Source organism: Burkholderia sp. Bp8998, from assembly GCF_003854235.1.
Classification (GTDB): domain Bacteria; phylum Pseudomonadota; class Gammaproteobacteria; order Burkholderiales; family Burkholderiaceae; genus Burkholderia.
In genome coordinates this window covers 57672-162072 of record NZ_QTQF01000014.1, presented here as the reverse complement: position 1 = coordinate 162072, position 104401 = coordinate 57672, and the positions used below count along the sequence as shown (strand labels likewise).

Sequence of the window (104401 nt, the reverse complement as noted above, 5' to 3'; positions counted from 1 at the left end):
CGCCGCGTCTGAAGACGCTGAAGGTGGTCGAGCCGCCGAAGCGCGCGGCCGGCGTGAAGGTGCCGGACGTGAAGACGTTGGTCGAGAAGCTGAAGACCGAAGCCAAGGTGCTGTAAGAGGGAGCGGAAAGAAATGACGATTCTGGTGATTGCAGAACACGACAACGCGTCGATCAAGGCCGCGACGCTGAACACGGTGGCGGCGGCGGCGAAGATCGGCGGTGACATCCACGTGCTGGTCGCGGGCCACAATGCGCAAGCGGCTGCCGACGCAGCGGCAAAGATCGCAGGTGTGTCGAAGGTGCTGCTGGCCGACGCGCCGCAACTGGCCGCAGGCCTGGCGGAAAACGTCGAGGCGACCGCGCTGAACATCGCGAAGGACTACTCGCACATCCTTGCGCCGGCGACCGCCTACGGCAAGAACATCGCGCCGCGCATCGCCGCGAAGCTGGACGTCGCGCAGATCTCGGACATCACGGCAGTCGACTCGGCCGACACGTTCGAGCGTCCGATCTACGCAGGCAACGCGATCGCGACGGTGCAATCGAGCGATCCGATCAAGGTGATCACGGTGCGTGCGACGGGTTTTGATCCGGTTGCAGCGGAAGGTGGCAGCGCGGCGGTCGAGAAGATCGAAGCGGCGGCCGATGCCGGCAAGTCGCAGTTCGTGAGCCGTGAAGTGACGAAGCTGGACCGTCCGGAACTGACGTCCGCAAGCATCATCGTGTCGGGCGGCCGCGGTCTGGGCAGCGGCGAGAACTACACGAAGGTGCTGGAGCCGCTGGCCGACAAGCTGAGCGCAGCACTGGGCGCCTCGCGCGCGGCAGTGGATGCAGGCTACGTGCCGAACGACTACCAGGTCGGCCAGACCGGCAAGATCGTCGCGCCGCAGCTGTACATCGCGGTGGGCATCTCGGGTGCGATCCAGCACCTGGCCGGCATGAAGGATTCGAAGGTGATCGTCGCGATCAACAAGGATCCGGAAGCACCGATCTTCAGCGTGGCCGATTACGGCCTCGTCGGCGACCTATTCGCGCTCGTGCCGGAGCTCGTGAACGAGCTGGGCTGACGCGGCGTGACCTGACGCTTTGGCGGCAAGTACGTACGACGAGGGGCGCGATGAGCGCCCCTTTTTTGTTTGCCATCAGCGGAAGAAGGCGAGGGCGTGCTGCGTGCGAAGACCGCGTTGCGAAATGTGGCGCCGCCCCGTCCTCGTTCAGGCCGGCTGAACTGTCGAGCGTCGGCGCGAAGGGGAGCGAGAGCGTGCTCGTATTGATGGAAGACCGGTTCCGATTCGGCGATGCATTCGCTGAAACGCAGAAAGGCGCCCTCGGGGCGCCTTTCTTCTTGGTGCCGACCGGCCCGCATCGCCGCGGGCCGTCCCGACTTACGCGTATGCCGGGCGCGTCTGGCCGGCTTCGTCCTTCAGGTAGCGATGCACCGACAGGTCGTCGGCCTGGATCGCCGGCTTCTTGCCCGAGATCAGGTCGGCGAGCAGTTGGCCCGACCCGCACGACATCGTCCAGCCGAGCGTGCCGTGGCCGGTGTTCAGGAACAGGTTCGAGACCGGCGTACGACCGACGATCGGCGTGCCGTCCGGCGTCATCGGGCGCAGGCCCGTCCAGAAGGTTGCCTTCGACGTGTCGCCGCCGCCCGGGAACAGGTCGTTCACGCACATTTCGAGCGTCTCGCGGCGCGCTGCGCGCAGGTTCTTGTCGAAGCCGACGATCTCCGCCATGCCGCCGACACGGATGCGCTGGTCGAAACGCGTGATCGCGATCTTGTAGGTTTCGTCGAGCACCGTCGATACCGGGGCGGCCGCCTCGTTGACGATCGGCGCGGTGATCGAATAGCCCTTCAGCGGATAGACCGGAATCTTCATCAGGTTCGAGATGAAGCGGGTCGAGTACGACCCGAGCGCGACGACATACGCATCCGCTCGCACCGTCTCGCTGCCGCACTGCACGCCGGCGATCTTGCCGCCCGCGATCGCGAGCGCATCGATCGGCGTGTTGTAACGGAACTTCACGCCGAGCGATTCGGCGAGCGCCGCGAGGCGCGTCGTGAACAACTGGCAGTCACCCGTTTCGTCGCCCGGCAGGCGCAGGCCGCCCGTCAGCTTGTGCGACACGGCGGCGAGCGCCGGTTCGGCGTTCTTCAGCTCGGCCGGCGACAGCAGTTCGAACGGCACGTTCGCTTCCTGCAGCACCGCGATGTCCTTCGCCGCGCCGTCGAGTTGCTGTTGCGTGCGGAACAACTGCAGCGTACCGCCCGTGCGACCTTCGTACTGGATGCCCGTGTCGGCGCGCAGCGCCTGCAGGCAATCGCGGCTGTATTCGGCGAGGCGGACCATGCGGCCCTTGTTGACCGCATAGCGCTCGGCCGTGCAGTTGCGCAGCATCTGCCACATCCACTGGAGCTGGAAGCGCGTGCCGTCGAGACGGATCGCGAGCGGCGCGTGCTTCTCGAACATCCACTTGACGGCCTTCAGCGGCACGCCGGGCGCGGCCCACGGCGCGGCATAGCCGGGCGAGATCTGACCTGCGTTTGCGAAGCTCGTCTCGAGCGCCGGACCGGCTTCCCGGTCGATCACCGTGACTTCATGACCGGCGCGCGCGAGGTAATACGCGCTTGCCACGCCCACCACACCGCTGCCCAGAATGACCACTCGCATAGCTGCTCCAGATGGAAGGGATCAGGTCGAGGCCGGGCGCACCTGCGTCTCCGTGTAACCTCTAGCTGATCTAGTTTTTTGCGCTATGGTATTGTCGAATGTGTAGGTTTTGTTATCGTATTTTTCAGGTTTTCAGAATAAACAAATGAGAACGCAACGCCAGCCAGTACGCTCGCTCGACAAGCTCGACCGGCGCATCCTCAAACTGCTCCAGGACGACGGCCGGATGGCGATGAAGGACCTCGCCGAACAGGTCGGGCTGACCGTCACGCCGTGCATCGAACGCGTGCGACGCATGGAGCGCGACGGCGTCATCACCGGTTATCACGCACGTGTCGATCCGGGTCAGCTGGGTGCCGCGTTGCTGGTGTTCGTCGAGATCACGCTCGGCCACAAGGGCGGCAACATGTTCGAGCAGTTCCGGCGCGAAGTGATGAAGATCGACGAGGTGCTCGAATGCCATCTCGTGTCCGGCGACTTCGACTACCTGATCAAGGCGCGGATCGGTGAAATGGCCGACTATCGCAAGCTGCTCGGCGACATCCTGCTGCAACTGCCCGGCGCGGTGCAGTCGAAGAGCTACGTCGTGATGGAGGAAATCAAGGAGACGCTGACGATTTCGGTCGGCGAATGACCGCGGCTGGGGCCTGCTTTGGGTCCCGCCATCTCGCCCTTGGCACGCTGCACCCAATACTGTATAAATATACAGTATTGGGTGCAGGCGAATGGGTGAGCGCATGGACGGTCGGTCCGACAACGAATTTCCGATAGCGCCGCCGGCGCCCCGCAAGGGGCGCGGTGCGGTCGACAACCTCCAGGGGCGGTACGAAACGGCGCTGCGCGAAGCGGTCGACGACGGCTGGACGCACGAATCGGACGACACCGATTTGCCCGTTCCGCTGCGCACGCAGGTGTTCGAGGAGCGCGCAAAGAGCATCCTGACGCACAACCAGTCGCCGGACATTCCGTTCAGCGTGTCGCTCAATCCGTATCGCGGCTGCGAGCATGGCTGCATCTACTGCTTTGCACGGCCGACCCATAGCTATCTGGGCCTGTCGCCGGGGCTCGATTTCGAGAGCCGCATCTATGCGAAGGTCAACGCGGCCGAACTGCTCGAGCGCGAGATTTCGCGCAAGCGCTACGTGCCGGAACCGATTGCGCTCGGCGTCAACACCGACGCATACCAGCCGGTCGAGCGCGATCTGCGCATCACGCGCAGCGTGATCCAGGTGATGCACGATCACGGGCTGCCGTTCGCCGCGATCACGAAATCGTCGCTGATCGAGCGCGATCTGGACCTGCTGGCCCCGATGGCCGAGCGCGGGCAGGTGATGGCCGCGGTCACGATCACGACGCTCGACGCCGATCTCGCGCGCACGCTCGAGCCGCGTGCGGCGACGCCGGCGCGCCGGCTGCGCACGATCCGCGCATTGCGCGACGCGGGCGTGCCGGTGGGCGTCAGCATTGCGCCGATGATTCCGTTCGTGACCGAGCCGGACATGGAGCGTGTGCTGGAAGCCTGTGCGGAAGCTGGCGCGACGCACGCGAGCTACATCATCCTGCGGCTGCCGTGGGAGGTCGCGCCGCTGTTCAAGAACTGGCTCTCCGCGCATTTCCCCGATCGTGCTGAGCGTGTGATGAACCGCGTGCGCGACATGCGCGGCGGGAAGGACTACGACTCGGATTTCTCGAAACGGATGAAGGGCGAGGGAATCTGGGCCGACCTGTTGCGGCAGCGTTTCCGTCAGGCCGTGAAGCGACTCGGGTTGAACGAGCGCACGAACGGCATTCTCGACCTGTCGCAGTTTCGCGGTGCGCCGGCGGCCGGGGCGGCAGTGCAGCGCGCGGTGGCGGGCGCAACCGGCGGGAAATCGCGCGACGACATGCAGTTGAGCCTGTTCTGATCGACGCGCGTCGGCACTTACTGCGAGATCTGCTTTGCCGCTTCGACTTGCGACTCGAAATACGTCTGGAACGACAGCGCGAGCGCGGTCATCAGCAGGAATGCGCCGATCAGCAGCGAGAGGATCACGATGAAGATCACCGTCCAGCCTGACCGGCTGTGCTTGCCGGTGTCGGCATTGAATTGTGCGTCCCATTTTTCGTCGGGACGCAGGCCGTAGACGAGCGCGGAGAGGAACGCGGCCAGCAGCGAGATCGCGCCCGGCGCGGCGAGCCACCAGCCGAGGCCGGCAGTGCGCTGGGTCGCGGCGAGCAGCAGGAAACCCGGGATCCCGACGATCGTCGCGAGCAGGTGTGCCCAGCCGTACACGTCGCGAAAGCCGTACAGATAGAAGCGGTGCGCGCCGAGCGAACCGAACAGGAACGCGAGGGCGGCGGTGAGCGTCTTGGAACGGAAGCGGCGGGACGGTGCGGTGCTGCTGGACATGGCTGGCGGCGGATTATCGTTGGCATGGGCGGCCGGCAGGCCGGCGCGGGGCGCTCGGCCCGGCACGCATTCTACGATGCCCGGTCGGGCCCGGTCACCCCTCGTCTGCGTCAAGGTGCCGCATAGGTGACGCGGTAGATGGCACCCGCGTGGTCGTCGCTGACGAGCAGCGAGCCGTCCGGCAGCGGCAGTACGTCGGCCGGGCGCCCCCAGACGGTGCCGTCCGCGCGCAGCCAGCCCGTGATGAACGGTGTCTGGCGCGTATGACTGCCGTCGGCCGACACGACAGCGCGCATCACGCGGTAGCCGACCTTCGTGCTGCGATTCCACGAACCGTGTTCGGCAATGAAGATGTTGTTGCGATACGACGCCGGAAACATCGGCCCCGTATAGAAGCGCATGCCGAGTGCCGCGACGTGCGCGCCGAGTTTCAGCACGGGCGGCACATAGCGCCGGCACACGTCGGGGCTCCCGAATTCGGGGTCGGGCGTGTCGCCGCCGTGGCAGTAAGGAAAGCCGAAATCGAGGCCCACGCGCGGCGCACGGTTCAGCTTGTCGTCGGGCACGTCGTCGCCCATCATGTCGCGACCGTTGTCGGTGAACCAAAGTTCACCCGAATCGGGGTGCCACGCGAAGCCGACGGTATTGCGCACGCCGCGGGCAAACACTTCGCGGCCGCTGCCGTCGGCGTTCATGCGTGCGATGATCGCGTATCGGCTGCGATCGGCGAGGCAGACGTTGCACGGTGCGCCGGTCGGCACGTAGAGCTTGCCGTCGGGGCCGAACGCGATGAATTTCCAGCCGTGATGATGATCGGTCGGCAGTGTGTCCGTCACGACCGCCGGCGCCGGCGGCCTGGCGAGCCGGTCGTCGATGTGGTCGATGCGCAGGATGCGCGACACGGCGGAGATATAGAGTGCGCCGTTGCGATATGCGACGCCGACGGGCATGTCGAGCCCCGATGCGATCACGTAGCGGGCCGTGATCCGGCCCTCCTGCATCACGAATGCATGCACGCGGCCTTCCCGCGAGCCGACATACAGGATCCCGCGCGGCGACCACGCCATTTCGCGGGCGGTCGGCACGGCGTCGGTCAGCAAGTCGACGTGGAAGCCGGGCGGCACGACGAGTTCGTCCACCGGTGGTGCGGCGCAAGCCGCGGCGGATGCGAGACAGATGACGAGGCCGGTCAGCAAGCCTGCGAGGCGGTGCTGCGCGCGGCGCGCCGGGGTGGCGCGAAAGAGCGGCATGGCGGCGGGGAGCGTCGTGGACACGACGATTGTATGTCCGGCGAACAGGGCGTCTGCGGAATTTTTGCGCGTAAGTGTTTGTTGTGGCTTTGGTTTCCGGCTATAATCGCACGTTTCAGTAGTTTCGAACCCGGTTTTCCCGAAGGATTTCATATGGTTATCATCCGTCTGGCTCGCGGCGGCTCGAAGAAGCGCCCGTTCTACAACATCGTCGCTACCGATTCGCGCAACCGTCGCGACGGCCGCTTCATCGAGCGCGTCGGCTTCTACAACCCGGTCGCCACGAAGGGCGAATCGCTGCGTATCGCTCAGGACCGTCTGACGTACTGGCAAGGCGTTGGCGCGCAACTGTCGCCGACCGTCCAGCGTCTCGTGAAGGAAGCGCAAAAGGCGCAGCCGGCTGCCTAACATGGCGCGGTGTGCCGGTCGTGCCGGCTGCAAGGAGCATTGATGTCCGGTCACGATTCCGGTAACGCAAAGCGCGGGCGAGCGTCGTTTGGCGCATTCGTCCGCAAGCCGGTCGAGCGCGACTCTGTCGCGAGCGCCGGTACGGCTGCCGAGCACGGCAGTCTCGAAGCGGTGCAAGCCTGGCCCGACGATGCTGTCGAGGTCGGGGCGGTAGTCGACGCCTACGGCCTGAAAGGCTGGGTCAAGGTGGCGACGCATGCCGACGCCGGTCGTGGCGGCGACGCGCTGCTCACGGCGCGCCGCTGGTGGCTGGAACGGGGTGGGGAGCGGTTGTCCGCCCGCATCCTGCAGTCGAAGACGCACGGCGACACTGTCGTCGCGCATACCGCGGGTGTCAGCGACCGCGATGCCGCACTGGCTTTGCGCGGCTTTCGCGTGTTCGTGCGCCGGGAAGATTTCCCGGCATTGGCCGCGGACGAATTCTATTGGGTCGACCTGATCGGCCTCGAGGTCGTCAACGAGCAATCGGTGGCGCTCGGGACAGTGAGCGGGATGATCGACAACGGCGTGCATTCGATCATGCGCGTCGAGTATCCGGCAGTCGGCAAGGATGGTAAGCCGACCACCGACGAACGGCTGATTCCGTTCGTTGGCGTCTATGTCAAAACGGTGGATCAGGCGGCGCGTCGCATTGTCGTCGACTGGGAAGCCGATTACTCATGAACCAGGCTACGGAGAGCGCGGTGCAGTTCGACGTCATCACGCTCTTTCCCGAAATGTTCCGCGCGCTGACCGACTGGGGAATCACCAGCCGGGCCGTGAAGCAGGAGCGCTTCGGGCTGCGCACCTGGAACCCGCGTGATTTCACGACGGACAACTACCGCACGGTCGACGACCGTCCGTACGGCGGCGGTCCGGGCATGGTGATGCTGGCCAGGCCGCTCGAGGCCGCAATCGGCGCTGCGAAAGCGGCGCAGGCGGAGCAGGGTGTCGCGAGCACGCGTGTGGTGATGATGTCGCCGCAAGGTGCGCCGTTCACGCACGAACGTGCGGTGCGGATGGCGCAGGAGCCGGGTGTGATCGTGCTGTGCGGCCGCTACGAGGCGATCGATCAGCGTCTGCTCGACCGTTGCGTCGACGAGGAAATCAGCCTCGGCGATTTCGTTCTGTCCGGCGGCGAACTGCCGGCGATGGCGATGATGGATGCCGTCGTGCGCCTGCTGCCCGGCGTGCTGAACGATGCGCAGTCGGCCGTGCAGGACAGCTTCGCCGACGGGCTGCTCGATTGTCCGCATTACACGCGCCCCGAGGAATACGAGGGGATGCGCGTGCCGGACGTGCTGCTGGGCGGGCATCATGCCGAGATCGAGCGGTGGCGGCGCCAGGAAGCATTGAAGAATACGTTGCGGAAGCGGCCGGACCTGATCGTCCGGGCGCGCCGCGAGAAGTTGCTGAGCCGCGCCGACGAGGCGTGGCTTGCGAACCTCGCACGCGAAGCGAAGAACGCCTCCTGAGGCGGCCTCGCGGGCGGGAAATGGCGGTGCCGTGCATGCGTGCGCGGCGCCTGATGTGAATCCATCCTCTATCGGGGCCAGGCCTGGAAGCAGGCGGGTGCAAACGCCGACAAGATGGCTTTAGGAGTCAGTGATGAATCTGATTGCAAAACTTGAGCAGGAAGAAATCGAGCGCGCGCTCGCCGGCAAGACGATCCCCGAATTCGCCCCGGGCGACACGGTGATCGTGAACGTGAACGTGGTTGAAGGTAACCGCAAGCGCGTTCAGGCGTACGAAGGTGTCGTGATCGCGATTCGCAACCGTGGCCTGAACTCGAACTTCATCGTCCGCAAGATCTCGTCGGGCGAAGGCGTCGAGCGTACGTTCCAGACCTACTCGCCGCTGCTGGCGAGCATCGTCGTGAAGCGTCGCGGTGATGTGCGTCGCGCGAAGCTGTACTACCTGCGCGAGCGTTCGGGCAAGTCGGCTCGAATCAAGGAAAAGCTGGTGTCGAAGGATCGCGCCGCAGCAGCTTCCCAAGAGTAAGAGCTGTAAGGAAAAAGCACCCTCCCGGGTGCTTTTTTCATTCTGGCGCGACAATATGCTCGACACGTCACGAACCCGAGAGCCCCATTGAATCGCCGCCCCATCATTGATCCCGAAGTGCTGCCGGTCGAAGGTACTGGCGCCGGCCTGCCATCCATCGATGCCCGCCTGATGACACCGCCCGGGCTGCGCGAGCGTTTCGCGCGCACGCTCGACTGGAGCGTCGAGCCGGGCGAGGCACGGTTGCAGGAGGGTGTCGATCCGCGTAGCGCCGCCGTCCTCGTGCCGCTCGTCGTGCGCGAGAGCGGCCTTACCGTGCTGCTGACCCAGCGCGCCGACCACCTGAACGACCACGCCGGGCAGATCAGCTTCCCCGGCGGTCGTCGCGAGCCGTTCGATCTCGATACGACCGCGACCGCGTTGCGCGAGGCAAAGGAAGAAATCGGGCTGGCCGCCGAACGGGTGGAGATTCTCGGTGCGCTGCCCGACTACCTGACGGGTACCGGCTTCTGCGTGGCGCCCGTCGTGGGGCTCGTGCATCCGCCGTTCACCGTGCAGGCCGACACGTTCGAAGTCGCCGAGATTTTCGAGGTGCCGCTCGCGTTCCTGATGAGTCCCGCGAACCATCAGGTGCGTGTGTTCTGCTGGGAAGGCGGCGAGCGTCGTTTTTTTGCGATGCCCTATCCGAATGGCGAATCGAGCGGGCATTACTTCATCTGGGGCGCAACTGCCGGCATGTTGCGCAATCTGTACCGCTTCTTGGCAGCCGGATAGCATCCCGCCCGATCCTGCCCACGTGGCCGGCGCCCGGCCCGTCGCGCCGGCAGCCATGCGTGGCTTACGCTGTGCTATCGTTATGCAAAAAATGACATAACTCCGAAGACGGCGCCACGCATGACTTTCTTTTCGGTTCTCCTCGCCCTCATCATCGAACAGGTCCGCGCGTTGTCGCCGAGCAATCCGGTGTTCGCGCTGTTCCAGTTTCATGCGGAAACCGTCGCGCACGGCCTCGACGCCGGCAAGCAAAAGCATGGTGTGCTCGCATGGCTCGCAGTCGTGCTGCCGTGGGTGCTGGTCGTCGCGCTGATCTACTTCCTGCTGTACAAGGTGAGCTTCGTGCTCGCGTTCATCTGGAACGTCGTCGTCGTGTATTTCACGCTCGGCTTCCGCCAGTTCAGCCACTACTTCACCGATATCCATCTCGCGCTCAACAACGACGACGTGCCGCGCGCGCGTGAAATCCTGCACGAGTGGACGGGCCTCGACACGGTCGACATGCCGGTCGGCGAAATCGTCCGTCATACGCTGATTCATGCGGTCGTTGCGTCGCATCGCCACGTGTTCGGCGTGTTCTTCTGGTACGTGCTGCCGATCGGTCCGGCCGGCGCCGTGCTGTACCGCATCTCCGAATATCTCGCGCGCAGCTGGTCGACGCCGGGCGACGATCGCACGGCCGCGTTCTCGACGTTCGCGCAGCGCGCCTTCTTCGTGATCGACTGGATTCCGTCGCGGCTGACCGCGCTCGGCTTCGCGATCGTGGGCAACTTCGAGGACGCGATCTACGCGTGGCGCAATCACACGCGCCAGTGGCCCGACCCGAACGACGGCGTGCTGCTCGCGGCCGGCAGCGGCGCGCTCGGCGCGCGCCTCGCGGGGCCGCTGGCGGAACCGTCGAGCCTCGACGCGCTGGCGGTCGGCGACAGCGGTCCGTTGACGGTCGGTGATGATTGCACGCCGCGCACGCTGCAGTCGGCGGTCGGCCTGGTGTGGCGCGCCGTGATCCTGTGGATGATCCTGCTGTTGATGCTGACGCTGGCCGTCTGGATATCGTGACGCTGCAGCGCAGTGCGCGATGAAATGAAAAGGCAGGCTTCCATGCCGGCCTTTTTGCTGTGCGTCGGATCAATCGGTTCAGTCGTCGAGCGGATCGCGCACGGCGCCGCATTGCCAGCAGGCGGTGAACTGGGCCTCGAGCGCCTCGCCGCACTGGCGGCAGCGCCACGGCGCGGCGCCGGCCGACGGACCGTGCGACGCGGCATCGAGAAGCCGCCGCGCGAGCGCATCGTCGCGCTCGTCGTCGAGCCACAGCTCGGGGGTGCATGCGTCGGCGGGCAGGCCGCCGAGCGCGCCGGTCGCATAGCAGTTGTGCAGCTCGCAACCGATGCCGGCCACCTGCAGCACATTCGCCCAATGCTGCGCGGTGGCGAGATCGGGGGCCTTGAAACGCATCGCGGCTCCTGTCGGTGAAGGCCGGGCTGGGCCGGCCGCCTTCAGTCCGCCGTGCGGTCAGCGGACGATCTGGCTTGCCTCGTGCACGAGTTGCGCGTAAAGCGCATGCCGCGACGGCGCAATGCGGCCGTCGGCGACGGCTTCGAGAATCGCGCAGCCCGGCTCGTGCAGATGATGGCAATTATAGAAACGGCAGTCCGCGAGCAGTGGGCGGAATTCCGGAAACGCGCGCTCGAGGCGGCCTTCCGTCAGGTGGTAGAGGCCGAATTCCTGGAAACCCGGCGAATCGATCAGCGCGCCGCCGCCTTCGAGCGGGTACAGGCGCGTGAATGTCGTCGTGTGGCGGCCGCTGTTGAGCGCGGCCGAGATTTCGCGGGTCGCGGCCTCGGCATCGGGGACGAGCAGGTTCACGAGCGTCGACTTGCCCATCCCGGACTGGCCGAGCAGGATCGTCGAATGGCCGGCCAGATGCGGCATCAGCTGCGCGCGCGCATCGTCCGGCGAGCCCTTCACCGACAGTTCGAGCACATCGTAGCCGAGCGCGCGGTAGGGCGCGAGGCGCTCGCGGGCGACCGGCAGCGCGGCCTCGACGTCGATCTTGTTCAGCACGACCAGCGGCTTCAGCTCGTTCGCTTCGGCCGCGATCAGCGCGCGACCGAGCAGGTCCTCGCTGAAATAGGGCTCGGTCGCGAGCACGATCAGCAACTGGTCGAGGTTGGCCGCGAACAGCTTCGACTTGAACTGGTCGGAACGGTACAGCAGGTTGCGCCGCTCGCCGATCTCGACGATCACGCCCTGGTCGGCCGATGCCTGCTCGTACACGATGCGGTCGCCGACCGCGATCTCGCTTTTCTTGCCGCGCGGGAAGCACTGCAGCATCGGGCCGCCGTCGTCGGGCGCGACAATGTAGTGGCGGCCGTGCGCCGCGATCACGCGGCCTTCGACACGCGGCGCGCCCGATGCGCGCGGGGCCGGCTTGCGGGAGGTCGGCCGGCTCATGCGTGCTGCATCAGGCGGTCGATCCGCTGCGACGCAGGCGGATGCGAGTAGTAGAAGGCCGTGTAGACGGGGTCCGGCGTGAGCGTCGACGCGTTGTCCTCGTAAAGCTTCACGAGCGCGCTGACGAGATCCTGCGCGTCGGTCTGGCTGGCCGCGAACGCGTCGGCCTCGAATTCATGCTTGCGCGACGTCAGGCTGCTGAACGGTGTCGCGAAGAACAGGAACACGGGGATCGCGAGGAAGAACAGCACGAGCGCGGCACCCGCGTTGCTCGTGTCGAGCGACGGCGTGACGCCAAGGCCCGTATAGAACCATGTGCGCTGCGCGAGCCAGCCGAGCAGCGCGAGCAGCACGAGGCTCAGCACGAACGACACGAGCATCCGTTTCATCACGTGGCGGCGCTTGAAGTGGCCGAGTTCGTGTGCGAGCACGGCCTCGATTTCCTCGCCCGTCAGCCGCGCAAGCAGCGTGTCGAAGAACACGATCCGCTTCGAGGCGCCGAAGCCCGTGAAATATGCGTTGCCGTGTGCGGAACGGCGGCTGCCGTCCATTACGAACAGCCCCTTCGCCGCGAAGCCGCATCGTTTCATCAGCGATTCGATGCGCGTGCGCAGCGCCTCGTCCTTCAGCGGTTCGAACTTGTTGAAGATCGGCGCGATGAAGGTCGGATAGATCAGCAGCACGAGCATCTGGAACGCGACCCAGACGATCCAGGTCCACAGCCACCACAGGCTGCCGGCCTGGTTCATCAGCCACAGCACGACGAACAGCAGCGGCAGGCCGAGCACGGCGCCGAGCAGCGTATTTTTCAGCATGTCGGTGAAGAACAGGCGCTTGGTCATCCGGTTGAAGCCGAACCGCTGCTCGATCCCGAACTGGCGGTAATACTCGAACGGCACGTCGATCACGCTCATGATCGCGAGGACGGCGGCGACCAGCGCGACCTGCTGCCCGTAGCCGCGGCCGAGCCAGCCCGTCAGCAGCGTGTCGAGCACTCCAACGCCGCCGAGCAGCGTGAGGCCGACCAGCACGGCCGCGCTGACGACGATCTCGAACATCGCCAGCCGGGTGCGCTCGACCGTGTAGTCGGCCGCGCGCTGGTGGGCGGTCAGCGGAATGGTGGCGCTGAACTGTACGGGCACGCCGTTGCGGTGCGCGGCGACGAAGCGGATCTGCCGCGACGCGAGCCACAGCTTGGTGACGACCATCGCGAGCACGGCGATCGCGAACAGCAGGGTGAACGAAAAGGGTGACATCGAAGGCGCCAAAGGGTTCTATGCGAGAATTATATGTTCTTGCGGACCGGGCCCGCTCACGCGATGCCGGCCGCCCGGGCGGCGCCGCGCGCCGTCCGCCATTTTCCAGGATGACTCATGACCGATACCGCCGCTTCCGCCAGCCAGCCCGCGCTCGTGCGCAACGAGTTGAACCTCGTCTGGCTCGACATGGAGATGACGGGCCTCGACCCGGATAACGACCGCATCATCGAAATCGCGGTCGTCGTGACCAATTCCACACTCGACATCGCGGTGGAAGGCCCCGTGTTCGCGATCCACCAGAGCGACGAAACGCTCGCGAAGATGGACGACTGGAACAAGTCGACGCACGGCCGCTCGGGCCTGATCGACCGCGTGCGCGCGTCGACCGTGACCGAGGCGGATGCCGCCGCGCAGCTGCAGGCGTTCCTTGCGCAGTACGTGTCGCCCGGCAAGTCGCCGATGTGCGGCAACTCGATCTGCCAGGATCGTCGCTTCATGGCGCGCTGGATGCCGGAATTCGAGCGATTCTTCCACTACCGCAACCTGGACGTCAGCACGCTCAAGGAGCTGTGCCGCCGCTGGCAGCCGGCGATCTACAAGGGCTTCCAGAAGCGCGCGATGCACACGGCGCTCGCGGACATCCACGAGTCGATCGACGAACTGAAGTACTACCGCGAGCATTTCCTGATTCCGGCCGCGTCGGCGCCGGCAGGCGAGTCCGCGCCGGCCGCCTGAGCGGGCCGGCACGCACTCAGCGTGGTGCGCGCTGCGCGTTTTTCGGCCGGAACGCCGCGACTACCGCGGCGTCGGTCTCGATGTACGGCCCGCCGATCAGGTCGATGCAGTAGGGCACCGCGGCGAAGATGCCGGGCACGGCCGACTTGCCGTCGGCGTCGCGCAGCCCTTCGAGCGTTTCCCGGATCGACTTCGGCTGGCCGGGCAGGTTGATGATCAGCGCCGCGTGGTCGGCCGTCTCGCGGATCACCGCGACCTGCCGCGACAGGATCGCGGTCGGCACGAAATTCAGGCTGATCTGCCGCATCTGTTCGCCGAACCCCGGCATTTCCTTCGTCGCCACGGCCAGCGTGGCCTCGGGCGTCACGTCGCGGCGCGCGGGGCCGGTGCCGCCCGTCGTCAGCACGAGATCGCAGCCGGCGACGTCGACGAGTTCGGCCAGCGTGGCGGAGATCGTCGGTGCGTCATCCTGGATCAGCCGGGTCTCGGCGCGCCACGGCGAGCGCAGCGCGCCGGCGAGCCATTCCTGGAGCGCCGGGATGCCCTTGTCCTCGTAGACGCCCGTGCTGGCGCGGTCGCTGATCGACACGAGGCCGACCACGAGTTCGTCCGGGTGGTTACGCTTCGTCGTCATGGTCGTCTCCGGCGTCGTCCGACGCTTCGTCTCCGTCCGCCTCGTCCGTGCCGGCCGCGGTCTTGATCCACTGGAACAGCTCGCGGAAATAGCGCGGCGGCTTGCCTTGCTGCGCTTCCTTGCGCGCGTTGCGGATCAGCGTACGGCCTTCCTGGATGTCGGCTTCGGGGTGCTGGCGGAGGAATTCGGTCAGCGCGTCGTCGTTCGCGAGCAGCTGTTCGCGCGTGCGCTCGATCCAGTGCAGGCGGGCGGTTGCAGCCTTGTTCACGCCACGCTGGGCGTCGAGCGCGGTGCGCAGCGCGGCCGTTTCCTCGTCGGTCAGCGAGCGCATCACGCGGCCGACGTACTGGAGCTGGCGGCGCTTGCCTTCGTGGTCGGTGATCCGGCGTGCCTCGCGCACGGCGTCCGCGAGGTCCTCGGGCATCGGCATGCGCTTGAGCGCGTCCTTCGGCAGGTCGACCAGGGCCTGGCCGAGCTCCTGCAGCGCGTGCATCTCGCGTTTCAACTGGGATTTGCTGGGGCGATCGTAGCCATTGCCGGCGTCGTCGTCGGCGTGCTCGATCGGCTGGATTCGGGTTTTGCGTGTCATGGGCGGCATTGTATCGCGGCGTGGACAGCCCAAGCTTGTCGGTATGTGGCCCCGGACCTTGCTATGATCGCGGGATACGCAACATTTTGAACATGCGGGCGGCTCGCCCGCCACCGGATATCACGACGATGGCAGCCAATCTCGACGTACAAGCGCGCTATTTCCCGCATACGCAGGACCAGCTCAAAGAAATTGCCTCGGACATCCTTCGCCACGCGAAGGCGCTCGGCGCGACGGACGCCGCGACCGAAATCTCCGAAGGCGACGGCCTGTCGGTGTCGGTGCGCCGCGGCGAGGTCGAGACGATCGAACACAACCGCGACAAGATGGTCGGCGTGACGGTGTTCATCGGCAAGAAGCGCGGCAACGCGAGCACGTCGGACTTCTCGCCGGCCGCGATCAAGGATACCGTCGCCGCCGCGTACAACATCGCGCGCTTCACGGCCGAGGACGACGCGGCCGGCCTCGCCGAGGCCGAGTTGCTCGAAACCGACCCGCGTGACCTCGACCTCTATCACCCGTGGGCGCTGACGGCCGACGAGGCCGTCGAACTCGCCCGCCGCGCGGAAGACGCCGCGTTCGCGGTCAGCCCGCAGATCCGCAACTCGGAAGGCGCGAGCGTGTCGGCGCAGCATTCGCAGTTCGTGCTCGCGACATCGCGCGGTTTCCTCGCCGGCTACCCGTACTCGCGCCACTACATCGCGTGCGCGCCGATCGCGGGCACCGGCCGCCACATGCAGCGCGACGACTGGTATTCGTCGAAGCGCAGCGCGGTCGATCTCGCGGCGCCGGAAGCGGTCGGGCGCTATGCGGCCGAGCGTGCGCTGGCGCGGATGGGCGCGCGCCGTCTCGACACCCGCAAGGTGCCCGTGCTGTTCGAGGCGCCGCTCGCGGCCGGCCTGCTCGGCGCGTTCGTGCAGGCCGTCAGCGGCGGCGCGCTGTACCGCAAGACGTCGTTCCTGGTCGACAGCCTGGGCAAGCCGGTGTTCGCACCGCACGTCCAGGTCGTCGAGGATCCGCACGTGCCGCGCGCGATGGGCAGCGCGCCGTTCGACGAGGAAGGCGTGCGTACGCGTGCGCGCAGCGTCGTCAACGACGGTGTGGTCGAAGGCTACTTCCTGTCGACCTATTCGGCGCGCAAGCTCGGCACGCAGACGACCGGCAACGCGGGTGGCTCGCACAACCTCGCGCTGCGCAGCTCGAACACGCAGCCGGGCGACGATTTCGACGCGATGCTGAAGAAGCTCGGCACGGGCCTGCTGCTGACCGAACTGATGGGGCAGGGCGTGAACTACGTGACCGGCGATTATTCGCGCGGTGCGGCCGGCTTCTGGGTCGAGAACGGTGTGATCCAGTATCCGGTCGAGGAAATCACCGTCGCGAGCACGCTGCAGGAGATGTTCCGGCATATGGTCGCGATCGGCGCGGATTCGATCGTGCGCGGTACGAAGGAAACGGGCTCGGTGCTGATCGAGCAGATGACGATCGCCGGGCAGTAAGCGGCGCGGCATCGGCCGCCAGGAAACGAAAAAGCCCGACCGGCGCGAGTGAGCCGGTCGGGCTTTTTTATCGTGTGCCGCGTGTCAGCCGCGCTTGCGCTCGTACACGACGAATGCATAGCCGAACGTGTTCGGCGCGGCGGCCTGGTGCGGGTCGCGCGACACTTCGCGCCAGTGCGCGGGATCGGGCGCCGGGAACGACGCATCGCCGTCGAAGTCCGCATCGATCTCGGTGACGACCAGCTTGTCGGCGAGCACGAGGCCTTCCGCATAGAGCTGCGCGCCGCCGATCAGGAACGCTTCGGCCACGCCGTCGCGCGCGGCGAGCGCGAGCGCGTCGGCGAGCGACGTGACTGTGTCGCAGCCGTCGAAACGGCGCGCCGCGTCGCGCGTGACGACGATATTGCGGCGGCCCGGCAAGGGGCGGCCGATCGACTCGTGGGTCTTGCGGCCCATTACGATCGGCGCGCCCATCGTCGTGCGCTTGAAGAACGCGAGGTCCTCGGGAAGTTTCCAGGGTAACTGGTTGTCGCGGCCGATGATGCCGTTGCGGGCGCGCGCGACGATCAGGGTCAACGTCGTCATGAAGGTCGGGGAAGAGGAGAACCGGAATGGCGCCGATTCTACCGGAATGGCGGCGCGCGACTGCGCCGCTGCGGATGCGCGCGCGCGTATTTGCGGTTTCCGGCCTGCCGCACGTCGTCGGCGGTGGCGACACGGTGAAGCCTTTGCGCGGTGATGTCCCGAATAAAAAGCGTGCCCGCCGGGGGGCGGACACAAAAGCGGTTTGCGTCGCGATATCGACGCTGCAGGAAACGACCTGCGTCGTTCAATTCAATATGGAATCCTGATCGATTGAGCGGCGTGATGGAATCGTGCGCCGATTATTGATGCATGTGATTTCCTGCGTTTCCTTCCATCGCATGCTGGGTGTTGACGGGGAGCGGAGCAGGAATCGGCATCGGCAGCGGAGCCGGCGGGACGAGCTCGTCCCACAGCGTCACCGATGTCTTGTCCGACGAACGCGGTTGCGCCGCGGCGACGGGCACGATGCTGATCCGGTGGTCCTGTTGCATGCGCAGCGCGTTATCGGCAAGCAGCATCGCGCGTTCGGGTCTCGCGTATTCCTCCGAGCGTGCCGGCATGAACGGGCACGCGAGCGCGAACGCAATCGTCAGCTGCACGCAATACAGTGGAAAAAGAGTTCGCATGGCCGCATTCTCCGATCCGTTGAGCATTCAGCGAAATGCATGCCATCGGGTGAGGAGCCTTGTCGCGGCTGCGATTCGCGGGGGCGCGTCGTGAGTCGCGATCGAAAACGCCGGGAAATGTTTCAGGCGTGAAACGAAGGGGCTTGGGAATACTGCGGATTCAATCGGTACGCTTCCAGGATGAAAATCGGCGCGTGTGTCGATGCAGGTCGCGTCGCTGCGCGTTGGCTATGTGCAGACGATTGATCAACGTCGACCATTGAGCGATTCGACCGTTCGCCCATCAGCGCTGTAATCGGTTTATCGTATTCGGCGCCTATAACTAAGCTGTCTTGATCAAAAAAATAACTGGACGCGAGATAAGCGCCATCATGCGAGGCTTGTCGTCGCCGCGCATCGGCATGGCGAATCGAGCCGCTTCGGCTGACCCGGTTCGATCCTTTTGCACGCGACTTGGCGTGTGCGGCAATCGTTAGACGGTTGATGAACGGGGTGAGCATATGGGAGCCGAGCAGCGGCATGTGATCTATTTCTCGCGCGAGCCGAGCGACGCATTGCGCGGGCATTTCGACGAATGCGGGTGGCGAGTCGATCTTGCGGAAAGCGCACGCGACGTGCGGCGTGTCGTGCAGCACGGCGTGGCAACGGCCGGCCTGCTCGATTTCTCGCCCGGTTTTCGGCCCGCGGATCTGCGCGAACTCGAAGCGTGTCTGAGCATCCAGCACATCGGCTGGATTGCGGCGACCCGACGTGGCCAGTTGCAGGACGCCACGCTGCGGCATCTCATTCGTGACTATTGTTTCGACTACGTAACGATGCCGTACGAGGCGTCGCGCATCGTCGAGACCATCGGCCATGCGCACGGCATGGTCGCACTGACCGACCCGGTAGCGGCGCCCGTCGGCGCCGGACGTGCCGAAGGCGAGATGGTCGGCACCTGCGACGCGATGCTCGGGCTCTTCAGGACGATCCGGCGCGTCGCGACGACCGATGCACCGGTGTTCATCTCCGGCGAATCGGGTACCGGCAAGGAGCTGACGGCCGTTGCGATCCACGAGCGCTCGGCGCGTGCGCAAGCGTCGTTCGTCGCGATCAACTGCGGTGCGATTCCGTCGACGCTGCTGCAAGCCGAACTGTTCGGCTATGAGCGCGGCGCGTTTACGGGCGCGAACCAGCGCAAGATCGGCCGTGTCGAGGCCGCGAACGGCGGCACGCTGTTTCTCGACGAGATCGGCGACCTGCCGCTCGAGAGCCAGGCGAGCCTGCTGCGGTTCCTGCAGGAAGGCAAGATCGAGCGGCTCGGCGCGCATGTATCGGTGCCGGTCGACGTGCGCGTGATCTGCGCGACGCACGTGGACATGGAAGCGGCGCTGCGCGAAGGGCGGTTCCGCGAGGACCTGTTTCATCGGCTGTGCGTGTTGAAGATCGAGGAGCCGCCGCTGCGCGCGCGCGGCAAGGATATCGAGCTGCTGGCGCGCCACATGCTCGAGCGTTTCAAGGGGGATGCGCATCGCCGCCTGCGCGGCTTCTCGCCGGACGCGATTGCCGCGCTGTACGGCTATTCGTGGCCGGGCAACGTGCGCGAGCTGATCAATCGCGTGCGCCGGGCGATCGTGATGTCGGAGGGCCGGATGATTACCGCAGCCGATCTCGAACTCAACCAATTCGCGGTACTGGCGCCCGTCTCGCTCACCGAGGCGCGGGAAGCGGCCGAGCGGCAGGTGATCGAGCAGGCGCTGCTGCGTCACCGCGGCCGTTTTGCCGATGCGGCGCGCGAACTCGGCGTGTCGCGCGTCACGCTGTACAGGCTGATGTGCGCGCACGGCATGCGCGATCGCGGCGACCCGTTAGCAGGGTTTTCGGCGCCATTGCCGGAGGTTCCGCATCACGCTTGCTAAAATTGGCGGGTAACGGCCGCCCTCGCGGCCGAAGGAACCCGCATGAAACAGTACCTCGACCTCGTTCGTACCATCCTCGACACCGGCACCTGGCAGGAGAACCGCACGGGCATCCGCACCATCAGCATGCCCGGCGCGATGCTGCGGTTCGACCTGCAGCAAGGTTTCCCGGCCGTGACGACCAAGAAACTCGCGTTCAAGTCCGCGATCGGCGAACTGGTCGGTTTCCTGCGCGCATCGCGCAGCGCGGCCGATTTCCGCGCGCTCGGCTGCAAGGTGTGGGATGCGAACGCGAACGACAACGCGCAATGGCTTGCGAACCCGTACCGTCAGGGCGTCGACGACCTGGGAGACGTGTACGGCGTGCAATGGCGCCAGTGGCCCGGCTACAAGGTGCTCGACGCGGGCGCCGATGCGCAGATCGCCGACGCGACGCGCCGCGGCTTCCGGACCGTCACGCGCTTCGACGAGGACGGGGTGCCGAAGGTGCTGCTGTACAAGGCGATCGACCAGCTGCGCCAGTGTCTCGACACGATCATGGAGAATCCGGCCGATCGCCGCATTCTGTTTCACGCATGGAATCCGGCCGTACTCGACCAGATCGCGCTGCCCGCGTGCCATCTGCTGTATCAGTTCCTGCCGAACGTCACGAAGCGCGAGATTTCGCTGTGCCTGTACATCCGCAGCAACGATGTCGGGCTCGGCACGCCGTTCAACCTGACGGAAGGGGCCGCGCTGCTGTCGCTCGTTGGCCGGCTGACGGGCTACACGCCGCGCTGGTTCACGTATTTCATCGGTGACGCGCACATCTACGAGAACCAGCTCGAGATGCTGCAGCAGCAGCTCGCGCGCGAGCCGTACGACAGCCCTCGGCTCGAGATTGCCGAGCGTGTGCCGGACTACGCGAAGACGGGTGTCTATGCGCCCGAATGGCTGGAGCAGATCGAGCCGTCCGATTTTTCGCTCGTCGGCTACCGGCACCATGAGCCGCTGACCGCGCCGATGGCGGTCTGAGCAGCGGCGTTCGACGGCGGCGCGGGTGACGCGCCCCCCGCGCCCGGCAGAATGAAGAAGGCCCGACGCTCGCCGGTCGGGCCTTTCCGTTTCATCGGGCGCGGTTACTGGTGGCGCCGCTCGTCGTGGCTGCCGGGCGGCGGATTGCTCGGGTGCGGCGCTTCGACATGCGGTGCCGGTTGCGGCCGCGGTTCCATGTGCGGCGCGGGCATCGACGGCCGCGGCTCCATGCGCGGGGCCTGCGGCTGCGGGCGCGGCATTTCATGCACGGCGGGCGCGGGCGGGCGGTACTCGTTCACATGCGGCGGCGCGACTTCGCGGCGCGGTGCCGGTTGCGCGAATTCGGCACGCGGTTGCGGTGCCGGAGCGGCCCGTTCGGGCCGCGGCTGCGCATGCTGGGCCGGGGCCGCGAAATCGGGACGCGGACGCGGCTGTGGAATCTGCGCGGTCGTGTCGAGTCGCGGTTGCGGCAACGCGCGCGGCGTTTCCTGCCGCCCGCCGGGTTGCGTGCCGGGCGCGGCTTCCGGATGCGGGGCCGGCGCCGCGCTGCGCACAGGTGGCAGTGCGTTCTGTCCCGCTGCGTGGAGTGCGGTCGGCGGCGTCGGGCGCTGACGTGCCATCGGCGTGTGCGGCTGCATCCACGCGGGCGCGGGCGCCGCCGCCGCTGCATGCGTGTTGTCGCGCCCGGCCGGCTCGTTGGCGACCGTCGGCGGATGCGGGACGCCATTTCCGGAGCCCAATGCCTGATGCGGAGCGGGATTGCCCGGCGCCTGCGGCACGGCGCCGTTGGCGAAATGCGGCGCATTGGGGGCTTCGCCATTCATCGGCCGCGCACCATTCGGCACGACCGGCATCGGCGCACCCGGCCGTGCCGCCTGTGCCAGGGCCGGCTGGCCTTCGCGTGGCGCCTGCGCCGGTTGCACGACGGGACCGTGCGGATTCACGAGTTGCACGTTGCGCATTGCCCATGCACCAGCTTTCGGGTTGCCCGGAACGCGGACCGGGCGAGCCTGATAGTCGGCCGGCACGCTCGTCCTCACGACCGGTGCGCCCGCGCCCGGCACGTGGCCGCCCTGCCGTGCCAGATGGGCGGCTGCCTGGTCGCGATACGCGGCCGGCACCGCCGGATTGCGCGTCGCGACGAACGCGTGCTGTCCGATCGCCGCCGGCGGACGGTAGGTGGCCGTGCGCAGTCCGCCGGTAAAGCTCTGGCGAACCGGCGCAATGCCGGGCGTGCCCGGCATCACGTGCGCGTTGCGCCACTGCTGCGGATCGACGCGTTGCGAGAAGTGCGCGACCGGCTGGCCGTGCACGAACGCGGATGCCGGCACGGCCGTGATCGCGTGCGGCGCGCGGAAATTCACGTACGTCTTGTTGATGTTCGTGATGTTGGTGATGTTCGTCACGTTCACGGTCTTGTTCACCGTGACGTTGTTGACCACGATGTTCCGGTTCACGCGGTCGTAGTAATGCGGGCTCCAGCCACCCCAGCCGGGATGCCAGGGTTCGCCCGGGCCGAGTGCGAACCATGCGCAGCCGGCCGCGGCGACGCCGCCGACCGTCAGCGCGACGCTCCAGTCCGGGCCGCCGCCGCCGCCCACGAATGCGACGAGAGCGGGCGCGTAAACGGGCGGCTGGCTGACGACCATCGGGCCGGGCACCCACGCCCAGCTGTCGTCGACGTAGGCCCAGCGGCCGTAGTGATAGGGTGCGAAGCCCCATGGCGCATCGTCGACCCACGTCCAGCCCCACGGCGCCTGCCAGATCCAGTGACCGTCGTGATACGGCGCCCAGTCGGCCGGCGTGTCGTTCGGCACCCAGACCTCGCCGTAATTCGGGGTTTCGCGCCACGTGCCGTTCGCGTCGAGATCCTGGTAGCCCGGCACGTCGCGCGATACGTAGCGGGCCGACACCGAGCGCTGCTCGGCCGCATCGCGGCCGGCGGCCCACTGGTCGAGCGCATCGGGGTTCGGCGCGGCCGATTGCTGTGCGACCTGCAGGTCGGTGCCGGTGAACACGACCTGCTGTCCGGGCGACAGCGGATACTGCCCGTTACTGCCGTAGACGGTCGCGCTGCCGCTGCGCACGGTCACCGTCGTGCTCGCGCCGTTCGGCGCGACATCGACGCGATAGTCGCCGGGTCCGGAGATGCCGAGCGCGAGATTGGGCGTATCGATTTCGTACGACCCGCCGGACGGCAGATCGCGCACGTGCGTCGATACGGTGCCGAGCCCGACCTTCAGCTGCGTCGTGGCATCGTCGAGGTTCAGCACCGACAGGCTCGTCGATTCACCGAGTCGCACCGCGGTCGAGCCGATGTGCAGTTCCGAGCGCGCGCCGGCGTCGTTCCACAGCTGGTCGCCGGTCGTCAGCGGCCGGTTCACGGCGGCGTACGACCACGTATCGGTGCCGGCGGGCTCCGTCGTCACGGCACCCGACATGTAATTGAGCCGGGCGACGCGGCTCGGCGGATCGCCGCCCGGCTGCCGGGCGGCCGTCGCATACGCCGCGGCCTGTGTCGCTTGCGCGAATGCGGGGGGAAGGGTCGCCAGCGCGGCGAATGCGAGCAGCGTGCAGCGGGCGGTGCGCTTGAGCGTGAACAGGGAGGCCATCATGAGCGTCTTCGTCGTTATCGCGGCGCGTCGATTCGTGCCGTTGAGTTCACAATATCCGCTCGGCCTGTTTCAGTGCTCGGTGTTTTGTAAGTCGGATGGCACGCGATGTAACAAAACCTGTCCATCGCGTGCCGTTGTCGTCCGGTCGCAACATGCGTGTCAAGCGGACGTAAGCCAGTCGTCGAAAACCTGTTGTCCGGGCACGGTGACGCGCAACACGCGCGGCCGTGCGGCGCGCTCGATCCAGCCGTGTGCGCAGAAGCTGTCGAGCAGCGCGGCGCCGAGCGCGCCACCGAGATGCGCGCGGCGCTCGCTCCAGTCGAGGCAGCCGCATGCGAAGCGGCGCCGGCGTGTGCGCTGCTGCGCGACGTCGATGCCCCAGCGCGCGAGTGCCTGCGTGCCGAGCTCGGTGGTCTCGATCGCGTCGCCGTCCGCCTGCAGCCAGCCGCGTGCGGTGAGCCCGTCGAAGATGCGAACCGCGAGCTCGCCGGCCATGTGGTCGTAGCACGTGCGCGCGTAGCGCAGCTCGGCCGGCACCGTGCGCGATGGCGGTGGCACCGGACGGTTCGGCGCGGCCGCGCGGGCCACGTTCGCGAGCGCCTCGAGCGACGCCGCGATGTCGGCCGACGCGAGCCGGTAGTAGCGGTGCCGGCCGCGCACGTCGAGCGCGAGCAGGCCGCCTTCGGTCAGGCGCGCGAGGTGCGCGCTCGCCGCGGACGGCGACAGCCCCGCGATCATCGTCAATTCGCCGGCCGGCCGCGCGCTGCCGTCCATCAGTACCCATAGCATCGCGGCGCGCCCCGGATCGGCGATCATTGCGCCGATCCGGCTCAGGCCCGGAAAGTGGTGGTCGTCTTGATCGGTCATCGACGTGTCTCGTCAGGCGGAATGACTGCAGTGTAGGTGCTGCGCGTATTCGATGTTTCGCGTTCGGATGAAATGTCGGATGCATCGGGGCGCCGTACGAACCGCAGCCACCGGCCGCGCATGCGTAGAATGGCTGGACGCGGCGGCAGTGGGCCGCCGGATGCGACACGATGCAACGATGAAGACGATTTTCTGCCTGATTGCGGCCGCGCTCCTCTGCGCGGCCTGTGCGCAGGGCGGTGCAGGTGCCGCCGGCGAGCGGCGCGGCAGCCTCGAGATGTATGGGACGATCGATCAGGGAATCACGGTGCGTCGCTGACGGGCACCGATTTCCTGTGCCGTTGCCGGTTTGACGCGCGGGCGGGCGTGCCGTCGCGGCCGCGCGGCGGGCACTGCGACGTGTTGCCGCAGTGCAACGTATAATGCGCCGATTGCCGTACCCCCGCCGCCTGGAGCTACCACGATGTCCCAACCGTCCCCTGTACCGGCCGCCCTCGACCGCACCGAAACCGTATTCCGCTTCCTCGCCGAGCCGTCGTCCGTGAACTTCGGCGGCAAGGTGCATGGCGGCGCGCTGATGAAGTGGATCGACGAGGTCGCGTATGCGTGCGCGGCGGTCTGGTCGAGCCGCTATTGCGTGACGGTCAGCGTCGGCAACATCCGTTTCCAGCGCCCGATCCTCGTCGGCAACCTGGTCGAACTGAAGGCGCGCGTCGTCGCGACGGGCCGCACCAGCATGCACATCCATGTGTCCGTGCACGCCGGCGATCCGAAGGGCGGCGTGCTGCGCCAGACGACCGACTGCCTGGTCGTGTTCGTCGCGGTCGACGAGAACGGCAACCCGGTGCCGGTGCCGCCGTTCGTGCCCGAGACCGACGAGCAGAAGGTGCTCGCGAAGTATGCGGCCGACGTGCGCGCCGCCCTCGACAAGATCGTCGAGATGAAACCTGAAGAAGTGGCGAAAGGCACCGTCTGACAACAACGGGCGCCGCACATGCGCGCCGCGCCCGTCATCGCGTCGGATGCGCGATTACCGCGATCCGATCATCTCTTCAGGGCGTACCCACGCGTCGAATTCCGCCTCGGTCAGGTAGCCGAGCGCCAGCGCGGCGGCCTTCAGCGTCGAGCCGTCCTTGTGTGCCTTCTTCGCGATCTGCGCGGCCTTGTCGTAGCCGATGTGCGGATTGAGCGCCGTCACGAGCATCAGCGATTCGTTCAGCAGCAGGTCGATGCGCGCGCGGTTAGGCTCGATGCCCGCCGCGCAGTGGTCGTTGAAGCTCTGCGCGCCGTCGGCGAGCAGCCGCACCGACTGCAGCACGTTGTGCGCGATCATCGGCCGGAACACGTTCAGCTCGAAATTGCCGCTGGCGCCGCCGACGTTCACCGCGACGTCGTTGCCGAACACCTGACAGCACAGCATCGTCACGGCTTCCGACTGCGTCGGATTCACCTTGCCCGGCATGATCGAGCTGCCCGGCTCGTTTTCCGGAATCGACAGTTCGCCGAGCCCGCAGCGCGGCCCGCTCGCGAGCCAGCGGACGTCGTTGGCGATCTTCATCAGGCCGGCCGCGACCGTCTTCAGCGCACCGTGCGCGAACACCAGTGCGTCGGCGGCCGCCATCACCTCGAACTTGCTCGGCGCGGTCACGAACGGCAGCTTCGTCAACCGGCCGATCTCATCGGCCACGCGCACCGCGAACTCCGGATGCGCGTTCAGCCCGGTGCCGACGGCGGTGCCGCCGAGCGCGAGTTCGTACAGGTGCGGCAGCGCCGATTCGACGTGCCGGACGCCCTGGTCGAGTTGCGCGACGTAGCCGGAAAATTCCTGCCCGAGCGTGAGCGGCGTCGCGTCCTGCAAGTGCGTGCGGCCGATCTTCACGATGTCGGCGAAGGCCTTCGACTTCGCGTCGAGCGTCGCGCGCAGCGTGCGCAGCGCGGGCAGCAGGTGGTTGACGATCGCATAGGCGGCCGCGACGTGCATCGCGGTCGGGAACACGTCGTTCGACGACTGGCCGCGGTTCACGTCGTCGTTCGGGTGGACCTTGCGTGCTTCGCCGCGCTCGCCGCCGAGCAGTTCGCTCGCCCGGTTCGCGATCACCTCGTTGAGGTTCATGTTGGTCTGCGTGCCGGAGCCCGTCTGCCACACGGCGAGCGGGAATTCGCGCGGATGCTTGCCCGCGATGATCTCGTCGGCCGCGTCGATGATCGCGCGTGCCTTGTCGTCGGCCAGCACGCCGAGCGACTGGTTCACGGCGGCCGCGGCGCGCTTGACGATCGCGAGTGCGTGGATCAGCTCGGGCGACTGCTTCTCCGTCGAGATCCGGAAATTCTGCAGCGAGCGCTCGGTCTGCGCGCCCCAGAGCCGGTTGGCTGGCACGGCGATCTCGCCGAACGTATCGCGTTCCATCCGCACTGCTTCGTTCATGATGCACTCCTCTTGGGAAGGGGAAAGGCCGCGCGTCGCGCGGCGTCTGGCGTATCGTGAGGCAGTCGCGCCGCTGGCGCGGCGTCGTGGGTCTTCAGCCGACAAGCATAGCGCCGGCCGCGATTTTGCGTCGTGTCGCGCTCAGCGCGTCGATGCGACGAGCGACGCGGTCTTCAGATGGAAGCGCCAGGCCATCAGCACGGCGACGCTTGCGAGGCCGGCCGCGAGCCCCCACCACAGGCCGCGTGCGCCGAGGCCCGCGTGGAACGCCAGCCAGTAGCCGGTCGGGAAGCCGATGCCCCAGTAGCCGAGGGCCGCCGCGAGCATCGGAATGCGTGTATCCCGCAGCCCGCGCAGCGCGCCCGACCCGACAGTCTGCATTCCGTCGACGATCTGGAACACCGCGGCGATGCCGAGGAGCGACGCGGCAAGCGACACGGTCGCCGCGTTGGCAGGATCGTCGAGGTGCAGGTACAGGCCGACGATCGCATGCGGCGCGACGATCAGCACGAGCCCCGACAGCGACATGAACGCGACACCGAGGCCGAGCGCGACGAAGCCCGCATGCCGCGCGGCGACCGGCTGGCCGGCGCCGATCCAGTAGCCGACCCGCACGTTGGCGGCCTGGCCGATCGCGAGCGGCACCATGAACGCCACCGACGCGACGTTCAGCGCGATCTGGTGCGCGGCAAGCGACGTCGCACCGAGCACGCCGATGGTCAGGCCCGTGGCGAGAAACAGCGTCGATTCGACCCCGTACGTGATCGCCACCGGCCAGCCGATGCCGATCAGTTCGCCCATCACGGGCAGTTTCGGGCGGGCGGCGGTCACGAAATGACGGAACCGCTGGCGGCCGTGCAGCAGCCAGATCAGCGCGAGCGCGGTGAGCCAGATGGTGATGGTCGTCGCGACCGCCGAGCCGAGGAAGCCGAGCCGCGGCAAGCCGAATGCGCCGTGGATCAGTCCGTAGTTCAGCACGCCGTTGATTCCGACGCCGCCGATCGACACCCACAACAGCCGCCGTGCGGCGCCGATCGCGGGGAGGAATGCGCGCATCAGTCCGACGCCGATCAGGCTGCCGAGCGCCGCGAACCGCAGGATGCCGGTGTACTCGCCGACGTGATGCGCGAGCGTCGGCGGTTCGTGGAACATCAGCAGGATCGGTTCGGACAGCGACAGCGCGACGATCGCCGGAATCGCGAGCAGCACGGACAGCACGAAGCCGGTCCAGTAGATGTGCGGCACGCGGTGTTCCGCCTGCGCGCCGCGCGCATGCGCGACGCTCACGCTGACCGACGACAGCACGCCCTGCAGCACGGTCACGATGACGAAGAAGAAGTTCGCGCCGAGGCCACCCGCCGCAAGCGAATCGGGGCCGAGCGAGCCGAGCAGCACCGTGTCGGTGACGCTCATCGCCATCTGCGAGAGTTGCGCGATCGCGAGCGGCGCGGCGAGGCGGGCGGTATCGGCGGCATGACTGGACAGGGACGGCGGCGCGGCGGCCGTCCGCGTAAGACCGGAATGCGACATGGAATGGGCGCTCGCGCGGGTGCGGGCCCGCGCCGTCTGTATTTATTTTGAGAGACGGCTAGCTTACGGCTTTATTCGAACGGTGTCGAACGCGCGCCGATGGCCATGTCACGGTCAGGGGGAACCGCTATGCGTCGTGAACCGCGATCCGCGTATCGCCGAACAGCACGACCTGGCCCGCGCGGATCTTGCAGGTCTTGCGCAGCTCGACCACGCCGTCGACTTTCACCGCGCCGGACGCGACGAACATCTTCGCGGTGCCGCCGCTGTCCGCGAGGCCGGTGATCTTGAGAAGGTTGTGCAGCTCGACGTATTCGCCGGTCAGCGTGAAATCCAGATTGGGCATGACGAAGGAAGCGCGCGATGCGCGGGAGGAACCGCCCCGCATCATACGGCACCGCGGCCCCGCACGCGAGCGCGGACGTTCGTGCAGGTTCGCGGGCCGCAGTTGTTAAGGACTGTGAGCGATTCGTCAGCAAATGAAACGGTGGGTAACAGTCTGAGAGATTCGAGAACCTGCCGGTCCGCCCGCGGGTCTTTCGTCGTACCTGCTGCGTGTTGCGGCAGGGGACGCGACGGACCGCATCGAGGCGGTTCGCGCCCACAACTTCTTGAGGAGGATGGTCATGTCCAAGATTCGTACGATGCTGATCGGTGCCGCGCTGACGGCGTTTGCCACTTCGGCCGCATTCGCGCAGACGGGCGGCGCGGTACAGGGTACCGCGGGCGCCGGCGTGCAGACGCAGGCGCCGGCCGCAGGGGCAGGCGCCGGCGCGGGTATGGAGGGTGGGGCCGGCGCGAACGCGTCGGGCAATGCGGTCGGCGGTGCGACCGATGCGGTTGGTGCGGCAGCCGGCGGCGCGCAGGATACGGCGGCGTCGTCGGTCCACTCGGCCAAGAAGCACGCGAAGCATGCGATGAAGTCGGCCAAGCACCACGCAGGGTCGGCGAAGTCGAAGGTGGGTGACGAGGCGGTCGAAGGCGGCGCGTCGGTCGGCGTGCAGGGCGGTGCATCGGCCTCGGGCGCCGCGCAGTAAGCGGCACCCCGACGTCGCACGACGCTCGCCCCGGACGGCGCGTCGTGACGGCGATCAATCCGCGGCCCGGTTCGCTTCGTGCGAACCGGGCCGTTCTTCATGCGTGGAGGCGGGCCGTCATGGCCGGCGTTGTTCCGGCCCCGGTCCATGCGCCGGCTGTGCGGCGGACGGCGTAAACACGCTGCGCAGCCACGCGGCGAGCCGCGCGAATACGTCGTACGGCTCGTCGACGAAGATCTCGGGCTTCAGCAGCCGCAGGTATTCCATGATCTGCTGCGCTTCCTGTTTCTGGAACGAACCGTGCGCGAGCCCGAGCCGCAGCAGGCCGCGCAGTTCGCCGAGCTTGTCGCGCGCGGCGCTGCCAACGCTCATCTCGCATGCGAGCTTCGCCTCGTAGATGCGCTGGCGCAGCGATTCGGCGAGCCGCCATGCGGGCGTCTGCATCGTTTCCTCGAGCGCCTGGATGTCGTGCACCGCGCTCTTGATCTGCGCCGCGAGTGGATCGACGAGCGACGCGTCGCCCTGCGCTTCGGCGACGATCGCCTTGGCCCAGTCGCGGCACGCCTTCGCGAGCTCGTCGGGCGTCCATTCGGAGCGCGACGCGAAGCCGAAGCCGAATTCGCCGGCCTGCCGCATCAGGATCGCGACGACGTCCGGGAATTCCTTGTCGAGCGTGCGCTTTGCCCACGCATACTGGCCGCCCTCGAGCATCCGCTGCACGGCATGCTCGGTTAGCGGCACCATGTTGTCGAGCAGCTTGGCGCGCAGGAAATCCTCGAACGACGGCGTCGCGAACTGCGGGTCGAGTTTCAGCGACACGCGCACGAATGCGTCGTAGTCCTTGCGCAGGGACGCAAGCGTGTCGTCCTTGAGGGAAAGGGTGATCTGGCCCATGAGTCGTCTCGATGGCGGCCTGCGCGGGCCGGTGGCCGACACCGCGCACCGGTGCGGGCGCAGCGTCGACGGACCGGTTCGCGCCGAGGCCGATGGCGGGTCTTCATTCCCTATATCGGCGCGCCGGACGGAAACTTGAGCGCGGCCGGCGATGTTCGCTCAGGCCGACAGCCAGTGCGGCATCACGACCCCTTGCCAGAAGAAGAACACCGCGAGCCCGACCGCGATCGTCACGAGCGGCCGGCGCGTCGTCGCCGACACGAGCACCGCGGCGAGCGCGCCGACGAGCTGCGGATTGCGCCAGGTCAGCTCGGCCGCGCCGCCGTGCGGCGAGACGGTCATCGGCACGATGATCGCGGTCAGCACGGTGACGGGCACGAAGCCGAGCGCGGTCCGCACGAGCGGCGGGAAAGTCAGCCGCTCGCCGAACAGGAACAGCGTCGTCCGGATCGCATAGGTGATCACGGCCATGCCGAGGATCAACAGCGCGTAGCTCACGATGCGGCCTCCGTGCGTGAAGCGGTGCGCGAACGCTCGTGCAGCAGCGTGAGCGCGACGCCGACCACGACGCCGGCGGCGACCGCGCCCAGCAGCCCGAGCTTGTACGGCCAGCCCTGCCAGAAGTACGCGAGCGCGCCGGCGGTCGCGGCGGCCGCCAAATAGCGCAGCGTGCCGAGTTGCGGGACGACGATCGCGATGAAGGTCGCCGCCATCGCGAAATCGAGGCCGAGCGACTGGAGGCCCGGGAAGGCCGCGCCGAAGCCGATGCCCGCGAGCGTCCAGACCTGCCAGTTCAGGTACATCGCGAGACCCGAGCCGAAAAAGTAGTGAGGGCCGATCGTACCCGGCGGGAAGTGGCGGTAGTGCGCGTAGGCGACCGCGAATACCTCGTCGGTCATCAGCGCGCCGAGCGTCGCACGCCAGCGCAGCGGCAAGTGCGCGACGTACGGCGCGAGCGTCGCGCTGTACAGCAGGTGACGCAGGTTCACGATCAACGTCGTCGCGAGCACGACGACGAAGCTCGCGCTGCCGGCGATCAGGCCGAGCGCGATGAATTGTGCGGAGCCCGCGAACACCGCGAGCGACATCAGCGCGCCGTGCCATGCGGCGAGCGGGCCGCCGCCGACGAGCGTGCCGAAGATCACGCCGAACGGCGCCGCGCCGATCATCATCGGGATCGTGTCGCGGGCACCGTCGAGCCATTCGTTGAGCGGGCGGCGAGGCGGGGGCGAAGGTCGGGGGGTAGGGTTCAAGGGGCGCGTCTCCATGAAATGGAGGATAGCGGGGGCGATGCCGTGGCGGCTTGTATGTTCTTGCGCTCGCGGGCGCCTGCGGCGCTGCATGCGTGCCGGCTGCCGCGTGGTGTCGAACGCAGGGAGGGTGCGTCAGCGCGCCTGCCAGCGTCCGGGCGGCACGCCGAACATCCGTTTGAAATGCCGTGTGAAGTGGCTCTGGTCGACGAAACCGCTGGACGCGGCGACCTCGGCGATCGACACGCCCGCGCGCAACGGCGCAAGCGCGCGCTGCAGCCGCAGCTGGTTGCGCCACGCATGCGGCGGCATCCCGGTCGTGCGCGTGAACAGGCGCGCTGCGTGAAACGGCGACAGGCCGGCGGCCTGCGCGACGTCGTCGAGCGTGACCGTGCACGTGAGATCGGCAGCGAGCCGTTCGCGCATCGCGTCGACGCGCGGCTCGTCGGCCGCGAGCACCGCCGGCTGCTGCCGCGCGTCGGCATGGCGCACGATCAATGTCGACAGCGCATCGAGCAACGCCGTTTCGGCGGCGAGCGGATCGTAGACGCGCGGTGCCGCGGCGGCCGGATCATCGGCGGCCGGTTGCTCGTGGGGGTAGAACGGCGGCATGCGTTCGCTGCCGGCCTCCATCATCCGGTGGGCCAGCGCGAGCCGTGCCGCGAGATCGGCGTCGCGGATCACGTCGGACGGGAACCAGGGCGCATCCTGCGGGCGCCCCGCGATCGCGCTCGCGAGCGCGCGAATGTAGTCGACCGGCACGTAGCTCACGCGATAGCACCAGCCTTCGTCGGTCGCGCGCGAGCCCGTGTGCACGTCGCCGGGATTGATCACGGGCACGGTGCCCGTTTCGGCGACATGGCCGCTGCCGCGGCAGGTATAGCGCTCCGCACCCTCGAGGATCACGGGGATCGTGTACGCGTCGTGCCAGTGCGGCGCGAACGTATGGTCGCGATAGGTGGCCGTGAGCAGATCCGCGTCCGGCAGCAGCGGCGTGCGCCAGTAGCGTGCGGAGTCCGGAAGAAGACGGGTGGCGGACATGGTCGGGCGCGAAGGCGGTCGAATCGACAGTGTATCGCTCGCGCGCTCGGCCGGCGCGGCCTTACTTGACCGGAATCGTCGTGCCGGCCGGCATCGGCACCGCGGTGACGGCGTTCTTCGGGCTGCCGCTGACGATGCGGTCGCTGTAGGTCAGGTAGACGAGCGTGTTGCGCTTCTTGTCGACTACGCGCACGACGTGCAGCGTCTTGAAGATGAACGACATCCGTTCGCTGAACACGTCGGTCTGCTGCTTGAGCGGCTCCTTGAAGCTGAGCGGGCCGACTTGCCGGCACGCGATCGACGCTTCGCTCGGATCCTCGGCGACGCCGAGCGTGCCCTTGATCCCGCCGGTGCGCGCCCGCGACACGTAGCAAGTGACGCCCGTCACGAGCGGATCGTCGTATGCTTCGACGACCACGCGGTCGGAGCCCGTCACGCGGAAATGGGTGTTGACGCTGCCGACTTCTTCCGCGTACGCGAGTGGCGCGGCGGCAAAGGCGGAGAGCAGAAGGGCGAGCGGCGCGGCGGAAAGGAGGCGGTGCTTCATCGACGGAACCGGATGCGAATGCGGGACAGAGACTCTAGCATGCGCGACGGCGACCGGCGGGCGCCGGAAAAACAAAAGGCCCGTCGAATGACGGGCCTTTCGCTGTCTGGCTCCCCGACCTGGGCTCGAACCAGGGACCTACGGATTAACAGTCCGGCGCTCTACCGACTGAGCTATCGGGGAATAAATCGGTACATCTGCGTGTTTGTCTGGTGGCCAACAAAAAACCCGTCCACTTTCAACGGGCCTTTGCGTTTTTGGCTCCCCGACCTGGGCTCGAACCAGGGACCTACGGATTAACAGTCCGGCGCTCTACCGACTGAGCTATCGGGGAACAAACAACAACAGCAGAGAAACGAGATTGTATGGAGTGTTCGCTAACCTGTCAACACTTTTGGGCGACGATGCGCAAAAAACTTTCTGCGGCGCGGCTTCGCGATCAGCGCTCGAGCAGGTGCAGCTTGTCCTGCACGTCCTTCCACTCGTCCGCGTCGGCCGGTGCCGGCTTGGTCTTCGTGATCGACGGCCAGTTCTTCGCCAGCTCGGCGTTCAGCTCGGTGAACTGCTGCTGGTCGCCCGGAACGTCTTCTTCGGCATAGATCGCATTGGTCGGGCACTCGGCGACGCACACGGCGCAGTCGATGCACTCGTCCGGATCGATGGCGAGAAAGTTGGGACCTTCACGGAAGCAATCCACCGGGCACACATCCACGCAATCCGTGTATTTGCACTTGATGCAGCCTTCGGTCACAACGTGAGTCATTAAAACGCTCCTGCTTGGCGGTATATATGGGGTGGCGTTTGCGCCAAAAGCGGCATTGTAACTGAAGCGCAAAACCCGCATGGCATGGTCGGCTATCCGGCTTATATCGTTTCGTGATTAGTTTATGGGGCCGACCGCGGGCGCGGCGCGTGCGGCCGTCCGCACGGCGCGGCGGGCAGGGGGAGGCGGTTTCACGATGGTCGGGCCCGCATTCGGGTAACATGGCCGACAGACCGGGCGGCGCGCGGTGCGCCGGGGCCCTGTCACGATATTGGCGGTGCCGTAATCATGATCATCACTTCGCTGCTCGACACGGATCTCTACAAGTTCACGATGATGCAGGTCGTCCTGCATCACTTTCCTGCCGCAAACGTCGAGTACCGGTTCCGGTGCCGCACGCCGGGCGTCGATCTCGTGCCGTACATCGACGAGATCCGCGACGAGGTGCGCGGCCTGTGTTCGCTGCGCTTCACCGACGACGAACTCGACTACCTGCGGCGCATGCGCTTCATCAAGAGCGATTTCGTCGACTTCCTCGCGCTGTTCCACCTGAACGAGAAGTACATCTCGATCACGCCTTCGCCGAAGGGCAACGGCGAGATCGACATCGTGATCGAGGGGCCGTGGCTGCACACGATCCTGTTCGAGATCCCGGCGCTCGCGATCGTCAACGAGGTCTATTTCCGCAACACGCAGCGGGAGCCCGACTATCGCGAAGGCCGCGAGCGGTTGTGCGAGAAGATCAAGCTGCTTGGCGCGAAGCCCGAGTTCGCCGACTGCAAGATCGCCGACTACGGCACGCGCCGGCGCTTCTCGAAGGTGTGGCACGAGGAGGTCGCGCTGACGCTGCGCGACGGGCTCGGGCCGCAGTTCGCGGGCACGAGCAACGTGTTCTACGCGATGAAGCACGGCCTGACGCCGCTCGGCACGATGGCGCACGAATACCTGCAGGCCTGCCAGGCGCTCGGCCCGCGGTTGCGCGATTCACAGACCTACGGTTTCGAGATGTGGGCGAAGGAGTATCGCGGCGACCTCGGGATCGCGCTGTCGGACGTCTACGGGATGGATGCGTTCCTGAACGACTTCGACATGTACTTCTGCAAGCTGTTCGACGGCGCGCGCCACGATTCGGGTGATCCGTTCGAGTGGGGCGAACGCATGCTGCGCCACTACGAGGCGAACCGCTGCGATCCGCGCACCAAGGTGCTCGTGTTCTCGGACGCGCTCGACATCCCGAAGGTCATGCAGCTCTACGAACGGTTCCGCAATCGCTGCAAGCTCGCGTTCGGCGTCGGCACGAACCTCACGAACGATCTCGGCTACGTGCCGCTGCAGATCGTGATCAAGATGGTCCGCTGTAACGGACAGCCGGTCGCGAAGCTGTCGGATACACCGGGCAAGAGCATGTGCGACGACAAGGCGTATCTCGCGTACCTGCGCCAGGTATTCGGCATCGCGCAGCCGGCGGACGACGCATCGCAGTAAGCGTCGGCCATGCGGCCAGATGCGTCGCGCCGAGGGCGGCCGGTATAATCCGACGGTATCGCACGCCAACGTCACGAGGACCGTTCATGGACACTTCCGCTGCCCGTCGCCAGATCCTCGCACGCATTCGCGCGGCGCAAGGACGCGCACCCGAGCCCGATGCAGCGGAGCGCGACGGCGTCGCCGACTATCTCGCCCGCCATCCCGAAGGGCCGCGCCCGCCGATGCCGGCCGACCTCGTCGCCGCGTTCGTCGATGAAGCGGCGCGCCTGTCTACGACGGTCGACGAAGTCGCGACGCTGGCCGACGCGCCCGCCGCCGCTGCCCGCTATCTTTCCGCTCACGGACTGCCGATGCAGGCCGTCGCATGGCGCACGCTGGCCGAGCTCGACTGGGCGGGGGCAGGCCTGGCGGTCGACTGCCGCAAGCCGCGCGACGGCGATCTCGTCGGCCTCACGGGCTGCTTCTGCGCGACCGCCGAAACGGGTTCGCTGGTGCTGCTGTCCGGCCCCGACACCTATGCATCGGCCGGGCTGCTGCCGGAAACCCACATCGCGATCGTGCCGGCGTCGCGGATCGTCGCGGGCCATGAAGACGCATTCGCACTGATTCGCGCGGAGCGCGGCGAATTGCCGCGCGCGGTCAATTTCGTATCGGGCCCGTCGCGTACGGGCGATATCGAGCAGACCATCGTGCTGGGCGCGCACGGCCCGTACCGCGTTCACGCGATCGTCGTGCGCGGCGCATGACGCGCGCGCCCGATCCATCCTCACTCGACTCACTCGCACAAGGAAGTACTGCATGAAACGACATGCCGCCTGGGCGGGCATGGCGTCGGGAGCCGCGCTTGGCGCCGTTCCCGCGCTCGCATCGGCCGCCACGCTCGACGGTGCCACGCTGTCCGCACTCTGGGGCATCCCGTTCGCCGGGATCCTGCTGTCCATCGCGGTGTTCCCGCTCATCGCCCCGGTGTTCTGGCATCACCATTTCGGCAAGATCGCCGCGGCGTGGGCGATCGCGTTCCTGGCTCCGTTCGCGGTCGCGTTCGGTGCGGGCACGGCGTTCGGTACGCTGGTGCACGCGCTGCTCGAGGAATACATCCCGTTCATCGTGCTGCTGACCGCGCTCTATACGGTTGCCGGCGGCATTTGCGTCAACGGTAACCTGCACGGCACGCCGAAGCTGAACACCGCGATCCTCGCGCTCGGCACGCTGCTCGCGAGCGTGATGGGCACGACGGGTGCCGCGATGCTGCTGATCCGGCCGCTGCTGCGCGCGAACGACAACCGCAAGCACGTCGTGCACGTCGTGATCTTCTTCATCTTCCTCGTCGCGAACGCGGGCGGCTCGCTGTCGCCGCTCGGCGATCCGCCGCTGTTCCTCGGCTTCCTGAACGGCGTGAGCTTCTTCTGGACGACCACGCATCTCGCGCTGCCGATGCTGTTCATTTGCGCGGTGCTGCTGACGCTGTTCTTCGTGGTCGATACGTACTTCTACCGGAAAGGCGGCGAGGAGCGGCCCGCCGCGCTCGACCCGACGCCCGACGACGCCGCGCTGTCGATCGACGGCAAGGTCAACTTCGTGCTGCTCGCGGCCGTGATCGGCCTCGTGCTGATGAGCGGCGTCTGGAAGCCGGGCATCAGGTTCGACGTGTGGGGCACGCACGTCGCGCTGCAGAATCTCGTGCGCGATGTCGTGCTGGTCGTCGTGGCGCTCGTGTCGCTCGCGCTGACGCCGCGCTCGGCGCGCGAAGGGAACGCGTTCAACTGGGCGCCGATCGAGGAGGTCGCGAAGCTGTTCGCGGGGATCTTCGTGACGATCGCGCCGGTGATCGTGATCCTGCGCGCGGGTGCGGACGGCGCGTTCGCGCAGATCGTCCATCTCGTCACGGGGCCCGACGGCAAGCCGATCGACGCGATGTACTTCTGGGCGACCGGCCTGCTGTCGTCGTTCCTCGACAACGCGCCGACCTATCTCGTGTTCTTCAACCTCGCCGGCGGCGATGCGCAATCGCTGATGACGGCGGGCGCGACGACGCTCGCCGCGATTTCCGCGGGGGCGGTGTTCATGGGCGCGAACAGCTACATCGGCAATGCGCCGAACTTCATGGTGAAGGCGATCGCGGAGTCGCGCGGCGTGAAGATGCCGAGCTTCTTCGCGTATCTCGGCTGGGCGCTCGTGATACTGGTGCCGGTATTCCTGCTGACGTCGTGGATTTTCTTCACGGCCTAGGCTGACGATTTTCAACCAAGCGCGGACGATTCCGGCGGCACTCGATGCGCCGCGTTCCGGCCGCCGCATGTGGAGATGGCGATGCAGAAGATCCTGGTCGCGCGTCCGATCTTTCCGGACGTGATCGAACGGCTCGAGCAGTATTTCGAAGTCGACTGGAACAACGGCGATGCGCTCGCCCCCGACGCGCTCGCCGCGCGTCTCGCCGACAAGGACGGCGCGCTGACGGCGGGCGACCCGGTCGACGCGGCTGTGCTCGCGGCGGCGCCGCGCCTGCGCGTCGTGTCGAACATGGCGGTCGGCTACAACAACTTCGACATGGCCGCGTTCAACGCGGCGAACGTGCTCGGCACCAACACGCCGGACGTGCTGAACGAGTCGACCGCGGATTTCGGCTGGGCGCTGATGATGGCCGCCGCGCGTCGGATCGCCGAATCCGAGCACTGGTTGCGCGCCGGACACTGGCGGAAATGGGCGTACGACGGTTTCCTCGGCAGCGACATTTACGGCTCGACGCTCGGCGTCATCGGAATGGGGCGCATCGGTCAGGCGCTCGCGCGGCGTGCGCGCGGCTTCGGGATGCAGGTGATCTATCACAACCGGTCGCGGGTCGCGCCGGAGATCGAGGCCGAGCTGAACGCCGAATACGTGTCGAAGGATGCATTGCTGGCGGGTGCCGATCACGTCGTGCTCGTGCTGCCGTACACGAAGGAGAACCATCACACGATCGGCGCGGCCGAGCTCGCGAAGATGAAGCCCACCGCGACGCTGACGAACATCGCACGAGGTGGCATCGTCGATGACGCGGCGCTGGCCGCCGCGCTGCGCGACGGGACGATCGCCGCGGCCGGCCTCGACGTGTATGAAGGCGAGCCGAGCGTCCACCCGGCGCTGCTCGAGGTGCCGAACGTCGTGCTGACGCCGCACATCGCGAGCGCGACCGAGAAGACGCGCCGCGCGATGGCGAACCTCGCGGCCGACAATCTGATCGCCGCGCTGGGCGTTGGGCCGCGCGCGGGGCAGCCGCCGAATCCGATCAACCCTGACGTGATCGGGAAGCCGCGCGCATGACGACGATGTTGTTGCTGGCAGCGGTCGTCGTGCTGGCCGTCGCGCTCGCGGTGGCGATCGTCGCGATGGTGCGCGGCGGCGGCCGCCATGACGACGCGGTCGTGCTCGGCGACCAGATCGAGGACGCCGCGCACGCGCAGGCGCTCGCGGTCGAGCGGCTCGAACGCGAGTTGCGCGGCGAGATCGTCGAGAATGCGCGCGGCTCGCGCACCGAGCTGGCCGGCAATTTCTCGCAGCTTCAGCAGACACTCGCGACGCAGTTGACGAGTATCGCGACCGTGCAGAACAACCAGATCGAAGGTTTCGCGCAACAGCTCGGCAAGCTCGTCGCGGGCAACGCGCAGCAGTTCGACGCGATGCGCGAGAGCGTGCAGCGCCAGGCGCAGCAGGCGCGCGAAGAGCAGACGGTCGCGCTGCGGCTGTTCGGCGACACGCTGAACCGGCAGCTCACGCAACTGACCGAGGCCAACGATCGCCGGATCGGTGAAGTGCGTGCGACGCTCGAGCAGCGGCTGAAGGAAATCGAGACGAACAACGCGGCGAAGCTCGAGGAGATGCGCCGTACCGTCGACGAGAAGCTGCATGCGACGCTCGAACAACGGCTCGGCGAATCGTTCAAGCTCGTGTCGGACCGGCTCGAGCAGGTGCACCGCGGGCTCGGCGAGATGCAGACGCTCGCGGCCGGCGTCGGCGACCTGAAGAAGGTGCTGACCAACGTGAAGACGCGCGGCACCTGGGGCGAGGTGCAGCTCGAGGCGTTGCTCGAGCAGATGCTCACACCCGACCAGTACGCGAAGAACGTCGCGACGGTGCCGAAGAGCAGCGAACGCGTCGAGTTCGCGATCCGGCTGCCGGGGCGCGACGCCGGCACGCGCGACGCGCCGCCGGTGTGGCTGCCGATCGACGCGAAGTTTCCGCGTGAGGACTACGAGCGGCTGATCGATGCGCAGGAACGTGCCGATTCGGTGGCGGTCGAGGAAGCGGCCCGTGCGCTCGAGGCGCGCGTGCGGATGGAGGCGCGCACGATCGCCGAGAAGTACGTCGCACCACCGCATACGACCGATTTCGCGCTGCTGTTCCTGCCGACCGAGGGGCTCTATGCGGAGATCCTGCGCCGCCCGGGGCTGACCGACCTGCTGCAGCGCGACTATCGCGTGACGGTGGCCGGGCCGACCACGCTGACCGCATTGCTGAACAGCCTGCAGATGGGTTTCCGCACGCTCGCTATCGAGCAGCGCTCGAGCGAGGTGTGGCAGGTGCTCGGTGCGGTGAAGACCGAATTTGGCAAGTTTGGCGACGTGCTCGCGCGCACGAAGGCGCAGCTCGAAACGGTCACGCGCTCGATCGAGGCCGCCGAGCAGCGCACCCGCGTGATGAACCGCAAGCTGAAACAGGTCGAGGCGTTGCCGGGCGAAACGGCGGCCGGGCTGCTCGGTGCGGAAGCCGCGGACGGCGCCGATGCGGACGATGCATGACGCACGACGCGGGCCGCCGAAACCGGCTGGAACGAAAAACGGGCGCCGCGGCGCCCGTTTTCTTTTGACACAGCGGCCGGCGTGGCCGGCCCGTGTTCAGCGTGCGGCGAGCGCGTCCAGCGCGTCGCCGGTGACGCGCACGATGCGCCAGTCCGGCAGCACGGTCGCGCCCATCTTCTCGTAGAAGTCGATCGCCGGCTGGTTCCAGTCGAGCACCGACCATTCGAAACGGCCGCAGCGGCGCTCGACGGCGAGTGCCGCGAGGTGCTGCAGCATCGCGGTGCCGAGGCCCGTACCGCGCTGCGACGGCTGTACGTACAGATCCTCGAGATACAGACCGCGACGGCCGAGGAACGTCGAATAGTTGTGGAAGAACAGCGCATACGCGACGATCGCGCCATCGCGCTCGGCCACCAGCGCTTCGGCGGCGGGGTGCTTGCCGAACAGCGCATCGGCCAGATCGGCGTCGCGCGCGACGAACAGGTGCGTGAGCTTCTCGAACTCGGCCAGCTCGCGCATCAGCGCGAGGATCGCGCCGACGTCGCGCGCTTCGGCCGCGCGAATCAGCGGCGTGCCGTTCACGCTTCCTCCGGCGGATCCGACAGCACGATCTCGATGCCGCCGAAGCGCGACGCGACCCAGTTGTACGCGTGGCAGGCGATCCACAGCAGCACGAAGCCGAGGATCGCGTTCAGCAGCAGCGCGCTCAGGATCGTGCTCAGTTCGACCATCCCGTAGCGGATGTACGCGACCAGGATGCCGAGCAGCACGATCGGCACGCTGAACGTCAGGTAGACGAGGATCAGCGCCTTCGCGGTTTGCCCCGCGGCGATCGACGAGATTTGTTTCTTCATGTGCGGATTGCCCCCGTAGAGATATACCGATTGGAATTCAGATCAGGCCGTCGAGCGGCAGGATGTCGACCGGGGCGCCCGCGTCGACTGCCGCGGTATCGTGGCCCAGGACGATGAAACAGTTGGCGGCCGCGAGGCCGCTCAGTGATGCGGAACTCTGCGAACCGGCCGGCGCGACGTGCCACTGGCCGTCGGCGTCGCGTGTCGCGATGGCGCGCAGGTATTCGGTACGGCCCGGACGCTTTTTCAGTGCCTGCGTGCTGCGTGCCGTGTACATCGCCGGCGCCGGCGGATGCGCGCCGGCCAGCGTCAGCAGCGCGGGGCGCACGATCGCGTAGAACGTTACGGCGGACGCGACCGGATTGCCGGGCAGCCCGAAGAACAGCACGTGACCGGCGCCGTCGCCCGCGCGCGCGAGCGTGCCGCATGCGAGCGGCCGGCCGGGCCGCAGCGCGAGGCTCGCGAAGGTCACGTCGCCGAGCCTCGCCATTACGTCGCGCGTGAAATCGGCCTCGCCGACCGACACGCCGCCCGACGTGATCACCGCGTCGGCCTGTGCGGCGGCGGCATCGCGCAGTGCGCGTTCGAGCGCTGCCGGATCGTCGCGGACGATCCCGAGATCGAGCGCGTCGATGTGCAGCCTTTCGAGCATCGCGACCAGCATTCCGCGATTGCTGTCGTACAGCGTGCCGCGGCCGGGCGGCTCGCCGGGTTCGCGCAGTTCGTCGCCGGTCGAGAACACGGCGACGCGCACGCGGCGGCGCACCGTGACTTCGCGTAACCCGAACGATGCGAGCAGGCCGAGATCGGACGGGCGCAGGATGCGGCCGGCGGCTAGCGCGCAGGCGCCGCGCGCGAGATCCTCGCCGGCGCGGCGGCAGTTTGCGCCGCGCGCGACGTCGTGCGCGGCGAAGCGGATGACGTCACCGTCGACGTGTACGCGTTCCTGCGGAATGACCGTGTCGCATCCGGCCGGCATCGGCGCGCCGGTCATGATGCGGATGCACGCGCCGGGTGCGACGGCCTCGTCGAACGGGTGGCCGGCGAGCGCCGTGCCCGCCACCGTCAGCGCGACATCGGCGGCCGATGCAAGTGCGCCAGCGCTGCCGTCGAATGCATAGCCGTCCATTGCCGAGTTGTCGTACGCGGGGATGTCGAACGGCGCATTCACGTCTGCCGCGAGCACGCGGTCGAGGGCGTCATGCAGCGGCACCGTGTCGCATGCGTCGACCGGTACCGCGAACCGGCATGCGAGCGCCTGCGCGTCCGCGAGCGACAGCGGGGCAGCGGAATCGGGTGCGGTTCGGGAGGCGGGCGAGGATTGCGTGATCATCAGTCGGACTGCGCCGCAAGGCGTATCGGGTTCGTGGCCGGTGGCGCGCGGAGGGCACCTGAGCGCGAAGGCGCATGCGGCGGGCGGAAACGGATGCCGGTGCCGTCAGCGGTGGGCAAGCGCGGCAAGTTCCTGCCAGGAGTTGGCATTGTAAAACGCACGCTCGTCGCGAAACTCGACTTCGACCGTCTTGTGGCGTGCGTACCACGCACGCACCTTGCGCTCGCCGGCCGCGAGCCTGGCCGCGAGATCGTCGGCGAGCGACGTTCGCAGCAGCGCGAAGGTCGGCTGCGGCGAACGCGCCTGTTGCGCGTCGACGGTCACCGCCATCGCGATCTCGGCCTGTTGCGCGTCGAGGGCCGCGCGCAGCCGCGCGACGAGGTCGGCCGGCAAATAGGGCGTATCGCACGGCGAGCACGCGACGAGCGGTGCGCGCGCCGCCCGCATGCCGGCGAGCAGCCCCGCGAGCGGGCCAGGGAAATCGGGTGTTTCGTCCGGCACGATGCGCGCGTCGAACGGCGCACCGAGCTCGGCGTAGCGATCGGCGTTGCGATTCGCGCTGATCAGCGTCTCGTCGACCTGCGGCGAGAGCCGGCGCAGCACGTGCAGCGCGAGCGGCGTACCGTCCAGCAGCTGCAGGCCCTTGTCGGCGCCGTCCATGCGCGTCGCGCGCCCGCCCGCGAGCAGCAGGCCGGTGATGAAAGGTGAGGTGGAAGCGGACATCGCGGGAAATCGGGGCGGGCGGCGCGCGTCAGCCGCCGATGTACGACATTTCGACGCGCTTGCCGGCGCCGTCGGGCACCGCGTCGGCGCCCGCGCTGCCGCGCAGCTGCGAATAGCGGTCGGTGCGGGCCTGCCAGATCCGGGCGATCGCGGTCGCGATCTCGGCGTCGCTGGCGCCGCCGCGCACCAGGGCGCGCAGGTCATGGCCGGTCGACGCGAACAGGCACAGGTACAGCTTGCCTTCGGTCGACAGCCGCGCGCGCGTGCAGTCGCCGCAGAATGCCTGCGTGACGCTCGAGATCACGCCGATCTCGCCGCTGCCGTCCGCATAGCCCCAGCGCTGCGCGGTTTCCGCCGCCGTGTGCGGCTCGAGCGGCACGAGCGGGAACTGCTCGGCGATCCGCGCGACGACATCCGCGGACGGCAGCACTTCGGTCATGTTCCAGCCGTTCGACGTGCCGACGTCCATGTATTCGATGAAGCGCAGGATCACGCCGGTGCCGCGGAAGCGCTCGGCCATCGGCAGGATCTCGCCGTCGTTGGTGCCGCGCTTCACGACCATGTTGACCTTGACCGGCGCGAGGCCCGCGGCCTGCGCGGCGAAGATGCCGTCGAGCACGTCGGCGCTCGCGAAGTCGGCGTCGTTCATGCGCTTGAACAGCGTGTCGTCGAGCGCGTCGAGGCTGACCGTCACGCGCGTGAGGCCGGCGTCCTTCAGTGCGCGCGCCTTGCGCGCGAGCAGCGAGCCGTTGGTGGTCAGCGTCAGGTCGAGCGGGCGGCCGTCATGGGTCGTCAGGCGCGCGAGGCGCTCGATCAGGAATTCGAGGTTCTTGCGCAGCAGCGGCTCGCCGCCGGTGATCCGGATCTTTTCGACGCCGTGCGCGACGAACAGCCGCGCCACGCGCTCGATCTCTTCGTGCGTGAGCAGTGCGCTGTGCGGCAGGAACGGGTAGTCCTTGTCGAACACGTCTCGCGGCATGCAGTACACGCAACGGAAATTGCAGCGGTCCGTCACCGAGATGCGCAGGTCGCGCAGCGGCCTGGCGAACGTGTCGGCCAGGGCGCCGTCAGGGGTGTGCGCGACGCCGGAGATATCCGGCATCCCGCTGACGTCGGCGAGAGGAATGATGCGTCGGGACATGTTGAAAGAAGTGCGAGCCAGACCTCTATTTTAGCCGCAAGCGGCCGGCCGGGCCGGTGGGCGGAAACCCGCAGCGCGGAAATGAAAAAGCCCGCCGGAGGCGGGCTTTTCCTGGTCGGGCGATGCGCCGCTTAATGGTGCGACGTTTCGACCTGCTGCATCGGGGTCGTGTCGACCGGCGGCAGCGCCTTGCGCTCGCGCGGTACGCGGACCGCACGCGGCAGGTTCGACGCGACTTCCTGGGCAGCGCGGAACTTGTCGGCGTCGGTGTTCACCCACACGAGACCGGCCTGTTCGAGCACGACGTCGAGGCTCGCCGAAGCGGGCGCGGCGGCCGGTTGGACAGGCGCCGGAGCCGGTGCGGCAACGGCTTCGACCGGTGCGGCTTCGACGTGAGCCGGTTCGACGGCTGCCGGAGCAGCTTCGACTGCGACGACCGGTGCCGGTGCGGCCTGCTCGACGGGAGCAGACTGCGGCGCTTCGACGGCGGCAGGCGCGGCCGGGACTTCAAACGCATCGGTCGGCGAAACCGCGACCGGAGCCGGGCCGGCTTCCGGAGCAGCGGCCGGTGCGACCGGGGCCGATTCGGCTGCCGGTGCGACCGGGGCAGGCTCGAGCGGTGCGACCGGCGTCGCTTCGACGCGAACCGGTGCCGGTTGCGGCTCGACCGCGGCCGGTGCGACTGCTTCGGCACGCTGTTCGACTGCGGCCTCGGCGACCACGGCGCCCGCTGCGGCGACGGCTGCCACGGCGACCGGTGCGGCCGTATGGGCCGGCTCGACCGCGCTCGGGGCTTCCGACGTCACGGCCTGCACGTCGGCTTCGCCGTCCGCGCCTTGTTCGGCGTGGTCGACGACTGCGCCTTCGTCCTCGCGCTCGCGACGACCGCCACGGCGGCCGCGGCGGCGGCGACGACGTTCCTCGCCGTCACGTGCGCCGGCTTCCGCGTCGGCTGCGACATCGGCGCCCGGCAGGGCGACCGCTGCGGCCTGGTCGGCTTCCGCTTCCGGATGGTTCTCGCCACGGGTGACGGTCTCGAGCGTCGCCGCGTGTTGCGTCGGCTTGCGGCGCTCACCGCGCTCGCGACGTTCGCCGCGTTCCTGGCGCTCGCCGCGGCCGGCTGCCTCGACGGCTTCCGGCTGCTCGGTGCGCTCGCGCGGTTCGCGGTTCTCGCGCGGTTCACGCGGCTCACGGCTTTCACGCGGCTCGCGCGGTTCGCGGCCTTCGCGCGGGCCACGGCCCTCGCGACCTTCGCGGCCCTCACGACCTTCGCGCGGCTCGCGGCCTTCACGCGGTTCGCGACCCTCGCGCGGTTCACGCGGCTCGCGCACTTCCTTGCCTTCGCGTTCCTGGCGTTGCGACTGGCCACGGCCTGCCGCTGCCTGGTCGCGACCACCCTGAGCCTGCTGGGCGCCGCCACGACGGTTGCGGTTGCGATCGCCGCCGCGCTGCTCGGTCTTCTCGGTCCGCTCGCGGGCCGGACGGCCAGCCTGTTCCTTCGCCGGTGCCGGTGCAGCCGGCGTGGGCGCCGGAGCCGGCGACATGCCGAACAGGCCCTTCAGCCAGCCGATGAAGCCGCCGCTCGCCGCGGCGACCGGTGCGGGCGCCGGAACCGGCTCGGCCTGGCGCTGCGGTGCCGGGCTCGGCGCCGGACGCTCGGGCGTGATGCCCTTGACCGCCGCTTCCTGCTTCGGCTTCACTTCGGCTGCGCGCTTGCTGTAGCCGGTTTCCGACTCCAGTTCGCGGGCGGCTTCCTCGGCCATCTTCCAGGACGCACGCGGATCGTCGAGGCGTGCGTCGTCGTGGCGCAGGCGCTCGAGCTTGTAGTGCGGCGTATCGAGGTGCTTGTTCGGGATCAGCACGATGCCGACCTTGAAACGCGACTCGATCTTGTTGATTTCCTGGCGCTTTTCGTTGAGCAGGAAGGCGGTCACCTCGACCGGCACCTGGCAGTGGATCGCCGCGGTGTTTTCCTTCATCGCTTCTTCCTGAATGATCCGCAGGACCTGCAGCGCGGACGATTCGGTATCGCGGATGTGGCCGGTGCCGTTACAGCGCGGGCAGGTCACGTGGCTGCCTTCCGACAGCGCCGGACGCAGGCGCTGGCGCGACAGTTCCATCAAGCCGAAGCGGGAGATCTTGCCCATCTGCACGCGCGCACGGTCGTGCTTGAGCGCGTCTTTCAGGCGTTGCTCGACTTCGCGCTGGCTCTTCGCCGACTCCATGTCGATGAAGTCGATCACGATCAGGCCGCCGAGGTCGCGCAGGCGCAGCTGGCGGGCCACTTCGTCGGCCGCTTCGAGGTTCGTGCGGGTCGCCGTTTCCTCGATGTCCGCGCCCTTGGTCGCACGCGCCGAGTTCACGTCGATCGCGACGAGCGCTTCGGTGTGATCGATCACGATCGCGCCGCCCGACGGCAGCGGCACCGTGCGCGAGTACGCGGTCTCGATCTGGTGTTCGATCTGGAAGCGGGAGAAGAGCGGCACGTCGTCGTGGTAGCGCTTCACCTTCGACACGTTGTCCGGCATCACGATGTCCATGAACGCACGGGCCTGATCGTAGATCTCGGTCGTGTCGATCAGGATTTCGCCGATATCGGGCTGGAAATAGTCCCGGATCGCGCGGATCACGAGGCTCGACTCCAGATAGATCAGCATCGGCTGGCCGGCGTTGCCGCTTTGCGACGCGGCTTCGATCGCGCGCCACAGCTGCAGCAGGTAGTTCAGGTCCCACTGCAGTTCCTCGGCGCTTCGGCCGATGCCCGCGGTGCGGGCGATCATGCTCATGCCGTCCGGAATCTGCAACTGCGCCATGGTTTCGCGCAGTTCCTGCCGCTCGTCGCCTTCGATCCGGCGCGACACGCCGCCGCCGCGCGGGTTGTTCGGCATCAGCACGAGGTAGCGACCGGCGAGCGAGATGAAGGTCGTGAGGGCGGCGCCCTTGTTGCCACGCTCTTCCTTCTCGACCTGGACGATCAGCTCCTGGCCTTCGCGCAGGGCATCCTGGATGCGCGCGGAGCGCATGTCGATGCCTTCCTTGAAGTACTGGCGGGCGACTTCCTTGAACGGCAGGAAGCCGTGGCGGTCTTCGCCGTAGTTGACGAAGCACGCTTCGAGCGACGGCTCGATACGGGTAATGACACCTTTGTAGATATTGCCTTTGCGCTGTTCGCGCCCGGCTGTCTCGATGTCGATGTCGATGAGCTTTTGTCCATCGACGATGGCGACGCGCAGTTCCTCCTGCTGCGTCGCATTGAACAGCATGCGTTTCATGAACGACTCCAGGCGGCTCCGCTGCCGGCGCCTCGCGGTTGTCAGTCGCGAGGGCGGGAACGACGGCAGGCCGCACCTTGTTGTGTTGTCACAAGCACGCTGGAGCGGGAAGGATGGCGGGGAGAATTGCCTGAAGAGGCGCTTGGGCCCGAAAGACGGGGCCGGCGGCCGTTGGGCACCTGCGAATACGGTTTCAAAGCACGGCGTTCACACACCGCACGCTGCACAAGCGCGCTAAGCCTGAGTCCGGGCATTGCCACGGGCGCGCGCAATGCGTCGCGCGCGCCGACGGGCGGCAGATGCTGCGGCTTGGGCCGCAGCGGGGAGTATCGAATCCAGCCCGACTTTCCCGCTTGGGGTGTACTTCCCTGGTTTGACGTCGCCAAGCCCCGCACCTTCGCGGGGCCAAATCGGGCGCAACGCCGTAATTTTCGCAACCGGCAGCCTGCGGACGCACTTCGCGCCGTCGGGCTGCCGATCAAATTCTTTTCAACCAACTTTCCGTTACCGCGGCGCCTTGCCGACCGAATCCGCCTGTGGGCGCGATCCTTGCCGACGGGCGGCGCCGTGCGTGCAACTTGCTGCATCTCTTTGATTAGGGGCGAGCAGCGGACCCCCGGCGCAAGTAAAATAGCGGTTTGCGCTTGCGCCTTGCCCGATTCAGCCGGGGCCGGCCTGTCAGGCCACCCTCAACGTCAGGCTGGGCAAAATTATATTCAGTATGAATGAGTTAGGCAAAATATCCCAGAATTCGGTCGCAAGCGGCCAGGTATCGATGATCCAGATCGACGAAAACTCGGCCGGTCAGCGGATCGACAACTTCCTGTTGCGCGTCTGTAAAGGCGTGCCCAAAAGCCATATTTACCGGATCCTGCGCAGCGGCGAAGTACGCGTGAACAAGGGTCGGGTCGACGCCCAGTACCGTCTCGCGTTCGGCGACATCGTCCGCGTGCCGCCCGTGCGGGTAGCGGCGGCCGACCTCGCGCGCGCCGATACGCCGATCGTGCCGCCCGCGCAGTTCGAGGTGCTGTTCGAAGATGACGCGATGCTCGTCATCAACAAGCCGGCTGGCGTCGCGGTGCACGGCGGCAGCGGCGTCGCGTTCGGCGTGATCGAGCAGATGCGCCAGGCGCGGCCGCGTGCGAAATTCCTCGAACTCGTGCACCGGCTGGACCGCGAGACCTCCGGGATCCTGATGCTCGCGAAGAAGCGCTCGGCGCTCGTCGGCCTGCATGAGCAGATCCGCGAGAACCGGATGGACAAGCGCTACTTCGCGTGCGGACACGGCGAATGGCAGTCCGACTGGGGCCGCCGCCGCGCGGTGAAGGCGCCGCTGTTCAAGTATTCGACCCCGGAAGGGGAGCGGCGGGTGCGCGTGCAGGACGACGGCGTGCCGTCGCACACGGTGTTCAACCTGATCGAGCGCTGGCCGGACTACGCGCTGGTGGAAGCGGAACTCAAAACGGGGCGGACCCATCAGATCCGGGTGCACCTCGCGCATCTCGGCCTGCCGATCGCCGGCGACGCCAAGTATGGCGATTTCGCCCTGAACAAGGCGCTGGCGCGCGCGAACGCGCAGCCGTCGCTCAAACGGATGTTCCTGCATGCGCACCGGCTGAAGCTCGCGCATCCGCTGACTGGCGAGGCGCTGCAGTTCGACGCGCCGCTGCCCGACGAATGCCGGCGCTTCCTCGACCAACTCAGCGCTCTGCGCGATACCGCCTGACTCGCATGGCCCGACAGCAATTTGATCTGATCGTCTTCGACTGGGACGGCACGCTGATGGATTCGACTGCGCACATCGCGCACAGCATCCAGGCCGCTTGCCGCGATCTCGGTCTGCCCACGCCGTCGGACGAGGCGTCCCGCTACGTGATCGGCCTCGGCCTGCGCGATGCGCTGCAGATTACCGCTCCGACCCTCGATCCGTCCGACTATCCGCGGCTGGCCGAACGTTATCGCCATCACTACCTGCTGGACGATCAGCGCATCGAGCTGTTCGCCGGCGTGCGCGAACTCCTCGCGGAATTGCGCGATACCGGTTATCTGCTCGCGGTCGCGACCGGCAAGGGCCGGGTCGGGCTGAACCGCGTGCTCGACCAGTCGAAGCTGACGAGCCTGTTCGATGCGACGCGCTGCGCGGACGAGACGTTCTCGAAGCCGCACCCGGCGATGCTGCATGAGCTGTCCCGCGAATTGGGGCAGGACCTGGCGCGTACCGTGATGATCGGCGACACCACGCACGACCTGCAGATGGCCGCGAGTGCGGGGGCGGCCGGCATCGGCGTCTCGTACGGCGCACACACGGCCGACGCGCTGGCCGCGCTGACGCCGTGCTTCGTCGCGCCGGACGTCGGCGCGCTGGCGGCGTGGCTGCGGGAGCACGCATGAGCGCGGCACCGGACGCCGTGCGCGTGTGCGCATCGGACGCGCTGGCCGACGGCGGCGCCGGCGTGCGCGTCGACGCGACGCTGCGCGGCGAGCAGGCGGTCGTGTTCTTCGTGCGTTACGACGGCCGTGCCTACGGCTACCTGAATCGTTGTGCGCACGTGCCGATGGAGCTCGACTGGGCGGAAGGGCAGTTCTTCGAGTCGTCGGGCCTGTACCTGATGTGCGCGACGCACGGCGCGATCTACGCACCGGATACCGGCAAGTGCGTCGGCGGCCCGTGCCGCGGCGGCCGCCTGCGGCCGGTCGAGGTCGACGAGCGCGACACGCCGGACGGGCGTGCGGTATTCTGGGTGCCGGATGCCGACCTGGGTCCTGCCGCTCCGACCCCTCCCGCCACGACCGACTGACGACACCACTGCATGGCCGACCAACCGAATATCCCTGATTCCTCGTCCCGTCCCGATAGCCGCGAACCGAACTGGGAGCGCGCGGCGCTCGAGCGGATCGCGCTCGCGGCCGTCAAGGAACAGCGCGCGGCGCGGCGCTGGAAGATCTTCTTCCGCTTCGCGTTCCTCGGCGTGTTCGTGCTGCTCGCGTTCGCGCTGATCGATTTCTCGAGCGACTCGAAGTTCTCGTCGAGCGGGCGCCACACGGCGCTCGTGACGATCGACGGCGAGATCGCGGCGGGCACCAACGCGAATGCCGACGACATCAACACGGCGCTGGATGCCGCTTTCGACGACGACGGCACGGCCGGCGTCGTGCTGCGGATCAACAGCCCGGGCGGCAGCCCGGTGCAGGCGGGGATGGTCTACGACGAGATCCGTCGGCTGCGCACGAAGTATCCGGGCAAGCCGCTGTATGTCGTCGTGACCGACATGTGCGCATCGGGCTGTTATTACATTGCGTCCGCCGCCGACAAGATCTTCGTCGACAAGGCGAGCATCGTCGGCTCGATCGGCGTGCTGATGGACGGTTTCGGCTTCACGGGCCTGATGGGCAAGCTCGGCGTCGATCGCCGCCTGCACACGTCGGGCGAAAACAAGGGCTTCTACGACCCGTTTTCACCCGAGACGCCGAAGATGGATGTCCATGCGCAGGCGCTGCTGGACCAGGTCCATGCGCAGTTCATCAAGGCCGTGAAGGATGGCCGCGGCAAGCGGCTGCACGAAACGCCCGACATGTTCTCGGGCCTGTTCTGGACGGGCGAGAAGAGCGTCGAGCTCGGGCTTGCCGACGGCTACGGCACGACCGACACGGTCGCGCGCGACGTGCTGAAGGCGCCGGATCTCGTCGACTACACGGTGAAGGAGAGCCTGACGAACCGCGTCGCGCGCAAGTTCGGCGCGGCGGTCGGCGGCGCCGCGATGAAGGCGCTGACTGCGGGCGGCACGTCGTTCAATCTGCGCTGAGCGGCGGCCGGCGCCGCGGCGATCGGGCCGGGCGCCCCGCATTGCGAGACTGTTGCCGGTGCGGGACTCAGTTCGCGAGCAGCAGGAAGATGGCGGGGCGCTTCTGCAGATTCGGCGCCGGCGCCTTTTTCCAGTCCGCCACCGAACGGCTGGCGATCGTCTCGGTTTCGAGGGTCAGGTCGGCCGCGACGCAGATCTGCGTGGACGGCGCGCAGGTCGCGACGAGCGTGTCGAGCATCGCCTGGTTTCGGTACGGGGTCTCGATGAAGATCTGCGTCTGGCGCGCCTTGCGCGACACCTGCTCGAGTTCGCGCAGGCGTTTCGCCCGTGCGGCCGCATCGACCGGCAGGTAGCCGTTGAACGCGAAACTCTGGCCGTTCAGGCCCGACGCCATCAGCGCGAGCAGGATCGAACTCGGCCCGACGAGCGGCACGACCTTCACGCCGCGCTCGTGCGCGCGGCGGACCAGCAGCGCGCCGGGATCGGCAACGGCGGGGCAGCCGGCCTCGGACACCAGCCCGGCGTCCGCGCCCGCCAGTACCGGTGCGAGCAGCCGGTCGATCTCGCCGGCCGGCGTATTGACGTTCAGTTCCCGGATATCGATTTCCTGGATCGGCCGCGTCGTGCCGATCTTCTTCAGGAACGCGCGGGTCGTTTTCGCGTTTTCGCCGATGTAATAGCCGAGCGTGCCTGCGCGCGCCTGCACGGCGGCGGGCAGCACGGCGGCGAGCATCGATGCGTCGCCTTCGCCGAGCGTGTTCGGAACGAGATAGAGCGTGCCGGCCGTCATGCGCGGTCTCCTTGGGTAGCGAACAGCGGATAGCCCGCGGCGCGCAGCATCCGCGTGAGCGCGATCAGCGGCAGGCCGACGAGTGCCGTCGGGTCATTGGAGTCGATGGCCTCCAGCAGCGCGATGCCAAGCCCTTCGGACTTCGCGCTGCCGGCGACGTCGTACGGCGTTTCCGCGCGCAGGTAGGCATCGAGTTCGGCTTCGGGCAACGAACGAAAGCGCACGTGCGTGACGACGTCCTCGCTCTGCGTTTCGCCGGTGCGGCTGTCGTACAGGCTGAGCGCGCTGTGGAATTCGACGTCGCGGCCCTGCATCGACAGGAGCTGCGCGAGCGCGCGCTCGTGCGTGCCGGGCTTGCCGATCTGGTGGCCGTCGAACGTCGCGACCTGGTCCGACCCGATCACGAGCACGCCGTCCGGCGCGTCGATCGTCGCGGCGACCGCGCGCGCCTTCGCGCCGGCGAGGCGCAGCGCGGTCGCGGCGGGCGTTTCGCCCGCAAGCGGGGTTTCATCGAGGTCGGGCGATACGACGTCGAACGGCATGCCGAATCGCTCGAGGAGCGCGCGGCGGTAGCGGGAACTGGAGGCGAGAATCAGCCGCGGCGGGCGGCAAACGGTATCCGGCATGGTCGATTGGGTCGGTGAGTCGTCAGGTGTGGCGCGGTGTTGCGAGGGTGCAAGCATAAGTGATTGACCGCAAAAGGTAAAACAGGTATGCTTTCCCGCTTTTCGTCGGCAGGCTTCCGCTGTGGTGGCGCCTGCCGGGTCTTCGGAAGTAAAGTACGCATCGTACGTGGTGTAGATCGCGTACGGGAGCGGCGCCAGATGAGCAGCGCCAGCAAGCCGGATCCCGCAAGTCAGCCTGTAGGCAGGAGCGCAACATGAACACTTCTTCTGGCAAGCCTGCGGCAGCGCTTGATCCGCACGCAGTCGACCTGTTCGAATTCGCCCGCAGCGGGCGGCAGGCAGCAGGTGCCGTGCGCCTGTCGCAACTGCCGCGCATGTTGAACGAAGTGCCGGCGGACGCGCCCGATCGCGACACGGTCTTCACGTGGCAGGCCGAGGGGTTCACCCAGAAGGAGTTGCAGGACGACGGCGCCGATGGGCAGCAGCCGTATCTGCGCCTCGCGGTGCACGGCCATGCGTGGCTCACGTGCCAGCGCTGCGTGACCCCGTACGACCAGACGTTCGACGTCGACATGACGTACCGGGTCGTTGCGACCGAAGAAGAAGCTGAAGAATTTCCGCTCGACGACGATGAAGCCGATGTGATCGTGGGCTCGCGCCAGTTCGATCTCGTCGACTTGATCGAAGAGGAATTGCTGCTTTCGTTGCCGCTCGTGCCCAAGCACGAGGTTTGCCCGGCAGTTCACGAAAGCCTCGTGTCGGGTGCGAGCGGTCCTTCGGAAGACGCGGACGACGAGTCCGCCGAAGACGAGGACGAAGGCAAACGGCCGAATCCGTTCGCAGCGCTGGAAGCGCTGAAGAAGGACGGGGACGGCAGCAAGAAACACTAAGCAGTTGTGGCGCGGGAAGGCGTAAGGGCTTTGGGCCAGGGTAGTTAAGCGCCGGATCGGGCTGTGTTAGAATCCGGAAAATTATTTAGGAGTTAGTCATGGCAGTCCAGCAAAACAAGAAGTCGCCGTCGAAGCGCGGCATGCATCGTTCGCACGATTTCCTGACGGCAGCGCCGCTGGCAGTCGAGCCGAGCACGGGTGAAGTGCACCTGCGTCACCACGTCAGCCCGAACGGCTACTATCGCGGCAAGAAAGTCGTCAAGACGAAGAACGACTAAGCGTCAAGTCACGCGTTGCGCGCTACGATCGCCGTTCGCGTGACAACTGGTTCGCTTGACACTTTCCTGGCGCAACAAAAAGGCGGCATTCAACTGCCGCTTTTTTGTGCCTGAAATTCGTCGCATTCCATGACCGTAAAGCTCACAATCGATTGCATGGGAGGCGACCACGGCCCGTCCGTGACCGTTCCCGCGGCAGTCAAGTTCGTCCGCGCGCATCCCGATGCGCACCTGATGCTCGTCGGCATCGAAAGCGCGATCCGCGCTCAGCTGAAAAAGCTGAAAGCCCTCGACGATCCCGCGCTGACCATCGTGGCCGCCACCGAAGTCGTGGCGATGGACGACCCTGTCGAAGTGGCGCTGCGCAAGAAGAAGGATTCTTCGATGCGTGTCGCGCTCAACCACGTCAAGGAAGGCGCGGCCCAGGCCTGTATCTCCGCCGGCAACACCGGCGCGCTGATGGCCGTTTCCCGTTATGTGCTCAAGACGCTGCCCGGCATCGAGCGGCCCGCGATCGCGTTCGCACTGCCGAACCCGACCGGCTACACGATGATGCTGGACCTTGGCGCGAACGTCGACTGCGAGCCGCAGCACCTGCTGCAGTTCGCGGAGATGGGGCATGCGCTCGTCGCCGCGCTCGAAGGCAAGGAGCGTCCGACGATCGGCCTGCTGAACATCGGCGAAGAGGTCATCAAGGGCAACGAGACGATCAAGCGCGCAGGCGAACTGCTGCGCGCCAGCACGCTGAATTTCCGCGGCAACGTCGAAGGCAACGACATCTACAAGGGCACGGTCGACGTGATCGTCTGCGACGGCTTCGTCGGCAACGTCGCGCTGAAGACGTCCGAAGGGCTCGCGCAGATGCTGTCCGACATCATTCGCGAGGAGTTCGGCCGTTCGCTGATGTCGAAGCTGATGGCGCTGCTCGCACTGCCGGTGCTGATGCGCTTCAAGAAGCGCGTCGACCATCGCCAGTACAACGGCGCGGCGCTGCTGGGGCTGAAGAGCCTCGTGATCAAAAGCCACGGTTCGGCCGATGCCTACGCGTTTGAGTGGGCGATCAAACGCGGGTATGATGCCGTCAAAAACGGCGTGCTGGAGCGCCTCGCGCGCGCGATGGCGGATAATTCGGTGTCGCTCGGCGACGGCGAACACGACGCGGGCGGCGCGGGCCCGACGAGCCCGGCCGCAGGCCATCACGCCGAACCTTCCGCTGCGCAATCCTCTAAAGCATAAATGGCCCAATCGACTCTCTATTCCCGCGTGCTCGGCACGGGCAGCTACCTGCCGCCCGACCGCGTCACGAACCAGCAGCTCGCCGATCGTCTCGCGAAGGAAGGCATCGAGACGAGCGACGAGTGGATCGTTGCGCGCACGGGCATCCATGCGCGCCATTTCGCCGCACCGGACGTCACGACGAGCGATCTCGCGCTCGAAGCGTCGCGCCGTGCGATCGAGGCGGCCGATATCGATCCGCAGTCGATCGACCTGATCATCGTCGCGACTTCGACCCCCGATTTCGTGTTCCCGAGCACCGCGTGCCTGCTGCAGAACAAGCTCGGCATCAAGAACGGCGGCGCGGCATTCGACGTGCAGGCCGTGTGCTCGGGCTTTGCCTATGCGGTGGCGACGGCCGACAGCTTCATCCGCAGCGGCCAGCACCGCACGGCGCTCATCGTCGGCGCGGAGACGTTCTCGCGCATTCTCGATTTCAAGGACCGCACGACCTGCGTGCTGTTTGGCGACGGCGCGGGCGCGGTGATCCTGTCCGCATCGGACGAGCCAGGCGTGCTCGGCAGCGCGCTGCACGCGGACGGTAGCTATTCGCACATCCTCTGCACGCCGGGCAACGTCAATCGCGGCGTGATCGACGGTAGCGCGTTCCTGTACATGGACGGGCAGGCCGTGTTCAAGCTCGCGGTCAACGTGCTCGAAAAGGTCGCGATCGAGGCGCTCGCCAAGGCGAATCTCGCACCCGAACAGGTCGACTGGCTGATCCCGCACCAGGCCAACATCCGCATCATGACCAGCACCTGCCGCAAGCTCGGCCTGCCGCAGGAGCGCATGGTCGTGACGGTCGACCAGCACGGCAACACGTCGGCTGCGTCGATCCCGCTGGCGCTCGACACTGCGGTACGCGACGGTCGCATCCAGCGCGGTCAGCACGTGCTGATCGAAGGCGTCGGTGGCGGCTTCACCTGGGGCGCGTCGGTCTTCCGCTTCTGATCCGCAGCGCGCGTGAGCCGCGCGCGGATCCCGAACCGGCGCGCCGTTCGCGCGCGCCGTCCGAATCGATTCAATTGGGGACGATATGAAATTTGCATTCGTTTTTCCGGGGCAGGGCTCGCAGTCGGTCGGCATGCTCAACGCATTCGCCGATCTGGCCGTCGTGCGCGAGACGCTCCAGGAAGCATCCGATGCACTCAATCAGGATCTCGGCAAGCTGATCGCCGAAGGTCCGGCCGAAGAACTGAATCTGACCACCAACACGCAGCCCGTGATGCTGACGGCCGCCTACGCGTGCTATCGCGCATGGCAGCAGGCCGGCGGCCCGGCACCGTCGATCGTCGCGGGCCACAGCCTCGGCGAATACACGGCGCTCGTCGCCGCGGGCGCGATCGCGTTCAAGGATGCGGTGCCGCTCGTGCGCTTCCGCGCGCAGGCGATGCAGGCGGCCGTGCCGGTCGGCCAGGGCGGCATGGCCGCGATCCTGGGTCTCGATGACGACACGGTGCGCGCGGTATGCGCCGAAGCCGCGGAAGCGGGCGTCGTCGAAGCCGTGAACTTCAACGCGCCGGCGCAGGTCGTGATCGCGGGCGCGAAGGCGGCCGTCGAGAAGGCCTGCGAGATCGCGAAGGCGAAGGGCGCGAAGCGCGCGCTGCCGCTGCCGGTCTCGGCGCCGTTCCATTCGTCGCTGCTCACGCCGGCGTCGGACCAGCTGCGCGACTATCTTGCGAACGTCGACGTGAAGGCGCCGCAGATTCCGGTCGTCAACAACATCGACGTCGCGGTGGTCAGCGATCCGGCCGCGATCAAGGACGCGCTGGTGCGCCAGGCCGCGGGCCCGGTGCGCTGGGTCGAATGCGTGCAGCACATCGCGGGCACGGGCGTCACGCACGTGATCGAATGCGGTCCGGGCAAGGTGCTGGCAGGCCTGACGAAGCGCATCGACGGCAACCTGATCGGCGCCTCGGTGTTCGATCCGGCTTCGCTCGACGAAGCACTGAAGCTGGCGACCGCCTGACGCGGCGCCTTTCCTCAAGAGACGGATATTCGATTCATGGAAAAGACTCTCGATAAACAGGTCGCGATCGTGACCGGCGCATCGCGCGGCATCGGCCGGGCGATCGCGCTCGAACTCGCGCGCCTGGGCGCGATGGTGATCGGCACGGCGACGAGCGAATCGGGCGCTGCCGCGATTACCGCCGGGTTCGCGGAAGCGGGCGTGACGGGCCGCGGCGCGGTGCTGAACGTCAACGACGCGGCGGCGGCCGAAGCGCTGATCGACGCGACCGTGAAGGAATTCGGCGCGCTCCACGTGCTCGTCAACAACGCGGGGATCACGCAGGACCAGCTCGCGATGCGGATGAAGGACGAGGACTGGGATGCGGTGATCGACACCAACCTGAAGTCGGTGTTCCGCCTGTCGCGGGCGGTGCTGCGCCCGATGATGAAGGCCCGCGGCGGTCGTATCATCAACATCACGTCGGTGGTCGGCTCGGCCGGCAACCCGGGTCAGGCCAACTATGCGGCCGCGAAGGCCGGCGTCGCGGGCATGACCCGTGCGCTCGCACGCGAAATCGGCAGCCGTGGCATCACGGTGAACTGCGTCGCGCCGGGCTTCATCGACACGGACATGACGAAGACGCTGCCGGAAGAACAGCAGGCCGCGCTCAAGACCCAGATTCCGCTCGGCCGCCTCGGCAGCCCGGCAGACATTGCCCATGCCGTCGCATTCCTCGCATCGCCGCAGGCCGGTTACATCACCGGCACGACGCTGCACGTGAACGGCGGCATGTACATGTCGTAACGGTTTTCGTTTACCATCCGCGCCGTATCCCGTTTTTCAGGCGGATCGGCGCTTGATCGACCATCAAGCCAACGCGCGTTTTGGCGTCAGCAAACCTGATAAAATGCGCGCACTTGTAAATCTGAACTTTCCCTCGGAGGGGTAATGGATAACATCGAACAACGTGTCAAGAAGATCGTCGCTGAGCAACTGGGCGTCGCAGAAGCCGAGATCAAGAACGAAGCATCGTTCGTGAACGACCTGGGCGCGGACTCGCTCGACACGGTTGAACTGGTGATGGCTCTGGAAGACGAGTTCGGCATGGAAATCCCGGACGAAGAAGCAGAGAAGATCACGACCGTTCAGCAAGCGATCGACTACGCTCGCGCAAACGTCAAGGCGTAAGCGCCTTTCGCGCTTGTTTGCCACGTCGCCGCGATCTTCGCGATTGACGCGCCATCCTGCCGGCTTCGTGCCGGACGGACTAACAGCCACAGGGCTCGCAGGGCTGGTTCCTGTGGCCACTGTGGCTTTTGCTTTTGTCATCCAATAATGGAAAAGAGGTTACCGTGAGCCGCCGTCGTGTTGTTGTTACAGGCCTGGGGCTGATTTCGCCTGTTGGCAATAATGTTGCCGACGGCTGGGCCAATCTCGTCGCCGGCAAGTCCGGTATCGCCACCGTCACGAAGTTCGATGCGTCGAACCTCGCCTGCCATTTCGCGGGCGAAGTGAAGGGCTTCAGCGCCGAGGAATACATTCCGGCGAAGGAAGCCCGCAACATGGATACGTTCATCCATTACGGCATCGCAGCCGGCGTCCAGGCAATCCGGGACAGCGGCCTCGAAGTGAACGAAGCCAATGCGGAACGCATCGGCGTGCTGGTCGGCTCCGGCATCGGCGGCCTGCCGATGATCGAAGACACGCACCAGACCTACGTCGATCGCGGCGCACGCCGGATTTCGCCGTTCTTCGTGCCGGGTTCGATCATCAACATGATCTCGGGTCACCTGAGCATCATGTTCGGCCTGAAGGGCCCGAACCTCGCGGCCGTGACGGCCTGCACGACCGGTCTGCACAGCATCGGCCTCGCGGCGCGCCTGATCCAGGCCGGCGACGCCGACGTGATGGTCGCGGGCGGCGCCGAATCGACGGTGTCTCCGCTGGGCATCGGCGGTTTCGCGGCCGCGCGCGCGCTGTCGACCCGCAACGACGATCCGGCCACCGCGTCCCGTCCGTGGGACAAGGACCGCGACGGCTTCGTGCTGGGCGAGGGTGCAGGCGTGATGGTGCTCGAAGAGTACGAGGCGGCGAAGGCACGTGGCGCCAGGATCTATGCGGAAGTCTCGGGCTTCGGCATGACGGGCGATGCGTACCACATGACCGCGCCGAACATGGACGGTCCGCGCCGCTGCATGGTCGCGGCACTGCGCGACGCTGGCGTGAACGCGGACGAGGTCCACTACCTGAACGCGCACGGCACGTCGACGCCGCTCGGCGACAAGAACGAGTCCGACGCGGTGAAGGCGGCTTTCGGCGAGCACGCGTACAAGCTCGTCGTGAACTCGACGAAGTCGATGACGGGTCACCTTCTGGGTGGCGCGGGCGGCCTCGAGTCGGTGTTCACGGTGCTGGCGCTGCACAACAACGTGTCGCCGCCGACCATCAACATCTTCAACCAGGACCCCGAGTGCGATCTCGATTACTGCGCGAACACCGCGCGTGACATGAAGATCGACGTGGCCGTGAAGAACAACTTCGGCTTCGGCGGTACCAACGGCACGCTGGTGTTCAAGCGCGTCTGACGCTGAAATCGCTTGACGAGTCCATTCGATGCTCCGGCCGGGCGTCCGCAGCGCTTTGCGTTGCGGGCCTCGGCCGTGTCGTATGTCGTGCTGGCCGCATTCGTCGCGGCGGCGGCCGCGGCCGCGTACCTGTTCTGGGCGCCGCGGGCCGGTGCCGCCGCTGGCGCATGCGTGTCCTCGGCAACGGCCGCGCTGCTTGCCGTGTGCGCCGCGCGGGCCTGCGCCCGCCGGCTGCCGGCCGAGTTGCGGATCGATGCATTCGGGGAGATTGCGGCGTTTGGCCGCACCGGGCGCTTGCTGGCCCGGGGCCGCGTGACCGGCCATGCACACTGGAGCAGCCTGCTGCTCGTGCTGTCGGTCGGGCAGGGCGCCCGGCGCGCGCGGCCGCTGCTGATTCCGGCCGATGCGCTCGACGCGGCGTCGTTCAGCGCGCTGTCCGTGCTGGCGCGAACCGCGGGCAAGGCGGGGCCGGCATGACGGCGGCGCGGTTACCGACCGTAACCAGCGGCCGGCGCCGGAACGCTACAATAACGCTCCGCGTTGCATCCCTAGTTAACGGATTTGTCAGGTGAGTGAAAAAGAAATCGATCAGGCTCTGGTCGAGCGCGTACAGAAAGGCGACAAGGCAGCGTTCGAACTCCTGGTCTCCAAATACCACCGCAAGATCATTCGGCTGATCTCGCGCCTCGTGCGGGATCCCGCCGAGGTCGAGGATGTGGCCCAGGACGCGTTCATCAAGGCGTATCGTGCGCTGCCGCAATTTCGCGGCGAGTCGGCGTTCTACACGTGGTTGTACCGGATTGCCGTCAATACGGCGAAGAACTACCTTGCGACGCAGGGCCGCCGGGCACCGACCTCCACCGAGGCCGATGCCGAGGAAGCGGAAACTTTCTCCGATGCAGACCAACTAAGGGATATCAACACGCCTGAGTCGATGTTGATGAGCAAGCAGATTGCCGAGACGGTCAACGCTGCAATGGCCGTCCTGCCCGAAGAACTGCGCCAGGCGATTACGCTGCGCGAGATCGAGGGCCTGAGCTACGAAGAGATCGCGGAAATGATGAATTGTCCGATCGGGACGGTCCGATCGCGAATCTTCCGGGCGCGCGAGGCAATCGCTGCGAAATTGCGTCCGCTGCTCGATACGCCCGAAGGCAAGCGCTGGTAAGCGCGGTGGGCGTAACGACGCGGGTCGGGGTCTAGTTACGGATAGAGTCGTGAAATCACGACGGGGTGTGTGCAAGATGGGGAGCATCATGGGGTCGGTCAATACGCAGTCGCAAGCGTGCTCGCGCGGCGAGCGCCTTTCCGCTCTGGTCGACGGTGAACTGTTCGACGGCCCGGATCACGGGCAGTTTCTGGCTGAGCTCGACCGCGCGGATCGCGCTGCATGGGCCCACTACCACCTGATCGGCGATGCGCTGCGCTCGGACGAACTCGCGCTGTCGCCCGCGCTGAGCGTCGCGTTCACCGCGCGCATGTCGGCCGTGCTCGAAAGCGAGCCGCACCTGCTCGCGCCGGCCGCCGCGCCGGCCGCGCGCAAGCTGCTGTCGCTGCGCCGGCGTGTCGTGCCCGCGTTCGCGGTGGCCGCCGCGGCAGCCACGCTGACGTGGATCGTCGTCCCGCAGATGCAGACGGCCGGTGCGCCGGGCGCCGTCCAGGTCGCATCGGCAGGTGCGCCGCAAAGCGGCAACCTGCAGCGCGTGACGGTTGCGCAGTCATCGACACAGCCGGGCCTGCAGGACGTCAACATCATCCGCGACGCAAGTCTGGACCAATACCTTGAAGCGCACCAGCAATTCGCGCAGCAGCCCGTCGTCACGGGCTCGATGCCGCTGATCCGCGCTGCCGTGACCACCACGCCAGGCCAATAAATCCGATGCGGACATTGCAGTTGAATCACACCATCTCCGGATGGAAGCGGCTGCCGGCCCTCCTGCTTTGCGCAGCCGCCCTGTTGTCCGTTCAATCCCTCCCTGCCAGCGCTCAGCAACCGGATGATCCCGTCGCGACCCGCAAGGGGGCGGCGGAGTGGCTCGACCGCATCCAGCAGGCGGCGCAGCAGCAGAGCTACGAGGGTACGTTCGTCTATCAGCGCGGCGGGTATGTCCAGTCGTCGCGCATCGTGCACGCGGCGTCCCGCGACGGCGAGTTCGAGCGGATCGAGTCGCTCGACGGCAAGCCGCGCAAGGTGCTGCGGCATAACGACGAGCTGTACACGTTCGTGCCCGAGCGCAAGCTGTGCGTGGTCGAGCGCCGCCAGACGCGCGACTCGTTCCCCGCGCTGCTCGGTGCGGGTGGCGAGCACGTGATGTCCGTTTATGACGCGAAGCTGCTTGGCAAGGACCGTGTGGCCGGGATCGATGCGCAGGTGGTCGAGCTCGTGCCGAAGGATGCGTACCGCTTCACGTACAAGCTGTGGGCCGACACCCGCACCGGGCTGCTGCTGCGTTCGCAGACGCTCGATGCGAGCGATCACGTGCTCGAGCAGGTCGCGTTTTCCCAACTGCAGACGGGCGGCACGACCGGTGACAAATCCGCGATCGCGGCCGGCATGCGCAACCTGAGCGGCTGGACGGTGGTCCGCCCGCCGGTCGCGACGGTCGACATGGAAGCGCAGGGCTGGCAGATCGCGCCGACCATCGCCGGCTTCCGGAAGATTCGCGAGGTGCGCCGGCCGATGGCCGCGCGCGACGCCGGCGATCCGCCGATTCCGGTCGATCAGGCCGTCTTCACCGACGGCCTCGCGACGATCTCCGTCTTCATCGAGCCGGCCGAAAAGAACATGCGCAAGGAAGGCGCGGGCAGCACCGGCGCGACCCACGTTCTCGTGAAGCGTCGCGGCGACTACTGGATCACCGTACTCGGCGAAGTGCCGCCGGCCACGTTGCAGCAGTTCGCGTCTGCCATAGAATACAAGGCTTCCAAGTAACGCTACGGTTTCCGACATGACGAAACTCACGCTGCGCAAAGTGCTCGCGGCGGCGGTGTTGTTTGCCTGCCTGCCGCTCGCCCCGCATACCGCCGCCGCGGTCACGCCTCCCGCTGCCAGCCTTCCCGATTTCGCCGATCTGGTCGAAAAGGTCGGGCCGGCCGTCGTGAACATCCGGACCACCGCGAACGTGCCGACGGCCGGCCCGCGCGGCGTGCTCCCGCCGGGCTTCGACAACGGCGACATGTCGGAATTCTTCCGGCGTTTCTTCGGTATTCCGCTGCCGCAGGCGCCCGGCAACGGTGGCGGCAACGGCAACCCGAAGAACGCGCCGGCACCGGATAATCCGCCCGACACCGAGCAGAACCGCGGCGTCGGGTCGGGCTTCATCGTGTCGGCGGACGGCTACGTGATGACCAACGCGCACGTCGTCGACGACGCGGACACCATCTACGTGACGCTGACCGACAAGCGCGAATTCAAGGCGAAGCTGATCGGCGTCGACGACCGTACGGACGTCGCGGTCGTCAAGATCCAGGCGTCGAATCTGCCGGTCGTCGCGATCGGCGATTCGAACAAGGTGCGCGTCGGCGAGTGGGTCGTCGCGATCGGTTCGCCGTTCGGCCTCGACAACACCGTGACCGCCGGCATCGTGAGTTCGAAGAGCCGCAACACGGGCGACTACCTGCCGTTCATCCAGACCGACGTCGCGGTGAACCCCGGCAACTCGGGCGGCCCGCTGATCAACATGCAGGGCGAGGTGATCGGCATCAACTCGCAGATCTACAGCCGCACCGGCGGTTTCATGGGCATTTCGTTCGCGATCCCGATCGACGAGGCGATGCGCGTGGCCGACCAGCTGAAGGCGACCGGCAAGGTCACGCGCGGCCGCATCGCGGTGGCGATCGGCGAGGTGACGAAGGACGTGGCCGACTCGATCGGGCTGCCGAAGGCGGAAGGCGCGCTCGTCAGCAGTGTCGAGCCGGGCGGTCCGGCCGACAAGGCGGGCATCCAGCCGGGCGACATTATCCTGAAGTTCAACGGCCGGTCGGTCGATACGGCGTCGGATCTGCCGCGCATGGTCGGCGACACGAAGCCAGGCGCCAAGGCGACCGTCAGCGTGTGGCGCAAGGGTCAGGCGCGTGATTTGCCGATCACGATCGCCGAGACGCCGGCGGAGACCACGGCGAAGGCCGAGCAGCGCAAGAGTGCGCCGCAGAAGCCGCGCCAGGCGAATTCGCTCGGCTTGACGGTCAGTGACCTTTCAGCGGATCAGATGAAGTCGCTGAAGCTGAAGAACGGCGTGCAGATCGACGGTGTCGATGGCCCGGCGGCGCGTGCAGGCCTGCAGCGCGGCGACATCGTGCTGCGCGTCGGCGATACCGACATCACGAGCGCGAAGCAGTTCGCCGACGTGACCGCGCAGCTCGATCCGCAGAAGGCGGTCGCGGTGCTCGTGCGGCGCGGCGACAACACGCAGTTCGTGCCGGTGCGCCCGCGCCCGGGTCAGAAGTAACGCACCGATGTTCACGCTCTACGGCCGCGGCTGGTGCCATTTGTGCGACGACATGCGCGATGCGCTGGCGCCGGTGGCGGCTGAATTCGGCGTCGCGGTCGACTACGTCGACATCGACGCCGATCCGGCACTGGTTGCGCGTTACGACGAAGACGTGCCGGTGCTGCTGCTGGACGGCACGGAAGTGTGCCGCCACCGGTTCGATGAGGCGAGGGTGCGCGGCACGCTCGCGGCCCGACGCTGAACCCGGCTCCGTTGCCGGCTGGCCACGCGTTGCGCGGGGCCGCCGGCGACGGGTTCCGCCAGCCAGGGCCTTCGACGGGGCGCCCCTGGCCGGGCGTCCCAAATTACCGCCCGGCAAAGGCCTTTTCGGCTAAAATAAGCCGTTTTTTCACCGACTTACAAGGCGTGCTCCGCAGTCGTCGAGCGCGCCTTTTTCGCTTGATCGGCACTGAATGGATCATATTCGCAATTTCTCGATCATCGCGCACATCGACCATGGCAAGTCGACGCTCGCGGATCGCATCATCCAGGTATGCGGCGGTCTCGCCGACCGTGAAATGGAAGCGCAGGTGCTCGACTCGATGGATATCGAGCGCGAGCGCGGCATCACGATCAAGGCGCAGACGGCAGCGTTGTCCTATCGCGCCCGCGACGGCAAGGTCTACAACCTCAACCTGATCGATACACCGGGGCACGTCGACTTCTCGTACGAAGTCAGCCGTTCGCTGTCCGCGTGCGAAGGTGCGCTGCTCGTGGTCGACGCGAGCCAGGGCGTCGAGGCGCAGACGGTCGCGAACTGCTATACGGCAATCGAGCTCGGCGTCGAGGTCGTGCCGGTGCTGAACAAGATCGACCTGCCGGCCGCGAACCCCGAGAACGCGATCGAGGAGATCGAGGACGTGATCGGCATCGACGCGACCGACGCGACGCGCTGCAGCGCGAAGACGGGTCTCGGCGTCGAGGACGTGCTCGAAGCGCTGATCGCGAAGGTGCCGCCGCCGAAGGGCGATCCGGCCGCGCCGCTGCAGGCGCTGATCATCGACTCGTGGTTCGACAACTACGTCGGCGTCGTGATGCTCGTGCGGATCGTCAACGGCACGCTGCGTCCGAAGGACAAGATCAAGATGATGGCGACCGGCGCGCAGTATCCGGTCGAGCACGTCGGCGTGTTCACGCCGAAGTCGCGCAATCTCGATTCGCTGTCGGCAGGGCAGGTCGGCTTCATCATCGCCGGCATCAAGGAATTGACGGCCGCGAAGGTTGGCGACACCGTCACGCACGCGACCAAGGCCGCCGCCGAGCCGCTGCCGGGCTTCAAGGAAGTGAAGCCGCAGGTGTTCGCGGGGCTGTATCCGGTCGAGGCGAACCAGTACGACGCGCTGCGCGAATCGCTCGAGAAGCTGAAGCTCAACGATGCGTCGCTGCAGTACGAGCCGGAAGTGTCGCAGGCGCTCGGCTTCGGTTTCCGCTGCGGCTTCCTCGGGCTGCTGCACATGGAAATCGTGCAGGAGCGGCTCGAGCGCGAGTTCGACATGGACCTCATCACGACCGCACCGACGGTCGTCTACGAGGTCGTGCAGAGCGACGGCTCGACGATCATGGTCGAGAACCCGGCGAAGATGCCGGAGCCCGGCCGCATCGCCGAAGTGCGCGAGCCGATCGTCACCGTGAACCTGTACATGCCGCAGGACTACGTCGGTTCCGTGATCACGCTGTGCGAGCAAAAGCGCGGCTCGCAGATCAACATGCAGTATCACGGCCGTCAGGTGCAGCTCACGTACGAAATCCCGATGGCCGAGATCGTGCTCGACTTCTTCGACCGCCTGAAGTCGGTGTCGCGCGGCTATGCGTCGATGGACTACGAGTTCAAGGAATACCGTTCGTCGGACGTCGTGAAGGTCGACATGCTGATCAACGGCGACAAGGTCGACGCGCTGTCGATCATCGTGCACCGTTCGCAGTCTCAATATCGCGGCCGTGAAGTGGCCGCGAAGATGCGCGAGATCATCCCGCGCCAGATGTACGACGTGGCGATCCAGGCTGCAATCGGCGCGCACATCGTCGCGCGCGAGAACATCAAGGCGCTGCGCAAGAACGTGCTCGCGAAGTGCTACGGCGGCGACATCACGCGAAAGAAGAAACTGCTCGAGAAGCAGAAAGAAGGTAAGAAACGCATGAAGCAGGTGGGTTCGGTCGAGATCCCGCAGGAAGCGTTCCTCGCGATCTTGCGCGTCGAAGACAAATAACAGGACTGATCCTTTTATGAATTTTGCGCTGGTTCTTTTTGTGCTCGTCGTCGTGACGGGCGTAGCGTGGGTGCTGGACAAACTGGTGTTCCTGCCGCGGCGTCGCAAGGCGGCCGACGTGGCGATCGAGGAGTTCGATCGCCAGCAGTCGCGTATCGACAAGCGTTTCGCGGACGAAAACGCAGGGCAGACGCGTTCGAAACTGCGCGACGAAAAGCTGCGCCAGCCGTGGTGGCTCGAGTACACCGCAAGCTTCTTCCCGGTGATCCTGGCCGTGTTCGTCGTGCGTTCGTTCGTCGTCGAGCCGTTCAAGATCCCGTCGGGCTCGATGGTGCCGACGCTGCTGGTCGGCGACTTCATCCTCGTCAACAAGTTCGAATACGGCCTGCGCATGCCGATCACGAACACGAAGATCACGCAGGGCAGTCCGCTGTCGCGTGGCGACGTCGTCGTGTTCCGTTATCCGAAGGACGAGTCGGTCGACTACATCAAGCGCGTGATCGGCCTGCCGGGCGACACGGTCGCTTACCAGGACAAGCAGTTGACGATCAACGGCCAGCCGGTGCCCGAAACGCCGCTGCCGGATTTCTTCGACGACGAGCGCCAGAACTACGCGAAGCAGTTCGAGGAAACGATCGGCACGAAGAAGCATGCGATCCTCAACAATCCCGCCGTGCCGCCGTTCGTGATGGGCGCCTACGACTATCCGTATCGCGACAACTGCACGTACAACAGCCGCGGCGTGATCTGCAAGGTGCCGCCGGGTCACTACTTCATGATGGGCGACAACCGCGACAACAGCGCGGACAGCCGCTACTGGGGTTTCGTGCCGGACAACAACATCGTCGGCCGCGCGTTCTTCATCTGGATGAACTTCGGCGACCTGAAGCGCATCGGTTCCTTCAACTGATCGCGTTCGACTCGCACGCACTACGCGACGCACGGGCCGCGTCGCGTAGTGCCGAACTACTTTAAGAACCGGCGGCAACACCGCCTCGTCACGCCTTTTCGCGTCCGGCCGTGCCGTTTCGGCCCGACCGGCGCCCGCGTTATACTCCTGCACATGCCCCTATCCCAGTTGGAAAGCCGGCTGCGCTACGAATTTCGCAATGCGGAATTGTTGCGCCAGGCTTTGACCCATCGCAGTCACAGTGCCACGCACAACGAACGGCTCGAGTTTCTCGGCGATTCCGTTCTGAATTGCGCGGTGGCCGCCCTTTTGTTCCAGCGTTTCAGCAAGCTGGACGAAGGCGACCTGTCGCGCGTGCGCGCCAACCTCGTCAAGCAGCAGTCGCTGTATGAAATCGCTCAGGCCCTGAATATCTCGGAAGGGCTGCGGCTGGGCGAGGGCGAGTTGCGCAGTGGCGGCTTCCGCCGCCCGTCGATTCTCGCGGACGCGTTCGAAGCCATCATCGGGGCGGTATTCCTCGATGGCGGCTTCGAAGCCGCCCAAGGGGTCATCAAGCGCCTCTATATCCCGATTCTCGACCACATCGATCCGCGCACGCTCGGCAAGGACGCGAAAACGCTGCTGCAGGAGTACCTGCAGGGCCACAAGATCGCACTGCCGACCTACACGGTCGTCGCAACTCATGGTGCGGCGCACAATCAGCAATTCGAGGTCGAATGCACGGTGCCGAAGCTCGACGTGAAGGTGTCGGGCTCCGGCGCGAGCCGACGGGCGGCCGAGCAGGCCGCCGCGAAGAAGGCGCTCGACGAGGTGCTGGCGGCCGCGCCGATGCTGGCCGCGAAGCCGAAGCGTTCGAAGAACGCGCGGGGGGCGAAGCATGTCGAGCCCGAAATCGTGCCGGGCGTGAAGGGCGTGCAGGAAGCGCTCGACCTGCGTTCTCCGGAACGGAAGGAGCGTGCGGCGGGGCGCGACGCGAAGGCTGCTGCTGCCGCTGCCGCGTCTGCAGGGACCGACGCCGGCGCACAGCCGAGCGACCGGCCCGCGCAGGCGCCGATGGCCGCGATTCGCGCGGCGCATGTCGAAACAGCCGCGGACAAGGCCGACCGGCTGGCGAAGCCGGCGGCCGACAAACCTGCCGAAAAGCCATCCGAAAAACCGTCGGAGCGCAACGAAGCTGGCGCTCGCGTGGCGGACAAGTCCGCGGAAGGCGCACCCCGTGCAGCCGACAAGCCGGCGGGCCAGACGGTCGATCCGGCCGTGGTGTCCGCCGACAAGCCTGCTGCCGGTTCCGATGCCGCTTCGCGTGCGACGCCGCGCGCCCGCGACGCCGCGGCGCCCGACCCCGAGACGCCGCCGGGCGGCGCGAGCCTCGCTGCCGCGCAGGCGCGCGCGGCCGATGCCGACCACTGAATTGCCCATCGATCGTGCCGCGCGCCGCGCGGCCGTTTCCGAACCTGTCTCCCAAACGATATGAACACTCCCGCTCCTACCGGTTTCCGTTGCGGCATGATCGCGATCGTGGGCCGCCCGAACGTCGGCAAGTCGACGTTGATGAACGCACTCGTCGGCCAGAAGATCAGCATCACGTCGCGCAAGGCGCAGACGACCCGCCATCGCATCACCGGCATCAACACGTTCGACGACGCGCAATTCGTGTTCGTCGACACGCCGGGCTTCCAGACCCGTCACAGCACCGCGCTGAACCGCTCGCTGAACCGCGCGGTCACGTCGACACTCACGTCGGTCGACGTGATCCTGTTCGTGATCGAGGCCGGCCGCTTCGGACCCGACGACCAGAAGGTACTCGACCTGATCCCGCCCGGCATGCCGACGCTGCTGATCGCGAACAAGATCGACCGCGTGACCGACAAGGCGACCCTGTTCCCGTTCATGCAGCAGATGAGCGGGCTGCGCGAATTCACCGAACTCGTGCCGCTGTCCGCGCAGCGGCCGGAAGACATCAAGCGCCTGCTGGACACGATCAAGCCGTACCTGCCGGAAGGCGAGCCGATCTACGGCGAGGACGAGCTGACCGACCGCAGCTCGCGCTTCCTCGCGGCCGAAATCCTGCGCGAGAAGGTGTTCCGCTGGACCGGCGACGAACTGCCGTACACGAGCACCGTCCTGATCGACAAGTTCGAGGAGGAAGGGCGCCTGAAGCGCATCTTCGCGACGATCCTCGTCGAACGCGATTCGCACAAGGCGATGGTGATCGGCAAGAAGGGCGAGAAACTCAAGCAGATCAGCACCGAGGCGCGGATGGACATGGAGAAGCTGTTCGACGGCCCCGTGTACCTCGAGACCTTCGTGAAGGTGAAGAGCGGCTGGGCCGACAACGAGGCGGGGCTGCGCGCCTATGGGTACGAATGACGCGCTGACGTCGACCGAAGACGCGGTGACCGCCGGCGCGAACGACGCGCCGTTGCCGGCACCGCCCGAACCGCCGCGTCGCAAGGCGCGGCGCGCGACGTCTCGCACGTCCGATTTCCGCGTCGCCGAGCAGCCGGCGTTCGTGCTGCACAGCTATCCGTACCGGGAAACGAGCCTGATCATCGACGTGCTCACGCGCGATCACGGCCGGCTCGCGCTCGTCGCGAAGGGCGCGAAGCGCCCGCATTCCGCGCTGCGCGGCGTGTTGCAGACGTTCCAGCCGCTGCTGCTGTCCTGGTCGGGCAAATCCGAAGTGCGCACGCTGACGGGCGCCGAGTGGGTCGGCGGGATGCTGCCGCTCGGCGGCGACGGGCTGCTGTGCGGCTTCTACGCGAACGAGCTGCTCGTGAAATTCTGCGCACGCGAGGATCCGCAGCCGCCGCTCTTCAATCATTACGTGCTGACCCTCACGCGCCTCGCGCACGGCGAACCCGCGGTGCAGGTGCTGCGCTCGTTCGAGCGCGTGCTGCTGCGCGAGACCGGTTATGCGATGGCGCTGAACCGCACGGTCGCGCGCCGAGCGGTCGAACCGGATCGCCGCTACGTATTCGATCCCGAGCGCGGCGTGCGCAATGCGGATGACGACGTGCCGTCACACTGGCCGGTGATTACCGGACAGACGTTGCTCGACATGGAGCAGGACGATTACCATCGAGCCCAGACGGTCGCGCAAAGCAAGACGCTGATGCGCTTCCTGCTGAACACCTATCTCGGCGGTACGCCGCTTGCCACGCGTCAGATCCTGATCGACCTGCAAAACTTATGAGTTTCTTCCTGACAACGCCCACCGCCATCGACCTCGGCGTGAACATCGACCACGTCGCGACGCTGCGCAACGCGCGCGGCACGACCTATCCCGATCCGATTCGCGCGGCGCTCGCGGCCGAAGAGGCCGGTGCGGACGCGATCACGCTGCACCTGCGCGAAGACCGCCGCCACATCGTCGACGCCGACGTGCGCACGCTGCGCCCGCTGCTGAAGACGCGGATGAACCTGGAATGCGCGGTGACGGCCGAGATGCTCGACATCGCATGTGAAGTGCGTCCGCACGACGCGTGCCTCGTGCCCGAGAAGCGCGAGGAGCTGACGACCGAAGGCGGTCTCGATGTCGCCGGGCGCTTCGAGGCCGTGCGTGCGGCATGCAGGCAGCTCGCCGACGCCGGCGTGCGTGTGTCGCTGTTCATCGATCCGGACGACACGCAGATCCGCGCCGCGCACGAAGCCGGCGCGCCGGTGGTCGAGCTGCATACCGGCCGCTACGCCGATGCGCACGACGAAGCCGAGCAGCAGCGCGAATACGAACGCATCGTCGCGGGCGTGCAGGCCGGCGCGCAACTGGGCCTGAAGGTCAACGCGGGTCACGGCCTGCATTACACGAACGTGCAGCAGATCGCCGCGATCGACGGCATCATCGAGCTGAACATCGGCCACGCGATCGTCGCGCACGCGATCTTCGCGGGCTGGGACAACGCGGTGCGCGAGATGAAGGCGATCATGGTCGCCGCGCGGGTCGCCGCGCTGCACGGCGGCGCGCGCTGACGATGCATTCCGTGCGCGCGCGCTTCGTTCGCCGATCGGCATCGTCCGTGCATCACGGCGGGCGCTGACATGGCGATCTACGGCATCGGTACCGACATCGTCCAGGTGAGCCGCGTCGCGGCCGTGTTCGAGCGCACGGGCGGCCGGTTTGCCGAGAAGGTGCTGGGCCCCGACGAACTGCGCGTGTTCCACGCGCGCCGCGCGCGCTCCGAGGCACGCGGCATCGCGTTTCTCGCGACGCGCTTTTCCGCGAAGGAAGCGTTCTCGAAGGCGATCGGGCTCGGCATGCATTGGCCGATGACGTGGCGCGCGCTGCAGACCCTCAACCAGCGCAGCGGCGAACCGTACGTCGTCGCGTCGGGCGAGCTGGCCGACTGGCTTGCCGCACGCGGCATCACGGCGCGCGTGACGGTCAGCGACGAACGTGACTACGCAGTGTCGTTCGTGGTTGCCGAGACCGAAGCCGCACTTTCGCCTGCATCCGTTCCTGTCTCCCGAACCACTCCCTGACGGAATATCCCATTCTGATGAAAACGACTCCCGGCCCGGTCATGCTCGACGTCGTCGGCACGGCCCTGTCGCGCGACGATGCGCGGCGCCTTGCGCATCCGAACACCGGCGGCGTGATCCTGTTCGCGCGGCATTTTCAGAACCGCGCACAGCTGACCGCGCTGACCGACTCGATCCGCGCGGTGCGCGAGGACATCCTGATCGCCGTCGATCACGAAGGCGGCCGCGTGCAGCGATTCCGCACCGACGGTTTCACGGTGTTGCCGGCGATGCGCCGCCTCGGCGAACTGTGGGACCGCGACGTGCTGCTCGCGACGAAGGTCGCGACCGCGGTCGGCTACATCCTGGCCGCCGAGCTGCGCGCATGCGGGATCGACATGAGTTTCACGCCGGTGCTCGATCTCGACTACGGGCATTCGAAGGTGATCGGCGATCGCGCGTTCCATCGCGACCCGCGCGTCGTCACGCTGCTCGCGAAGAGCTTGAACCACGGGCTGTCGCTCGCGGGCATGGCGAACTGCGGCAAGCATTTCCCGGGGCATGGCTTCGCGGAGGCCGATTCGCACGTCGCGCTGCCGACCGACGACCGGCCGCTCGACGCGATCCTCAAGCAGGACGTCGCGCCGTACGACTGGCTCGGCCTGTCGCTGTCCGCGGTGATTCCCGCGCACGTGATCTACACGCAGGTCGACAAGCGGCCGGCCGGCTTCTCGCGCGTGTGGCTGCAGGACATCCTGCGCGGGCAGTTGGGCTTCACGGGCGCGATCTTCAGCGACGACCTGTCGATGGAGGCGGCACGCGAAGGTGGCACGCTCACGCAGGCGGCCGATGCAGCGCTCGCAGCCGGCTGCGACATGGTGCTCGTCTGCAACCAGCCGGACGCGGCCGAGGTCGTGCTGAACGGGCTGAAGGCGCAGGCGTCGGCCGAGTCGGTGCGGCGCATCAAGCGGATGCGGGCGCGCGGCAAGCCGCTCAAGTGGGACAAGCTGATCGTGCAACCCGAGTATCTGCAGGCGCAGGCGCTGTTGAGCAGCGCACTGGCGTAAGCGGAGGAAGGGCGGCGCGATGTCGCTCTCCCGTTGCCGAAAACAAGAAAGCCGTGCGTTTGCGCGGCTTTCTCATTGGGGACGTGAAGTGCGGGGCTAAACGCACTTACGCAACTAACCGTCAGCTCCGGCCAGCGCCCCGAACAAAGGCGGCCCGGTCAGTTGACCTTCATCCGCTGCAGCTTGTTGTACAGCGTCTTGGGGCTGATGCCGAGCAGCGTCGCCGCACGATGGCGCGTGCCGCCGACCGCGTCGAGCGTCGCACGAATCAGCAGATCCTCCACGTCGGACAGTGGGGTGCCGACCTTGATCTGCACGCTGCTGCCGTTCAGCGCGGCGCCGGCCGCGAAGCTCGCTTCGCCCGCGCGCAGCGTCTCGATGAAATCGCCGGACGCGTCATAGGCGAAGCGCACGCGCTCCTGCAGTTCGCGCACGTTGCCGGGCCATTCGTAGGACACGCATTCGCGCACGAAGCCCGGCGCCGCGCGCTTGTCGGTCGCGCTGCGGCCGGTGGCGCGCGCGTCGCGATTGAGTTCGTCGATCAGCGCGTCCGCGATGGCGAGGGCATCGCCGTCGCGCTCGCGCAGCGGCGGCATCGTGATCGATGCCGCATCGAGACGCAGCCACAGATCCTCGCGCAGCGTGCCGTTCGCGACCGCCTCGCGGGCCGGGCGGCGCGTGGTCGCGATCAGCCGGAAGTCGCTCGCGATCGAGCTCGTGCCGCCGATCCGCATGAAGTTCTGCGAGTCGAGCGCATGCAGCAGCGCCTCCTGCAGCACGAGCGGCAGGGCGGTGATCTCGTCGAGGAACAGCGTGCCGCCGCCGGCCTGTTCGAACAGGCCGGATTCGCGCCGCTCGGCGCCGTCGAACGCACCGCGTTCATGGCCGAACAGCACGCTGTCGAGCGACGCGCCGTGTCGCCCGGCCTGCGCGATCGTGCGGCAGTCGAACGACACGAACGGCCCCTTGCGGCGCCGGCTCAGGTCGTGCAGCGTGCGCGCGGCCAGCTTCTTGCCGGTGCCGGCCTCGCCGGTGAACAGCACGGCCGTTTCGGTGCCCGCGTTGTGCTCGATCATGTCGTACACGTGCTGCATCGCCTCGCTGCGGCCGACCAGCGCGCCGAAACGGCCGAGATGGCGCAGCGACGCGCGCAGCGTCCGCACTTCGTCGATCAGTTCGTAGGGGCGCGGAATCCGGGCCAGCAGGCTGCGCAGGCGCGGAATGTTGATCGGCTTCAGCAGGTAGTCCCAGATGCCGTGACGCAGGCCTTCGATCGCGCTCTCGACCGTCGCGTTGCCCGTCAGCACGATCACCGGCAGCGAGCCGTTCGGCTGCTGCTGCGGCAGGTGCTGGAGCAGGTCGAATCCGCTGCCGTCCGGCAGGTTCAGGTCGACGAGGACGACATCGGGAATCGAGCGGCCGAGCGCCGTGCGTGCCTCGGCGAGCGACGTGGCCGTGTCGACCGAGAAGCCGTCTGCGGCGAGCAGCGCGGTCAGGCCGGACAGGCTGTTGGGATCGTCTTCGACAATCAGGGCGTGTGGCATGGTGGACGCGAGTCGAGTCAAGAGAGGCGGGCTGTCGGCCATCGAGCCGGCCGCAGCCGCATGTCAGATTAAAAACTGATTTTATGCCCCGCTGAACGCCTGACGTGCATTATTTCTTTCACGCTATAAAACAGTTACCGATGATACAAATTGAATACCTTTAGTGCTGGATTTTGTGTTGCTTATGGTACCGGCGCACCGGTGCTGTTGGCGGCAGGCAAACAAAAAGCGCCCCGAAGGGCGCTTTGTTCGATCCGCAAATCGCAGGCGATTATGCGCGGCTGCGATATTCGTTCGTGCGCGTATCGATTTCGATCTTGTCGCCGGTATTGCAGAACAGCGGCACTTGCAGTTCGAAACCCGTCGCGAGCTTGGCGTTCTTCAGCACCTTGCCCGACGACGTATCGCCCTTGACGGCCGGTTCCGTGTAGGTGATCTCGCGAACCAGGACCGTCGGCAGTTCGACCGAGATCGCCTTCTCGTTGTAGAACACGACTTCGCAAGCCATGCCGTCTTCGAGGTAGTTCAGCGCTTCGCCCATCATTTCCGCTTCGACTTCGAACTGGTTGTAGTCGGCGTCCATGAACACGTACATCGGATCGGCGAAGTACGAGTACGTCACTTCCTTGCGATCGAGCACGACGACGTCGAACTTGTCGTCAGCCTTGTAGACCGATTCCTGGCCTGCGTTCGACAGCAGGTTCTTCATCTTCATCTTGACGACGGCGGCGTTACGGCCCGACTTGTTGTATTCCGTCTTTGCGATGACCCATGCGTCGCTGCCGATCTGCACGACGTTGCCTACGCGGAGTTCCTGTGCGGTCTTCATAAAAAACTGTCCTGATCCAATCAAATAAATAGGTGCCTGAGCGTTGCACAACGGCTGACGGCGCAAGCGGGGGGCGTTCCGGTGGGTGCCAAGAGCCCCAAACGCGGGCGCTTGCGTGGTCAGCCGTCGGATAACCGCTTATTTTAACTGAGATTTTGCGTATTCCGCCAGCTTTCCGGCGAGATCGCCGACGCTCGCCAGCGCGTCGGCCCAGCACGTCGCGTTGGTGTCCAGCGCGGCCCGGTGTTGCAGCAAATCGGCCCAGTCGGGCGTGCCGGCGCCGTTCCATGCGTGCCAGAAGCGCTCGAGCGCCGCGCGCGGCGCATCGCCGAGGCCTGCCGACAGGTGCGCGAGCGCGGCGTCGAGCTTCGGCAGGTGCGCATCGTCAGCCTGCGGGTAGATGTGCCAGATGAACGGCTTGCGCGCCCATTGCGCGCGGACGAACGAATCCTCGCCGCGCACGAAGTTGACGTCGGCCACCCACAGCAGCGGGTCGTAGTCGGCCTGCGGGACGAACGCGAGTCCGTAGGCGGTCAGGTTGCCGCGGGTTGCGCGCGCGCCGGCGTCGAACGATTCGACCCCGAAGAAGCGGGCGACGGCCGGCGACACGCGGCCGGCCGGCACGAGCGCGACGACGGGCGACGGGCTGTCGCGCCACTGCGCGAGCAGCGCGTCGACGGCCGGATTTTCATACGCGAACAGGCTGACGACGGTCGTACCCGGCGCCGGTGGCGTGTCGCCGGTCGCATGCCGCCACCATGCGGCGCGCGCCGTCGCGTCGGCTTCGAAGGCCGTGCGGCGGGCGTCGAGGTCGCGTTCCTTCAACACGCCGCCCGTGCCGGCCGACAGTCCCGGGAAGAAGAACGTCTTCAGCAGCGGGTAGCGCGGATGCGGCGACGGGCGCAAATGGAAATCGGCGACCCAGTCCTCGGCGCTCAGGTATTCGAGATTGATCCACACCGGGCGGCGCGCACGGCGCGCCATCGCCGCGAGATACGCGCCGGGCAGCTCGCACGCGAACGCCTCGATCACGGCGTCGGCGATCTCCAGCGCGTCGCCGACTTCCGCATGCCAGTGTTCGACCACGACGCCGTCGAGCGTCTGCCGTCCCGCATCGGGATCGACCCCCGGCAGCAGCCGCGCGAACGTGCACAGGTCGTCGATGAAGAGGCGTACCTGCCAGCCGTGTTCGTGCGCGAGCTGGCGGGCGAGGCGCCAGCACACGCCGATGTCGCCGAAGTTGTCGATCACGGTGCAGAAGAGGTCGCACGCGATCGGTTCGTCGGGCGCGAGCGGCGAAGGGGAGGCGGGGGCGGTACGGGGCATCGAAGCGGGCCGGTGAATGCTCTAAACTGGCGATTCTAATGGACCTGTTCCGCGCCACAAGGCACCCGGATCACGCATGACATCCCCAGAAGCCGCCGACACCCCGTTCGAACCCAAGAAGCTCCTCGCGCAGTTGCCGCACATGCCGGGCGTTTACCGCTACTACGACGCGGCGGGCGCCGTGCTGTACGTCGGCAAGGCGCGCGACCTGAAGAAGCGCGTATCGAGCTATTTCACGAAGACGCAGCTGTCGCCGCGCATCGCGATGATGGTCACGCGCATCGTGCGCATCGAGACGACCGTCACGCGCTCGGAGGCCGAGGCGCTGCTGCTCGAGAACAACCTCATCAAGGCGCTCGCGCCGCGCTACAACATCCTGTTTCGCGACGACAAGTCGTATCCGTACCTGAAGCTCACCGCGCATCGCTTTCCGCGCATGGCGTACTACCGCGGCTCGGTCGACAAGCAGAACCAGTACTTCGGGCCGTTCCCGAGCGCGTGGGCCGTGCGCGAGAGCATCCAGATCCTGCAGCGCGTGTTCCAGTTGCGCACCTGCGAGGATTCGGTCTTCAACAATCGCACGCGGCCGTGCCTGCTGCATCAGATCGGGCGCTGCACGGCGCCGTGCGTCGGCGCGATTGCCGAGGACGACTACGCGATCGACGTGTCGAACGCCGCGCGGTTTCTGCTCGGCCGGCAGTCGGAGGTGATGAAGGAACTCGAGCAGAAGATGCACGCGTTCGCGGCCGAGCTGAAGTTCGAGCAGGCGGCCGCCGTGCGCAACCAGATGAGCTCCCTCGCGACGGTGTTGCACCAGCAGGCGATCGAGGTCGGCAGCGACAGCGACGTCGACATCCTGGCGGTGGTGGCGCAGGGCGGGCGCGTGTGCGTGAACCTGGCGATGGTGCGCGGCGGCCGGCATCTCGGCGACAAGGCCTATTTCCCGGCGCACGTCGAAAGTGCGCTGACGCTGGCCGAGGGCGGCCTCGGCGACGAGGCCGAAGCGGCGGACGATGCCGACGAAACCGCTGCGGCGTTGCCCGACCGGCCCGTGGAAGAGGCTGCCGCCGCGCGTGACGCGGGGGCGTCGGTGGAGGCAGAGGTGCTCGATGCGTTCATCGCGCAGCACTATCTCGGCAATCGCGTGCCGCCCGTGCTGGTCGTGAGCCATGCGCCCGCGAGCCGCGACCTGCTCGAGCTGCTGTCCGAGCAGGCCGGCCACAAGGTATCGCTGGTGCGGCAGCCGCAGGGGCAGCGGCGCGCGTGGCTGTCGATGGCCGAGCAGAATGCGCAGATCGCGCTCGCGCGGCTGCTGTCCGAGCAGGGCTCGCAGCAGGCGCGCACGCGCGCGCTCGCGGAGACGCTCAGCTTCGAATGCGACGATCTCGCGACGCTGCGGATCGAATGTTTCGACATCAGCCATACGATGGGCGAGGCGACGCAGGCGTCGTGCGTCGTCTATCACCATCACAAGATGCAGTCGGGCGAGTACCGTCGCTACAACATCACCGGCATCACGCCGGGCGACGATTACGCGGCCATGCGGCAGGTGCTGACGCGCCGCTACGAGAAGATGGTCGAGCAGGCCGCGCAGGCGGCGGCCGCCGACGACGCGGCCGGCATCGACGGCGAATCGACGCGCAAGGCCGAGTCGTCGAGCCTGCTGCCGAATATCGTGCTGATCGACGGCGGCAAGGGGCAGGTCGAGATTGCGCGCCAGGTGTTCACCGAACTCGGGCTCGACACGTCGATGCTGGTCGGCGTCGCGAAGGGCGAAGGGCGCAAGGTCGGCCTCGAGACGCTCGTGTTCGCGGACGGCCGCACGCCGCTCGAACTTGGCAAGGAGAGCGCCGCGCTGATGCTCGTCGCGCAGATCCGCGACGAGGCGCACCGCTTCGCAATCACCGGGATGCGCGCGAAGCGGGCGAAGGCGCGCCAGACCTCGCGGCTCGAGGAACTCGAAGGGGTCGGGGCAAAACGCCGGCAGCGGCTGCTCGCGCGGTTCGGCGGGCTGCGCGGGGTGGTCGCCGCGAGCGTCGAGGAACTGGCGAGCGTCGACGGCATCTCGCACGCGCTCGCCGAGCAGATCTACAAGCAGCTTCACTGATCCGGCCGTGCGACCGGCCGCGCCTGAGCGCGATCTCGCGTTCTTGTGGCAGGCCGGTCGACACGGCACAATTGCGAATCCTTTACTGACCCGCATGCCATGCCGTTCAATTTCCCGATTTTCCTGACGTGGGTACGGATCGTGCTGATCCCGCTCGTCGTTGGCGTGTTCTATCTGCCGGACACGGTGATGGGCGGCGCGCACCGCAATGTCGCGGCAGCGGCGATCTTCATCCTCGCCGCGCTGACCGACTGGTTCGACGGGTTTCTCGCCCGCAAGTGGAACCAGACGTCGTCGTTCGGCGCGTTCCTCGATCCGGTCGCGGACAAGCTGATGGTGACGGCCGCGTTGCTGATCCTCGTGCAGATTTCGCGGGTCGACGCGGCGATCGCGCTCGTGATCGTCGGCCGCGAGATCGCGATCTCGGCGCTGCGCGAATGGATGGCACAGATCGGTGCGTCGAAGAGCGTCGCGGTGAACCAGCTCGGCAAATTCAAGACCGCGTGCCAGATGGTCGCGATCCCGATGCTGCTGTACTACGGCCCGCTGCCGCTCGGCATCGCGACGATCGACACGCGCGTGTGGGGCGAGTGGCTGATGTACCTCGCGGCGGTGCTGACGATCTGGTCGATGCTGTACTACATGAAGCTCGCATGGCCGCAGATTCGCGAGCGCGGCGGCGCGTGACCGGCCCCGCACGGCGGTTGCACAGGTTTTTGGAAAAAGGGCTGGAAAAGCCCTTGACATACGAATGTGCCTTCGACATAATCTCGCTTCTCCGCTGCACGACGAAGTAAGTGTGTGACGGGGAAGCGGTAGCGCAGCAATACGCGGGAGTAGCTCAGTTGGTAGAGCGCAACCTTGCCAAGGTTGAGGTCGCGAGTTCGAGACTCGTCTCCCGCTCCAGATTTTTTCTGGCAGCGTGTTGTACGGCAAAGCGCTGCAGATGCAGGATACATGCGGGAGTAGCTCAGTTGGTAGAGCGCAACCTTGCCAAGGTTGAGGTCGCGAGTTCGAGACTCGTCTCCCGCTCCAGATTTTTCTGGCAGCGTGTTGTACGGCAAAGCGCTGCAGATGCAGGATACATGCGGGAGTAGCTCAGTTGGTAGAGCGCAACCTTGCCAAGGTTGAGGTCGCGAGTTCGAGACTCGTCTCCCGCTCCAGATTTTTCTGGCAGCGTGTTGTAAGGCAAAGCGCTGCAGGTGCAGGACAATGCGGGAGTAGCTCAGTTGGTAGAGCGCAACCTTGCCAAGGTTGAGGTCGCGAGTTCGAGACTCGTCTCCCGCTCCAAGTCATGGGGAAGCCACGCTTCCCTTTTTATTTGATGGACCGACGGTCCTCGAATAAAAAAATCTGTCGCTTGCCTCCATGGCATCCGGACAGTCCGCTTTCGGCGCGATAGCAAAGCGGTTATGCAGCGGCCTGCAAAGCCGTTTAGGCCGGTTCGACTCCGGCTCGCGCCTCCAGCAAGAAAGAAAAAGCCCCGCTTCGGCGGGGCTTTTTTTTCGGCTCGTCGTGGCGGTTCGATCTGCTGGCGGCACTCAGATCACGCGCCAGAAGATCGTGACCGGCCAGCTATCCTTTTCCTCGCCCAGCGTGATTGTGTCTTCCTCGAAGTCGCGATTGCGCATCGACTGCGCAGCTTCGACGCTGAAGCAAACAGCGACGACCATCTTGATCGCGTCGGCATATTGCTGCTTCACCGAATGGAGTTTCACGATGTCGTCGGCGACCTCGTCGAAAAATTTGTGAGGTACCGTTTGTCGCCCTTGCAGGGCGGAGTGGAAGAGGGATTCCGCCTTCAGTTCGATGCAGATCACCTTGCCAAGTGCGGGGCGGATCAGGATGTCGACGTCTTGACGCGGATCCTGATAGATCGCCTGTTCGCACTCCACGGTCGGATTGCCGGGAAGCTCGCGAAATTTGCTGGACAGCCAGAGTTTCAGCACGGTCTCCCAGCCGCCCTTTTCAAGAAAGTAGTCCACGGGTTCGGGCGTCTGGCGGTATTGCGTGGGCTTGCTTCTTTCAACAAGCGCGCCTTCCGCCCACCCGATGATCGTTTTGGGCGCGATATCCTGAGGCTGGTACATGGTCGTTCTCCTTCATTGGATGTGGCGAATGCAACGGTCGACAGCGGGATGCGGTCATGCCGTTGCGCACATTCTCGGAAGGTTGCTGACCGAGAACCATAGAGCAGAAGTCACCCTGCGAACGTACTGTTCGCGACGCCACCCTGACTGATCATGGAGCGAGCGGTGCGTGGCGCAGGCGTAGCCGTGGAGGTGGTGAGGCAGGTCATTCCGCCCGAACGGCGATGGATCAGCCTGCGCGATGCCGATCAGCCATCGACCGGCTGAGCCGGCGTGTCGAGCCTCAACTGATAGAACGCCGCATCGAGCCAGCGGCCGAACTTGAAGCCCGCTTCAGTGATCGTGCCCGAGTGCACGAAGCCGAGGCGCGTATGCAGCGCGACGCTACCGCCGTTGGTCGCGTCGATGCAGCCGACCAGTACGTGTACTTCGGCTTCGCGCGCACGCCGGATCAACTCGCGCAGCAGCAACTCGCCGAGCCCGCGGCCGCGATGGTCGCGGTGGACGTAGACGCTGTGTTCGACCGTGTACTTGTACGCGGGGAATGCGCGGAACGTGCCCCAGCTCGCGAAGCCGACCAGCGTGCCCGCTTCATCCACCGCGCCGACGACCGGAAAACCGCTGGCGCGCTTCGTCGCGAACCACGTGACCATCGCTTCCGGCGGGCGCGGCCGGTAGTCGTACAGCGCGGTCGAGTTCACGATCGCATCGTTCAGGATCTCGAGGATGGCCGCGGCATGCTCGGCCTCGCCGCAATCGATCAGGCGCACGTCGTCGCGCGGTTTCGGGGAATTCATGCGGGCTCCTGTGCCTGTCGGCTCTGAACGGATGACACACTCCGCGCGCCGGCGGCGGCGGGAACATCGCAGATCGCGACGACATAGCGCGCGACGTGCGACGACGGGTTGCTGAAAATCAGCGGCTGATCGACGCGCATGGCCAGACAGTCGCCTTCGTGAAGTTCGTGGAGCTGGTCGCCGAACGTGACGTCGACGCGCCCATGGACGACCCACACCTGTTGATGCAATGCACTTTCGCGCCCGCCGGAGTCGTATGCGACGCGCGCGCCGGGTGGGAAATCGATCTCGACGAGCTGAAGCGGCGACGGCCAGCCAGGCGGCGACAGATTGCGCCGAACGTAACCGGATGCCGGATCGCGCCATTCCGCCTGCTGCGCGCGCCGCACCAGCGGGTGCGCGGGCGCATCGTCGCGATCGCCGCCGAACAGCCCGGCCAGCGACACGCCGAGACCTGCCGCGAGCTTGTCGAGCACGACGGCCGTCGGGCTCGCCGACGCGCGCTCGATGAGCGAGATCATCGAACGGCTGACGCCGGAACGCGCGGCGAGCGCATCGAGCGTGTAGCCTCGTAGCGTGCGCAAGTCGCGCACGCGCCGGGCGATGCGTTCGTTGATGCCGGTGTCGTCGGCAGGGGAGTTGGTCGATTCCTGCATAGTAGATTTATTTTCCAGCAAGTTGGAATTCGATGTCAACGGGATTCCTGCTGCCCGGGAGCGCGGTTCGCTGGCAGTCGAGCGCTTGCCCGGCGACCGCGGTGCGCGTAATATACGAAACGACTACATTTCGTTTAATTGGAGACATATGGGAATCATCAAGATCTCCGAGCACATGCACGAACGGCTGCGCTCGACGAGTACCGCGCTGAGCCGTTCGATCAATGCCCAGGCGGAGCACTGGCTGCGCGTCGGGATGCTGGCGGAACTCAATCCATCGCTGTCCTACGGCGAGATCTGCCGGATGCTGATCGAGACCGAAGCACGCGGCGGCGATGCCGGTCCGACGGAGTCGGTGGCCCACCACGGCATCGAGCAGGTGGCGTAATGGCGAGGCGCGAAATCCCGATCCGCGGTGCAGCGGAAATCGCCAAGTCGCGCGAGGCCGCGAAGCTTGCGTCCCAGGTGCTGACGATGATCACCGAACACGTGAAGCCGGGCGTCACCACCGACGAGCTGGACGCGCGCTGCCGCGAGTACATCGTCGACGCACTCGGCGCGATCCCGGCGAACATCGGTTACCACGGCTATCCGAAAACCTTGTGCACGTCGGTCAATCACGTGGTCTGTCACGGCATTCCGTCGTCGCGGCCGATGCGCGACGGCGATATCGTGAATCTCGACATCGCGGTGATCAAGGACGGCTGGTTCGGCGACACGAGCCGCATGTATTTCGTCGGCGAGCCGGGCGAACTGGCGCGGCGTCTCGTCGCGACGACCTATGAGGCGATGCATGCGGGCATCCGCGCGGTTCGTCCGGGCGCGACGCTCGGCGACGTCGGCTATGCGATCCAGCAGGTCGCGCATCGCGAAGGGTTCAGCGTGGTCCGCGAGTACTGCGGGCACGGGATCGGCGATGTGTATCACGACGAGCCGCAGGTGCTGCATTATGGCCGCCCGGGCACCGGCGTGCCGCTGCGGCCGGGGATGATCTTCACGATCGAGCCGATGCTGAATGCGGGCAAGCGCGATACGCGCGTGCTGGCGGACGGCTGGACGGTCGTCACGAAGGACCATTCGCTGTCCGCCCAATGGGAGCACATGGTCGTGGTGACGGAGCAGGGCTTCGAGATCCTGTCGGACGACGTGAAGCCGTCGGCGTTCGCAGTGCTTTCCGGCACGCACGCGGCCTGACGCGCGGCAGGCCGCGCGCAGCGGCGCAACGAAAACGGGCCCCGTGTGGGGCCCGTGTCATTGGCGGCCCAGCGGCGCGATCAGCAGGCAGACGCTTCCGCGGCCGCGACCGGCAGCGTCACACGGCTCAACCGCGCGCCTTCTGCCACGCGTGTTCGACGAACACGCGGCACAGGGCTTCCATCCCGTTACGGTCCTCGTCGTCGAAACGCGCGGCGACGGGGCTGTCGACGTCCCACACCCCGATCAGCGCGCCGTCGGCCGCCACCAGCGGCACGACGATTTCCGATTCCGACGCGGCATCGCAGGCGATATGGCCGGGGAATGCATGCACGTCGCGCACGACCTGCGTTTCGCGGGTCTGCGCAGCCGTGCCGCACACGCCCTTGCCGAGCGCGATCCGCACGCACGCGGGCTTGCCCTGGAACGGGCCGACCACGAGTTCCGTCCCGTCGAAGAAATAGAACCCGGCCCAGTTCAGGCGGTCGAGCGAGTGATAGACGAGCGCGGAGAAGTTCGCGGCGTTCGCGGTCAGGTCGTGCTCCGATTCGACGAGCGCGCGTGCCTGCTCGACGAGGGTCGCATAGTGTTCGACCTTGGAGGTGTGAGGGTCGGTGGACAGCGTGAACATGGCTGAAATGCGAAAAGGTTGTGAACAGCGGGATTGCGAAAAGCGCGATGCGCGTCCCGCAGTCTACGGCACGCGCGGCCTGTTTGCAGCGCGCGGTTCGCGGGCGCCGTGTCGAACGCGTCGCGCCGCCGCTCAATCGGGTTCGAGTTCGGCGAACCGCTCGGCCAGGAAGTCGAGCAGCGCACGCACCGCGGGCAGCAGCCCGCGCCGCGACGCGAACACCGCGTGCACGATCTCGCGGCGCGGCGCCCAGTCCGGCAGCACGGTCGCCAGTTCGCCGCGCGCGACTTCGTCGCGCACCATCATCGTCGGCAACTGCACGACGCCGACCCCCGCGACGGCCGCCGCGCGCAGCGCGAGCATGCCGCCCGTCACGAGCCGCGGCTGGTGGTGGATTTCCGCCTGTGCGCCGTCGGGGCCGCGCAGGCGCCATACGTGCGTGGCCTGAGGCACGCCGTGATCGAGGCTCGGCAGACGGGGTAGGTCGGCGGGGACGGCCGGTACGCCGAGTTCGCGCAGCAACGCAGGGCTCGCGACGAGGCACTGGCCGCGCTCGGCCAGCACGCGCAGCGCGAGATCGCTGTCCTCGAGCGGTGGCGGGCGCACGCGGATCGCGACGTCGATCCCTTCGCCGACCACGTCGACGCGCCGGTTGGTCGCTTCCAGGTGAATCTCGACGCGCGGGCACGCGACCATGAACGCAGCGATCATCGTGCCGACCAGCGAATCGAGCAGCACGACCGGACAATTGACCCGCACGATGCCGCGCGGCTCCTCGTGCAGCAGCGCGATCGCCTCGTCGGCGGCGTCCGCTTCGACGAGCATCGCGCGACAGTGCGCGTAGTAGGTCTGGCCGACGTCGGTGACGGTGAAGCGGCGCGTCGAGCGCTGGATCAACCGCATCCCGAGCCGCGCCTCGAGCAGCGCGATGCGGCGGCTCAACTTCGATTTCGGCATGTTCAGCGCGCGCCCGGCCGGCGCGAAGCCGGCGTGCTCGACCACCTGCACGAAGTAATAGAGATCGTTCAGATCCCGGTCGTTATCGTTCATCAAATAGAACACTGAGTGCGATTTTGGCAGGCTACCGGATCGATCGTCCCACCACTATATTCGTACCCAGGATGCGAAGCACGTGTTTCGCCGCAATTCGGAGAAGGCAAATGAAGAAGATCCAGGGTGTCTACAGTGCGCCGCGCGGCCATTGGGTCGGCGACGGTTTCCCGGTGCGTTCGATGTTCAGCTATCAGTCTCACGGAGCACACCTGAGCCCGTTCCTGCTGCTCGACTACGCCGGTCCTGCGAACTTCGAGCCGGCTTCGGCACCGCGCGGAGTGGGCCAGCATCCGCACCGCGGGTTCGAAACGGTGACGATCGTCTACGACGGCGAAGTCGCTCACCGCGACTCGACCGGTGCAGGCGGCGTGATCGGCCCGGGCGACGTGCAGTGGATGACCGCCGCGAGCGGGATCCTGCACGAGGAATTCCACTCGGAGGCATTCACGAAGCGTGGCGGGTCGCTCGAGATGGTGCAGCTGTGGGTGAATCTGCCCGCCGCCGACAAGATGGGCGCACCCGGCTACCAGACGCTGCTGAACGCGGACATCCCGGTGGTCGAACTACCGGACGGCGCCGGTCGCGCGCGGATCATCGCGGGCGAGTTCGACGGGCGGCGCGGCCCGGCCCGCACGCATACGCCGATCGACGTGTGGGACGTGCGGCTTGCAGCCGGCGGCCGTGCGCGATTCCCGATCGCCGAAGGGCGGACGCTCGCGGTGGTCGTGCTGAGCGGTACGTTGCTGGTGAACGGCGAGACGGTTGCCCGCGAAGCGCAGTTCGTGCAATTGAGCCGCGACGGGCGCGACGTCGAGATCGAAGCGAACGGCGACGCCAAGCTGCTGATCCTGAGCGGCGAACCGATCGATGAGCCGGTCGTCGGTTACGGGCCGTTCGTGATGAACTCGCAAGAGGAAATCCGGACCGCGATCGACGATTTCAACAACGGCCGCTTCGGCCGGATGCCGGCATGACGGAGAGGCCCCGCGCACAGTGCGGGGCCTTTTTTTCAGGCGCGGTAGGACGGTCGCGTGCCGCGTGCGCTTCGAGGCATAATCGACGGTTGCCGCGCGCCGGCCGGCGCGCCCGAATCAGGACCGACCATGAACGCTTCCGCACCTGCCGCATCCCTGCGCGCCGACGATCTCGACTGGCGCTGGAAATTCTTCGACGCGCTGACGGCGCGTGAAGTTTATTCGATCCTCGACGCGCGCAGCGCCGTGTTCGTCGTCGAGCAGAACTGCGTGTATCGCGACATCGACGATGCGGACCCGGCCGCATGGCACCTGGCGGCGTACGATCCCGCGGGCCGCCTGGCCGGCTACCTGCGCGTGCTGCTGCCGGACGCGCAGCACACCGACGTGCGCATCGGCCGCGTGCTGACGACCGCCCCGTTTCGCGGTGCGGGCCTCGGCAATGCGCTGATCTCGCGCGCGCTCGAGCACATCCGTGCGCAGTGGCCGGATGCGCAGGTGAGCCTGCATGCGCAGGCCCACCTGCAGCGCTTCTATGGGGCATTCGGCTTCACGCCGAGCTCGGACGTGCACGACGAGGATGGCATCCCGCACGTGTGGATGACCAGCGCGCGCGGCTGACGCGCCGCGCCGTCAGTGGGCGGCGCGCGTCACCGACGGGCCTGCCGCGTGCCGGGCGGCCGCCCGCTCTTCGATCAAACGGCCGCGCGCGGACAATCGCAACCAGTGTCGCAGCGCGATCAGCGCGCCGATCACGCTCATCATCGAGCCCGGAATCCATAGCAGCAAGCCGCCGATCTGCTGGTCGCGCAGCGGGCTGAGCCACGTGAATGCGCGTCCGCAGATCGAGTAGATCGGATACAGCTCGTGCGGCGTGAAGAAGATCAGCGCGCCGAGCGCGATCTGCGGCGGGATCGCCGCGACGACGATCAGGATCCGGCGGCCCGGCGACAGCCGTGCGGGCGGCGCGGGACGCGGATCGACGACGAGCCACCAGAACAGCAGCCCGTCGATCACCATGCTCCAGTTCATCACGCGATACAGGCGCCAGTCGAGCATCGCGATGAAGTGGATCGGCGACAGCAGCCAGAAATAGATCAGCCCGACGAACAGCACGACCGCGACGACCGGATGGAACACCACGTCGAGCGTCGCGCGCACGGGGGCCCACGCGAGCGCGGGGCGCACGAAGCGCTGCCGCCAGCGAAACGGAATGCCCGCGCGGATCGCCGCGCCCGGATAGGCCAGCGCGATGAAGAACGGCCCGAGGTGATGCAGCACGAGGTGCTGCGCGCGGTGCATGAAGAATTCGTGCTCGAAGAAGTAGTCGAGCCGCGTATGCAGCGCGATGTAGAGCGCTGTCAGCCCGAGCCAGAACGAGAACTGCCGCAGCGGCGACACCTTCGCCTTCTTCACGCCGCGCGCGAACAGCACGGCGGCCGTCAGCACCGCGATGACCACGGTCGGCGACGGTTCCCACGGATCGAGCCAGTACAGGACGTTCATCGCGCGCGCATCACTTCGCCTGGGCCGGCGACTTCACGGCGAACGGCGTGTCGACCGTCTCGCCGTCGGAGAACTTCAGGCGCAGGCGCACGGTGTCGCCGGGCTTGATCGCGTGCTTGGGTTCCTCGAGCATGAAGTGATAGCCGCCCGGCGCGATGTCGACCTTGCCGCGCGCGGGGATCGTCAGCTTGTCGACCATTTCCATCTTCTGGGTCGAGCCGTTCGACACGGTCTGGTGCAGCATCGCCATCCCGTAGTCGGGGCTGTCGACGTCGACGAGATCGACCGGCTTGTCACCCGTATTGACGAGCGTCACGTAGCCGCCCGCGGGCAGCTGGTTCGGCAGCCAGCGCACCCACGCATTCTGCGCGGTGATCGCGCCGGCGGCACAGGCATGCGCGCCGGTGCACAGCGCGGCGAGGAGGGCGAACGTCTTGAGGGTCGTCTTCATGTCGGAGTTCGGAGTTCAGGAGGGGGTGGATGCGGTGTCGATGATCCGGCGCACGTCGGCGGCGATGGCGTCGGGCGAATCGCGGTCGGTCGCGAGCAGGCGCGCGCGGCCGTTCGCGTCGAAGATGTACACGGCCGAGCTGTGCGTGACTTCGTAGCCGCCGGACGGATCGCGTTTTTCCATCTGGTACGCGACGCGATAGCGTTTCGCGAGCGATTCGATCTGGCCGTCGGTGCCGGTCAGGCCACGTGCGTGCGCGGCGTCGAACGCGGCGACGTACGACTGCATCGCCGGTGGCGTGTCGCGTGCGGGATCGACCGAGACGAACAGGATGCGCACGTCGTTCGCCTGCGGGCCGAGCTTCGACAACACTTCCATCAGCCGCGCCATCGTTTCGGGGCAGACGTCCGGACAGTGCGTGTAGCCGAAGTACACAAGCGCGACGCGGCCGCGAAACGCGTGCGCGTCGACCGGGCGGCCGTCGCCGCCGGTGAGCTTGAACGACAGGTCGGGCAGGTGGCCCGTGACGTTGGTCAGGCGCCAGTTCGGCTCGTCGTGCGTGCACGCGGCGAGCGCGACGGCGGCGGTCAGCGCCGCGGCCGTGCGGACGAAGCGGGTGAGGCTGAAGAAGCGCCGGTGCGGCGCGGGACGGGCAGGCGACATCTTGGGGACTGTTTCCATATGGAACGGTCGCCGGCCGGCGCGGCGCCATGCGTCGCGCGGCCGGCGGTTGCCGACTGTAGCGCAATTCCCGCGCCCGCGTCCTTTCGAAACCCGTACGGCACGGGCGAGCGGGGCAATATGTCGCAGTTGACGTGGCGGGGCGGCGAGTGACCCCGCGCTGCGCCGGTTTCACCCATCTCGGTACGCAGGCGCGGTAAGATGCGCACAATTCCATTCTCGCAGCGGCGGCCTCGCGTTTGCAGGCCGCTCCTCAGACTATCGAATCGATGCAATCCGTTCCGGCTTCCCTGTCCCTGACCGATACCGCGTTCTTTTTCGACTTCGACGGCACGCTCGTCGAGCTGGCGCCGACGCCCGACAGCATTCACGTGCCGCCGTCGCTGCTGACGCTGCTCGACGAACTGCGGCGCCGCTCGCACGGCGCGGTCGCCGTCGTGTCGGGCCGCGGCATCGACAACCTCGACACGTTCCTCAACATGCCGGACTTGCCGATCGCCGGTCTGCACGGCGCCGAACGCCGCGACGCGAACGGCGACACGCAGCGCATCGGCTTCAACGACGAGCGGCTGCTGCGCATCGAGCGCGAGCTTGCGTCCGTCGTCGACCGCCATCCGGGCATGCTGCTCGAGATCAAGGGTGCGGCCGTCGCGCTGCACTACCGCAACGCACCCGAGCGCGAACCGGTCGCGCGCGCGGCGGCCGAGCGTCTCGTCGCCGAATATGCGGATGCATACGTGCTGCAGCCCGGCAAGATGGTGTTCGAGATCAAGCCGAAGGGCGTCGACAAGGGGCGCGCGCTGGCCGCGTTCCTCGACGAGCCCCCGTTCGCGGGCCGCGTGCCGCTGTTCGCCGGCGACGACCTGACCGACGAGAAGGGCTTCGCGGTGGTCAATGCGCGCGGCGGCCTGTCGATCAAGGTCGGCGCGGGCGAGACGTCGGCCCGCGCGCGGCTCGACTCGGTCGACGCGCTGCACGCGCAGATCGCCCGCTGGCTTGGCGCGGAGCAGCCGGGCGCATGAGCCGACTCATCATCGTTTCAAACCGCGTCGCCCCGATTTCGGAAGGCGAGCCGGCGGCGGGCGGCCTCGCGATCGGCGTCTACGACGCGCTGAAGGAGACGGGCGGCATGTGGTTCGGCTGGAGCGGCGAGGTGGTCGCGTCCGGTGCGCCGCAGCCGCAGATCCGCATCGAGGAGCGCGGCCCCGTGACCTTCGCGACCGTCGGACTGTCGCGCCGCGATTACGACCAGTACTACCGCGGTTTCTCGAACGCCACGCTGTGGCCCGCGTTCCATTACCGCGCGGACCTGATCCAGTACGACCGCCACGAGTTCGACGGCTACAGCCGCGTGAACGTCTGGCTCGCGCAGCAGCTCGTGCCGCTGCTGCAGGACGACGACGTGATCTGGGTGCACGACTATCACCTGATTCCGTTCGCGCGTGCGCTGCGTGCGGCCGGCGTGAAGAATCGCATCGGCTTTTTCCTGCACATTCCGTTTCCGGCCGCGCAGGTGCTCGTCAACGTGCCGCCGCATCGCGAGCTCCTCGAGTCGCTGTGCGCGTTCGACCTGCTCGGCTTCCAGACCGAGCCGGACCTGCGCGCGTTCTGCGACTACATCGAGTTCGAGGCCGGCGGCGAAGTGGCGCGCGAAGGGCACACGGTGCGCGTGAGCGCGTTCGGCAGCACGCTGCGCGCGGCGGCCTATCCGATCGGCGTATATCCGGACGAGATCGCGTCGCTCGCGCAGGCGGGCGAGAACGGCAAGGCCGCGCGCATGGCCACGTCGCTGCGCGGGCGCCAGCTGATCATGAGCGTCGATCGGCTCGATTATTCGAAGGGGCTCGTCGAGCGGTTCCGCGCGTTCGAGAAGCTGCTGGAGCACCAGACCTCGATCCGCAACCGCGTGTCGTTCCTGCAGATCGCGCCGTCGACGCGCGCCGACCTGCGCGCGTACCAGGACATCCGCCTGCAGCTCGAAGCGGAGTCGGGGCGCATCAACGGCCGCTATGCGGAGCTCGACTGGGCGCCGATCCTCTACATTCACCGCCAGTACGACCGGCAGGTGCTGGCCGCGCTGTATCGCCTCGCGCGTGTCGGTTTCGTGACGCCGCTGCGCGACGGGATGAACCTCGTCGCGAAGGAGTATGTGTCCGCGCAGAATCCGGACGATCCGGGCGTGCTGGTGTTGTCGCGCTTCGCGGGGGCGGCACGCGAGCTGACGGGCGCGCTGATCGTCAATCCGATCGACATCGACGGGATGGCCGATGCGCTGTCGCAGGCGCTGACGATGCCGCTCGCCGAGCGGCGCGCGCGTTATGCGGACATGATCGCGCAGCTGCGGGAGAACAACGTGTCGGTGTGGCGCGACAACTTCCTGCGCGACCTGCAGCGCGTGTAACCCGCGCGCTGCGCGGCGGAGGTCGCGCGATGCCATGAAAAAAAGCCGCCGTGCTTCATTCGCGCACGGCGGCTTTTTTTATCGGCAGCGTGCCGCGGCGTCAGGCTACGCGTTCGCCGGTCGGCGTCGTGCCGTCGGGCGCGTGATGGCGGCCGTGCTGCTTCGCGAGCAGGTCGCGGTACAGGCCCGGACGATTGCGCAGCACGTCGGGGCTGCCGTCGTCGATCACCTTGCCGTTGCTCATCACGATGATCCGGTCGAAGTTGCGCAGCGTCGACAGCCGGTGCGCGATCGCGATCACCGTGCGGCCGACCATCAGGCGGTCGAGCGCGCTCTGGATCGCTTCCTCGGATGCGCTGTCGAGTGCGGACGTCGCTTCGTCGAGCAGCAGGATCGGCGCGTCCTTCAGGATCGCGCGCGCGATCGCGATGCGCTGGCGCTGGCCGCCCGACAGCTTCACGCCGCGGTCGCCGACGATCGTGTCATAGCCTTCCGGCATCGCCTCGATGAACTCGGAGCAGCGGGCGTCGCGCGCGGCGGCGAGCACTTCCTCGCGGGTCGCCTCGGGGCGGCCGTACGCGATGTTGTCGTAGATGGTCCGGTGCAGCAGCGAGATGTCCTGCGGCACGAGCGCGATCGCATGGCGCAGGCTGTCCTGCGTGATCGCCTTCACGTCCTGGCCGTCGACCTTCACGGCGCCGTCCTGCGTGTCGTAGAAGCGCTGCAGCAGTGCGAGCACGGTCGACTTGCCGGCGCCCGACTTGCCGATCAGGCCGACGCGCTGGCCCGGTTCGATATGAAGGTCGAAGTGATCGAGGATCGCGCGGCGGTGCGGATACGCGAACGTCACGCGTTCGAAATCGACGCGCCCGCCCTTGGCCGACAGTGGCTGTGCGTCGGAGCTGTCCGGCATCCCGTGCGGCTCGAGCAGCGTCTTCACGGCTTCGGACAGGCGTGCCACGTGTTGCGTGACGTCGACGAGCGCGACCGCCAGATCGCGCGTGCCGTGCAGGATCGTGAAGCCCAGCGAGCTGACGAGCACGATGTCGCCGGAGGTCGCGCGGCCCTGGTCCCACAGCCACAGCGCCCAGCCGAGCAGGCCGGCGGACAGCATCGCGGTGATCACCGCGTGCAGCAGGCGCAGCTTCTCGAGATAGAGCAGGCTTTGCTGGCGCGCGTCCATCTCGGCCTTCACCGTCGCGCCGAAGCGCTTCTGTTCGCGCAGCGTCATCCCGAACGCACGCACGAGGCCCATGTTGCCGATCACGTCGACGAGCTCGCCGTCGACGGCGGCGGCCTTCGACGCGAACGCATGATGGCGTGCGGAGCCGCGCCCGGCGAGCTTGAACAGCACGACGGAGAGCACGGCCGAACAGCCGAGCAGGCCGGCGGCCATCAGCGGGTTCACGACGATGATCATCAGGATCGCGCCCATCACCGCGATGCACGGCGGCAGCACGTTCCACGCCATCGTGTTCTCCGACGTATAGACGGCATTCGACGTGGCGGTGATGCGGCTCGCGAGCGTGCCCGGCTGCTTTTCCGAGTAGTAGGTCGGCGAATGGCCGATCAGGTACTGGAACAGGTCGCGCCGCAGGTCGCCGGTGACCGCGACGAACGTGTGCGCGGCGACCCAGCCGCCGACGCGCCACAGCAGGTTGTCGGCCGCGATCAGCCCGACGAGCAGCGCGAACGCGCTCCACAGCGGGCCCGGGTGATGGCGCCCGGCCGCGAGCACGTCGATCAGGTGCTTGATCGCGTATTGCGAGCCGAGCGCGCAGCCGACGGCGGCCAGCACGCTGCAGAGCACGACCAGGTGCGCGACGGGATGCAGGCGGATGTAGCGGAACAGGAACGCGAGCGGCCGATGCGCGTAGCTCGACAGCTTCGCGTTGTGGGCGTTGCGCTGGGCAGGGGTGAGAGATTCCAAAATATGCGTGCGGTGATTCGGTGATTGAGCGGATCGGCTGGATCGCCGCCCACGGTCGCCCGGACTGAATAATCCGGCATTGTAAACAAGGCCGTGCATTGCGCTGAGCGAATCTTGCCTTGGTCAGGGGCGCGCGATCAATTTTGAGATAAAATCCGGCATCCGTCCTGCCGCATGCGCCGGAATCACGATGCCGGCAGTGGCGGGATGGCTCGGAACGCCAAAAGGGCCTTCCACTCTAGAACGGACACCCAAGTCCGCGGGTTGCAAAGTGTTGCGCCTTTGTAACAAAGTAAATTGTTTGAAATGTTGTGCGCCGTATCAGGATTAACCCTAGATAATCGGCTCCGGGTTCGATTCCAGGTTTTTACGAACCCCTGTCAACGGGTCTTCGTTTCAAACGTTCTATGCCTGTCGCGTCGCCGACGCTCCTTGAGCAGCGCGGGTTCGACGCCCCCGGCAGGCTGATTCGTCCGATCTTCGGACGAAATGCATCCAGCCCGGACCGCCGGCAGGTTGCCGACCCATACCTGGTTTTTAGCCGATTTTTTAGGAGTTACGCATGCGAATCGCCCAAATCGCTCCGTTGCACGAAGCGGTGCCCCCGAAACTGTACGGTGGGACCGAGCGAGTGGTGTCCTACCTCACCGAAGCACTTGTCGAGATGGGGCATGACGTCACGCTCTTCGCGAGCGGCGATTCGCAAACGTCGGCGAAGCTCGAAGCGTGCTGGCCGCAGGCGCTGCGCCTCGACCCGACGATCCGCGACGTGATGGCTCCGCACATGCTGCTCCTCGAGCAGGTGCGCCGCCGCGCGGAAGAGTTCGACGTCCTGCACTGCCACATCGACTACTACCCGTTCTCGCTGTTCTCGCGCCAGCCGGTCCCGCATCTGACGACGATGCACGGCCGTCTCGACCTGCCGGAACTGCAGCCGATCTTCAACGCGTTCAGCGACGTGCCGGTCGTGTCGATCTCCGACAACCAGCGCATCCCGCTGCCGCAGGCGAACTGGCTGTCGACCGTGTACCACGGCCTGCCGGAAAACCTGCTGACGCCGATCCCGAACGTGAAGCCGAGCTACCTCGCGTTCCTCGGCCGTATCTCGCCGGAGAAGCGCGTCGACACCGCGATCCGCATCGCCGAGCAGGCAGGCCTGCCGATCAAGATCGCCGCGAAGCTCGACAAGGCTGACCGCGCGTACTACGAAGAGAAGATCAAGCCGCTGTTCGCGCTGCCGCACGTCGAGTACATCGGCGAAATCAGCGAGTCGGAAAAGACCGAATTCCTGGGCAACGCGCACGCGCTGCTGTTCCCGATCGACTGGCCGGAGCCGTTCGGCCTGGTGATGATCGAGGCGATGGCCTGCGGCACGCCGGTGATCGCGTTCAAGCGCGGTTCGGTGCCGGAAGTGATCGAGAATGGCGTGTCGGGCTTCGTCGTCGAAGACGAGCTGTCGGCCGTCGCGGCGCTCAAGCGCCTCGATACGCTGCCGCGCGAGAAGGTGCGCGCCGCGTTCGAAGCACGTTTCTCGTCGAAGGTGATGGCGCAGAACTACGTGAAGGGTTACGAGGAACTGCTGCGCCAGAAGCGCCGCACGGTGCTGCGCGAAGTCAACGCAGGCTGATGCCGGGCCGCCGGCCGCACTGCGGCTGAGGCCGTCATCGACGCCCCGTCCGGGTCCCCGGCGGGGCGTTGTCACATCTGCGGCGCGGATCTGTTGTATTCTCGCCGCGCCCGGCGGCGCGAACGGCCCCGGAAGCGGTCCGTCACGCCATCCGGCCATCTGTCCAGACGGTAATGTCCCTATAATGGCCGTGCCGTGAAATCCGGCCCCGCACGAACATCGAGAGGAGAGCAGTCTTGGCGAGAACGAAAACCACGCGCGCAGCGCCGGCCCCCGGCGCCGGCGTGATCTTCGCGTTGCGTGCGATCGGTCTCGTGCTGCTCGCGCGCTGGCTGTTCTCGATGTCCGAGATGGGCTATCGCGCGTCGCTGTCGGCGATGGTGTCGTCGCCCTGGGCGTTCGTCTATCTCGTGCTGATCTTCCTGCTGCTCGCGCTGCCGGGCGCCGTCGCGCGCGCCGAGCGGCCGTTCCATCCGCTGCCGCAGTGGCTGCGCCAGGCGCTGCGGGTCTTCGCGCTGATCGGTTTCCTGTTCGCCGTGTGGTCGATCGGCGCGTTCGCGTGGGCGGCCGGGTGGCGCCGTGCGCTGCACGCGGTGACGGCGACCAACGGCTGGCTCGTCGCCGCGCCGGCGCTGTATGCGGCGATCGTGTGGATGTGCCGCCCGCGGCCGCTGTGGCGCACCAACGTGGCCGCGCGCCGCTTCGCGGTCGGCCGCTACGCGATCTCGCTCGATACGCTCACGCGTACCGCGATCGTCTGGATGGAGAGCCGCAAGGTCGGCCAGTACGACGCGCGCGAACTGTCGGTGCGCTGGCCCGGCCGGGTCGCGCCCGCCGCGGGCGAGCAGGGTGCGCAGCCGGCCGCCGTGCCGCCGCGTCGCGGCAGCCTGTTCCGGCGGCCGAAGGTGGAGCTGCTGTGGGATTCGCCGGCGGCCGTCGGCCATAACCGGCAGATCGTGATGCGCGCGCCGCTCGCGACCGAGGGTGACCGCGTCGCGGTGCTCGCGCTCGACGCGGCGCTCAAGCAGATCGTCTGACTTGGCGGGACGGGTTTGACCGGCTGACTGCGCCGGGTCCTGGTCCCGGGCCCGGTTCGACCGAGACCGGCCGGCGCCGCTCAGCCGGATTCCGTTTCCCGCCAGCAGCCCTTTTCCCGTCCGGCCCCCACCGATGCGTGGGCGAACCCGGCGCATGTCCTTCTGACCGGGCGGACCCGCCGCCCGGTTCGTCCCGCGCTCAGCGCACGAGGCAGGGGCGCTTGTTGTTGAACGTCCACCCCGGAATCAGATATTGCATCGCGGCCGCATCGTCGCGCGCGCCGAGCCCGTGCTGCTTGTACAGCTCGTGCGCGACCGCGACCGCATCCATGTCGATGTCGATGCCGAGACCCGGCCGCTTCGGCACTTCCACGAGCCCGTTCTCGATCTTCAGCGGCTCGCGCGTCAGCCGTTCGCCGTCCTGCCAGATCCAGTGCGTGTCGATCGCGGTGACCTGGCCGGGCGCGGCGGCCGCGACGTGCGTGAACATCGCGAGCGATACGTCGAAGTGGTTGTTCGAATGCGAGCCCCACGTGAGACCCCAGTCGCGGCACATCTGCGCGACGCGCACCGAGCCCTGCATCGTCCAGAAGTGCGGATCGGCGAGCGGGATGTCGACCGCCTGCAGCTGGACCGCGTGGCCCATCTGGCGCCAGTCGGTCGCGATCATGTTGGTCGCCGTCGGCAGCCCGGTCGAGCGGCGGAATTCGGCCATTACCTCGCGGCCCGAATAGCCGTTCTCCGCGCCGCACGGATCTTCCGCATACGCGAGCACGTGGTGCAGGTCGCGGCACAGGCGCACGGCCTCGTCGAGCGACCACGCGCCGTTCGGATCGAGCGTCACGCGCGCTTCGGGGAAGCGCTCGGCGAGCGCCGTCACGGCTTCGATCTCACGTGCGCCTTCGAACACGCCGCCCTTCAGCTTGAAGTCGTTGAACCCGTAGCGTGCATGCGCGGCTTCGGCGAGACGCACGACCGCCTCGGGCGTGAGCGCGGCGGCGTCGCGCACGCGGGTCCAGTCGTCGATCGCGCCGCGGCCGTCGCGATAGGGCAGCGCGGCCTTGGTGCGGTCGCCGACATAGAACAGGTAGCCGAGCATCTCGACGCGCTCGCGCTGCTGTCCCTCGCCAAGCAGGGCGGCCACGGGCACGCCGAGATGCTGGCCGAGCAGGTCCAGCAGCGCCGCTTCGAGCGCGGTGACCGCGTGGATCGTGGTGCGCAGGTCGAAGGTCTGCAGGCCGCGGCCGCTCGCATCGCGGTCGGCAAAGGTGCGCCGCACGTCGTTGAGCACCGCGTGGTAGTTGCCGACCGGCTGACCGACGACGAGCGCGCGCGCGTCCTCGAGCGTGCGGCGGATGCTTTCGCCGCCCGGCACCTCGCCGACGCCGGTCCGGCCCGCGCTGTCCTTCAGGATCACGAGGTTGCGGGTGAAGAACGGGCCGTGCGCGCCGCTCAGATTGAGCAGCATGCTGTCGTGGCCAGCGACCGGAATGGCTTGCAGGTCGACGATGCGCGGCGTGTCGTGGGAAGGCGAGGCAGTGACGGCGTTCATGGCGGCGATGGCAGAAGAGTGGGCGATGCCGGGCGGCAAAATCTTTGCCGCGCGCGGCGGGAGGTGCGATCATTCGACAACCGACGTGCGCGGCGCGCAAGCCCCGCATGTCGACAGCAACCCGAAAGGGTGGGGGCGACCCGCTCGATGCCGGTGTCGCGGTGGACCGGAGCAAGCGCGGATGCGCGCGTCGATCGGCCGCGAAACCGGGCGCCGGCAGCCGCGCAGAAGCGCGAATGCCGGCCGATCGCGAACCGCAGGACCGGGCAGGCGCGGGTGCGGGTGCGCCGGCCTCGGTCGACAGGAGATCTGTGTCACGATCATCAGTCGTCGGATGACTTGTGACGCAGTATAATGAATCATCGGCGTTCGCTCAAACCCCGCGTAAACCCTCGGCTCACACTACGATCATTCAAAAAGGAACCGGCCTCATGTCCGTGCCCACGCTTCCCGCAGCGCCGCGCCGTCGCGCACGCAGCCTCGCACAAGATGTCGTCGACGCGCTGACCGCGCAGATCGAAAACGGCACGCTGCGTCCCGGCGACAAGCTGCCGACCGAAACCGAAGTCATGGCGGCGCAGGGCGTCAGCCGCACGGTCGTGCGCGAAGCGATCTCGCGGATGCAGGCGAGCGGCCTCATCGAGACGCGCCACGGCATCGGCAGCTTCGTGCTCGAGCCGTCGCGCCGACGGACGCTCGGCATCGACCCCGCGACCATCACGACGCTGCGCGACGTGCTCGCGGTGCTGGAGTTGCGCATCAGCCTCGAAAGCGAATGCGCGAGCCTCGCCGCGCAGCGTGCGAACGATACCGACCTCGCCGCGCTGCGGCGCGCGCTCGACGCGATCGCGTCGGGGGCGGGTGGCGGCCGCGACACGGCGCAGCTCGATTTCCAGTTCCACCTGCAGATCGCGCAGTCCACCGGCAACCGCTATTTCGTCGACATCATGACGCAGCTCGGCGCGTCGATCATTCCGCGCACGCGCGTGAATTCGGCGCGCTTCGCCGGCGACGACCTCGAGCGCTATGTCGGCCGGCTCAATCACGAGCACGAGGATATTTACGAGGCGATCGCGCGTCACGACCCGGAAGCCGCGCGTGCCGCGATGCGCACGCACTTGACCAACAGCCGCGAGCGGCTGCGCCGTGCGCACGAGGCGGCCGAGGCGGAACGCGACACGCAGGCGCACTGACGCGTGACCGCTGAAACGATCGGCGCATTGCCGCCAGTCGTGACCGATATCGCCCCAACATCAGTCATCGTATGAGATCGGCGCCGAGTGTGCCGATCGCTTCGCTGCTGGCTGCTGATCCGGTAACCGCATCGTGCGAGGGGACGCGGGACGGCGTTCCCGCCGTCGCGCGCGCCCGGGCGGCCTGGCTACGCAGACCGCCCGCCCCGTTCGATCAACCCCCCTTCGTCACGATGGTCTTCCACGCGCCGCTCTTCACCTGGTACAGCGTCGACATCCCGCTCTTCAGCGAGCCGTCGTTCGCGAACGAGATGCGGCCGGTGACGCCTTCGAAGTCAACCTTCTTCAGCGCCGGGCGATAGACCTTCGGATCGGTCGAGTTGGCCGCCTGCATCGCCTTGATCGCCGCCCACGCCGCGTCGTAGCCGAACTGCGCGTACGACAGCACGTCGACGCCGAAGCGCTTCTTGAACCGCTGCTCGAAATCCTTGCCCTGCGGCAGCTCGTCGAGCGGCCGTCCGTATTCCCACGCCATCGCGCCTTCCGCGGCCGGGCCGGCGATCTTGATGAACTCGTTGTCCTTCACGCCGCCGCCGCCGACGAACTGCGCGTTCAGCCCGAGCTGGCGCATCTGCTTGATGAAGTTCGCGGCAAGCGAATCGAGACCGCCGAAGAAGATCAGGTCCGGGTTCTTGCCCTTCAGGCTCGTGATCTGCGCGCGGAAGTCGACCGCCTGGTTGCTGGTGAACTCGCGGCCGATGATGTTGCCGCCGGCCGCCTTCACGGCCTTCTCGAACTCGTCCGCCTCACCCTGGCCGAACGCGGTGCGGTCGTCGATGATCGCGATGCGCTTCGCCTTGGTCACGTCGACCGCATATTTGCCCGCGTTGCCGGCGTTCTGGCCGTCGGTCGCGATCACCATGAACATGTTCGCGAGCCCGCGCGACGTGAGCGTCGGGTTGGTCGCGGCCGGATCGATCACCGGGATGCCGGACTTGTCGTAGACCACCGACGCCGGAATCGTCGTGCCCGAGTTGAAGTGGCCGACCACCACCGACACGTTCTGGTCGACGAGCGCCTGCGCGGCCTGCACGCCGATGCGCGGATCGGCCTGGTCGTCCTGCACGACGAGGTTGAAGTGTGCAGGCTTGCCGGCGATCTGAATTTTCTGCGCGGCGGCATCGTCGAGCGCGAGCTGCACGCCGTTCTGCAGATCCTTGCCGTAGCCGGCGTTCACGCCGGTGAGCGGCGCGGCGAAGCCGACCTTCACGTCGGTCGCGTCGGCGGCCTGGGCGGCCTGTTGCGAGAGGAGGGTTACCGCGGATACGACCGATACCGACAACAGGGAAAGACGGAATTTCATGTTCGTTCCTCTTGTTCTACACCAGCGAGTGGGTACCGCACGCAGCCAGCGGGCCGGATGCGTGCGACGGGGGGCGGTTCGACCGCTTCTCGGAATCGGGCGGGGAGGTCGGCATGCTGATGATTCCCGGAAGAATCTCCCGTGAGGCTCGGCGAGGAGCCCCGATCGCCTCGATTTATAGGTCGCCGATATGCGCGGGTCTTGGCAATTTGCCGCGCAATCCGTGCGGATTTGCGCATAGCTTCCGCGCGTGCGCGGGCAGCCGGTATCGGGAGTTTCCCGTCACGAACGGACGGGAGGCAGGTATGGGTGCACGGGCGGCGCGGCCCGCCGGGGCCGCGCCGCGTTCGACGTCGTCAGTCGGACAGGGCGTCCGACGCGGCTTCGGCGTCGTCATGCGACGCGCTCGTGCGGATCGCCGGGTCGCTCGTGCTCGGGCGGCCGGTCTCGACGTGGCCCGCGAATCGACGCAGGAAGCCGAGCAGGCGGCCGTCGCTGACGGTCAGGTCGTACCAGCCGTGGCTGCCGCGCAGATCCCAGTAGTCGTCGACGTGTGCGCCCGGTGCGAGGTCGAACGTGCGCGCGCCGCCGTGGCCGTACGCGTTCGTCACCTTGAGCCGCACGGCCTTGTGGCCGCGGTTCATCAGGCGCAGCGTGATGTTGCCGTTCGCGACGTCGTAGCCGTAGATCACCTCGGGGTTCACGTCCGCGCTGGCGGCGCCGGTCGCGATCGGGCTGCGGAAATGGCAGTAGAAGCCGTTCGGGCCGTACACGTCGAGGTCGTACAGGCCGAGCGACGCCGCGGCGCTCCACGTGTCGGCGACCCGCTTGCCGGCCTCCACCGTGTACGTCCACGGGCCGTCGAGGCGGTTGCGCGACTGTACCTGGAAGGCCGCGCCGGCGCGGCCGGTGTTCGCGAAGGTCAACCGGAACTGGCCGTTCGCGGCTTCGACACGGCCGTGCACGAACAGCTCGTACGGCAGCGCGCGCGCCGGGCGCAGTCCGGCCTCCTGTTTCGGCAGCTTCTGCAGCACCGGCGGCACCGGGATGTAGTCGGGATGGCGCAGGCGGTCGGGCGGCGCATAGTCGGTCGTGTCGGGCAGCGTCGGCCAGGCGGTGTCGGCGGTCGCGAAGTCGAACGCCGACGTCAGATCGCCGCACACCGCACGGCGCCACGGCGACACGTTGGCGGCCGTCACCGGGTACTGCGCGCCGAACCGCGCTTCGATGAATTGCAGCAGCGACGTGTGATCGAAGGTCTGCGAGCAGAGCCAGCCGCCCTTGGTCCACGGCGACACCACCAGCATCGGCACGCGCGGCCCGAGCCCGTACGGGCCGGCCATGTGCGACGCGTCGCCGGCGAATGCCTCGTTGGTCGTCGCGACCGTCGACAGCCCGTTGTCGCGCGACTGCGGCGCGAACGGTGGCGGCACGTGGTCGAAGAAGCCGTCGTTCTCGTCGTAGGTGATGAAGAGCGCGGTCTTGCTCCACACGTCAGGATTCGATACGAGCACCTTCAGCACCTGCTCGATGTACCACGCGCCGTAGTTCGCCGGCCAGTTCGGATGCTCCGAGTACGCTTCCGGCGCGCAGATCCACGACACCTGCGGCAGCGTGCCGTTCTTCACGTCCTGCTGCAGCACGTCGAACAGCGTGCCGCCGGCGCTGATGTTCGTGCCGGTGCGCGCCTTGTCGTACAGCGGCGTGCCGGGCAGCGCGCTGCGGTACTGGTTGAAGTAGAGCAGCGCGTTGTCACCGTAGTTGCCGATGTACGGGTTCTGGGTCCAGCCCCACGAACCGTTCGCGTCGAGCCCCGTGCCGACGTCCTGGTAGATCTTCCACGACACGCCGGCCTGCTCGAGCACTTCGGGATAAGTCGTCCAGCCGTAGCCCTTTTCCTCGTTGCCGAGCACCGGGCCGCCGCCCGTGCCGTCGTTGCCGACGTAGCCGGTCCACATGTAGTAGCGGTTCGGGTCGGTCGAGCTCGGGATCGCGCAGTGATACGCGTCGCAGATCGTGAACGCGTCGGCGAGCTGATAGTGGAACGGGATGTCGTCGCGCTTCAGGTACGCCATCGTCGTGGTGCCCTTGTTCGGCACCCACTGGTCGTAGCGGCCCTTGTTCCACGCGGCATGCATGTCCTGCCAGCCGTGCGGCAGGTCCTGCAGGAACTGCAGGCCGAGCTTGTCGGCGCCCGGATGGAACGGCAGCAGCTCGGCCGGGCCGACCGGCTGGTGGAACACCGACTTGCCGTTCGCGAGGCGCAACGGGCGCGGGTCACCGAAGCCGCGGACGCCGCGCATCGTGCCGAAGTAATGGTCGAACGAGCGATTCTCCTGCATCAGGATCACGATGTGTTCGATGTCGCGGATCGTGCCGGTACGGCGGTTCGCGGGAATGGCGAGCGCATCGCGGATCACGGGCGGGAACAGGTTCAGCGCGGCGGCGCCGGCGGTGCCGGCGGCGACGCGCAGGAAGTCACGACGGTTCGATCGGGTCATGGTCGTTATCGTGCGGTAAAGAGGGGAGCCGGTTGGCGGGACATGCGGGAAAAATTGGACGCGTCCGGGGCGCAGGATGCGGCTGCGCCGGTCGTGCCGCCGCGAGCATAGCGAGGATTCAGTGTCATTCATGTGAAGTCCGGAAACGTTTGCACGTGCGGGCGGACAGGATTCGGAAGGCTTGGTGCCGGCGGTCGGGTCGTGGGGAGAGCGGCGAAGCGGCGGTGGTGCGGTGCGCGGAATGCCGGAGAAGACGGGGGATGCGTGGCGATGCGCGTGCGTCAGGCGTCGGTGACCCACGCGCCGAACCATTCGCTCGGGCGCGCGATTTCGTCCTGCGCGGCGACGAGTTCGAGCTCATAGCGGCGCGCGTCGTAGGTCGCCTTCACGACCGCGTGCACGGCCGCGAGCGTGTGCTCGAACGCGGCGCGCACCGAGTCGCCGCGCAGCCGGCGCGCGACGAAAATGGCGCTGGTGAGGTCGCCGACGCCGACCGGATGGCGCGGAAACGCATACAGCGGGCGCTGGCCGATCCACGCTTCGGTCTCGGTGACGGCGAGCATGTTGAAGCGGTCGGCCGGACTGTTGCGGTCGTGCAGGTGCTTGACGAGGATGATCTTCGGGCCGCGGCGGATCAGCGCGCGGCACGCGTCGACGGCTTCGGCGACGCTTTCGATGCGCCGCCCGGCGAGCTTTTGCAGCTCGGTGTGGTTCGGCGACATGCCGTCCGCGAGCGCCGGCATCTCCTGGACGATGAATTCCTCGACGCCGGGCTCGGGCCGGATGCCACCCGTCTGGCCCATCGCCGGATCGCAGAAGTACCATGCGTTCGGGTTCATCGCCTTCACCGAGCGCACGATCTCGACCGTCGCGCGCGCCTGCGCCGGCGAGCCGAGGAAGCCGGACAGCACCGCGTCGCAGCGCTTGAGTGCGCCGATCGCGGCGATGCCGTCGATCAGCTGCTCCATCTTCGCGGCGTCGATCGCGCTGCCGGCCCAGTGGCCGTACTGCATGTGATTCGACAGCTGGACGGTGTTGAGCGGCCAGACGTTGACGCCGAGGCGCTGCATCGGGAACACGGCCGCGCTGTTGCCGGCGTGTCCGTAGATGACGTGCGACTGAATGCTGAGGACGTTTTTCATGAGCGTTCGCCTGCAGGCGTTTCAGGGTCACGTCACACGATACCCGAGTTCGTCGCGCGCGCGGAAGTCGCGCGGCCATCGAGTGTTGCGCGCCGTCGTCAGCCCGACCGCGTAGAATCGCGGGGCGCGAAGCCGCCCGGCTGACCGCGTGCATTTCCCTTTATCGTGATCGCCATGCTTTCGACTTGCAAGATGTTGTCCCTCGCACGCGCCGCCGTGCTCGGTGCGGGCGTCGCCGCCGCATGCGCGACGTCAGCCGCGGCGGCCGCCCCGGCACCGGCCGGCAACGACGGGCCCGCGTACGGCCCCCGCCTGGAAGGCTTCGCCTATCCGGAGCCGGTGCACCGCTACGCGTTCGTGTCGCAGCGCGAAACGCTCGAGATGATGTACATGGACGTGCAGCCGGCGCATCCGAACGGCCGCACCGTCGTGCTGCTGCACGGGAAGAACTTCTGCGCGGCGACCTGGGAGGACACGATCGGCGTGCTGAGCCGCGCCGGCTATCGCGTGATCGCGCCGGACCAGATCGGCTTCTGCAAGTCGTCGAAGCCCGAGCGCTACCAGTACAGCTTCCAGCAGCTCGCGCGCAACACGCATGCGCTGCTCGAGTCGATCGGCGTGAAATCGGCGACGATCGTCGGCCATTCGACGGGCGGGATGCTCGCGATGCGTTATGCGCTGATGTATCCGAAGGCGACCGACCAGCTCGTGCTGGTGAACCCGATCGGCCTCGAGGACTGGAAGGCTCTCGGCGTGCCGCCGCTGCCGGTCGACTACTGGTATGCACGCGAGCAGAAGACGACGGCGGAGGGCATCCGCCGCTACGAGCAGGCGACCTACTACGCGGGCAAGTGGGCGCCGTCCTACGAGCGCTGGGTGCAGATGCTCGCCGGCATGTATCGCGGCCCGGGCCGCGACGCGGTCGCGTGGAACTCCGCGCTGATCTACGACATGATCCTCACGCAGCCGGTGGTCTACGAACTCGGCGCGATCCACGTGCCGACGCTGCTGCTGATCGGCGACAAGGACACGACCGCGATCGGCAAGGACGTGGCGCCGCCCGACGTGCACGCAAAGCTCGGCCGTTATCCGGAACTCGCGAAA

The 104401-nt window shown here is 67.2% G+C and carries 106 protein-coding genes, 7 tRNA genes and 1 pseudogene (1 of these 114 running past the window's edge); 66 read left to right on the top strand and 48 right to left on the bottom strand.

The features are described from left to right. Nucleotides 1-116, top strand: a pseudogene (locus DIE06_RS16500) (electron transfer flavoprotein subunit beta/FixA family protein); the annotation flags it as partial. A 16-nt stretch (nt 117-132) separates the two neighbouring features. Then, nucleotides 133-1068 (top strand): electron transfer flavoprotein subunit alpha/FixB family protein, encoded by a 936-nt coding sequence (locus DIE06_RS16495; protein WP_124662327.1) that lies wholly within the window; start codon nt 133-135, stop codon nt 1066-1068. A gap of 318 nt (nt 1069-1386) precedes the next feature. Here the strand turns inward: DIE06_RS16495 and DIE06_RS16490 are convergent, their stop codons facing one another. Further along, a complete protein-coding gene (locus tag DIE06_RS16490; protein ID WP_124662326.1) occupies nt 1387-2673 on the bottom strand; it encodes a D-amino acid dehydrogenase in 1287 nt (428 codons plus the stop codon). Nucleotides 2674-2818: 145 nt separating this feature from the next. Between DIE06_RS16490 and DIE06_RS16485 the strand changes: the two genes are divergently transcribed. Beyond that, nucleotides 2819-3307, top strand: coding sequence for an Lrp/AsnC ligand binding domain-containing protein (locus tag DIE06_RS16485; protein WP_006762687.1), 489 nt, complete (start codon nt 2819-2821; stop codon nt 3305-3307). Nucleotides 3308-3398: 91 nt separating this feature from the next. After that, a complete protein-coding gene (locus DIE06_RS16480; RefSeq protein ID WP_124662325.1) occupies nt 3399-4577 on the top strand; it encodes a PA0069 family radical SAM protein in 1179 nt (392 codons plus the stop codon). A 17-nt stretch (nt 4578-4594) separates the two neighbouring features. Here DIE06_RS16480 and DIE06_RS16475 read toward each other — a convergent pair whose 3' ends face one another. Continuing rightward, a complete protein-coding gene (locus DIE06_RS16475) occupies nt 4595-5062 on the bottom strand; it encodes an NINE protein (RefSeq protein WP_124662324.1) in 468 nt (155 codons plus the stop codon). A 110-nt stretch (nt 5063-5172) separates the two neighbouring features. Next, a complete protein-coding gene (locus DIE06_RS16470; RefSeq protein ID WP_124662334.1) occupies nt 5173-6312 on the bottom strand; it encodes a sorbosone dehydrogenase family protein in 1140 nt (379 codons plus the stop codon). A 153-nt stretch (nt 6313-6465) separates the two neighbouring features. Between DIE06_RS16470 and rpsP the strand changes: the two genes are divergently transcribed. From rpsP to DIE06_RS16440, 6 genes are all read left to right on the top strand, one after another. Further along, nucleotides 6466-6720 (top strand): 30S ribosomal protein S16, encoded by a 255-nt coding sequence (gene rpsP / locus DIE06_RS16465; RefSeq protein ID WP_006476550.1) that lies wholly within the window; start codon nt 6466-6468, stop codon nt 6718-6720. A 42-nt stretch (nt 6721-6762) separates the two neighbouring features. After that, nucleotides 6763-7443, top strand: coding sequence for a ribosome maturation factor RimM (rimM, locus tag DIE06_RS16460; protein WP_124662323.1), 681 nt, complete (start codon nt 6763-6765; stop codon nt 7441-7443). Further along, the gene (trmD, locus tag DIE06_RS16455) at nt 7440-8234 is read left to right on the top strand and encodes a tRNA (guanosine(37)-N1)-methyltransferase TrmD (RefSeq protein ID WP_124662322.1); all 795 of its coding nucleotides are present in this window, start codon (nt 7440-7442) and stop codon (nt 8232-8234) included. The genes rimM and trmD overlap by 4 nt, the downstream gene beginning before the upstream one ends. 133 nt (nt 8235-8367) lie before the next feature. After that, a complete protein-coding gene (gene rplS / locus DIE06_RS16450) occupies nt 8368-8760 on the top strand; it encodes a 50S ribosomal protein L19 (protein ID WP_006753174.1) in 393 nt (130 codons plus the stop codon). 87 nt (nt 8761-8847) lie between these two features. Beyond that, complete coding sequence (locus tag DIE06_RS16445; protein WP_124662321.1) at nt 8848-9534, top strand: CoA pyrophosphatase; 687 nt, start codon at nt 8848-8850, stop codon at nt 9532-9534. Nucleotides 9535-9654: 120 nt separating this feature from the next. Then, the gene (locus tag DIE06_RS16440) at nt 9655-10593 is read left to right on the top strand and encodes a CobD/CbiB family protein (RefSeq protein WP_124662320.1); all 939 of its coding nucleotides are present in this window, start codon (nt 9655-9657) and stop codon (nt 10591-10593) included. 78 nt (nt 10594-10671) lie between these two features. Here DIE06_RS16440 and DIE06_RS16435 read toward each other — a convergent pair whose 3' ends face one another. The 3 genes from DIE06_RS16435 to DIE06_RS16425 are packed head-to-tail and all read right to left on the bottom strand — an operon-like array spanning nt 10672 to nt 13244. Beyond that, nucleotides 10672-10989, bottom strand: a complete 318-nt coding sequence (locus DIE06_RS16435) for a putative signal transducing protein (protein WP_011351362.1) — start codon at nt 10987-10989, stop codon at nt 10672-10674. Nucleotides 10990-11046: 57 nt separating this feature from the next. Then, nucleotides 11047-11988, bottom strand: coding sequence for a ribosome small subunit-dependent GTPase A (rsgA, locus tag DIE06_RS16430; RefSeq protein ID WP_124662319.1), 942 nt, complete (start codon nt 11986-11988; stop codon nt 11047-11049). Beyond that, complete coding sequence (locus DIE06_RS16425) at nt 11985-13244, bottom strand: M48 family metallopeptidase (protein ID WP_124662318.1); 1260 nt, start codon at nt 13242-13244, stop codon at nt 11985-11987. The genes rsgA and DIE06_RS16425 overlap by 4 nt, the downstream gene beginning before the upstream one ends. Before the next feature lie 117 nt (nt 13245-13361). On the opposite strand from DIE06_RS16425, the gene orn reads away from it, so the two are divergent. Beyond that, on the top strand, nt 13362-13982 hold the full coding sequence (gene orn / locus DIE06_RS16420; RefSeq protein ID WP_057928086.1) for an oligoribonuclease: 621 nt from the start codon (nt 13362-13364) through the stop codon (nt 13980-13982). Nucleotides 13983-13998: 16 nt separating this feature from the next. Here the strand turns inward: orn and mog are convergent, their stop codons facing one another. Both mog and yjgA read right to left on the bottom strand, forming a co-directional pair. After that, nucleotides 13999-14616: a molybdopterin adenylyltransferase gene (gene mog, locus DIE06_RS16415; protein WP_124662317.1), complete on the bottom strand. Its 618-nt coding sequence runs from the start codon at nt 14614-14616 to the stop codon at nt 13999-14001. Continuing rightward, nucleotides 14600-15205, bottom strand: a complete 606-nt coding sequence (yjgA, locus tag DIE06_RS16410; RefSeq protein ID WP_311767631.1) for a ribosome biogenesis factor YjgA — start codon at nt 15203-15205, stop codon at nt 14600-14602. The genes mog and yjgA overlap by 17 nt, the downstream gene beginning before the upstream one ends. Before the next feature lie 128 nt (nt 15206-15333). Between yjgA and pmbA the strand changes: the two genes are divergently transcribed. Beyond that, nucleotides 15334-16704 (top strand): metalloprotease PmbA, encoded by a 1371-nt coding sequence (gene pmbA / locus DIE06_RS16405; RefSeq protein WP_124662315.1) that lies wholly within the window; start codon nt 15334-15336, stop codon nt 16702-16704. Nucleotides 16705-16788: 84 nt separating this feature from the next. Here the strand turns inward: pmbA and DIE06_RS16400 are convergent, their stop codons facing one another. Beyond that, nucleotides 16789-17289: a dihydrofolate reductase gene (locus DIE06_RS16400; protein WP_124662314.1), complete on the bottom strand. Its 501-nt coding sequence runs from the start codon at nt 17287-17289 to the stop codon at nt 16789-16791. Nucleotides 17290-17315: 26 nt separating this feature from the next. On the opposite strand from DIE06_RS16400, the gene DIE06_RS16395 reads away from it, so the two are divergent. Next, the gene (locus DIE06_RS16395; protein ID WP_124662313.1) at nt 17316-17555 is read left to right on the top strand and encodes a hypothetical protein; all 240 of its coding nucleotides are present in this window, start codon (nt 17316-17318) and stop codon (nt 17553-17555) included. 33 nt (nt 17556-17588) lie between these two features. On the opposite strand, the gene DIE06_RS16390 is transcribed toward DIE06_RS16395, so the two are convergent. Next, a complete protein-coding gene (locus DIE06_RS16390) occupies nt 17589-17915 on the bottom strand; it encodes a hypothetical protein (protein ID WP_124662312.1) in 327 nt (108 codons plus the stop codon). Nucleotides 17916-18037: 122 nt separating this feature from the next. Continuing rightward, the gene (locus DIE06_RS38300; protein WP_185733416.1) at nt 18038-18436 is read right to left on the bottom strand and encodes a hypothetical protein; all 399 of its coding nucleotides are present in this window, start codon (nt 18434-18436) and stop codon (nt 18038-18040) included. Between DIE06_RS38300 and DIE06_RS16385 the strand changes: the two genes are divergently transcribed. Both DIE06_RS16385 and DIE06_RS16380 read left to right on the top strand, forming a co-directional pair. Then, the gene (locus tag DIE06_RS16385) at nt 18416-19813 is read left to right on the top strand and encodes a sigma-54 dependent transcriptional regulator (protein ID WP_124662311.1); all 1398 of its coding nucleotides are present in this window, start codon (nt 18416-18418) and stop codon (nt 19811-19813) included. The genes DIE06_RS38300 and DIE06_RS16385 overlap by 21 nt on opposite strands. Nucleotides 19814-19855: 42 nt before the next feature. Continuing rightward, entirely contained in the window at nt 19856-20827 is a 972-nt protein-coding gene (locus DIE06_RS16380) for a thymidylate synthase (RefSeq protein ID WP_124662310.1), read from the top strand. Nucleotides 20828-20931: 104 nt separating this feature from the next. On the opposite strand, the gene DIE06_RS16375 is transcribed toward DIE06_RS16380, so the two are convergent. Both DIE06_RS16375 and DIE06_RS16370 read right to left on the bottom strand, forming a co-directional pair. Beyond that, nucleotides 20932-23439: a DUF6600 domain-containing protein gene (locus DIE06_RS16375; RefSeq protein WP_124662333.1), complete on the bottom strand. Its 2508-nt coding sequence runs from the start codon at nt 23437-23439 to the stop codon at nt 20932-20934. 162 nt (nt 23440-23601) lie between these two features. After that, complete coding sequence (locus tag DIE06_RS16370) at nt 23602-24309, bottom strand: helix-turn-helix transcriptional regulator (RefSeq protein WP_124662309.1); 708 nt, start codon at nt 24307-24309, stop codon at nt 23602-23604. A gap of 178 nt (nt 24310-24487) precedes the next feature. Here DIE06_RS16370 and DIE06_RS38295 point away from each other — a divergent pair, with 178 nt between their 5' ends. Next, nucleotides 24488-24628, top strand: a complete 141-nt coding sequence (locus tag DIE06_RS38295) for a hypothetical protein (RefSeq protein WP_185733414.1) — start codon at nt 24488-24490, stop codon at nt 24626-24628. 144 nt (nt 24629-24772) lie between these two features. Then, entirely contained in the window at nt 24773-25285 is a 513-nt protein-coding gene (locus tag DIE06_RS16365; protein WP_014897688.1) for an acyl-CoA thioesterase, read from the top strand. 54 nt (nt 25286-25339) lie between these two features. On the opposite strand, the gene fumC is transcribed toward DIE06_RS16365, so the two are convergent. From fumC to DIE06_RS16350, 3 genes are all read right to left on the bottom strand, one after another. Then, entirely contained in the window at nt 25340-26734 is a 1395-nt protein-coding gene (fumC, locus tag DIE06_RS16360) for a class II fumarate hydratase (protein ID WP_124662308.1), read from the bottom strand. Nucleotides 26735-26875: 141 nt separating this feature from the next. Further along, nucleotides 26876-28264, bottom strand: coding sequence for a multidrug efflux MATE transporter NorM (gene norM / locus DIE06_RS16355; protein WP_124662307.1), 1389 nt, complete (start codon nt 28262-28264; stop codon nt 26876-26878). Between the two features lie 127 nt (nt 28265-28391). Further along, nucleotides 28392-28610: an RNA-binding S4 domain-containing protein gene (locus DIE06_RS16350; RefSeq protein WP_006753074.1), complete on the bottom strand. Its 219-nt coding sequence runs from the start codon at nt 28608-28610 to the stop codon at nt 28392-28394. A gap of 280 nt (nt 28611-28890) precedes the next feature. On the opposite strand from DIE06_RS16350, the gene DIE06_RS16345 reads away from it, so the two are divergent. After that, nucleotides 28891-29301, top strand: coding sequence for a hypothetical protein (locus tag DIE06_RS16345; RefSeq protein ID WP_124662306.1), 411 nt, complete (start codon nt 28891-28893; stop codon nt 29299-29301). 117 nt (nt 29302-29418) lie between these two features. Here the strand turns inward: DIE06_RS16345 and DIE06_RS16340 are convergent, their stop codons facing one another. The 8 genes from DIE06_RS16340 to fdxA all read right to left on the bottom strand — a co-directional run bounded on the left by DIE06_RS16340 (nt 29419) and on the right by fdxA (nt 33796). Further along, on the bottom strand, nt 29419-30195 hold the full coding sequence (locus DIE06_RS16340; RefSeq protein WP_124611326.1) for a DUF4088 family protein: 777 nt from the start codon (nt 30193-30195) through the stop codon (nt 29419-29421). A gap of 159 nt (nt 30196-30354) precedes the next feature. Continuing rightward, nucleotides 30355-30693, bottom strand: a complete 339-nt coding sequence (locus DIE06_RS16335) for an AzlD domain-containing protein (RefSeq protein ID WP_124662305.1) — start codon at nt 30691-30693, stop codon at nt 30355-30357. Beyond that, the gene (locus tag DIE06_RS16330) at nt 30690-31463 is read right to left on the bottom strand and encodes an AzlC family ABC transporter permease (RefSeq protein WP_124662304.1); all 774 of its coding nucleotides are present in this window, start codon (nt 31461-31463) and stop codon (nt 30690-30692) included. Before DIE06_RS16330 ends, DIE06_RS16335 begins: the two co-directional genes overlap by 4 nt. Before the next feature lie 117 nt (nt 31464-31580). After that, a complete protein-coding gene (locus DIE06_RS16325) occupies nt 31581-32486 on the bottom strand; it encodes an AraC family transcriptional regulator (protein WP_124662303.1) in 906 nt (301 codons plus the stop codon). Nucleotides 32487-32547: 61 nt separating this feature from the next. Beyond that, nucleotides 32548-33033, bottom strand: a complete 486-nt coding sequence (locus DIE06_RS16320; protein ID WP_124662302.1) for a CreA family protein — start codon at nt 33031-33033, stop codon at nt 32548-32550. Between the two features lie 107 nt (nt 33034-33140). Beyond that, nucleotides 33141-33216: transfer RNA gene (locus DIE06_RS16315), tRNA-Asn, on the bottom strand. Nucleotides 33217-33291: 75 nt separating this feature from the next. Beyond that, nucleotides 33292-33367, bottom strand: a tRNA-Asn gene (locus DIE06_RS16310). 105 nt (nt 33368-33472) lie between these two features. Then, nucleotides 33473-33796: a ferredoxin FdxA gene (fdxA, locus tag DIE06_RS16305; protein WP_011544919.1), complete on the bottom strand. Its 324-nt coding sequence runs from the start codon at nt 33794-33796 to the stop codon at nt 33473-33475. 288 nt (nt 33797-34084) lie between these two features. Here fdxA and pncB point away from each other — a divergent pair, with 288 nt between their 5' ends. The 5 genes from pncB (at nt 34085) to DIE06_RS16270 (ending at nt 40059) form a co-directional block, all read left to right on the top strand. After that, nucleotides 34085-35281 carry a nicotinate phosphoribosyltransferase gene (pncB, locus tag DIE06_RS16290; protein ID WP_124662300.1) on the top strand — a complete coding sequence of 399 codons (1197 nt, stop codon included), beginning with the start codon at nt 34085-34087 and terminating at the stop codon, nt 35279-35281. An 86-nt stretch (nt 35282-35367) separates the two neighbouring features. Further along, nucleotides 35368-36030 (top strand): lactate utilization protein C, encoded by a 663-nt coding sequence (locus DIE06_RS16285; protein ID WP_124662299.1) that lies wholly within the window; start codon nt 35368-35370, stop codon nt 36028-36030. A gap of 52 nt (nt 36031-36082) precedes the next feature. Continuing rightward, nucleotides 36083-37513 carry a sodium:proton antiporter gene (locus tag DIE06_RS16280; RefSeq protein WP_124662298.1) on the top strand — a complete coding sequence of 477 codons (1431 nt, stop codon included), beginning with the start codon at nt 36083-36085 and terminating at the stop codon, nt 37511-37513. A gap of 81 nt (nt 37514-37594) precedes the next feature. Continuing rightward, a complete protein-coding gene (locus DIE06_RS16275; RefSeq protein WP_124662297.1) occupies nt 37595-38584 on the top strand; it encodes a D-glycerate dehydrogenase in 990 nt (329 codons plus the stop codon). Next, nucleotides 38581-40059 carry a DNA recombination protein RmuC gene (locus DIE06_RS16270; RefSeq protein WP_124662296.1) on the top strand — a complete coding sequence of 493 codons (1479 nt, stop codon included), beginning with the start codon at nt 38581-38583 and terminating at the stop codon, nt 40057-40059. The genes DIE06_RS16275 and DIE06_RS16270 overlap by 4 nt, the downstream gene beginning before the upstream one ends. A 96-nt stretch (nt 40060-40155) precedes the next feature. On the opposite strand, the gene DIE06_RS16265 is transcribed toward DIE06_RS16270, so the two are convergent. From DIE06_RS16265 to DIE06_RS16240, 6 genes are all read right to left on the bottom strand, one after another. After that, entirely contained in the window at nt 40156-40641 is a 486-nt protein-coding gene (locus tag DIE06_RS16265) for a GNAT family N-acetyltransferase (protein WP_124662295.1), read from the bottom strand. After that, a complete protein-coding gene (locus DIE06_RS16260; protein ID WP_006476519.1) occupies nt 40638-40913 on the bottom strand; it encodes a hypothetical protein in 276 nt (91 codons plus the stop codon). The genes DIE06_RS16265 and DIE06_RS16260 overlap by 4 nt, the downstream gene beginning before the upstream one ends. Nucleotides 40914-40950: 37 nt before the next feature. Continuing rightward, nucleotides 40951-42246 (bottom strand): gephyrin-like molybdotransferase Glp, encoded by a 1296-nt coding sequence (glp, locus tag DIE06_RS16255; RefSeq protein WP_124662294.1) that lies wholly within the window; start codon nt 42244-42246, stop codon nt 40951-40953. Nucleotides 42247-42351: 105 nt separating this feature from the next. After that, entirely contained in the window at nt 42352-42969 is a 618-nt protein-coding gene (mobA, locus tag DIE06_RS16250) for a molybdenum cofactor guanylyltransferase MobA (protein WP_124662293.1), read from the bottom strand. A 28-nt stretch (nt 42970-42997) separates the two neighbouring features. Further along, the gene (moaA, locus tag DIE06_RS16245; RefSeq protein WP_124662292.1) at nt 42998-44110 is read right to left on the bottom strand and encodes a GTP 3',8-cyclase MoaA; all 1113 of its coding nucleotides are present in this window, start codon (nt 44108-44110) and stop codon (nt 42998-43000) included. Between the two features lie 131 nt (nt 44111-44241). Then, entirely contained in the window at nt 44242-47382 is a 3141-nt protein-coding gene (locus DIE06_RS16240; protein WP_124662291.1) for an Rne/Rng family ribonuclease, read from the bottom strand. Between the two features lie 721 nt (nt 47383-48103). Here DIE06_RS16240 and DIE06_RS16230 point away from each other — a divergent pair. The 4 genes from DIE06_RS16230 to DIE06_RS16215 are packed head-to-tail and all read left to right on the top strand — an operon-like array spanning nt 48104 to nt 51185. Next, on the top strand, nt 48104-49108 hold the full coding sequence (locus DIE06_RS16230) for an RluA family pseudouridine synthase (RefSeq protein WP_124662290.1): 1005 nt from the start codon (nt 48104-48106) through the stop codon (nt 49106-49108). Between the two features lie 5 nt (nt 49109-49113). Then, nucleotides 49114-49773: an HAD-IA family hydrolase gene (locus DIE06_RS16225; RefSeq protein ID WP_124662289.1), complete on the top strand. Its 660-nt coding sequence runs from the start codon at nt 49114-49116 to the stop codon at nt 49771-49773. Beyond that, the gene (locus tag DIE06_RS16220) at nt 49770-50180 is read left to right on the top strand and encodes a Rieske 2Fe-2S domain-containing protein (RefSeq protein WP_124662288.1); all 411 of its coding nucleotides are present in this window, start codon (nt 49770-49772) and stop codon (nt 50178-50180) included. The genes DIE06_RS16225 and DIE06_RS16220 overlap by 4 nt, the downstream gene beginning before the upstream one ends. A 12-nt stretch (nt 50181-50192) precedes the next feature. Then, entirely contained in the window at nt 50193-51185 is a 993-nt protein-coding gene (locus DIE06_RS16215) for a S49 family peptidase (RefSeq protein ID WP_124662287.1), read from the top strand. Between the two features lie 67 nt (nt 51186-51252). Here the strand turns inward: DIE06_RS16215 and DIE06_RS16210 are convergent, their stop codons facing one another. Further along, the gene (locus tag DIE06_RS16210; protein WP_124662286.1) at nt 51253-51975 is read right to left on the bottom strand and encodes an SAM-dependent methyltransferase; all 723 of its coding nucleotides are present in this window, start codon (nt 51973-51975) and stop codon (nt 51253-51255) included. Continuing rightward, nucleotides 51972-52601 (bottom strand): Maf-like protein, encoded by a 630-nt coding sequence (locus DIE06_RS16205; protein WP_124662285.1) that lies wholly within the window; start codon nt 52599-52601, stop codon nt 51972-51974. The genes DIE06_RS16210 and DIE06_RS16205 overlap by 4 nt, the downstream gene beginning before the upstream one ends. 254 nt (nt 52602-52855) lie before the next feature. Between DIE06_RS16205 and DIE06_RS16200 the strand changes: the two genes are divergently transcribed. The 22 genes from DIE06_RS16200 (at nt 52856) to nagZ (ending at nt 72712) form a co-directional block, all read left to right on the top strand. Continuing rightward, nucleotides 52856-53491, top strand: a complete 636-nt coding sequence (locus tag DIE06_RS16200) for a DUF177 domain-containing protein (protein ID WP_124662284.1) — start codon at nt 52856-52858, stop codon at nt 53489-53491. A gap of 98 nt (nt 53492-53589) precedes the next feature. Beyond that, on the top strand, nt 53590-53769 hold the full coding sequence (gene rpmF, locus DIE06_RS16195; RefSeq protein ID WP_006051932.1) for a 50S ribosomal protein L32: 180 nt from the start codon (nt 53590-53592) through the stop codon (nt 53767-53769). Between the two features lie 129 nt (nt 53770-53898). Next, complete coding sequence (gene plsX, locus DIE06_RS16190; RefSeq protein WP_124662283.1) at nt 53899-55005, top strand: phosphate acyltransferase PlsX; 1107 nt, start codon at nt 53899-53901, stop codon at nt 55003-55005. Continuing rightward, nucleotides 55006-55995 (top strand): beta-ketoacyl-ACP synthase III, encoded by a 990-nt coding sequence (locus DIE06_RS16185; RefSeq protein WP_124662282.1) that lies wholly within the window; start codon nt 55006-55008, stop codon nt 55993-55995. 85 nt (nt 55996-56080) lie between these two features. Further along, a complete protein-coding gene (fabD, locus tag DIE06_RS16180) occupies nt 56081-57013 on the top strand; it encodes an ACP S-malonyltransferase (RefSeq protein ID WP_124662281.1) in 933 nt (310 codons plus the stop codon). 36 nt (nt 57014-57049) lie between these two features. Next, entirely contained in the window at nt 57050-57799 is a 750-nt protein-coding gene (gene fabG, locus DIE06_RS16175) for a 3-oxoacyl-ACP reductase FabG (protein WP_124662280.1), read from the top strand. Nucleotides 57800-57943: 144 nt separating this feature from the next. Further along, on the top strand, nt 57944-58183 hold the full coding sequence (gene acpP / locus DIE06_RS16170; RefSeq protein WP_004197638.1) for an acyl carrier protein: 240 nt from the start codon (nt 57944-57946) through the stop codon (nt 58181-58183). A gap of 164 nt (nt 58184-58347) precedes the next feature. Continuing rightward, on the top strand, nt 58348-59580 hold the full coding sequence (fabF, locus tag DIE06_RS16165) for a beta-ketoacyl-ACP synthase II (RefSeq protein ID WP_124662279.1): 1233 nt from the start codon (nt 58348-58350) through the stop codon (nt 59578-59580). A 12-nt stretch (nt 59581-59592) separates the two neighbouring features. Continuing rightward, nucleotides 59593-60057, top strand: coding sequence for a hypothetical protein (locus tag DIE06_RS16160; protein ID WP_124662278.1), 465 nt, complete (start codon nt 59593-59595; stop codon nt 60055-60057). A gap of 91 nt (nt 60058-60148) precedes the next feature. Beyond that, on the top strand, nt 60149-60748 hold the full coding sequence (gene rpoE / locus DIE06_RS16155) for an RNA polymerase sigma factor RpoE (RefSeq protein WP_011883961.1): 600 nt from the start codon (nt 60149-60151) through the stop codon (nt 60746-60748). An 88-nt stretch (nt 60749-60836) separates the two neighbouring features. Further along, on the top strand, nt 60837-61454 hold the full coding sequence (locus tag DIE06_RS16150) for a sigma-E factor negative regulatory protein (RefSeq protein WP_124662331.1): 618 nt from the start codon (nt 60837-60839) through the stop codon (nt 61452-61454). Nucleotides 61455-61459: 5 nt separating this feature from the next. Beyond that, the gene (locus tag DIE06_RS16145) at nt 61460-62512 is read left to right on the top strand and encodes a MucB/RseB C-terminal domain-containing protein (RefSeq protein ID WP_124662277.1); all 1053 of its coding nucleotides are present in this window, start codon (nt 61460-61462) and stop codon (nt 62510-62512) included. 16 nt (nt 62513-62528) lie between these two features. Further along, nucleotides 62529-64028 (top strand): DegQ family serine endoprotease, encoded by a 1500-nt coding sequence (locus tag DIE06_RS16140; RefSeq protein ID WP_124662276.1) that lies wholly within the window; start codon nt 62529-62531, stop codon nt 64026-64028. 7 nt (nt 64029-64035) lie between these two features. Further along, nucleotides 64036-64272, top strand: a complete 237-nt coding sequence (locus tag DIE06_RS16135) for a glutaredoxin family protein (RefSeq protein ID WP_124662275.1) — start codon at nt 64036-64038, stop codon at nt 64270-64272. Nucleotides 64273-64483: 211 nt separating this feature from the next. Next, nucleotides 64484-66277, top strand: coding sequence for a translation elongation factor 4 (lepA, locus tag DIE06_RS16130; RefSeq protein ID WP_044844766.1), 1794 nt, complete (start codon nt 64484-64486; stop codon nt 66275-66277). A 16-nt stretch (nt 66278-66293) separates the two neighbouring features. Continuing rightward, nucleotides 66294-67187, top strand: coding sequence for a signal peptidase I (gene lepB, locus DIE06_RS16125; protein WP_124662274.1), 894 nt, complete (start codon nt 66294-66296; stop codon nt 67185-67187). 153 nt (nt 67188-67340) lie between these two features. Then, on the top strand, nt 67341-68597 hold the full coding sequence (gene rnc, locus DIE06_RS16120) for a ribonuclease III (protein WP_124662273.1): 1257 nt from the start codon (nt 67341-67343) through the stop codon (nt 68595-68597). Between the two features lie 60 nt (nt 68598-68657). Next, entirely contained in the window at nt 68658-69557 is a 900-nt protein-coding gene (era, locus tag DIE06_RS16115; RefSeq protein ID WP_089450159.1) for a GTPase Era, read from the top strand. Continuing rightward, entirely contained in the window at nt 69544-70383 is an 840-nt protein-coding gene (gene recO / locus DIE06_RS16110; RefSeq protein WP_014897645.1) for a DNA repair protein RecO, read from the top strand. The genes era and recO overlap by 14 nt, the downstream gene beginning before the upstream one ends. Beyond that, nucleotides 70380-71156 (top strand): pyridoxine 5'-phosphate synthase, encoded by a 777-nt coding sequence (gene pdxJ / locus DIE06_RS16105; protein WP_124662272.1) that lies wholly within the window; start codon nt 70380-70382, stop codon nt 71154-71156. Before recO ends, pdxJ begins: the two co-directional genes overlap by 4 nt. A 69-nt stretch (nt 71157-71225) precedes the next feature. Further along, nucleotides 71226-71666, top strand: a complete 441-nt coding sequence (gene acpS / locus DIE06_RS16100) for a holo-ACP synthase (RefSeq protein ID WP_124662271.1) — start codon at nt 71226-71228, stop codon at nt 71664-71666. Nucleotides 71667-71683: 17 nt separating this feature from the next. Continuing rightward, a complete protein-coding gene (nagZ, locus tag DIE06_RS16095; RefSeq protein ID WP_124662270.1) occupies nt 71684-72712 on the top strand; it encodes a beta-N-acetylhexosaminidase in 1029 nt (342 codons plus the stop codon). A 158-nt stretch (nt 72713-72870) separates the two neighbouring features. Here the strand turns inward: nagZ and DIE06_RS16090 are convergent, their stop codons facing one another. The 3 genes from DIE06_RS16090 to earP all read right to left on the bottom strand — a co-directional run bounded on the left by DIE06_RS16090 (nt 72871) and on the right by earP (nt 76411). Continuing rightward, nucleotides 72871-74256, bottom strand: a complete 1386-nt coding sequence (locus DIE06_RS16090; protein ID WP_124662269.1) for a sigma-54 dependent transcriptional regulator — start codon at nt 74254-74256, stop codon at nt 72871-72873. Nucleotides 74257-74527: 271 nt separating this feature from the next. Next, entirely contained in the window at nt 74528-75085 is a 558-nt protein-coding gene (gene efp, locus DIE06_RS16085) for an elongation factor P (RefSeq protein ID WP_124611289.1), read from the bottom strand. 138 nt (nt 75086-75223) lie between these two features. After that, the gene (gene earP, locus DIE06_RS16080; RefSeq protein WP_124662268.1) at nt 75224-76411 is read right to left on the bottom strand and encodes an elongation factor P maturation arginine rhamnosyltransferase EarP; all 1188 of its coding nucleotides are present in this window, start codon (nt 76409-76411) and stop codon (nt 75224-75226) included. Nucleotides 76412-76487: 76 nt separating this feature from the next. Here earP and uvrC point away from each other — a divergent pair, with 76 nt between their 5' ends. The 7 genes from uvrC (at nt 76488) to DIE06_RS16045 (ending at nt 79984) form a co-directional block, all read left to right on the top strand. Continuing rightward, nucleotides 76488-78518, top strand: coding sequence for an excinuclease ABC subunit UvrC (gene uvrC, locus DIE06_RS16075; protein WP_124662267.1), 2031 nt, complete (start codon nt 76488-76490; stop codon nt 78516-78518). A 99-nt stretch (nt 78519-78617) separates the two neighbouring features. Continuing rightward, nucleotides 78618-79205, top strand: a complete 588-nt coding sequence (gene pgsA / locus DIE06_RS16070; RefSeq protein ID WP_124662266.1) for a CDP-diacylglycerol--glycerol-3-phosphate 3-phosphatidyltransferase — start codon at nt 78618-78620, stop codon at nt 79203-79205. Between the two features lie 143 nt (nt 79206-79348). Beyond that, nucleotides 79349-79424, top strand: a tRNA-Gly gene (locus tag DIE06_RS16065). A gap of 53 nt (nt 79425-79477) precedes the next feature. Then, a tRNA-Gly gene (locus DIE06_RS16060) sits at nt 79478-79553 on the top strand. Nucleotides 79554-79605: 52 nt separating this feature from the next. Then, a tRNA-Gly gene (locus DIE06_RS16055) sits at nt 79606-79681 on the top strand. A gap of 51 nt (nt 79682-79732) precedes the next feature. After that, a tRNA-Gly gene (locus DIE06_RS16050) sits at nt 79733-79808 on the top strand. Between the two features lie 102 nt (nt 79809-79910). After that, nucleotides 79911-79984 (top strand) — tRNA-Cys (locus DIE06_RS16045). A gap of 75 nt (nt 79985-80059) precedes the next feature. Here the strand turns inward: DIE06_RS16045 and DIE06_RS16040 are convergent. The 3 genes from DIE06_RS16040 to DIE06_RS16030 all read right to left on the bottom strand — a co-directional run bounded on the left by DIE06_RS16040 (nt 80060) and on the right by DIE06_RS16030 (nt 82061). Then, nucleotides 80060-80608 carry a hypothetical protein gene (locus tag DIE06_RS16040; RefSeq protein ID WP_124662265.1) on the bottom strand — a complete coding sequence of 183 codons (549 nt, stop codon included), beginning with the start codon at nt 80606-80608 and terminating at the stop codon, nt 80060-80062. Between the two features lie 248 nt (nt 80609-80856). After that, nucleotides 80857-81405, bottom strand: coding sequence for a GNAT family N-acetyltransferase (locus DIE06_RS16035; protein ID WP_124662264.1), 549 nt, complete (start codon nt 81403-81405; stop codon nt 80857-80859). After that, nucleotides 81402-82061 carry a helix-turn-helix domain-containing protein gene (locus DIE06_RS16030; RefSeq protein ID WP_124662263.1) on the bottom strand — a complete coding sequence of 220 codons (660 nt, stop codon included), beginning with the start codon at nt 82059-82061 and terminating at the stop codon, nt 81402-81404. The genes DIE06_RS16035 and DIE06_RS16030 overlap by 4 nt, the downstream gene beginning before the upstream one ends. A 148-nt stretch (nt 82062-82209) precedes the next feature. Here DIE06_RS16030 and DIE06_RS16025 point away from each other — a divergent pair, with 148 nt between their 5' ends. Both DIE06_RS16025 and map read left to right on the top strand, forming a co-directional pair. Beyond that, nucleotides 82210-82449 (top strand): ParD-like family protein, encoded by a 240-nt coding sequence (locus tag DIE06_RS16025; RefSeq protein ID WP_124662262.1) that lies wholly within the window; start codon nt 82210-82212, stop codon nt 82447-82449. Next, nucleotides 82449-83255, top strand: coding sequence for a type I methionyl aminopeptidase (map, locus tag DIE06_RS16020; RefSeq protein WP_124662261.1), 807 nt, complete (start codon nt 82449-82451; stop codon nt 83253-83255). The genes DIE06_RS16025 and map overlap by 1 nt, the downstream gene beginning before the upstream one ends. Before the next feature lie 127 nt (nt 83256-83382). Here map and DIE06_RS16015 read toward each other — a convergent pair whose 3' ends face one another. Together DIE06_RS16015 and DIE06_RS16010 are read right to left on the bottom strand one after the other, a co-directional pair. Continuing rightward, complete coding sequence (locus DIE06_RS16015; RefSeq protein WP_124662260.1) at nt 83383-83886, bottom strand: GAF domain-containing protein; 504 nt, start codon at nt 83884-83886, stop codon at nt 83383-83385. 132 nt (nt 83887-84018) lie between these two features. Continuing rightward, nucleotides 84019-84936, bottom strand: a complete 918-nt coding sequence (locus DIE06_RS16010; RefSeq protein WP_124662259.1) for a LysR family transcriptional regulator — start codon at nt 84934-84936, stop codon at nt 84019-84021. Between the two features lie 110 nt (nt 84937-85046). Between DIE06_RS16010 and DIE06_RS16005 the strand changes: the two genes are divergently transcribed. Together DIE06_RS16005 and DIE06_RS16000 are read left to right on the top strand one after the other, a co-directional pair. Beyond that, a complete protein-coding gene (locus DIE06_RS16005) occupies nt 85047-85913 on the top strand; it encodes a pirin family protein (RefSeq protein WP_124662258.1) in 867 nt (288 codons plus the stop codon). A gap of 129 nt (nt 85914-86042) precedes the next feature. Beyond that, the gene (locus tag DIE06_RS16000) at nt 86043-86534 is read left to right on the top strand and encodes a GNAT family N-acetyltransferase (protein WP_124662257.1); all 492 of its coding nucleotides are present in this window, start codon (nt 86043-86045) and stop codon (nt 86532-86534) included. A gap of 12 nt (nt 86535-86546) precedes the next feature. Here DIE06_RS16000 and DIE06_RS15995 read toward each other — a convergent pair whose 3' ends face one another. From DIE06_RS15995 to DIE06_RS15985, 3 genes are read right to left on the bottom strand one after another with little or no spacing between them, the layout of a single operon-like run. Next, entirely contained in the window at nt 86547-87419 is an 873-nt protein-coding gene (locus tag DIE06_RS15995) for a cytochrome c oxidase assembly protein (protein WP_124662256.1), read from the bottom strand. Nucleotides 87420-87429: 10 nt separating this feature from the next. Beyond that, nucleotides 87430-87870, bottom strand: a complete 441-nt coding sequence (locus DIE06_RS15990) for a copper chaperone PCu(A)C (protein WP_124662255.1) — start codon at nt 87868-87870, stop codon at nt 87430-87432. A gap of 15 nt (nt 87871-87885) precedes the next feature. Next, nucleotides 87886-88533 (bottom strand): SCO family protein, encoded by a 648-nt coding sequence (locus tag DIE06_RS15985; RefSeq protein WP_124662254.1) that lies wholly within the window; start codon nt 88531-88533, stop codon nt 87886-87888. Between the two features lie 287 nt (nt 88534-88820). Between DIE06_RS15985 and otsB the strand changes: the two genes are divergently transcribed. Continuing rightward, on the top strand, nt 88821-89573 hold the full coding sequence (otsB, locus tag DIE06_RS15980; RefSeq protein WP_124662253.1) for a trehalose-phosphatase: 753 nt from the start codon (nt 88821-88823) through the stop codon (nt 89571-89573). Continuing rightward, nucleotides 89570-90952, top strand: coding sequence for an alpha,alpha-trehalose-phosphate synthase (UDP-forming) (otsA, locus tag DIE06_RS15975; protein WP_124662252.1), 1383 nt, complete (start codon nt 89570-89572; stop codon nt 90950-90952). The genes otsB and otsA overlap by 4 nt, the downstream gene beginning before the upstream one ends. 100 nt (nt 90953-91052) lie before the next feature. Here the strand turns inward: otsA and DIE06_RS15970 are convergent, their stop codons facing one another. Next, nucleotides 91053-92882: an ABC transporter ATP-binding protein gene (locus DIE06_RS15970; protein WP_124662251.1), complete on the bottom strand. Its 1830-nt coding sequence runs from the start codon at nt 92880-92882 to the stop codon at nt 91053-91055. A gap of 562 nt (nt 92883-93444) precedes the next feature. On the opposite strand from DIE06_RS15970, the gene DIE06_RS15965 reads away from it, so the two are divergent. Further along, on the top strand, nt 93445-94509 hold the full coding sequence (locus DIE06_RS15965) for a glycosyltransferase family 4 protein (RefSeq protein ID WP_044844742.1): 1065 nt from the start codon (nt 93445-93447) through the stop codon (nt 94507-94509). A 236-nt stretch (nt 94510-94745) separates the two neighbouring features. Beyond that, nucleotides 94746-95546, top strand: coding sequence for a hypothetical protein (locus DIE06_RS15960; RefSeq protein WP_124662250.1), 801 nt, complete (start codon nt 94746-94748; stop codon nt 95544-95546). A gap of 199 nt (nt 95547-95745) precedes the next feature. On the opposite strand, the gene gudD is transcribed toward DIE06_RS15960, so the two are convergent. After that, nucleotides 95746-97098: a glucarate dehydratase gene (gene gudD, locus DIE06_RS15955; RefSeq protein WP_124662249.1), complete on the bottom strand. Its 1353-nt coding sequence runs from the start codon at nt 97096-97098 to the stop codon at nt 95746-95748. 431 nt (nt 97099-97529) lie between these two features. On the opposite strand from gudD, the gene DIE06_RS15945 reads away from it, so the two are divergent. Then, complete coding sequence (locus DIE06_RS15945; protein ID WP_124611266.1) at nt 97530-98291, top strand: FadR/GntR family transcriptional regulator; 762 nt, start codon at nt 97530-97532, stop codon at nt 98289-98291. 214 nt (nt 98292-98505) lie between these two features. Here the strand turns inward: DIE06_RS15945 and DIE06_RS15940 are convergent, their stop codons facing one another. From DIE06_RS15940 to pdxY, 3 genes are all read right to left on the bottom strand, one after another. Further along, on the bottom strand, nt 98506-99654 hold the full coding sequence (locus tag DIE06_RS15940) for a branched-chain amino acid ABC transporter substrate-binding protein (RefSeq protein ID WP_124662247.1): 1149 nt from the start codon (nt 99652-99654) through the stop codon (nt 98506-98508). 356 nt (nt 99655-100010) lie between these two features. Further along, nucleotides 100011-102155: a phosphocholine-specific phospholipase C gene (locus DIE06_RS15930; protein ID WP_124662245.1), complete on the bottom strand. Its 2145-nt coding sequence runs from the start codon at nt 102153-102155 to the stop codon at nt 100011-100013. A 281-nt stretch (nt 102156-102436) separates the two neighbouring features. Next, entirely contained in the window at nt 102437-103297 is an 861-nt protein-coding gene (gene pdxY / locus DIE06_RS15925; RefSeq protein ID WP_124662244.1) for a pyridoxal kinase PdxY, read from the bottom strand. A 174-nt stretch (nt 103298-103471) separates the two neighbouring features. Here pdxY and DIE06_RS15920 point away from each other — a divergent pair, with 174 nt between their 5' ends. Next, nucleotides 103472-104401 carry the 5' portion of an alpha/beta fold hydrolase gene (locus DIE06_RS15920; RefSeq protein WP_124662243.1) on the top strand. The gene runs 132 nt beyond the window's last position, so only the first 930 of its 1062 coding nucleotides appear in the window; it begins with the start codon at nt 103472-103474; its stop codon lies off the right edge, out of view.

Bases quoted from the DNA above. Each gene is read 5' to 3' on its own strand.
- DIE06_RS16440 (WP_124662320.1), top strand. From the start codon at position 9,655: ATGACTTTCTTTTCGGTTCTCCTCGCCCTCATCATCGAACAGGTCCGC.
- DIE06_RS16390 (WP_124662312.1), bottom strand. From the start codon at position 17,915: ATGCGAACTCTTTTTCCACTGTATTGCGTGCAGCTGACGATTGCGTTC.
- DIE06_RS15930 (WP_124662245.1), bottom strand. From the start codon at position 102,155: ATGACCCGATCGAACCGTCGTGACTTCCTGCGCGTCGCCGCCGGCACC.
- pncB (WP_124662300.1), top strand. From the start codon at position 34,085: ATGATCATCACTTCGCTGCTCGACACGGATCTCTACAAGTTCACGATG.
- DIE06_RS15990 (WP_124662255.1), bottom strand. From the start codon at position 87,870: ATGAAGACGACCCTCAAGACGTTCGCCCTCCTCGCCGCGCTGTGCACC.
- fdxA (WP_011544919.1), bottom strand. From the start codon at position 33,796: ATGACTCACGTTGTGACCGAAGGCTGCATCAAGTGCAAATACACGGAT.
- pdxJ (WP_124662272.1), top strand. From the start codon at position 70,380: ATGAGTTTCTTCCTGACAACGCCCACCGCCATCGACCTCGGCGTGAAC.
- fabD (WP_124662281.1), top strand. From the start codon at position 56,081: ATGAAATTTGCATTCGTTTTTCCGGGGCAGGGCTCGCAGTCGGTCGGC.
- DIE06_RS16135 (WP_124662275.1), top strand. From the start codon at position 64,036: ATGTTCACGCTCTACGGCCGCGGCTGGTGCCATTTGTGCGACGACATG.
- lepB (WP_124662274.1), top strand. From the start codon at position 66,294: ATGAATTTTGCGCTGGTTCTTTTTGTGCTCGTCGTCGTGACGGGCGTA.
- DIE06_RS16435 (WP_011351362.1), bottom strand. From the start codon at position 10,989: ATGCGTTTCAAGGCCCCCGATCTCGCCACCGCGCAGCATTGGGCGAAT.
- gudD (WP_124662249.1), bottom strand. From the start codon at position 97,098: ATGAACGCCGTCACTGCCTCGCCTTCCCACGACACGCCGCGCATCGTC.
- DIE06_RS16270 (WP_124662296.1), top strand. From the start codon at position 38,581: ATGACGACGATGTTGTTGCTGGCAGCGGTCGTCGTGCTGGCCGTCGCG.
- rnc (WP_124662273.1), top strand. From the start codon at position 67,341: ATGCCCCTATCCCAGTTGGAAAGCCGGCTGCGCTACGAATTTCGCAAT.
- nagZ (WP_124662270.1), top strand. From the start codon at position 71,684: ATGAAAACGACTCCCGGCCCGGTCATGCTCGACGTCGTCGGCACGGCC.
- DIE06_RS16260 (WP_006476519.1), bottom strand. From the start codon at position 40,913: ATGAAGAAACAAATCTCGTCGATCGCCGCGGGGCAAACCGCGAAGGCG.
- DIE06_RS16285 (WP_124662299.1), top strand. From the start codon at position 35,368: ATGGACACTTCCGCTGCCCGTCGCCAGATCCTCGCACGCATTCGCGCG.
- acpS (WP_124662271.1), top strand. From the start codon at position 71,226: ATGGCGATCTACGGCATCGGTACCGACATCGTCCAGGTGAGCCGCGTC.
- plsX (WP_124662283.1), top strand. From the start codon at position 53,899: ATGACCGTAAAGCTCACAATCGATTGCATGGGAGGCGACCACGGCCCG.
- DIE06_RS16025 (WP_124662262.1), top strand. From the start codon at position 82,210: ATGGGAATCATCAAGATCTCCGAGCACATGCACGAACGGCTGCGCTCG.
- pmbA (WP_124662315.1), top strand. From the start codon at position 15,334: ATGGCAGCCAATCTCGACGTACAAGCGCGCTATTTCCCGCATACGCAG.
- acpP (WP_004197638.1), top strand. From the start codon at position 57,944: ATGGATAACATCGAACAACGTGTCAAGAAGATCGTCGCTGAGCAACTG.
- lepA (WP_044844766.1), top strand. From the start codon at position 64,484: ATGGATCATATTCGCAATTTCTCGATCATCGCGCACATCGACCATGGC.
- map (WP_124662261.1), top strand. From the start codon at position 82,449: ATGGCGAGGCGCGAAATCCCGATCCGCGGTGCAGCGGAAATCGCCAAG.
- norM (WP_124662307.1), bottom strand. From the start codon at position 28,264: ATGTCGCATTCCGGTCTTACGCGGACGGCCGCCGCGCCGCCGTCCCTG.
- DIE06_RS16385 (WP_124662311.1), top strand. From the start codon at position 18,416: ATGGGAGCCGAGCAGCGGCATGTGATCTATTTCTCGCGCGAGCCGAGC.
- otsA (WP_124662252.1), top strand. From the start codon at position 89,570: ATGAGCCGACTCATCATCGTTTCAAACCGCGTCGCCCCGATTTCGGAA.
- DIE06_RS16370 (WP_124662309.1), bottom strand. From the start codon at position 24,309: ATGACCGATCAAGACGACCACCACTTTCCGGGCCTGAGCCGGATCGGC.
- DIE06_RS16145 (WP_124662277.1), top strand. From the start codon at position 61,460: ATGCGGACATTGCAGTTGAATCACACCATCTCCGGATGGAAGCGGCTG.
- rpmF (WP_006051932.1), top strand. From the start codon at position 53,590: ATGGCAGTCCAGCAAAACAAGAAGTCGCCGTCGAAGCGCGGCATGCAT.
- DIE06_RS16005 (WP_124662258.1), top strand. From the start codon at position 85,047: ATGAAGAAGATCCAGGGTGTCTACAGTGCGCCGCGCGGCCATTGGGTC.
- pdxY (WP_124662244.1), bottom strand. From the start codon at position 103,297: ATGAAAAACGTCCTCAGCATTCAGTCGCACGTCATCTACGGACACGCC.
- DIE06_RS16015 (WP_124662260.1), bottom strand. From the start codon at position 83,886: ATGTTCACGCTGTCCACCGACCCTCACACCTCCAAGGTCGAACACTAT.
- DIE06_RS16030 (WP_124662263.1), bottom strand. From the start codon at position 82,061: ATGCAGGAATCGACCAACTCCCCTGCCGACGACACCGGCATCAACGAA.
- era (WP_089450159.1), top strand. From the start codon at position 68,658: ATGAACACTCCCGCTCCTACCGGTTTCCGTTGCGGCATGATCGCGATC.
- DIE06_RS16340 (WP_124611326.1), bottom strand. From the start codon at position 30,195: ATGGGCCAGATCACCCTTTCCCTCAAGGACGACACGCTTGCGTCCCTG.
- DIE06_RS16140 (WP_124662276.1), top strand. From the start codon at position 62,529: ATGACGAAACTCACGCTGCGCAAAGTGCTCGCGGCGGCGGTGTTGTTT.
- fabG (WP_124662280.1), top strand. From the start codon at position 57,050: ATGGAAAAGACTCTCGATAAACAGGTCGCGATCGTGACCGGCGCATCG.
- uvrC (WP_124662267.1), top strand. From the start codon at position 76,488: ATGACATCCCCAGAAGCCGCCGACACCCCGTTCGAACCCAAGAAGCTC.
- DIE06_RS16240 (WP_124662291.1), bottom strand. From the start codon at position 47,382: ATGAAACGCATGCTGTTCAATGCGACGCAGCAGGAGGAACTGCGCGTC.
- DIE06_RS16210 (WP_124662286.1), bottom strand. From the start codon at position 51,975: ATGACGGCCGGCACGCTCTATCTCGTTCCGAACACGCTCGGCGAAGGC.
- pgsA (WP_124662266.1), top strand. From the start codon at position 78,618: ATGCCGTTCAATTTCCCGATTTTCCTGACGTGGGTACGGATCGTGCTG.
- DIE06_RS15995 (WP_124662256.1), bottom strand. From the start codon at position 87,419: ATGAACGTCCTGTACTGGCTCGATCCGTGGGAACCGTCGCCGACCGTG.
- DIE06_RS16040 (WP_124662265.1), bottom strand. From the start codon at position 80,608: ATGTACCAGCCTCAGGATATCGCGCCCAAAACGATCATCGGGTGGGCG.
- glp (WP_124662294.1), bottom strand. From the start codon at position 42,246: ATGATCACGCAATCCTCGCCCGCCTCCCGAACCGCACCCGATTCCGCT.
- recO (WP_014897645.1), top strand. From the start codon at position 69,544: ATGGGTACGAATGACGCGCTGACGTCGACCGAAGACGCGGTGACCGCC.
- DIE06_RS16345 (WP_124662306.1), top strand. From the start codon at position 28,891: ATGTCCAAGATTCGTACGATGCTGATCGGTGCCGCGCTGACGGCGTTT.
- DIE06_RS16475 (WP_124662324.1), bottom strand. From the start codon at position 5,062: ATGTCCAGCAGCACCGCACCGTCCCGCCGCTTCCGTTCCAAGACGCTC.
- DIE06_RS16485 (WP_006762687.1), top strand. From the start codon at position 2,819: ATGAGAACGCAACGCCAGCCAGTACGCTCGCTCGACAAGCTCGACCGG.
- DIE06_RS15985 (WP_124662254.1), bottom strand. From the start codon at position 88,533: ATGTCGCCTGCCCGTCCCGCGCCGCACCGGCGCTTCTTCAGCCTCACC.
- DIE06_RS15965 (WP_044844742.1), top strand. From the start codon at position 93,445: ATGCGAATCGCCCAAATCGCTCCGTTGCACGAAGCGGTGCCCCCGAAA.
- DIE06_RS16470 (WP_124662334.1), bottom strand. From the start codon at position 6,312: ATGCCGCTCTTTCGCGCCACCCCGGCGCGCCGCGCGCAGCACCGCCTC.
- DIE06_RS16000 (WP_124662257.1), top strand. From the start codon at position 86,043: ATGAACGCTTCCGCACCTGCCGCATCCCTGCGCGCCGACGATCTCGAC.
- moaA (WP_124662292.1), bottom strand. From the start codon at position 44,110: ATGTCCCGACGCATCATTCCTCTCGCCGACGTCAGCGGGATGCCGGAT.
- DIE06_RS16400 (WP_124662314.1), bottom strand. From the start codon at position 17,289: ATGACGACGTTGACCCTGATCGTCGCGCGCGCCCGCAACGGCATCATC.
- rimM (WP_124662323.1), top strand. From the start codon at position 6,763: ATGTCCGGTCACGATTCCGGTAACGCAAAGCGCGGGCGAGCGTCGTTT.
- DIE06_RS16185 (WP_124662282.1), top strand. From the start codon at position 55,006: ATGGCCCAATCGACTCTCTATTCCCGCGTGCTCGGCACGGGCAGCTAC.
- DIE06_RS16010 (WP_124662259.1), bottom strand. From the start codon at position 84,936: ATGAACGATAACGACCGGGATCTGAACGATCTCTATTACTTCGTGCAG.
- mog (WP_124662317.1), bottom strand. From the start codon at position 14,616: ATGACGACGAAGCGTAACCACCCGGACGAACTCGTGGTCGGCCTCGTG.
- DIE06_RS16150 (WP_124662331.1), top strand. From the start codon at position 60,837: ATGGGGTCGGTCAATACGCAGTCGCAAGCGTGCTCGCGCGGCGAGCGC.
- DIE06_RS16330 (WP_124662304.1), bottom strand. From the start codon at position 31,463: ATGGAGACGCGCCCCTTGAACCCTACCCCCCGACCTTCGCCCCCGCCT.
- DIE06_RS16035 (WP_124662264.1), bottom strand. From the start codon at position 81,405: ATGAATTCCCCGAAACCGCGCGACGACGTGCGCCTGATCGATTGCGGC.
- rsgA (WP_124662319.1), bottom strand. From the start codon at position 11,988: ATGAGCCGGCCGACCTCCCGCAAGCCGGCCCCGCGCGCATCGGGCGCG.
- DIE06_RS16205 (WP_124662285.1), bottom strand. From the start codon at position 52,601: ATGCCGGATACCGTTTGCCGCCCGCCGCGGCTGATTCTCGCCTCCAGT.
- DIE06_RS16215 (WP_124662287.1), top strand. From the start codon at position 50,193: ATGGCCGACCAACCGAATATCCCTGATTCCTCGTCCCGTCCCGATAGC.
- DIE06_RS16225 (WP_124662289.1), top strand. From the start codon at position 49,114: ATGGCCCGACAGCAATTTGATCTGATCGTCTTCGACTGGGACGGCACG.
- DIE06_RS16090 (WP_124662269.1), bottom strand. From the start codon at position 74,256: ATGCCACACGCCCTGATTGTCGAAGACGATCCCAACAGCCTGTCCGGC.
- DIE06_RS15940 (WP_124662247.1), bottom strand. From the start codon at position 99,654: ATGAAATTCCGTCTTTCCCTGTTGTCGGTATCGGTCGTATCCGCGGTA.
- DIE06_RS16380 (WP_124662310.1), top strand. From the start codon at position 19,856: ATGAAACAGTACCTCGACCTCGTTCGTACCATCCTCGACACCGGCACC.
- DIE06_RS38295 (WP_185733414.1), top strand. From the start codon at position 24,488: ATGAAGACGATTTTCTGCCTGATTGCGGCCGCGCTCCTCTGCGCGGCC.
- orn (WP_057928086.1), top strand. From the start codon at position 13,362: ATGACCGATACCGCCGCTTCCGCCAGCCAGCCCGCGCTCGTGCGCAAC.
- DIE06_RS16350 (WP_006753074.1), bottom strand. From the start codon at position 28,610: ATGCCCAATCTGGATTTCACGCTGACCGGCGAATACGTCGAGCTGCAC.
- mobA (WP_124662293.1), bottom strand. From the start codon at position 42,969: ATGTCCGCTTCCACCTCACCTTTCATCACCGGCCTGCTGCTCGCGGGC.
- DIE06_RS16220 (WP_124662288.1), top strand. From the start codon at position 49,770: ATGAGCGCGGCACCGGACGCCGTGCGCGTGTGCGCATCGGACGCGCTG.
- rpsP (WP_006476550.1), top strand. From the start codon at position 6,466: ATGGTTATCATCCGTCTGGCTCGCGGCGGCTCGAAGAAGCGCCCGTTC.
- DIE06_RS16490 (WP_124662326.1), bottom strand. From the start codon at position 2,673: ATGCGAGTGGTCATTCTGGGCAGCGGTGTGGTGGGCGTGGCAAGCGCG.
- DIE06_RS15945 (WP_124611266.1), top strand. From the start codon at position 97,530: ATGTCCGTGCCCACGCTTCCCGCAGCGCCGCGCCGTCGCGCACGCAGC.
- earP (WP_124662268.1), bottom strand. From the start codon at position 76,411: ATGCCCCGTACCGCCCCCGCCTCCCCTTCGCCGCTCGCGCCCGACGAA.
- DIE06_RS16495 (WP_124662327.1), top strand. From the start codon at position 133: ATGACGATTCTGGTGATTGCAGAACACGACAACGCGTCGATCAAGGCC.
- DIE06_RS16280 (WP_124662298.1), top strand. From the start codon at position 36,083: ATGAAACGACATGCCGCCTGGGCGGGCATGGCGTCGGGAGCCGCGCTT.
- DIE06_RS16365 (WP_014897688.1), top strand. From the start codon at position 24,773: ATGTCCCAACCGTCCCCTGTACCGGCCGCCCTCGACCGCACCGAAACC.
- DIE06_RS16200 (WP_124662284.1), top strand. From the start codon at position 52,856: ATGAACACTTCTTCTGGCAAGCCTGCGGCAGCGCTTGATCCGCACGCA.
- yjgA (WP_311767631.1), bottom strand. From the start codon at position 15,205: ATGACACGCAAAACCCGAATCCAGCCGATCGAGCACGCCGACGACGAC.
- DIE06_RS16325 (WP_124662303.1), bottom strand. From the start codon at position 32,486: ATGTCCGCCACCCGTCTTCTTCCGGACTCCGCACGCTACTGGCGCACG.
- fumC (WP_124662308.1), bottom strand. From the start codon at position 26,734: ATGAACGAAGCAGTGCGGATGGAACGCGATACGTTCGGCGAGATCGCC.
- efp (WP_124611289.1), bottom strand. From the start codon at position 75,085: ATGAAGACCGCACAGGAACTCCGCGTAGGCAACGTCGTGCAGATCGGC.
- DIE06_RS16480 (WP_124662325.1), top strand. From the start codon at position 3,399: ATGGGTGAGCGCATGGACGGTCGGTCCGACAACGAATTTCCGATAGCG.
- DIE06_RS16375 (WP_124662333.1), bottom strand. From the start codon at position 23,439: ATGGCCTCCCTGTTCACGCTCAAGCGCACCGCCCGCTGCACGCTGCTC.
- DIE06_RS16395 (WP_124662313.1), top strand. From the start codon at position 17,316: ATGGCGCCGATTCTACCGGAATGGCGGCGCGCGACTGCGCCGCTGCGG.
- otsB (WP_124662253.1), top strand. From the start codon at position 88,821: ATGCAATCCGTTCCGGCTTCCCTGTCCCTGACCGATACCGCGTTCTTT.
- DIE06_RS16320 (WP_124662302.1), bottom strand. From the start codon at position 33,033: ATGAAGCACCGCCTCCTTTCCGCCGCGCCGCTCGCCCTTCTGCTCTCC.
- DIE06_RS16425 (WP_124662318.1), bottom strand. From the start codon at position 13,244: ATGTCACCCTTTTCGTTCACCCTGCTGTTCGCGATCGCCGTGCTCGCG.
- DIE06_RS16275 (WP_124662297.1), top strand. From the start codon at position 37,595: ATGCAGAAGATCCTGGTCGCGCGTCCGATCTTTCCGGACGTGATCGAA.
- rplS (WP_006753174.1), top strand. From the start codon at position 8,368: ATGAATCTGATTGCAAAACTTGAGCAGGAAGAAATCGAGCGCGCGCTC.
- DIE06_RS16230 (WP_124662290.1), top strand. From the start codon at position 48,104: ATGAATGAGTTAGGCAAAATATCCCAGAATTCGGTCGCAAGCGGCCAG.
- DIE06_RS38300 (WP_185733416.1), bottom strand. From the start codon at position 18,436: ATGCCGCTGCTCGGCTCCCATATGCTCACCCCGTTCATCAACCGTCTA.
- trmD (WP_124662322.1), top strand. From the start codon at position 7,440: ATGAACCAGGCTACGGAGAGCGCGGTGCAGTTCGACGTCATCACGCTC.